At 37.2% G+C, this 115,343-nt stretch carries 89 protein-coding genes, 12 tRNA genes, 1 other RNA gene and 3 pseudogenes (1 of these 105 running past the window's edge); 48 read left to right on the top strand and 57 right to left on the bottom strand.

The window, feature by feature from the left end; genetic code table 11:
* From AAV97_RS15665 to AAV97_RS15640, 6 genes are all read right to left on the bottom strand, one after another.
* A protein-coding gene (locus AAV97_RS15665; protein WP_046761024.1) for a TonB-dependent receptor plug domain-containing protein crosses the window boundary here: on the bottom strand, positions 1 to 1,295 show its 5' portion. It extends 1,198 nt beyond the left edge of the window; 1,295 of the gene's 2,493 nt are visible here — the first part of the coding sequence; it begins with the start codon at positions 1,293 to 1,295; its stop codon lies beyond the left edge, outside the window.
* Between the two features lie 319 nt (positions 1,296 to 1,614).
* A complete protein-coding gene (locus tag AAV97_RS15660) occupies positions 1,615 to 2,856 on the bottom strand; it encodes a lipase family protein (protein ID WP_046761023.1) in 1,242 nt (413 codons plus the stop codon).
* Between the two features lie 12 nt (positions 2,857 to 2,868).
* Positions 2,869 to 5,367, bottom strand: a complete 2,499-nt coding sequence (locus AAV97_RS15655) for a TonB-dependent receptor plug domain-containing protein (RefSeq protein ID WP_046761022.1) — start codon at positions 5,365 to 5,367, stop codon at positions 2,869 to 2,871.
* Positions 5,368 to 5,613: 246 nt separating this feature from the next.
* Positions 5,614 to 7,458: an ABC transporter ATP-binding protein gene (locus AAV97_RS15650; RefSeq protein WP_046761021.1), complete on the bottom strand. Its 1,845-nt coding sequence runs from the start codon at positions 7,456 to 7,458 to the stop codon at positions 5,614 to 5,616.
* Positions 7,455 to 9,266, bottom strand: coding sequence for an ABC transporter ATP-binding protein (locus tag AAV97_RS15645; protein ID WP_155769258.1), 1,812 nt, complete (start codon positions 9,264 to 9,266; stop codon positions 7,455 to 7,457). The genes AAV97_RS15650 and AAV97_RS15645 overlap by 4 nt, the downstream gene beginning before the upstream one ends.
* 244 nt (positions 9,267 to 9,510) lie before the next feature.
* Positions 9,511 to 10,257 carry an IS5 family transposase gene (locus AAV97_RS15640; RefSeq protein WP_046761019.1) on the bottom strand — a complete coding sequence of 249 codons (747 nt, stop codon included), beginning with the start codon at positions 10,255 to 10,257 and terminating at the stop codon, positions 9,511 to 9,513.
* A 150-nt stretch (positions 10,258 to 10,407) separates the two neighbouring features.
* Here AAV97_RS15640 and AAV97_RS15635 point away from each other — a divergent pair, with 150 nt between their 5' ends.
* A complete protein-coding gene (locus AAV97_RS15635) occupies positions 10,408 to 11,460 on the top strand; it encodes an ABC transporter substrate-binding protein (protein WP_046761018.1) in 1,053 nt (350 codons plus the stop codon).
* 53 nt (positions 11,461 to 11,513) lie between these two features.
* Here AAV97_RS15635 and AAV97_RS15630 read toward each other — a convergent pair whose 3' ends face one another.
* The 8 genes from AAV97_RS15630 to AAV97_RS15595 are packed head-to-tail and all read right to left on the bottom strand — an operon-like array spanning position 11,514 to position 21,229.
* Positions 11,514 to 12,782, bottom strand: coding sequence for an acyl-CoA dehydrogenase family protein (locus AAV97_RS15630; protein ID WP_046761017.1), 1,269 nt, complete (start codon positions 12,780 to 12,782; stop codon positions 11,514 to 11,516).
* Between the two features lie 27 nt (positions 12,783 to 12,809).
* On the bottom strand, positions 12,810 to 14,627 hold the full coding sequence (locus tag AAV97_RS15625) for a dipeptide ABC transporter ATP-binding protein (RefSeq protein ID WP_046761016.1): 1,818 nt from the start codon (positions 14,625 to 14,627) through the stop codon (positions 12,810 to 12,812).
* Between the two features lie 2 nt (positions 14,628 to 14,629).
* Positions 14,630 to 15,478, bottom strand: a complete 849-nt coding sequence (locus tag AAV97_RS15620) for an ABC transporter permease (RefSeq protein WP_046761015.1) — start codon at positions 15,476 to 15,478, stop codon at positions 14,630 to 14,632.
* Positions 15,475 to 16,626, bottom strand: a complete 1,152-nt coding sequence (locus tag AAV97_RS15615) for an ABC transporter permease (RefSeq protein ID WP_046761014.1) — start codon at positions 16,624 to 16,626, stop codon at positions 15,475 to 15,477. Before AAV97_RS15615 ends, AAV97_RS15620 begins: the two co-directional genes overlap by 4 nt.
* 5 nt (positions 16,627 to 16,631) lie before the next feature.
* The gene (locus tag AAV97_RS15610; protein ID WP_046761013.1) at positions 16,632 to 18,206 is read right to left on the bottom strand and encodes an ABC transporter substrate-binding protein; all 1,575 of its coding nucleotides are present in this window, start codon (positions 18,204 to 18,206) and stop codon (positions 16,632 to 16,634) included.
* Positions 18,207 to 18,216: 10 nt separating this feature from the next.
* Positions 18,217 to 19,410, bottom strand: coding sequence for an LLM class flavin-dependent oxidoreductase (locus AAV97_RS15605; RefSeq protein ID WP_046761012.1), 1,194 nt, complete (start codon positions 19,408 to 19,410; stop codon positions 18,217 to 18,219).
* 33 nt (positions 19,411 to 19,443) lie between these two features.
* Complete coding sequence (locus AAV97_RS15600; protein WP_004805243.1) at positions 19,444 to 20,154, bottom strand: class II aldolase/adducin family protein; 711 nt, start codon at positions 20,152 to 20,154, stop codon at positions 19,444 to 19,446.
* Positions 20,155 to 20,167: 13 nt separating this feature from the next.
* Positions 20,168 to 21,229, bottom strand: coding sequence for an ABC transporter substrate-binding protein (locus AAV97_RS15595; RefSeq protein ID WP_046761011.1), 1,062 nt, complete (start codon positions 21,227 to 21,229; stop codon positions 20,168 to 20,170).
* A gap of 302 nt (positions 21,230 to 21,531) precedes the next feature.
* Here AAV97_RS15595 and AAV97_RS15590 point away from each other — a divergent pair.
* Positions 21,532 to 22,411, top strand: a pseudogene (locus tag AAV97_RS15590) (IS5 family transposase).
* 52 nt (positions 22,412 to 22,463) lie between these two features.
* Positions 22,464 to 22,553, top strand: a pseudogene (locus AAV97_RS20970) (site-specific integrase); the annotation flags it as partial.
* 16 nt (positions 22,554 to 22,569) lie between these two features.
* On the opposite strand, the gene AAV97_RS15585 reads toward AAV97_RS20970, so the two are convergent.
* A tRNA-Ser gene (locus AAV97_RS15585) sits at positions 22,570 to 22,659 on the bottom strand.
* 90 nt (positions 22,660 to 22,749) lie between these two features.
* Positions 22,750 to 23,244, bottom strand: a complete 495-nt coding sequence (gene greB / locus AAV97_RS15580) for a transcription elongation factor GreB (protein ID WP_004828488.1) — start codon at positions 23,242 to 23,244, stop codon at positions 22,750 to 22,752.
* Positions 23,245 to 23,808: 564 nt separating this feature from the next.
* Here greB and AAV97_RS15575 point away from each other — a divergent pair.
* A complete protein-coding gene (locus tag AAV97_RS15575) occupies positions 23,809 to 24,918 on the top strand; it encodes a transglycosylase SLT domain-containing protein (RefSeq protein ID WP_004828487.1) in 1,110 nt (369 codons plus the stop codon).
* 159 nt (positions 24,919 to 25,077) lie between these two features.
* Here the strand turns inward: AAV97_RS15575 and AAV97_RS15570 are convergent, their stop codons facing one another.
* Positions 25,078 to 25,461: an SCP2 sterol-binding domain-containing protein gene (locus AAV97_RS15570; RefSeq protein WP_004828485.1), complete on the bottom strand. Its 384-nt coding sequence runs from the start codon at positions 25,459 to 25,461 to the stop codon at positions 25,078 to 25,080.
* Between the two features lie 225 nt (positions 25,462 to 25,686).
* Positions 25,687 to 26,595 (bottom strand): tRNA 2-thiocytidine(32) synthetase TtcA, encoded by a 909-nt coding sequence (ttcA, locus tag AAV97_RS15565; RefSeq protein WP_005030632.1) that lies wholly within the window; start codon positions 26,593 to 26,595, stop codon positions 25,687 to 25,689.
* 507 nt (positions 26,596 to 27,102) lie between these two features.
* On the opposite strand from ttcA, the gene AAV97_RS15560 reads away from it, so the two are divergent.
* Together AAV97_RS15560 and htpX are read left to right on the top strand one after the other, a co-directional pair.
* Positions 27,103 to 27,975, top strand: a complete 873-nt coding sequence (locus tag AAV97_RS15560) for a lytic transglycosylase domain-containing protein (RefSeq protein WP_171249386.1) — start codon at positions 27,103 to 27,105, stop codon at positions 27,973 to 27,975.
* 343 nt (positions 27,976 to 28,318) lie between these two features.
* A complete protein-coding gene (gene htpX / locus AAV97_RS15555) occupies positions 28,319 to 29,224 on the top strand; it encodes a protease HtpX (RefSeq protein ID WP_004828480.1) in 906 nt (301 codons plus the stop codon).
* Between the two features lie 123 nt (positions 29,225 to 29,347).
* On the opposite strand, the gene AAV97_RS15550 is transcribed toward htpX, so the two are convergent.
* From AAV97_RS15550 to AAV97_RS15540, 3 genes are all read right to left on the bottom strand, one after another.
* Positions 29,348 to 29,701: a glyoxalase/bleomycin resistance/extradiol dioxygenase family protein gene (locus tag AAV97_RS15550; RefSeq protein WP_046761009.1), complete on the bottom strand. Its 354-nt coding sequence runs from the start codon at positions 29,699 to 29,701 to the stop codon at positions 29,348 to 29,350.
* Between the two features lie 53 nt (positions 29,702 to 29,754).
* Positions 29,755 to 30,336, bottom strand: coding sequence for a DUF4112 domain-containing protein (locus tag AAV97_RS15545; protein WP_005030639.1), 582 nt, complete (start codon positions 30,334 to 30,336; stop codon positions 29,755 to 29,757).
* A gap of 161 nt (positions 30,337 to 30,497) precedes the next feature.
* Positions 30,498 to 31,529 (bottom strand): L,D-transpeptidase family protein, encoded by a 1,032-nt coding sequence (locus AAV97_RS15540; protein WP_046761008.1) that lies wholly within the window; start codon positions 31,527 to 31,529, stop codon positions 30,498 to 30,500.
* A 518-nt stretch (positions 31,530 to 32,047) separates the two neighbouring features.
* Here AAV97_RS15540 and pyrC point away from each other — a divergent pair.
* The 9 genes from pyrC to AAV97_RS15495 all read left to right on the top strand — a co-directional run bounded on the left by pyrC (position 32,048) and on the right by AAV97_RS15495 (position 38,926).
* Positions 32,048 to 33,082 carry a dihydroorotase gene (pyrC, locus tag AAV97_RS15535; RefSeq protein WP_005030643.1) on the top strand — a complete coding sequence of 345 codons (1,035 nt, stop codon included), beginning with the start codon at positions 32,048 to 32,050 and terminating at the stop codon, positions 33,080 to 33,082.
* Entirely contained in the window at positions 33,067 to 33,726 is a 660-nt protein-coding gene (gene rnt, locus AAV97_RS15530; RefSeq protein WP_005030644.1) for a ribonuclease T, read from the top strand. The genes pyrC and rnt overlap by 16 nt, the downstream gene beginning before the upstream one ends.
* A 20-nt stretch (positions 33,727 to 33,746) precedes the next feature.
* Positions 33,747 to 33,822 (top strand) — tRNA-Glu (locus AAV97_RS15525).
* A 146-nt stretch (positions 33,823 to 33,968) separates the two neighbouring features.
* Entirely contained in the window at positions 33,969 to 35,396 is a 1,428-nt protein-coding gene (locus tag AAV97_RS15520) for an amino acid permease (RefSeq protein WP_004828469.1), read from the top strand.
* Between the two features lie 333 nt (positions 35,397 to 35,729).
* Positions 35,730 to 35,805: transfer RNA gene (locus AAV97_RS15515), tRNA-Glu, on the top strand.
* 334 nt (positions 35,806 to 36,139) lie between these two features.
* The gene (locus tag AAV97_RS15510; RefSeq protein ID WP_004828467.1) at positions 36,140 to 37,570 is read left to right on the top strand and encodes an amino acid permease; all 1,431 of its coding nucleotides are present in this window, start codon (positions 36,140 to 36,142) and stop codon (positions 37,568 to 37,570) included.
* Between the two features lie 130 nt (positions 37,571 to 37,700).
* The gene (locus tag AAV97_RS15505; RefSeq protein ID WP_046761007.1) at positions 37,701 to 38,585 is read left to right on the top strand and encodes a hypothetical protein; all 885 of its coding nucleotides are present in this window, start codon (positions 37,701 to 37,703) and stop codon (positions 38,583 to 38,585) included.
* A gap of 148 nt (positions 38,586 to 38,733) precedes the next feature.
* A tRNA-Glu gene (locus AAV97_RS15500) sits at positions 38,734 to 38,809 on the top strand.
* A gap of 41 nt (positions 38,810 to 38,850) precedes the next feature.
* Positions 38,851 to 38,926 (top strand) — tRNA-Glu (locus AAV97_RS15495).
* Positions 38,927 to 39,201: 275 nt separating this feature from the next.
* On the opposite strand, the gene AAV97_RS15485 is transcribed toward AAV97_RS15495, so the two are convergent.
* From AAV97_RS15485 to AAV97_RS15470, 4 genes are all read right to left on the bottom strand, one after another.
* Positions 39,202 to 40,497: a type VI immunity family protein gene (locus AAV97_RS15485; protein WP_046761070.1), complete on the bottom strand. Its 1,296-nt coding sequence runs from the start codon at positions 40,495 to 40,497 to the stop codon at positions 39,202 to 39,204.
* A gap of 20 nt (positions 40,498 to 40,517) precedes the next feature.
* Entirely contained in the window at positions 40,518 to 41,537 is a 1,020-nt protein-coding gene (locus AAV97_RS15480; RefSeq protein ID WP_046761005.1) for a nuclease, read from the bottom strand.
* Between the two features lie 11 nt (positions 41,538 to 41,548).
* Entirely contained in the window at positions 41,549 to 42,082 is a 534-nt protein-coding gene (locus tag AAV97_RS15475) for a PAAR domain-containing protein (RefSeq protein WP_046761004.1), read from the bottom strand.
* Positions 42,083 to 42,591: 509 nt separating this feature from the next.
* A complete protein-coding gene (locus tag AAV97_RS15470; RefSeq protein ID WP_046761003.1) occupies positions 42,592 to 43,845 on the bottom strand; it encodes a putative solute-binding protein in 1,254 nt (417 codons plus the stop codon).
* 401 nt (positions 43,846 to 44,246) lie between these two features.
* Here AAV97_RS15470 and AAV97_RS15465 point away from each other — a divergent pair, with 401 nt between their 5' ends.
* The 3 genes from AAV97_RS15465 to AAV97_RS15455 all read left to right on the top strand — a co-directional run bounded on the left by AAV97_RS15465 (position 44,247) and on the right by AAV97_RS15455 (position 48,023).
* On the top strand, positions 44,247 to 44,843 hold the full coding sequence (locus AAV97_RS15465; RefSeq protein WP_005030657.1) for a 5-formyltetrahydrofolate cyclo-ligase: 597 nt from the start codon (positions 44,247 to 44,249) through the stop codon (positions 44,841 to 44,843).
* A gap of 135 nt (positions 44,844 to 44,978) precedes the next feature.
* A complete protein-coding gene (gene lon / locus AAV97_RS15460; RefSeq protein ID WP_009586016.1) occupies positions 44,979 to 47,408 on the top strand; it encodes an endopeptidase La in 2,430 nt (809 codons plus the stop codon).
* Positions 47,409 to 47,645: 237 nt separating this feature from the next.
* On the top strand, positions 47,646 to 48,023 hold the full coding sequence (locus AAV97_RS15455) for a VOC family protein (RefSeq protein WP_009586014.1): 378 nt from the start codon (positions 47,646 to 47,648) through the stop codon (positions 48,021 to 48,023).
* A 205-nt stretch (positions 48,024 to 48,228) separates the two neighbouring features.
* On the opposite strand, the gene AAV97_RS15450 is transcribed toward AAV97_RS15455, so the two are convergent.
* The 5 genes from AAV97_RS15450 to AAV97_RS15430 all read right to left on the bottom strand — a co-directional run bounded on the left by AAV97_RS15450 (position 48,229) and on the right by AAV97_RS15430 (position 52,706).
* Positions 48,229 to 48,657 (bottom strand): hypothetical protein, encoded by a 429-nt coding sequence (locus AAV97_RS15450; RefSeq protein ID WP_042086717.1) that lies wholly within the window; start codon positions 48,655 to 48,657, stop codon positions 48,229 to 48,231.
* Between the two features lie 131 nt (positions 48,658 to 48,788).
* Complete coding sequence (gene dapF / locus AAV97_RS15445) at positions 48,789 to 49,634, bottom strand: diaminopimelate epimerase (RefSeq protein ID WP_004828445.1); 846 nt, start codon at positions 49,632 to 49,634, stop codon at positions 48,789 to 48,791.
* 13 nt (positions 49,635 to 49,647) lie between these two features.
* Positions 49,648 to 50,892: a diaminopimelate decarboxylase gene (gene lysA, locus AAV97_RS15440; protein WP_046761002.1), complete on the bottom strand. Its 1,245-nt coding sequence runs from the start codon at positions 50,890 to 50,892 to the stop codon at positions 49,648 to 49,650.
* A gap of 33 nt (positions 50,893 to 50,925) precedes the next feature.
* The gene (locus AAV97_RS15435) at positions 50,926 to 51,156 is read right to left on the bottom strand and encodes a hypothetical protein (RefSeq protein ID WP_004828442.1); all 231 of its coding nucleotides are present in this window, start codon (positions 51,154 to 51,156) and stop codon (positions 50,926 to 50,928) included.
* Between the two features lie 146 nt (positions 51,157 to 51,302).
* Positions 51,303 to 52,706 (bottom strand): amino acid permease, encoded by a 1,404-nt coding sequence (locus AAV97_RS15430; RefSeq protein ID WP_005030677.1) that lies wholly within the window; start codon positions 52,704 to 52,706, stop codon positions 51,303 to 51,305.
* A gap of 279 nt (positions 52,707 to 52,985) precedes the next feature.
* On the opposite strand from AAV97_RS15430, the gene radA reads away from it, so the two are divergent.
* The 3 genes from radA (at position 52,986) to AAV97_RS15415 (ending at position 56,361) form a co-directional block, all read left to right on the top strand.
* On the top strand, positions 52,986 to 54,374 hold the full coding sequence (radA, locus tag AAV97_RS15425; RefSeq protein WP_010591196.1) for a DNA repair protein RadA: 1,389 nt from the start codon (positions 52,986 to 52,988) through the stop codon (positions 54,372 to 54,374).
* A 442-nt stretch (positions 54,375 to 54,816) separates the two neighbouring features.
* Entirely contained in the window at positions 54,817 to 55,812 is a 996-nt protein-coding gene (locus AAV97_RS15420; RefSeq protein ID WP_004828437.1) for a Tim44 domain-containing protein, read from the top strand.
* A 201-nt stretch (positions 55,813 to 56,013) separates the two neighbouring features.
* Positions 56,014 to 56,361 carry an EF-hand domain-containing protein gene (locus AAV97_RS15415; protein ID WP_035301228.1) on the top strand — a complete coding sequence of 116 codons (348 nt, stop codon included), beginning with the start codon at positions 56,014 to 56,016 and terminating at the stop codon, positions 56,359 to 56,361.
* A gap of 124 nt (positions 56,362 to 56,485) precedes the next feature.
* Here AAV97_RS15415 and AAV97_RS15410 read toward each other — a convergent pair whose 3' ends face one another.
* The gene (locus tag AAV97_RS15410) at positions 56,486 to 57,661 is read right to left on the bottom strand and encodes a S1C family serine protease (RefSeq protein WP_004828434.1); all 1,176 of its coding nucleotides are present in this window, start codon (positions 57,659 to 57,661) and stop codon (positions 56,486 to 56,488) included.
* 172 nt (positions 57,662 to 57,833) lie between these two features.
* Here AAV97_RS15410 and AAV97_RS15405 point away from each other — a divergent pair, with 172 nt between their 5' ends.
* The 7 genes from AAV97_RS15405 to AAV97_RS15375 all read left to right on the top strand — a co-directional run bounded on the left by AAV97_RS15405 (position 57,834) and on the right by AAV97_RS15375 (position 61,766).
* A complete protein-coding gene (locus AAV97_RS15405) occupies positions 57,834 to 58,592 on the top strand; it encodes a Nif3-like dinuclear metal center hexameric protein (RefSeq protein WP_046761001.1) in 759 nt (252 codons plus the stop codon).
* Positions 58,593 to 58,802: 210 nt separating this feature from the next.
* A complete protein-coding gene (locus tag AAV97_RS15400) occupies positions 58,803 to 59,429 on the top strand; it encodes a superoxide dismutase (protein WP_004828430.1) in 627 nt (208 codons plus the stop codon).
* Positions 59,430 to 59,482: 53 nt separating this feature from the next.
* Positions 59,483 to 60,148, top strand: a complete 666-nt coding sequence (locus AAV97_RS15395) for a hypothetical protein (protein WP_046761000.1) — start codon at positions 59,483 to 59,485, stop codon at positions 60,146 to 60,148.
* Positions 60,149 to 60,222: 74 nt separating this feature from the next.
* Positions 60,223 to 60,298 (top strand) — tRNA-Asn (locus AAV97_RS15390).
* A gap of 5 nt (positions 60,299 to 60,303) precedes the next feature.
* Positions 60,304 to 60,379: transfer RNA gene (locus tag AAV97_RS15385), tRNA-Asn, on the top strand.
* 798 nt (positions 60,380 to 61,177) lie between these two features.
* Positions 61,178 to 61,253, top strand: a tRNA-Asn gene (locus tag AAV97_RS15380).
* 63 nt (positions 61,254 to 61,316) lie between these two features.
* Positions 61,317 to 61,766 carry a DUF2726 domain-containing protein gene (locus AAV97_RS15375; RefSeq protein WP_046760999.1) on the top strand — a complete coding sequence of 150 codons (450 nt, stop codon included), beginning with the start codon at positions 61,317 to 61,319 and terminating at the stop codon, positions 61,764 to 61,766.
* A gap of 16 nt (positions 61,767 to 61,782) precedes the next feature.
* Here the strand turns inward: AAV97_RS15375 and mgtE are convergent, their stop codons facing one another.
* Positions 61,783 to 63,120 (bottom strand): magnesium transporter, encoded by a 1,338-nt coding sequence (gene mgtE, locus AAV97_RS15370; RefSeq protein ID WP_042086729.1) that lies wholly within the window; start codon positions 63,118 to 63,120, stop codon positions 61,783 to 61,785.
* 244 nt (positions 63,121 to 63,364) lie between these two features.
* Complete coding sequence (locus tag AAV97_RS15365; RefSeq protein WP_046760998.1) at positions 63,365 to 66,466, bottom strand: multidrug efflux RND transporter permease subunit; 3,102 nt, start codon at positions 66,464 to 66,466, stop codon at positions 63,365 to 63,367.
* A 272-nt stretch (positions 66,467 to 66,738) separates the two neighbouring features.
* On the opposite strand from AAV97_RS15365, the gene AAV97_RS15360 reads away from it, so the two are divergent.
* From AAV97_RS15360 to AAV97_RS15350, 3 genes are all read left to right on the top strand, one after another.
* Positions 66,739 to 67,884, top strand: coding sequence for a glycerophosphodiester phosphodiesterase (locus AAV97_RS15360; RefSeq protein ID WP_046760997.1), 1,146 nt, complete (start codon positions 66,739 to 66,741; stop codon positions 67,882 to 67,884).
* Between the two features lie 141 nt (positions 67,885 to 68,025).
* Positions 68,026 to 68,400, top strand: a complete 375-nt coding sequence (locus AAV97_RS15355) for a diacylglycerol kinase (RefSeq protein WP_005030695.1) — start codon at positions 68,026 to 68,028, stop codon at positions 68,398 to 68,400.
* Between the two features lie 408 nt (positions 68,401 to 68,808).
* Positions 68,809 to 70,023 carry a tyrosine-type recombinase/integrase gene (locus AAV97_RS15350; RefSeq protein ID WP_046760996.1) on the top strand — a complete coding sequence of 405 codons (1,215 nt, stop codon included), beginning with the start codon at positions 68,809 to 68,811 and terminating at the stop codon, positions 70,021 to 70,023.
* Positions 70,024 to 70,552: 529 nt separating this feature from the next.
* Here the strand turns inward: AAV97_RS15350 and AAV97_RS20965 are convergent.
* Positions 70,553 to 71,366 (bottom strand): IS5-like element ISAbe15 family transposase gene (locus AAV97_RS20965; protein ID WP_416202234.1). Its coding sequence is split into 2 segments (ribosomal slippage): positions 70,553 to 70,978 and positions 70,980 to 71,366, totalling 813 coding nucleotides; the frame shifts between segments, so codons are not numbered across the junction.
* A gap of 189 nt (positions 71,367 to 71,555) precedes the next feature.
* Positions 71,556 to 74,021 (bottom strand): toll/interleukin-1 receptor domain-containing protein, encoded by a 2,466-nt coding sequence (locus tag AAV97_RS15335; RefSeq protein ID WP_046760993.1) that lies wholly within the window; start codon positions 74,019 to 74,021, stop codon positions 71,556 to 71,558.
* Positions 74,022 to 74,401: 380 nt separating this feature from the next.
* On the opposite strand from AAV97_RS15335, the pseudogene AAV97_RS15330 reads away from it, so the two are divergent.
* A pseudogene (locus AAV97_RS15330) lies at positions 74,402 to 75,079 on the top strand (integrase core domain-containing protein); the annotation flags it as partial.
* A 230-nt stretch (positions 75,080 to 75,309) separates the two neighbouring features.
* Here the strand turns inward: AAV97_RS15330 and AAV97_RS15325 are convergent.
* The 6 genes from AAV97_RS15325 to AAV97_RS15300 form a co-directional block, all read right to left on the bottom strand.
* The gene (locus tag AAV97_RS15325) at positions 75,310 to 77,448 is read right to left on the bottom strand and encodes a YecA family protein (RefSeq protein WP_046760992.1); all 2,139 of its coding nucleotides are present in this window, start codon (positions 77,446 to 77,448) and stop codon (positions 75,310 to 75,312) included.
* A gap of 76 nt (positions 77,449 to 77,524) precedes the next feature.
* A complete protein-coding gene (locus AAV97_RS15320; protein WP_046760991.1) occupies positions 77,525 to 77,995 on the bottom strand; it encodes a hypothetical protein in 471 nt (156 codons plus the stop codon).
* 315 nt (positions 77,996 to 78,310) lie between these two features.
* The gene (locus AAV97_RS21235) at positions 78,311 to 78,481 is read right to left on the bottom strand and encodes an XRE family transcriptional regulator (RefSeq protein ID WP_046760990.1); all 171 of its coding nucleotides are present in this window, start codon (positions 78,479 to 78,481) and stop codon (positions 78,311 to 78,313) included.
* Between the two features lie 91 nt (positions 78,482 to 78,572).
* Complete coding sequence (locus tag AAV97_RS15310; RefSeq protein ID WP_046761068.1) at positions 78,573 to 79,811, bottom strand: tetratricopeptide repeat protein; 1,239 nt, start codon at positions 79,809 to 79,811, stop codon at positions 78,573 to 78,575.
* A gap of 16 nt (positions 79,812 to 79,827) precedes the next feature.
* Positions 79,828 to 81,411 carry a CAP domain-containing protein gene (locus tag AAV97_RS15305; protein WP_046760989.1) on the bottom strand — a complete coding sequence of 528 codons (1,584 nt, stop codon included), beginning with the start codon at positions 81,409 to 81,411 and terminating at the stop codon, positions 79,828 to 79,830.
* Between the two features lie 30 nt (positions 81,412 to 81,441).
* Positions 81,442 to 82,050, bottom strand: a complete 609-nt coding sequence (locus AAV97_RS15300; RefSeq protein WP_046761067.1) for a hypothetical protein — start codon at positions 82,048 to 82,050, stop codon at positions 81,442 to 81,444.
* A gap of 1,334 nt (positions 82,051 to 83,384) precedes the next feature.
* Between AAV97_RS15300 and AAV97_RS15295 the strand changes: the two genes are divergently transcribed.
* Together AAV97_RS15295 and AAV97_RS15290 are read left to right on the top strand one after the other, a co-directional pair.
* Positions 83,385 to 83,729 (top strand): hypothetical protein, encoded by a 345-nt coding sequence (locus tag AAV97_RS15295; protein ID WP_046760988.1) that lies wholly within the window; start codon positions 83,385 to 83,387, stop codon positions 83,727 to 83,729.
* The gene (locus AAV97_RS15290; protein ID WP_046760987.1) at positions 83,716 to 84,567 is read left to right on the top strand and encodes a hypothetical protein; all 852 of its coding nucleotides are present in this window, start codon (positions 83,716 to 83,718) and stop codon (positions 84,565 to 84,567) included. The genes AAV97_RS15295 and AAV97_RS15290 overlap by 14 nt, the downstream gene beginning before the upstream one ends.
* 153 nt (positions 84,568 to 84,720) lie before the next feature.
* Here the strand turns inward: AAV97_RS15290 and AAV97_RS15285 are convergent, their stop codons facing one another.
* A complete protein-coding gene (locus tag AAV97_RS15285) occupies positions 84,721 to 85,668 on the bottom strand; it encodes a MobA/MobL family protein (protein WP_046760986.1) in 948 nt (315 codons plus the stop codon).
* Between the two features lie 595 nt (positions 85,669 to 86,263).
* On the opposite strand from AAV97_RS15285, the gene AAV97_RS15280 reads away from it, so the two are divergent.
* Positions 86,264 to 86,956 carry a hypothetical protein gene (locus AAV97_RS15280; RefSeq protein WP_046760985.1) on the top strand — a complete coding sequence of 231 codons (693 nt, stop codon included), beginning with the start codon at positions 86,264 to 86,266 and terminating at the stop codon, positions 86,954 to 86,956.
* A 254-nt stretch (positions 86,957 to 87,210) separates the two neighbouring features.
* Positions 87,211 to 87,426 carry a hypothetical protein gene (locus AAV97_RS15275; RefSeq protein ID WP_004996635.1) on the top strand — a complete coding sequence of 72 codons (216 nt, stop codon included), beginning with the start codon at positions 87,211 to 87,213 and terminating at the stop codon, positions 87,424 to 87,426.
* A 265-nt stretch (positions 87,427 to 87,691) separates the two neighbouring features.
* On the opposite strand, the gene groL is transcribed toward AAV97_RS15275, so the two are convergent.
* The 4 genes from groL to AAV97_RS15255 all read right to left on the bottom strand — a co-directional run bounded on the left by groL (position 87,692) and on the right by AAV97_RS15255 (position 91,603).
* Positions 87,692 to 89,326, bottom strand: coding sequence for a chaperonin GroEL (groL, locus tag AAV97_RS15270; RefSeq protein ID WP_004828344.1), 1,635 nt, complete (start codon positions 89,324 to 89,326; stop codon positions 87,692 to 87,694).
* Positions 89,327 to 89,427: 101 nt separating this feature from the next.
* A complete protein-coding gene (locus tag AAV97_RS15265; RefSeq protein ID WP_004828341.1) occupies positions 89,428 to 89,718 on the bottom strand; it encodes a co-chaperone GroES in 291 nt (96 codons plus the stop codon).
* A 207-nt stretch (positions 89,719 to 89,925) separates the two neighbouring features.
* On the bottom strand, positions 89,926 to 90,681 hold the full coding sequence (locus AAV97_RS15260; RefSeq protein ID WP_005030697.1) for a metallophosphoesterase family protein: 756 nt from the start codon (positions 90,679 to 90,681) through the stop codon (positions 89,926 to 89,928).
* Positions 90,662 to 91,603, bottom strand: a complete 942-nt coding sequence (locus tag AAV97_RS15255; RefSeq protein WP_046760984.1) for a diacylglycerol/lipid kinase family protein — start codon at positions 91,601 to 91,603, stop codon at positions 90,662 to 90,664. The genes AAV97_RS15260 and AAV97_RS15255 overlap by 20 nt, the downstream gene beginning before the upstream one ends.
* Positions 91,604 to 92,010: 407 nt before the next feature.
* Between AAV97_RS15255 and AAV97_RS15250 the strand changes: the two genes are divergently transcribed.
* From AAV97_RS15250 to AAV97_RS15240, 3 genes are all read left to right on the top strand, one after another.
* Positions 92,011 to 93,843, top strand: coding sequence for a phosphoenolpyruvate carboxykinase (GTP) (locus AAV97_RS15250; protein ID WP_004828335.1), 1,833 nt, complete (start codon positions 92,011 to 92,013; stop codon positions 93,841 to 93,843).
* Between the two features lie 287 nt (positions 93,844 to 94,130).
* Positions 94,131 to 95,009, top strand: a complete 879-nt coding sequence (locus tag AAV97_RS15245; RefSeq protein ID WP_004828334.1) for an ATP-grasp fold amidoligase family protein — start codon at positions 94,131 to 94,133, stop codon at positions 95,007 to 95,009.
* Positions 95,010 to 95,529: 520 nt separating this feature from the next.
* Positions 95,530 to 96,843 (top strand): spinster family MFS transporter, encoded by a 1,314-nt coding sequence (locus AAV97_RS15240; RefSeq protein ID WP_005030703.1) that lies wholly within the window; start codon positions 95,530 to 95,532, stop codon positions 96,841 to 96,843.
* A 150-nt stretch (positions 96,844 to 96,993) separates the two neighbouring features.
* On the opposite strand, the gene glpD is transcribed toward AAV97_RS15240, so the two are convergent.
* Together glpD and AAV97_RS15230 are read right to left on the bottom strand one after the other, a co-directional pair.
* Positions 96,994 to 98,523: a glycerol-3-phosphate dehydrogenase gene (gene glpD, locus AAV97_RS15235; protein ID WP_046761066.1), complete on the bottom strand. Its 1,530-nt coding sequence runs from the start codon at positions 98,521 to 98,523 to the stop codon at positions 96,994 to 96,996.
* A 140-nt stretch (positions 98,524 to 98,663) separates the two neighbouring features.
* The gene (locus AAV97_RS15230) at positions 98,664 to 99,419 is read right to left on the bottom strand and encodes a DeoR/GlpR family DNA-binding transcription regulator (protein ID WP_046760983.1); all 756 of its coding nucleotides are present in this window, start codon (positions 99,417 to 99,419) and stop codon (positions 98,664 to 98,666) included.
* Positions 99,420 to 99,874: 455 nt separating this feature from the next.
* Here AAV97_RS15230 and AAV97_RS15225 point away from each other — a divergent pair, with 455 nt between their 5' ends.
* Positions 99,875 to 101,194: an MFS transporter gene (locus AAV97_RS15225; protein ID WP_009583867.1), complete on the top strand. Its 1,320-nt coding sequence runs from the start codon at positions 99,875 to 99,877 to the stop codon at positions 101,192 to 101,194.
* 145 nt (positions 101,195 to 101,339) lie between these two features.
* Positions 101,340 to 101,765, top strand: a complete 426-nt coding sequence (locus AAV97_RS15220) for a hypothetical protein (RefSeq protein WP_046760982.1) — start codon at positions 101,340 to 101,342, stop codon at positions 101,763 to 101,765.
* Positions 101,766 to 101,805: 40 nt separating this feature from the next.
* On the opposite strand, the gene AAV97_RS15215 is transcribed toward AAV97_RS15220, so the two are convergent.
* Together AAV97_RS15215 and folD are read right to left on the bottom strand one after the other, a co-directional pair.
* On the bottom strand, positions 101,806 to 102,474 hold the full coding sequence (locus tag AAV97_RS15215) for a class I SAM-dependent methyltransferase (protein WP_046760981.1): 669 nt from the start codon (positions 102,472 to 102,474) through the stop codon (positions 101,806 to 101,808).
* Positions 102,475 to 102,697: 223 nt separating this feature from the next.
* Positions 102,698 to 103,546 carry a bifunctional methylenetetrahydrofolate dehydrogenase/methenyltetrahydrofolate cyclohydrolase FolD gene (folD, locus tag AAV97_RS15210; RefSeq protein ID WP_005030715.1) on the bottom strand — a complete coding sequence of 283 codons (849 nt, stop codon included), beginning with the start codon at positions 103,544 to 103,546 and terminating at the stop codon, positions 102,698 to 102,700.
* A 152-nt stretch (positions 103,547 to 103,698) separates the two neighbouring features.
* Here folD and AAV97_RS15205 point away from each other — a divergent pair.
* From AAV97_RS15205 to AAV97_RS15195, 3 genes are all read left to right on the top strand, one after another.
* A tRNA-Cys gene (locus AAV97_RS15205) sits at positions 103,699 to 103,772 on the top strand.
* 10 nt (positions 103,773 to 103,782) lie between these two features.
* Positions 103,783 to 103,868, top strand: a tRNA-Leu gene (locus AAV97_RS15200).
* Between the two features lie 124 nt (positions 103,869 to 103,992).
* Entirely contained in the window at positions 103,993 to 104,724 is a 732-nt protein-coding gene (locus AAV97_RS15195; protein ID WP_004828320.1) for a hypothetical protein, read from the top strand.
* Positions 104,725 to 104,782: 58 nt separating this feature from the next.
* On the opposite strand, the gene AAV97_RS15190 is transcribed toward AAV97_RS15195, so the two are convergent.
* Positions 104,783 to 106,549: an alkaline phosphatase D family protein gene (locus tag AAV97_RS15190; RefSeq protein WP_046760980.1), complete on the bottom strand. Its 1,767-nt coding sequence runs from the start codon at positions 106,547 to 106,549 to the stop codon at positions 104,783 to 104,785.
* 217 nt (positions 106,550 to 106,766) lie between these two features.
* Here AAV97_RS15190 and AAV97_RS15185 point away from each other — a divergent pair.
* From AAV97_RS15185 to AAV97_RS15175, 3 genes are all read left to right on the top strand, one after another.
* Positions 106,767 to 106,852, top strand: a tRNA-Leu gene (locus AAV97_RS15185).
* 199 nt (positions 106,853 to 107,051) lie between these two features.
* Entirely contained in the window at positions 107,052 to 108,008 is a 957-nt protein-coding gene (locus AAV97_RS15180; protein ID WP_046760979.1) for an RDD family protein, read from the top strand.
* Between the two features lie 592 nt (positions 108,009 to 108,600).
* Positions 108,601 to 109,344 (top strand): DUF4882 family protein, encoded by a 744-nt coding sequence (locus tag AAV97_RS15175; protein ID WP_046760978.1) that lies wholly within the window; start codon positions 108,601 to 108,603, stop codon positions 109,342 to 109,344.
* Between the two features lie 199 nt (positions 109,345 to 109,543).
* Here AAV97_RS15175 and AAV97_RS15170 read toward each other — a convergent pair.
* From AAV97_RS15170 to coaD, 4 genes are all read right to left on the bottom strand, one after another.
* Positions 109,544 to 109,620, bottom strand: a tRNA-Met gene (locus AAV97_RS15170).
* Between the two features lie 64 nt (positions 109,621 to 109,684).
* An RNA gene (gene rnpB / locus AAV97_RS20700) (RNase P RNA component class A) lies at positions 109,685 to 110,062 on the bottom strand.
* A gap of 20 nt (positions 110,063 to 110,082) precedes the next feature.
* Positions 110,083 to 110,352 carry a YfhL family 4Fe-4S dicluster ferredoxin gene (locus AAV97_RS15165; RefSeq protein WP_004828314.1) on the bottom strand — a complete coding sequence of 90 codons (270 nt, stop codon included), beginning with the start codon at positions 110,350 to 110,352 and terminating at the stop codon, positions 110,083 to 110,085.
* A gap of 1 nt (position 110,353) precedes the next feature.
* Complete coding sequence (coaD, locus tag AAV97_RS15160) at positions 110,354 to 110,845, bottom strand: pantetheine-phosphate adenylyltransferase (RefSeq protein ID WP_004828311.1); 492 nt, start codon at positions 110,843 to 110,845, stop codon at positions 110,354 to 110,356.
* 160 nt (positions 110,846 to 111,005) lie between these two features.
* On the opposite strand from coaD, the gene smpB reads away from it, so the two are divergent.
* A complete protein-coding gene (gene smpB / locus AAV97_RS15155; protein WP_004828309.1) occupies positions 111,006 to 111,482 on the top strand; it encodes an SsrA-binding protein SmpB in 477 nt (158 codons plus the stop codon).
* A 41-nt stretch (positions 111,483 to 111,523) separates the two neighbouring features.
* Here the strand turns inward: smpB and AAV97_RS15150 are convergent, their stop codons facing one another.
* Together AAV97_RS15150 and AAV97_RS15145 are read right to left on the bottom strand one after the other, a co-directional pair.
* A complete protein-coding gene (locus AAV97_RS15150; RefSeq protein ID WP_046760977.1) occupies positions 111,524 to 112,840 on the bottom strand; it encodes a hypothetical protein in 1,317 nt (438 codons plus the stop codon).
* Positions 112,841 to 113,405: 565 nt separating this feature from the next.
* Complete coding sequence (locus AAV97_RS15145) at positions 113,406 to 115,109, bottom strand: ShlB/FhaC/HecB family hemolysin secretion/activation protein (protein WP_046760976.1); 1,704 nt, start codon at positions 115,107 to 115,109, stop codon at positions 113,406 to 113,408.
* Positions 115,110 to 115,343: the final 234 nt, after the last annotated feature.

Genomic DNA, 115,343 nt, shown 5'->3' with positions numbered 1-115,343 from the left:
TATAAAGCCCCTGTCGATACTGTCAATGGACTATATAACCATGACACAGTGAAATCACGACTATAATCTGCGCCCGTATTTAATTGAGAAAATACATTATTGCCCAAATCATACTTTGTTGGGGAAGTTAAACCATAACTTGGATTAAAACCATTTCCTTGTTCAGTACTCACCTTGTTGTTGCCATAAGTTGCAAAAACATCTAGTTTTCCTGTTTTTTGAGTTCCATTTTTCGCCCCTACTGTGATCGAAAAATCATCTACATTCACCAAACTTTCGGTAATACGCCCATCTGGATATATTTCTTTAAAATACGGGGATCTATTGATTGCGGCAGTAGAAGATGGAGGTTCATAGAAATTTTCACCTATTGTTTCACGGTACCCATAAGTACCAAAACTATAGAGTGCGAGCGTTTCTTTCAGTGGTAAATCTGCATTAAAACTTAGATTAACTTGATTTTTAAGTTCTGGAGTACCAAATTTCCAATTGCGATAAGGCGTATCATTTTCAGTATATTGGTGATTTGGATTGCTCGAACTATTATAAAAAACCCGATTATCAGGCAACGTGTTATTTGCGGATTCACGGGTTCCTGCATCAAAAGCCAAAGTTAGTGAGCCATCATTTGGTAAAGCAAAACCCTTCCAGGCTGAAATTTTATGTTGTTCACCATCACCTTGTGTAAAACCACCACCTTGATAATTTACATTACCGCCAGAATCCTTAGCCCTTAAAATAATATTGACCACACCTGCAACGGCATCCGAACCGAATTGGGCTGCGGCACCATCACGTAAAATTTCGACACGTTCTACCGCACTAATTGGTATTAAACTTAAATCCACACCAGCCGCACCACGTCCACCTGCATAAGATTGCCGAGTAAAATACGCAGATGTATGACGACGTTTACCATTAATCAGTACTAGTGTCTGATCAGAAGTTAAACCTCTTAAAGCAATACCTGGTGCAACTGCAGCACCAAATCCACCTGCAGGTGACGTTGGTAAAGATACCGATGGAGAAATTTTGGCAAGTGCTCTTGATAAATCATCCTCACCTGTCGACAACAAAGCTTGAGGCGAAATAATATCAACAGGTGCAGGCGCATCTAATGAACTTTTTACTGCACGGCGAGAACCTGTTACAACAACGGACTCTAAAGTAATTGCATCAGTATCAACAGAATATTTATTTTCAGAATCTTCATTTGCCAATGCAATAGAGCTTGCCAATGCACTTAAGAAAAATATAGAAGATTTCAGAATAAAGCGTTGGTGTAATTTAATCATGTACATTTCCCTTATAAAGTACACGATCCATTGCAAAGCCAATGCCATTAAATAAATCAATAATAATCAACAATATAAAAAAAGATATAATTCTAAAAATGTTTTTATTTAAACAAATATTTATCAAAATGTTTTAAATGCAACTTTTTGTAATACCCCAAAATCTATAAATGTTCTAAATAGAATGCACTTATCAGTAAAAATCAACTCTATCCTGAATTGATTAAACAATTAATTTATACCTGAGTGATAAGTTAAAAAAGAGAGAAGCCATCTTTTATCAAAGACGGCTTCCCTATATACACGTATTTGCAGAATGTTATTCTAGAATTGGCTGACAAATCGATTGAATTTTTTCGCCTGCTAATGCTTTCTTGGCAAAAGGAATCGCATCTTTCATCGAAATTGGAACAGCATCACTATGCCCATAACCAGCATAAATATGCCCCTCGATGATTGTACCTGCCTGACAACTATCTTTCATCAATTTAAGTTGGCTACGTACATCTGGTGTTTTATCATTTGCACCCGTTGCAATGAACACTGGATGATTGATTTTTAATGTTGGAAAATAACCAAATTTCTCCTGCATTCCATTGACCGTTTGAATATACGCCTCACTTGGTTGGGGCTTTAAAGTATTAGCAAAGGTCAAACCTGCACTGGTTACATCACGTTGTAATGTAATAATACAGGTATTGCGGGCGCGCTCTACAAATGGTAATGCCTTTTCAGTAAAGACATCTTCTGGCTTTAATTTTGGGTTATAGCTTTGTGCAGCAATGAAACTGTACATAGGCAATGCAATGGCTGTGACAACTTCATGGGGATTTGCACGAATCACTTCTTGCTGTTTCACTTGACGATCACGATAAATCACACCTGTTGCAACGGTTCCTTTAATACCAAGTTTTGGCGCATAAGTCGGAGCATATGCTGCCGCTGCATAAGCCCCAGCACCACCTTGCGACTCACCCGATAAAATCACTTTATTGGCAATCGGTAAATTGGCATGTAAAGACGCTGACGCACTATCCAACATGTTATAGGCCAACATTGGATTATTGATGAGCCAATGTGCACCTTTTGTCCCCAAGCCTTCATAATCTGGAGCAACAACAGCAAAACCTTCTTTTAACCATTTATTCAGATGCTCTACACCAATATATAAACGTCCAGACCATGATGGTGAGCAAGTATCGGCTAGACCTACTGTGCCATGTCCCCAAACTAGCAATGGCCATCCTTCTTTTGGTGGTGTTCCTTTGGGAATAAATACAGCTCCAGAAACCACTGTCGGTTGTCCTGCATGGACTGAACTTGTAGATGAATATAAAATCCTATACTGTTCTGCAGCCTCAGACTGTCCAATGTAGCTAGGAGTTAAACTTTCTATCCTCAATAAAGTTCCAGACTTTTTGGGAATCTCTTGATCCCATTCATAAAAATCTGATAAATAACTGTCACCTACTAAATTTTCTGGATACACTTCTGCCTGTATCATACAGGATAATAAGGCTAAACCAATTGCAATAACCCAATGAGATAAATGTTTTTTCATTTCATTCATCCTTTAAAAATCATAGCTCAGTTTGCTATATAAGAATGTTCCATTACCACCTTCAGGTGCATTGAAACTATATTTGACTACACCACCAACACTCGTATTTATGGCACGATCAGGATACGAATTGAATAAGTTATAAGCGCCGACATCTAAACGTAAACCTTTGATAGAACTTGGTTTAAATCCAATATTTAAATCAGCAACCCACTGTTCAGAAAAAGTCTGGTCAAATGCGGGACGTGTACTATCAATCGTTGTCCACTCACCATAACGACGAATTTGTGTCGTAATTTCCCAATTCGAAATATTCCAATCTGCACCAATCGTCAGTTTATTTTCAGGTGATGCTGACTCGATAATGCCCTGTGTGCTTCGACCTGCAATCGATTCGAATGGAATCACCTCACCTTTTACTGTAACTGCATCACGTGTCTTGGTAATTTTGTTTTTGTTAGTACTGAAGCCCAAGTTAAGTTTAACTTTACCGTATTGCTCTAAATCCAAATTATAATTTGAAGTAATTTCCAAACCACGTGTTCGGGTATCTAACAGATTATTAAAAAATGCGACATTATTAATTTCAGCATATGGCGTACCAGAAAATGCATTTTTAATCACTTGCCCAGTAATATTGTCTGAAAGTAATATTCTATTTTTGATATCAATTTGATAAAGATCTATGGTCGCAGATAAATTCTGTGTTGGTTTAAATACAAATCCAACAGAGGCATTTTTTGACTTTTCAGGATTAAGAGATTTCCCACCAAGTAACAATGCAGCTTCACTACCCGGCAACAAAGTCCGCTGTGAAACGTCTTGATATTCACCATTTGCTTGTAAAACAGTTTGTCGACTATATGCTGAGAAACCTAACTGAGTAATTGAAGGTGCACGGTATCCTGTACTATAAGTACTTCGTATTGCAACTGTAGGATCAATATCATATTTTAATGAAAGTTTACCATTTGTTGTACGACCAAAATCTGAATAATCTTCTGCTCTAAATGCAACGCCAGCAACTAATTTAGGTAATATTTTTGCTTCTAAATCGATATAAGCTCCTAGTACATTCCTAGAAATTTTCCTTTCATCCTGATCTGTCACGCCAGAATAAATTTCAGGAACACCCACACCAATCACAGTGCTTGGGTTGTAAAAAGGACCACGAGTATAGGCAACAGGGTCACCCGCAATTTGTTGGTATTGCTCATTTCGATAAGCCAAACCTGTAGCAAAAGTAAGAGGTCCATCTAAAAATGCGAAAGTAATTGGTTTTTGATAATCTAAATTTAGATTGCTTTGTTCATTGATATTTTGCCCAACCTTATAATCTGATGGTGAGTCATAACCATAACTTGGGTTAATACCATATTTGTACAGCTGTGAAGCTTTGTTTCGTCCATAATTTGCAGAGAAATCTAGCTTACCACCCAAAAAATCACTATCTTTGATTCCAGCTGTAATTGCATTATCAAATAAAGAATATACCGAAGTTGTAATACGACCATCAGGATAACGGGCTAAATAATATGGATTTTGATTGAGTGTCGTATTGGTTGATGGTGGTTGATAAAAGTTCTGCCCTACGCTTTCCTTATAACCATATGTTGCAAAACCATAAAGCTTGACTGTATCTGTAAGGGGTAATTCTGCATTTAATACCGTGTTAAATTGTTCATTAATTTTAGGGGAACCGAAACGCCAATTTCGATAAGGTGAATTTGCTTCTAAGTATTCACCATTGGGATAACCATTTGGATAAAATTTACGATTATCTGGATTGGTATTATTTGCATAATCTTGACTTCCTAAGTCAAAAGCCAATGTCAGGTAACCATCATTTGGCAGAGCTAAACCTTTCCATGCAGATAACTTATGTTGTTCACCTTCACCAGAAGAATACTGCCCAAAGCGATAAGACACAGACCCATGATCATCATTATCTTTTAAAATAATGTTAATCACCCCTGCAATTGCATCTGAGCCATATTGTGCTGCAGCACCATCTCTTAAAATTTCAACTCGTTTAATTGCACTTAAAGGGATTAAACTTAGATCAACTGAAGCAGCACCTCGCCCATTGGCTAAATTTTGTCGAGTAAAAACCGCACCCGTATGTCGACGTTTACCATTGATAAGCACTAAAACTTGATCTGAAGCCAAACCACGTAATGAAGCACCTGCTGGAATTTGTGCTGCAAAAGCACCAGCAGGTTCCAATGGAAATGAAAATGATGGAGCTAAAATTGCAAGTGCTTTGGATAGATCAGATGTTCCTGTGCTTTTCAGTTGTTCTTCTGACAATATATCAACAGGTGCTGCTGTATCGAGTGGACTTTTAATGGATCGTCGACTTCCTGTTACAACAACTGATTCTAAAGTAAGGGCATCTACATGATCTGGAACTGTTTCATGAGTAGTTTCATTGGCAAGTACAATGGAGCTTTCGAGTGCACTTAAAACAAATAATGAAGATTTTAAAATCGATAAGGGGAATGTATTCATATGCATTTTCCTAAAAAGTTCACCTTTTTTGCAAATGCAATGCCAAATTAATTATCAAATGAAATCAAAACCTTATGTAAAACATAATTAACTCTATTGTTTATAATTAAACAAAAAATTACTAAACTGCTTATAAAACAACTTGCAATAAATATAACAACACAAACTTAAAACTAGAAATATCCAAATAACCTATTTTCGACAAATTACAAAAAAAAGTTGCTTATTAATGGTTAAACACAGCAACTAAATGCTGCTGTGTTCAAGCTGATTTTGTAGATAGGACTGATATAATTGAAAGTAAGCTGACTGCTGCTGTATTAACTGCTCATGCGAACCTTGCTCTACGACATGACCATTTTCAATTAGAACAATTTTATCAGCCTCACGAATGGTACTCAGCCGATGAGCAATGACAATACAGGTTCTATTTTGGCATAAGCGTCTAAGCGCATATTGTATTTTTTGCTCAGTATAAATATCAATTGCAGATGTTGCTTCATCTAGAATTAATATTTTAGGATTTGCCAAATAAGCACGAACCAAACAAACAAGTTGTCTTTGTCCCTGACTAAGATTTTTACCAAGCGCCCCGACCTCAGTGAAATAACCTTGCGATAGCTGTTGTAAAATCTCAGCTGCTCCCAAATCTTCAATGACTTGGATAAGTTGCTGATCTGAAGCATCAGGTTGTACCAAACGCAAGTTATCTAAAATTGTTCCACTAAATAAAACATTATCTTGTAAAACAATACTCACATGTCGTCTTAAACTGGCAAGCTGAATATCTTGTATTGGATAACGATCTAGAAAAACTCCACCCTGCTGAGGTTCATAAAACCGTGTTAGCAACTGAGCCATGGTACTCTTGCCATGCCCTGTTGGCCCTACAATCGCAATTATTTTTCCAGCGTCAATGTCCAAATTAAAATTTTGTAAAACAGGTTTGTGGGTATAAGCAAAATCGACTGACTGAAATCGAATATGACCGTTTAACTGTTCAAGCTTTATAGCATTCGGTTGTTCTTGAATCGTAGATTGTGTATCTAAAAGTAGAAATATACGTTGTGCACATGCTGCACCATTGGCATAACGTTCAAATAGATCAGTCAGTTCCTGTAAGGGCGCTAAGAATAAAAATACATAGAAAATACTTTCTGCAAATTGCCCAATACTAATCAAGCCATCACTATACGCATAACTACCAATCACAATAAATCCAGCAGTGGCTAGCGTTGAAAGTAAGCCTGTAAAAGGAGCAAACCAACTGGTCCGCTTACTGCCATAAATAATAGAATTATTAAAATCTTTCAATAATTCTTGATAACGAGATTGATTGGTTGCTGTGTAATTTAACTGCTGAATGATTTTTGCTCCATTTACTGTTTCAACCAAATGAGCAGTAAATCGACTGCGTTCCTCTGCAACTCGTCCCCAGTGTTTTTGCGATGATTTCTTAAAAATTGCAGTCATCCCAAATAAAATGGGTAGTGTCGCAAATAAGCACCAAAAGAAAGGTGGATAGATATGCCAAAGAAGTACTGAAGCTAATCCACAACGCAAAATTGCGGAAAGTAGTTCTGGTAGCCCTTGTATTAAAACAGGCTCTAACGTTTCGACATCACGATCAGCCCGCGAAATAATCCTGCCAGCCTTGGTACGATCAAAATAACCAATATTTAAACTTTGGATATGCTGAAATAGAGAACGCCTTAAATCATTAATTACTTTCAAGGCTGCTCTGCCTGAAAGGTATTTTGATACGCCCGCTAACGCAAAACGACAAATCCAACTCGTTGCCAAAATGCTCATCGCAATCCATAGAACAGGCTGATGCAATACCATTTTTCCAGCAATTGGTTGAAATCCCGAATCCAGAATATATTTCACCACCCAAGGTCGGACAAAAATACTCATTACTTGTAAAATTTCTACTGTAATTAAAGCAAGCAGCAAGTAACGGATGGGATAAACTAAAGGAATAAGTTTTGTTAACATTCCTCTATGAATTGAGGTATTTGCTAAATTTTCTTCGATTTGTAGATCAGTTGATTGTGCGAATGGGCGGAAATTTTTAACACTGCTATTCATGCATGAATCTCCTGCTGTTGTAACTGAAAGCCCATCAACTCACGATAAAATAAACAATCTTGAACTAATTCAGCATGCGTGCCTTGGGCAATAATGTGGCCCTGATCAAGAACAATCACTCGATCAGACAAAGCAATCGTGGTCTGTTTATTAGAGTTAATAATGATTGTTTTATTCAAAGGGTTGCCACTGCCAGAAAGTGCTGATAGCCGCTGTAAAACCTGTTTTTCTGTGGTCGCATCTAAGGCGCTGGTTGAGTCATCTAAAGCTAAAATGGGTGAATTCTTCAGAATGGAACGGGCCAAAGCAAGGCGTTGTTTTTGTCCTCCCGACAAGGTAACGCCCTTGTCCCCAATCAGCGTGTCTAGTCCATCATCAAGTCGTTGTAATAGTTCTGATGCAGACGCTAAATGTAAAGCATCCCTCATCTCTTGCTGCGTTGCATCTTGCTTAGCAATTCTTAAGTTGTCTGCCAATGTGCCGCTAAAAAAGAAATTTTCCTGAGGAATGATCTGAACCAAATGACGTAATTCAAATAAGCTTAAATCTTTAATATTTGTCCAGCCCGTTTGCTCAGAGCCAATCAAAACTTGACCCTCTGTTGGGTCAATAAACCGATTGAGTAAATTCATCAATGTCGTTTTACCTGAGCCAGTCTTACCGACGACAGTAACGATTTCACCTGCTCGAAATTCAACATGGCAGTGTTTTAAAATATACTTTTGCGTTGTCTCATCCTGAAAACTTACATTTTCTAATCTAATATTTAACTCATCACACCATTGCAAAGGTAGAGGACATCGTTGATCTTCAATTGCGGACTTCTGATCTAACATTTGCCAGATTCTTGTTGCAGATGAACGTGCATCAGCAAAAATATGTAAGATCTGACCAATGCTTTCAATACGAAACACCAATAAATTTGCCATGAGAATGGCAGCAACGAATTGCCCCACTTGTAACTGATTTTGTCCAATTAAATAAGCACCAAAAGCGATGATCCATAAATAAGAGCATGCAATAATCACTTGCGGGATAGGTAACTTTTTTGCACTTGTGCTGATGGTCTGAATGGAATGATGAATAAATAGATCTACGGTATGATTAAAGCGCTGTAAAAGTTTCTCTTCAAGTTGGAACGCTTTGACCACCCGAATCCCATTCACGCTTTCCGCTAAGCTATCACTGACTTTTTCGTAGGTAGATGCAACTTGATGATCCAATACAACCAATTGATTGGTCAGTTTAAACAGAACCACAAGCCCTAAAAAAATAAATAATAAAGGAACTACTCCCAGCCAAGGATGGTACCAACACAAGAGTCCGACAGTTACAGCAACAACCAGACTTGACTCAAACACTTGTCGCCAAAAATTGATCAGCGCTTCTTTTAATTTATCTGAATCACGGGTAGTTCGAGATAACACCTCTCCCAACCCATGTTTCCAGTGCCATGAAACATCTAAATGCTGTACTTGAGAAAAGATTCTTTCTCTTAAAATACTCAGTAATTGCTGACCAATGCTTAAAGCACTTAACCCTGCCAGATACTGAACTACTGCCCTAATGCCAGCAATACTCGCAAGTAGAATAAACCAAAACCAAGGGTTTAAAGGATCAGAAAATGCATGCTGAAATAAAGTTTCCCTTTCACTATGTTTTAAGGTATCAATCGCATGACCGATTGAATATTGTTGGATTGCTAAGCCTATATTTGCAATAACAAATAAGGTCGCTGTCAATAAGAAACGATAGGGCATAAAACGGTATAAAGCCAAACTTCGCAATAATGGATAATTTTTAAACATAAAAGATAGAAAAAATTTAAGATTTCGTATGAGTGCGAGATTCATGCCAAATTAATGATTGAAAAAATATTTTAAATGATTGTTTTATATTAATTTTATGAAAAACCATTTATAGAAGTGTTGTTTTTAAAACAACAGCGTAATTCTTTTGTTGTAATCGCAACAAAATTTGATATATCAACATCATAAAAAATGATATTAAAAATATTTAGGGTCTGTTGACATTTAGGGTTCATAATTTAACCTACAAGGGGAGCCATAAAAATATACAAGCTAATGCAACAGAACTTTCATAGTTCCGTTTTAACTTGTCGTATCGTGTGGCTATTCCTCGAAATTGCTTTAATCTACAGAACATATTTTCTACTAAGTGCCTGATTTTATATAAATACCAATCCATATGGTCATTGTTTGATTGGCTATTGGATTTTTTAGGTATATTCGCTTTTGTTCTAGTTGCTCTAATCTGCTCTCTTAATGGCTCTGAATCGTAACCTTTATCTCCACATACAACCTCTACCTCATTTAAATCGAGTTTTGAAATTAACTCAGGTGCGACTTTAACATCATGCGTGGTTCCATCAGTAATAATGAAATCAATAGGATTACCATTTGAATCTACAACTAAATGTATTTTGGAGGAGTTTCCTCCTGCACTTTTAGAGATTGCCTGATCAGCAATACCCGCAGAATGTTGATGAGCACGAATATGGGAACCATCGATGAATAGCCATTCCATATCGGTATTCAGTGATAATAATTTGAATATAGTGAGTAACTTACCACTACTTGACCAGCGATTAAAACGTTTAAAAATAGAGTTCGGTTGTCCAAAGCAAGTGGGTATGTCACGCCAAGGACATCCAGTTCTTATCCTATAAAGAATCGCTTCAATAAAATTTCTTAAATTTGAGTTGAGATGAATGGATAAATTACGCAAAATAGCTTTCAACTTTTGCCAGTGTTGATCTGTTAACATGGTACGAGGCATAGCGAATAGTAAAATAGGGTTTGGCGATTTAATTTTACTACTTCGCTATTTTTTAATCTAAAAGTGTCAACACACCCTAATAAATATCAATAATTTAACAAATGGCATCAATTTTGCTTTAAAGCATAAAAATCACAAAAGGATGTCATGATGACAACACTTCATACTCAATCATTAAACACACTTTGGTACACTCGCTGCCCTGTACCAACTGGTCTAGGCATTTCAATTCAAAAAGGCTGGCTCAAAGAAAAGTTTAATGAACAGCAGATTGAAATAAAATCAATTCGAGAATCAAATTCCAAAGATATTCGTAACTCTCATTTTAACCATACCCTTGCCAATTCAGTTCGACACGGCGGCAGTATTCCAGCACTTTGGGCATATGCATCTGGTCAAAAAACTAAAGTGATTGGATTATCTTGGGCAGATGAAGTTCAATTATTGTTAACACGTTACGATTCAAACATCAAAACTGTTGCTGACCTAAAAGGCAAACGTTTTGGAATTCCATTAAATCAAGATGCAATTATTGATTTCTCACGTGCACAGGCGATTCGTGGTTTAGAAAATGCCTTAAAAACAGTAAATATGAAGGTAAGCGATCTTGAGTTAGTTGACTGTTTACGAGCAGATATTTTAACAGCACAGCAACAACAGCCAGAAGAAAATGATTCTAGCTTTTATGGTAATCGCAACAAAATCAACGCAAGTGCAGAGATTGTGGCATTAATTAAAGGTGATGTAGATGCCATTTTTTTAAAAGGTGCACATGCTGCGCAGATTGCCCATGATTTCGCCCTGCATACCATTATTGATATTGGCTCACATCCAGACCCTATTCTACGCTCTAATAATGGAACACCAAGAACGCTCACTGTTGATGAAGGTTTTCTAACGCAATATCCTCAACAAGCACAATCGATTGTTGATGCTGTTTTACAAGCAGAACAATGGGCACATGCACACGCCGACGAAACCCATCGTTATCTAGCAAAAGAATGTAATAGTAGTGAGCAATGGGTTCATGCGGCATACGGTGCGGATGCACATTTGAAACTGAACACTAACTTTGATGAAATTTCTATTATTGCTTTACAAGACTTGAGTGATTTTCTCTATCGCTGGAACTTTATTCCTACACAAATTAATGTTCGTGAATGGCTGGCAAAAGATATTTCTATTCAAACTCACGTGGCTTAACGATACAAAAAGCAAAAGGTTGTCGTAATGACAACCTTTTTATGGACTTCCTTTTACTTAGAAAATTTAGTCACATTTTCCGCCTGCTTCTTTAAAAGCACGGAGTTATATTCTCCTGGTGGAATATTATTTAAATAATAATTTCCAACATGATATAGCCTCCAACGAATTGGATCATGTGTGGTATGGGTTCTTGCATTTCGCCAAAAGCGGTCTAGGTTCCATTTCGATAAAGTTGAACTTGCCCCAAGTAATCCAAAAATTTCACTCGAAATTTTTAAAGATGCATGATCAGACTGACTGCGGGTAGCAGCAACCGATAAAATCAGTTCAGTTTGTAAATCTTCATCTTCTACATTTGCCAAATGTTGTTCAAAAATCTGTGCTGAACGATCCAATAATGCCTCAGCTGAACGAAGCAAAACAGCGAATTCACCAATCTGTTTGATGATATGAGGTTCATGCGTAGGCGAATCAACCCCACTTTCTACCCAAGGTCGAGCATGATGTTGTAAATAATCAATCCCGCCTTGTAGGGCACCTTTGGCAATTCCTGTGTCCATTGCAGCATGTAAAATTTGAGGCCATGTAAGTCCTGTACGTAAAACAGTACCTAAACCACCCGTATTTCGCTTAGCAACATAACGTTCATCAACAATCACATCTTTAAAATTAACAGTACCACTGACACTATTATTTTGTCCCATCGCATCCCAGTCATCAAGCAACTCTACTCCCTGCGTATCACGATGAATTAAAATCGACACAGGTCCATCATCACTACCCGCAAATAAGGAAATCCATTCTGCGAGTAAAGAGCCCGTAGAATAGAATTTACTGCCATTTAAAATTAATCGCCCTTCTGAATTTCGCTCTACACGCGTCTTATGCTGAAATTTATCTTTACCACCCACTTCTGCAAGTGCATTACCCAAACGCTTTCCGCTTAAGATATCACCCAGTAACTGATCACGAATGTCTTCGTCATAGCCCGTTAAAACGCCTCGGAACATGGTGAAGTGAATCTGTAATAACTGCCCGACACCACCATCAGCGGATGAAATAATTTTCACCACATTGACCAAGGTTGAAATACTTGCGCCTAAGCCCCCAAATTGCTTGGGTACAATAATCGCAGTTAAACCCGCTTCTGAAATTAAGCGAGCCTGTTCATAAGGTATAGTCTTGTTGTAACTAGGGTTTCGAGCAAATTGATTCAGTTGATCCGCCACCTCTTTTGCAATATCAAGTGCTTCTTGCTCACTTTGAATATGCCTGATACTGCCTAATTCTAAAAAATTACGTTGGTTAATGTCGTTCATTGTTAACTCCGGAAAATCTGTTCTTTTTTATGCGCAAACTTCAAGTACCTTGTCTTTAAACAAGCTTGGCGCATGGGTAAGCAAAGTTTTGGTATATGTATGTTGAGGGTGACTCAGCACTTGATCTGTTTCGCCATATTCAACAATATGTCCATTTTTTAATACGGCGACTCGATCTGCGATTGCACGAACAACCCCTAGGTTATGGGTCACAAATAGTAAGGTCATACCTTGCTGTTGGAGGTCTTGTAGCAGTTTTAAGATAGAAGCCTGAACTGAAACATCCAAAGCAGATGTGATTTCATCACAAATCAAAACATCAGGTTGGCACAGCAAAGCTCGCGCGATAGCCACTCGTTGTCGCTCCCCACCCGATAAATCTCTTGGATAGAGTTCCTGAACTTGTATAGGCAGAGAAACTTGTTTAAGTACCTGCGTGACTTTTTCTATGGCTTCTTGTCGAGATGCTCCAAAGAAATGCTGTACAACTTTAATTAATGTCTGACCAATCGTATGCACTGGATTCAAAGCCTTATAAGGGTTTTGAAAGATATATTGCAGTTTATGCCGCTGCTGCAAATGACGCTGTTGTCCACGCAACGATAAGACTTCATCTGCTAATGTGATTTGTCCATCTGCATTTTCATTCAGGCCAGCAATGACACGCGATAAAGTGGTTTTTCCTGAACCCGATTCACCCACCAATGCTAAACATTCGCCTTTTTTGAGTTGAAATGAAATATCAAAAAGTGCCTGTTGCTGCCCATACCATGCATGAATATGTTCAACTTTTAATAGAGCTTCCCGGTCTGTTTCACTTTCAATCACTTGATGATCAATCACTTTAAAATTAATCACCCCGACATGATTCGAATGGTGACAAGCAACAAAATGCGGATCAAACTCATCTTTTAATTGAATTAATTCAGGTTGTTTTTGACGACATATATCTGTGGCGAAAGTACAACGTGTCGCAAAAGCACATCCCACTGGACGCTCATTGGGCGAAGGAGCATTCCCTTCAATTGGAGATAAATATTTGCGAATGGTCACATCGGGAATGGCATTCAGTAAACCTTGCGTATAAGGGTGCTTAGGCGTTTCAAATAGTTGGGTTAATACCGCATCTTCAGCAATTCGACCCGAATACAGAACAATCACTCGATCTGCAATATCTTTTACCACCGTTAAGTCATGCGATACATAGATAGCAGCAACGTTATACTCCTGACATAATTTACGAATGATGTTCAACACCAAGGTCTGTGTCGTCACATCTAACGCAGTGGTTGGCTCATCCAAAACGATCAAACGTGGCTGTAGCAAGAATGCCAAGGCCAATAAAATTCGTTGTTGTTGCCCACCCGAAAGCTGATGAGGATAACGCTTTAGAAATAGCTCATCATGCGGCAATCCCACTTCATTTAAAATTTTGGCAACCTTTTGGTATTTTTCAGCGCTCGATAACCGTGTCTGATGCACATCTAATAATTCAAATAAATGTTGTCCAATACTTAATGCTGGGTTGAGTGCTGTTCCAGGATCTTGGGCGACATGACTAATTTTATAACCGCGGACCTGACGCAAAGCATGATCATCTAAACTGAGAATATCTTGATCATCCAGTTCAATTGTGCCTTGAATAATCTTGGCTCCATATCGTGCATAGCCCAATAAGGCACTTGATAATGTCGTTTTACCTGAACCACTCTCTCCAACTAATCCTAGGACCTCACCTTCTTGTAGGCTAAATGAAATATTTGAAACGATATGATTGCCGGTGTTAACCAATGCCACGGTTAAGTCTTTTACAGTTAATACGGTATTTTTAAATAGATCTGCCATGCTTATTTTTCCTCAATCCGAGCTGCTGCACGTCCAACACCCTCAGCCAATACATTGGTTCCGAGTGCAAACAAAGCAATTAAGATGACAGGAGCAAATACCGCCCACGGCTGCACCAATAAACCAGCGCGATTTTCATTAATCATGAGACCCCAATCGGCTGCTGGAGGTGCTACACCATAACCAAGAAAAGCCAAACCAGATAACATACCCACAGCCCATGTCAGCATCACACCAAGATGGATGAGTAAAGGCGTCAACATGTTGGGTAAAATTTCACGAAATAAAATATAGGTTTTTGAGTACCCGAGAATTCTGGCTGCTTCGATATATTCTTGTTCCACCAGATTAAGTGCAACGCTTCGTGCAAGACGCACTACGCCAGGAATAAAAGCAATTGAAACCGTTAAAACAATGAGCCAAGGTTCCCGACCTAACATTGAAACGATAAGCAAGACCAATATAAGATCCGGAAAGGCCATAAAAACATCAGTCAGCCAAGTCACGAACTGATCAATCTTATTTCGAGCAAAAGCAGCGAATATGCCTAAACTAGAGCCAATAATTAATGCAACCAGACTGGCAGCCAGTGTCATCCAGATAATAGAAGCCCCACCAGAAAGTACACGCGACCAAACATCATGACCAATATAATCATATCCAAGAAACGATTTTCCTTCAGGCGAACCATATGTCATGCCAATTAAAGCAGTGGGCTCAAAGGGAACCAAAAGCGGTCCAACCAGCGCAAAAATCAACACTAAGGTCGTGACTACAAATCCAAAACGTACTTGTCTTTCACGAATTAATATTTGGAAAAAATTTCTTTGGTACCAATGAAGTGAGCTCATTTCCCACCTCCTTGCTGAATGTTCTTTAACGCATTACGGCGGTCAACAGGTTTTACTGTAATTGGTCGACCCGACTTCCATAAGCGTAATGCTTGACGAAGACCAGGCGAACGAGCTTTATGTCTTTTGGCTGTTCGTATTTTTGGGGTGAGTAAGGTCGTGATTAAATCTGCAATTAAATTAACGGCTACCACACAAATGGTCAGCAATAAAACAATTGCTTGAATGGTCGGGATATCTCTTAGTTCAATTGCTGCATTGAGTGCATTACCAATACCGGGATAACTGAAAACCACTTCAATAATGAGAGCTCCACTCAGCAGAACTCGTATCGTTAATGCTGTTCCCTGCACCACTGGCACCAATGCATTTGGTAAAACATGTTTCCATATGATCCGTTGCTCAGGAATACCACGTAATCGTGCAGAGGTCACATAGTCGGACTCAAGTGCATCAATCATGGAACCACGAACTAAACGCATCAAATATGGAATAAGCGATAAGGCTAAAGTTAAAATCGGTAAAACTAAAAACTCTATTTGACTAAAAGCTGACTGCTCTGGAATCAACAAGGATGCAGCCGGCAATATGTGCAGGATTGAGGTTGAGAAAAACATCATTAACCAGATTGCAATCACAAATCCTGGAACAGCCTTGAATAGAATAGAGCTAGAAACAATAATACGATCTAGTTTGCTATCTCGACGGAGTGACAGCCACACACCCAGTACCACAGAAATTGGTACAGTAATGACAATAACCAAGATCGTTAATACAACGGTGTTACCAAAATAATTCTGAACAATCTGCACAACAGGTACATTTGAATCAATCGAACGGCCAAAATTACCTTGCAATAATTGGCTCAACCAATGCCAGTATTGAATCAATATTGGATTATTCAGACCCAATTGTTCACGAAGTATTTGAACCGTCGCTTCCGTTGCTTCTGGACCCAAAATGACGCGAGCCGGATCAGATGGGAGTGCTTGTGTGGCAATAAATACAATGAGACTAATCACAAAAACAACCAATACACCTGACAGCAAGCGTGTGAAAAACCAAGGCAACCATGCGGGTATTTCAAATGATCTCGTCATGGTTTGATGTGAAATGGCTGTCTCTATTTTGCTGGATTGCGTTGTCATAGCGGTCACCCCCTACGCCAAAATTCATCTGTACGCCACGCAGCGAAGCCTGTGCGATCTGGTGTTACGCCACCAATTTGGCCAGAATGTGCATCGAGTACATGATTAAAACCCCAAATGAGTAAACCACCTTGCTCATGTTGAATATGTTGTGCTTCATGAATGAGAACTTTACGTTTTTCCAAATCAGGTTGTTGTAATGCTGTATGAACCAATTCAGTAAAACGTTCATTGTTAAATCGAGTTTTATTATTTGCCGCACCAGGCCCATCAATTTGCAAGACGGTTAATAAAAAAGGTCGTGAAACGTTGGAACCTGTACTAAATGCCCAATCCTTTTTTACAGCATCAGCAAAGGTGGCAGCTTCAACCTGTTTAACATTAACGATAACTCCAGCCTGAGCGGCATGCTGAGCAAAAACCAATGCGGCATTGCTATCTGGACCTGTATACAAATCGACCTTCAAACTGTTACTCAAACCAGCTTCTTTCAACAACGCCTTCGCTTTATTTAAATCTTGCTTACGCTGTGGAATACTGTGGTCATATACAGGATCACTAAAGGAATAGAGATCATTTGCAACTCGTCCTTGTCCAGCCAAAGCCCGTTTAACCAAGTCATCTCTATTGGCAATCAATCTAAAAGCTTGACGTACTCGAGGATCATTGAAAGGTGCTTTTGAGGTGTTCATATCAAAAGATTGCCAAGCATCTGTTTCAGAAGAAACCAGATTCAATCGTTTATTGGCTTGAATTAAAGAAATATGCTCCGCACTTACACCTGAAGCAATATCAATTTGACCAGATTGCAAAGCAGCAAGCCGCCCTGTCTGATCTTTAAAATCAATGATTTCTATTGCATCAGCATAAGGCTTATTTTCTTTCCAATAGTTTTCAAAACGAACAAAGCGCGAACGTTGACCTGGTGTAAAACTGTCAAGCTTAAAGGGACCTGCACCTACGACATTCTTAACTGGATCATAATCTGTAGGAACGATGCCACCCCAACTCATCCATGCCTCAGGTAAAGCAACCAACCCTTTCCCTTGAGTAAAAGGAATTTCGACTGTGTATTCATCTCGCTTTTTAATCTCATCTCTTTGCAAAGAATAGAGATAAGCAGCAAATGGTGAAGCGAGTTTAGGATCCGTCAAACGGCGTAAGGAGAAAATAACATCATCAGCAGTAATCGTTTTACCATGATGAAATTCGAGACCTTTTTTTAGGCGAATGGTCCATTTCGTTCCATCATTATTTGGTTCCGCAAATTCAGCAAGTGCAAGTTTAGGTTGGATATCTCTGCCCCATTCCCATAATTTGGCATATAAAGGCCACCCTCTAAATGCACTGGACATACCAATAGGTTTATGTGCGTCTAAATTACCTGCTTGATTGCCATTGATTACTCCAATTTTGATCACACCGCCTTTTTTCGGTACATCATTTTGAGCTGTGCTTGCAGGAGCATTGTCAGAACTTGAAGAATCAGTTTTAGAACATCCTATAAGGCTAATTGCAGCAACAGCTCCAACACCTAATCCAGTTTGTTTAATCAATTCTCGACGTGTAATTTTGTTCATTTTTTCTCCCTTAAACTGCAATTTCTTGATTCAAGAGAGAATCAATGGATGAATTTTTATTGAGCTTAGGTAACTCAAAACCATGATCTAGCTCTAATAAAGGGAACAATAAATCAGCTACACGATAGGCTTCTCCAATTAAAGGAAAACCAGATAAGATAAAGGCTGATACGCCATAGCTCTCGTATTCTTTAATTCGTTCAGCAATATTTTCAGCACTACCAACCAAGGCAGTACCTGCTGCTGGGTTTAAAATATCAAAACCAAATAAAGATGGTCCCGTCCAAACATTAGGATAAATTTCAAAATCTTTTGCGTGAGGTAATACCCCTTGTCGTAACAAAGTGAGATTTCTTTGAACGATCGGATTTGAGCTTTGATAACTCTCAAAAGCTTCATCAGAAGGAAGCTGCCGTTTAACCGCTTCAATTGCATAATCTATATCAATCTTGTCGAGTAACGACTGAGCATACTGCCAAGCCTCTTCTTCTGTTTCCCGAACAATAATTTGTAATCGAGTACCAAATTCTAAAGTACGTCCAATTTTTGCCGCCTCAACGGCAACTTTGCTGAACTTTTCTCCAAGCAGCGGAGGCGTATTCGCAAAACTTAAATACACATCTAATAATTCAACAGAATGCTGAACGCCTTTCGTAGAAGTTCCTGCTCCCCATAAAGGTACACCCTGCTTTTGAGTTGGACCACGCCATTTGGACATAGGAGATCCACCTTCTAGACGTGGAGCAATTTGAATAAATTCCCCCTCAAATCCAGACCTATCACCTAAATAGTTTTGTTGAAATGCTGTCCAGTATTCTTTACTAAAGTCATAACGATCGTCATGAGTATAGTGAATACCTAAAGCTGCCAACCCTTTATCATTTCCATTGACGACATTAAACAACAAACGCCCTTTAGAAAATGCATCAAAAGTTTGCGCATATTTTGCCAATACTGCTGGCTGGACTTCTCCAGGATGTTGGGCGACCAGAAACTTTAAACGTTCAGTAAATGGAATTAAACTTGCAGCAACAGCAAGTGTTTCATACTCGCTGGTACCCATAAGTGAACCGTAAAAACCAAGTCGATCCGCAGTAATCGCAATCTGTTGCAAGTGTTCATAATCAGTATCCCACCGCCCAGATTCCAACCAAGGATATGGCCCATCCGGAGAAGTGAGATACCATAAAAGTTTTACAGCCATAGTATTCTCTATATTTATATTTGAATCAGATTTCTAATGAAGTGGAAGTAATCCAAGCGACTTCGCTTTATCGGTTAAACCACTCATTCGCCATTGCTGGTGTAAAACACCCTGTCCGTATTCACGGCTTCCCCCAGCTAATTCAGCAAGTAGCTGAATCTGTGCACCTTCCTCAAGTAACAAAATAAATTCAGCTGTTTCTTGTAATCCCTGACGTCCCCATACGGTTGCACCACCGTTGGCTTCTAAAATTGCTCGATGTTCGATATCAACTTTGAGTTGATCTAAAATGAAATCTACTTCTGCTTGACGGCGATCAATATAAATTGGTAGTTCTTTAAATAAATGAAATCGCTGAACAGGCACATAACGAATCGGTAAGGTACGATGGGTTTGCGCCCAAGCCCCTAAATTCGGCGCGTGTACATGAGATATTGTGGTGACATCTGCATGCTCGCGAAAAAGTTTGTTATAACGCCCACCTGCATTTTTTCTTCCCAATAAAACTTCACCATCAATTGTCTCCACAAGTACTTTGCTTTTTTTATCTTTAGACCAAGGTCCTGCATAGTTAAAAGTGACTAAGGTATTATCAGGTCCACGTTCAACAAAATTAACCGTTCCATTTGCCGTGATTGTTCTTGTTTCACGGAATACTTCAAAAGCAAATTCAGCTTTTTCACGATTCAATTCGATAAAGTCATTGAGTTCAGGAGAAAGTGGAGTTTGAATAAGTGTTGTCATGATCAATATCCTATTAAAATTGCTTATTTTGGCGGCGCTTTAAAACTTCGAGCAAAGGACGGTGGTCGACCCAAGTATTAATATCGACATCACGCTCGAGAAAACCATGTAACCAAAGGAAATCTTTTTGTTGTCTTAAAAGCTCTAAACGCTCTTCACTTAATGATGGATGTAAAGACTTATGAAAATTATTACGGTAGGCTGTCGCGACACTCTCTGCTTCTGCAATCGTTTCATCTTCAAGAATAACCAGCACTTCATCTAAATGATCTTGAGCCCAATCTGCGGTATCAAACAGCTCTTCCAGAAAATCAACGACGACATCAAAGTAATCTTTTAACAAATCTTCATGTACGGTAATTGGACGAGGCGTACCATTGTTTACACGGGAGGTCACATCTTCAAATTGATCCAAATCAATCCCAACTTTTAAACCACGTTTTGTCGCAGCTTCAACAGCAGATGCTCCTTTTACATAAACAGCATCAACTTCACCGGTGATTAACGCATCTAATCCAGACCAATAGGTACTGGCATCACGTTGTTGTGTATTCGATTCCGCTCGTTCCGGGACTTCAATAAAATCCACATCACGGAAGGTTAAATTTGCGAGTTGCAAAGCACCTCGAATCCCTTGTAAAGACATCGCTCTAAAAATACTGCCAGCCCGCTTGTCTGCATATTCTGGTAAAGCAACTTTTACATTCTTTAAATGCTCTGGCTTGCTGATTTCAGAATCAGGGCGGACAATAATTACCTGCCATTCATCAATCCATGTCAAACCAATGAGTCGACTTGGAGCACCTTCAGAACGAGCAGCTAATGCTGGAACATTTCCACCTTCACGAAATAATGCTGGCAGTTGATGATCAAAATGATGAACAGATAGACCTTTGCGGGCATCTTGTAAAACAGCAACATCAATACCATGCTGTTCAAATTTTTCGATTAGTGTCCCACGTTTTAGTGAGATCCCTGTTGCCGTTGGGACTGGACATCGAGTGACCCAGATTTCAGATAATGTGCTTTTTACAAATTCTTTAGAATTTTCTTTTTTATCGATAACAAGTGACATAGGTATTCCTTAGGATATTTCCAATTTCATATCACTTGTATTGAGCAGCTTTTATGCCAATATTAATTATTTATAATTTTCAACACCTTATAAAAAATTATAATCAAGTTATTGTTTATATTTCATCATTTTTTTAAATCAGTGTTGTTTTTACAACATCTTGAGAATAAAAGCTATTTAATTATAAAGTCACATTTTGAGATGGATAATATAATTCACAGTACAGATCTTATTTTTTTGAAAAAATGGGTTTTATTGCACAAGCCAATCTCTAAATGCTGATTTCACAATATAATTTTCAAATGAATAAGCCTACTCCTAAAATTTATCATACTCTGAATTGTTCTTCATACAACCAAGCTCTCATTAATCGTGGAAATATTGCCATGTGGTTTGATCCCAATACTCAGTAGTATGAAAAACCACAAGGTAAACAAAGTCGAAATCAAACTTACTCTGACACAGAAATCCAATGTTGCTTAATGATTAAATCTTTATTCTGTCTGTCTTTACCTATGGTCGCTGGCTTTGTTCACAGTCTCATTGAACTTTTGGCTTGGATTGGACAGCACTAGATTATTCCATCCTCTGTAGAAGACAAAGGCATATTGATCTTTCAATTGGCTATCAAAAAAAGTAGTGATGGGCACCATCTACTTGTCGACTCTACTGGTTTAAAGTTTTTAGGCGAAGGTGAATGGAAGCGCAAGAAACATTAGCCTGAACATCGTCGATAATGGCGTAAATTACATATTGGTATTGATGCCGAAACTCTGCAAACACATACAGTTCAGCCCACAAAAAAACAATGTGAGTGATTCAGTTTATACAGACGGGACTTATGACACAAAACAATGCTGTCAGGTCATTGCAGATCGGCAAGCCCATGCAGTTATTCCACCCAGAAAAAATGCAAAGCATTGGAAAGATAAAAAAGCACATTCGCAAGAGTGAAATGAATTACTTCGAACAGTTAAACTTTTAGGTAGGACACTATAGAAAAAATGGTCAGGCTATCATCGGCGGAGTTTGGTCGAAACCAAGATGTATTACATCAAATTATTAGGCGATCGACTACATTCAAGAAACTTTCAAAACCAAGTCAATGAAATTCATGCACGTGTGGTCGTGCTTAATAGATTTATAGAGTTAGGGCAACCTCATGACCAAGTTGTCACTTAAATTTGAGTAAGTTGAGGGATGCTTCAAATTATAAATCTTTGTGCAACAAACCCATTCTGATAAGAACAAAGAAGAGATCGCTAAAATTTCGAATAGTGCCAAAATTGTGCCAAAGAAAAAGGGAATCAAACTATGCATTTGATTCCCTTTAAGATATTTGGCGGAAGCGGTGAGATTCGAACTCACGGAGGACTCACACCCTCGTCGGTTTTCAAGACCGGTGCATTAAACCGCTCTGCCACGCTTCCAATGGCGGCTATCATATAAATAAAAACACGACTTGGCAAATCTTTTTCTATATTTTCACTCTCGAATGTACAAAATAAAATCAAATCCTGTTAATTTGCTGAAATTTCATGCTTTTCATAACGAATTGAGTTGATATACCAAAGCTTTTTTCCTAAAGGTGTCATCACTTCAACTTCATCATCTACCTGTTTAGAGAGCAAAGCCCTTGCCATCGGTGAGTCAATAGAAATATGTTGGGGGTGATGGTCATAAATTTCATCAACACCCACAATCCGCAAAGTTTTCGATTCCCCTTCATCGTTTTCTATCTCGACCCATGCACCAAAATAGACTTTTCCTTCTTGCTCGGGTGCAAAATCTACAATACGTAATTCTTCTAAACGTTTACCTAAGTAGCGCACACGACGATCAATCTTTCTCAGCAGTTGTTTATTGTATTGATAATCCGCATTTTCAGATCGGTCACCTAGACTGGCAGCCCATGTTACCTTTTTAGTTACTTCTGGTCGTTCCTCACGCCAAAGTTGTTGCAGTTCTGCAACCAATAAATCATGTCCCGAACGGGTGATTAAATTAGATTTCATGATTTAAAACCATTTACCATAGATCCGCATTGAGATACATTTTTAAAAAAATATTGAGGTTCGTCTACTGCCAACCCATAAAAATTCTGAATATCGAAACTGATTTTTAGTACAAATATGCTGTACATTTTTACTTTGCTTGAAGCCATAAATCAAAAAAAATTCATATAAAATCCTTAACTAAATTTTTATCAATGACGGTCTAACTTAACTTACATTCGGTATATTTGCTTACAGTTTTTTGATTTTTTATTTCAAAACAATTTCTGCATAAATTCAAAAAAAATTAACATATTTAAATCAATAACTTAAATATTAATTTCTGATCATTTTTTAAACAAAATTTGACAGATAAAAAAACTGCCGATATTATGCGCACATGTTTTATTAGCTTACTTTTTTAATTTTGTAGTTTTTCTGCAAAATCTTTCAATCCCACATGTCATTTTTTGAATGACGTTCATGACTGCCCACCCTTATTGAATTTACCAACTGTAAGAAGTCTGTAGGTACTTTTGTGCTTATTACTTTTTAGGGCAATAAATTACTTGTAGCGGAGACAACATGCACAGTAGTTCAACCTCTGGGTCGAGGCTTTGCCTTAACTCATTATTTCGTGCTCTTCCAATTAAATGTTTAGTTTTATCCACGGCGTTAATTCCTTTCAGTATTAATGCCAGTAAGAACAATCAATACAATGCTGTAGTTAATTCAAGTAAATTGACTGTAGTCGCTGTTTCCAATCCGAGTATTGTATTTAAGGATGGACAGTATAAACATGGCTTCGGCTATGACTTAGCCCACAATTATGCTGAAAGCTTAAACGTCAAGCTAGAGTTTAAAACAGTGGCAGATAATGCGACTGCACTCAAGATGATCAATCAAGGCAAAGCAAACTTTGCGATTACCACCGCAACCATGCAAAGTATCGAAGCACAAAATCTCACTTCGTTTTCAGCTACATGTGGTGATTTCAATAGTTTAAAAAGCAATGGCTTAAATACCGATATCAATTGGGTCTTTAAGCAAGCTGATGATCCACTCACAGCAACGGCAAGCGGTTTTATTTGTCAAAGTAAACAAAATGGTGCAACCCAACAATTGGCATCATTTTATAATCGCAATGTGGTTAAGAAAGATGATTGGAATACCATTCAACGTGATCTAAGTGCGCGTTTACCGATTTATAAAGCCAGTTTTAAACGTTCTGCGCAACAATATGGTTTAGATTGGCATCTGCTTGCAGCTATTGGTTATCAAGAATCATATTTAAAACCAGACTCTGTTTCTCCCACAGGTGTTCGCGGTTTAATGATGTTGACCAACAATACTGCAAAAGCAATGGGTGTGAGTAATCGTAACGACCCAGTACAAAGTATTCAAGGCGGCGCAAAGTATTTTGATATGATGCTGAATCGCTATTCTTACATCCGTACACCTGACCGTCATTGGTATGCATTGGTTGCCTATAATATGGGACCAGGTGCTGTTGAAAGTATCCAAAAGCGTATTAAAGCGCAAGGTAAAGATCCGAATGATTGGATGAACCTTTACAATTATTTAACACGCCACCAAAGCAGTAATGGTCGCTATAAACAAGCAGTGCAATATGTCACACGTATTCGTGCATATTTAGAGCACATCAAAACGACACCGCGTTTGCTTGAAATCTAATACAGTTCGTCACTGGGCTGGCTACTGCTTAATATTTAAAACTTTTGTAATACATCAATATCTGATCTAACTATCGTTGAGATTGTTTTTCAATCGACTGAAATGATCAGACAAAAAAAAGCTTACTCATGGAGTAAGCTTTTTTTTGTATCAAGAAAATTAAGCAGTTTGCTCTAATACTTTCTTAAACAAATCTTTTTGTTCTTGGCTAGGCTTAGCAGTTTGTAATGCCATTAATTGAGACATATCACCTTGAACTTTGATTTTACCTGTCATGAACGCTTGCATCGCAGCAGCCATATCAAACTCTAGGAACACTTTACGAAGCGTCTCAGCATCCATATTGAGCGTCGTTTTGGCATTTGCAGAACTACCTTTAATGATTTTACCACCATCCAAAGCAAGCTCTGTGTTGCCATCTGCATCTGCAACAACCAAATTAATCGCTAAACCAGAAAGCGCTGGTGGCAAGTTTAAATCACCTGCTTCAGCAGTTAATTTTTCAACATTTGCAAACCAATCATCAGTTAAAAATGCAGGCATGTTCATTCCTCAAATTATTTATTCAATTTATTGTGCTATCTATCCAGACAACATCAGGGTGAAGCAGTTTTGCTTGCCCAATGTTATAGCATGATAATTTCAATTTGGGCTAAAGTTTTTTGTACGGACTGTTCATGTTTTATTGGTTTTATCGTTTTATTTTTTAAAATCAGGCACTCATTTCAATATGAGTACCCGATTTGTTCAAAAAATTGGCAAAAAAGATCAGTCTGCCGCAAAACTCAAATTCACCACATCCAAGCGTTTTTTCATTTCTTCAGTGTCACATTTCATATCAAATTCACGCTCTTCATCCAATTTCTCAAAATCGAACAAATCACGGTCTGCTAATTGTGAAGGCGAAACATTTTGTAATGCACCAAAAATACTGTGTAAACGTTTTGGATATTGTTTGTCCCATTCACGCAGCATGTCATTCAGCATTGCACGTTGTAAATTTTCCTGAGAACCACACAAGTTACATGGAATAATCGGGAATTTACGAATTTCTGCATATTTGATGATGTCTTTTTCTTCAACATATGCCAAAGGACGAATCAGAATATTCTTTTTGTCTGAAGACAATAATTTTGGAGGCATGGCTTTTAAGCTGCCACCATGAAATAAATTCAAAAAGAAGGTTGCAATGATGTCATCACGATGATGTCCAAGTGCTACTTTGGTTGCACCAATTTCTTGTGCAAAGCCATAAAGCGAACCACGACGCAAACGTGAACATACAGCACAATAGGTTTTGCCTTCTGGCGTTAAACGTTTAGTGATGCTATACGTGTCTTTTTCCAAAATATAATAAGGAATATTATTTTCTTCCAAATATTTCGGTAATACGTCTTCGGGGAAACCTGGTTGTTTCTGATCTAAATTGACTGCGACTACATCAAAATTGATCGGTGCAATGCGTTTAAATTGCAACAAAATATCCAACAAGGTGTAACTGTCTTTCCCACCAGAAACACAGACCATCACCTTATCGCCTTCCTCAATCATTTTATAGTCACGAATGGCATGACCCACCTGACGGCGAAGTTTTTTCAACAGACGATAATAAGCTGAACTTGTTGGAAGTTCTGGTTTGAAATTAAATCCTTGCTCGGACTCAACTGGCGAGAACATAGACGAGATTGACCCATAAAAAAATACTGGGCAATTTTATCTGATTTGAACGTTAACCGCATCTAAAGATTTTTTTATTTTGCATCAATTTTTATTTGGTCATCTTTCTGACTTATTCTTCGATTTAAAATAGACGGCAAAGTTCATTTTTTATGCAAAGTGCTTATCTTTTGGACTTTTCCACAGTTTTCCACAAAACCTGTGGATAAAATTGTGGATTCTTTGGGGCTTGACATAGATTCCTATCGCAATGATGGGCATTTTCCTTAAATTGATCATTTTTTAACCACTATATTTTTTATATATTTTTCAATAGATTACCTTAGTCAATAGTTATTTTTCAAAAAAAATATAAAATTTTTTTTGCTTAATATGCCAACAAATAGCACTTGCATTTTTTTAATTGTATTGTTAAAACTCAATTCATAGTTTTTCTTGTCCAATAACTTTGATAAACTCCAAAATGAAATTGGGGAAATATATTAATTACTACAAATGAAAAAACGAATGAAAGGTTCTGTGTTGTCGGTTTTAGGGTGTATGAGTATCTTCTCATTGGCACCTGAAACGTTTGCAGGTCAAATTTACTTCTATAAAGATCAAAACGGCACGACCCTACTCACCAACCGAAAAAATAATGATAGTTCCTTACAAAAAATTAAAGTGACCTATTATAAAGACAGTAACATTCACAGTTATAGCAATTGGGGAAGTTCAGAGTCCTCAGTATTGCCCAGTTACAGTAAAAGCCGTAATGCATTTGATAGCATTATTCGTCAAGCCGCTCAAACACATGGCGTCTCCGAAGGTTTAATTAAAGCTGTGATGCATACTGAATCAGGATTTAATTCAAATGCACGCTCTCCTGTAGGTGCGCAAGGTCTGATGCAACTCATGCCTGCAACCGCACGTCGCTTTAACGTGTCTAACTCATTTGATCCACAACAGAATATTTTTGGCGGGGCTAAATATCTAAGTTGGCTAATGAAGCGATTCAATGGTAATACGACATTAGCTTTGGCTGCCTATAATGCAGGAGAAGGTAATGTTGACAAATATGGCGGCATCCCCCCATTTCGTGAAACACAAGACTATGTAAAACGTGTCACCAGTCGTTTAAATAACTTGTATGCTGGCGGTTTGAGCCTATCAACCAATGGTAATGTCAGCACTGGACAAATCATTGCTCAGTCTAATGCAAATGATTTAAATAATCCTGATCCTGCACCAACGATCAACAATGCATCGAGCATTCAACCTGTAAAGTATAATACTCGCCCCATTATCATTGCCTCAGATGGGACTTATACTGATGCACCTGCTGGATCCTATTCAACCGCACATGCCAGTGCAACTGCAAGGATCACCATAGGCAATTAGTTTGCTTAAGTCGGTGCTGTTTGTTGGTACATGAGCGACGATATGATTTAGTAAAATTTATGACTCAAATGTATAAATCAAGTCGTTAAATTGAACAATTACATTTTCTAAACAAATCATTGAAAGTTATTATGATTTCTCCTATACAGAGAATTTATTTTTATCTGACTCAATTTTTTAGATAAATTTCTGATCAACTATCCCTATATCTGAAACTTTTTACTTTTTCAGCGTATAGGTTTTTTCAATGATTCTTGAATTTTAATCTCCTAAACCTCATATTGAAATTCATGATTTATTCGCATAAATCGTATTATCGATTATTTATAAGAGGATTCTCTCCATGATGCGGATTGGTTTGTTTTTGCTAACCAACCTCGCGGTACTGGTTGTAGCTGGCATTATCCTATCATTATTAGGTGTTGGTAGTTACCACGGCGCTGGCGGTCTTAAATTAGGCAACCTGATGGTCATCTGTTTTGTCTTTGGTATGGTGGGATCTTTAATTTCCCTCTTTATGTCAAAGTGGATGGCGCTGAAAACAACAGGCACTGAATTAATTGATCCGAATGCTCCTCGTAACCAAGCAGAAGTTTGGTTATTACAAGAGGTTGCTCAACTTTCTCAACGAGCTGGTATTAAAATGCCAGATGTTGGTATTTTCCATTCTTATCAATCAAATGCTTTTGCAACGGGTTGGAACAAAAACGATGCGTTAGTATCGGTTTCAACAGGTTTGCTTGAACGAATGAATAAAGATGAATTACGCGCTGTACTTGCCCATGAAATTGGTCACGTTGCCAATGGAGACATGGTAACTTTGTCTCTGATTCAAGGTGTGGTCAACGCATTTGTCATGTTCTTTGCCCGTGTGGTCGGTGACTTTATTGATCGTAACGTGTTTGGTCGTGAAGATGGCGAAGCACCTGGATTGGCTTATTTTGCCATTACCATCGTACTTGATATTGTCTTCGGTATATTGGCATCGGCGATTGTGATGTGGTTCTCACGCTATCGTGAATACCGTGCCGACGAAGCAGGCGCTCAGCTTGCAGGTAAGGAAGCGATGATTTCAGCATTATTACGTTTACAAGCTGAATCTGAAATGCCAGATCAAATGCCAAAAGAAATGAAAGCATTTGCAATTACGGAAGGTAAGGAACAAGGCTTTAGTTTGGCCGCTTTATTCCAAACTCACCCAAGTATCGAACAACGTGTTGCAGCTTTACGTCAATTAAATCTACCTTAATGGTAAATTAATATATTTACTTTCTTATTCTCCCTTAAACAACAAAGCCTCCAATTTGGAGGCTTTGTTGTTTCTGAATAAATCATTTTTTTGGAATAAATAGATTAAATAAGAAATAGTTCACTAACTCAATTGAATACAGCGAATAAGGCTACCATTTGGGTCAACCACACAAAACATATCAATTTCTTCTAAAAATTGAATCTCGCTCATCCGTGCATCTGGATATTGTGTCCAATCCAAAGCGTGCCAAAAATGAAATAAATCTTGCATAACATGCGTTCTTAAACAAGCACTGAACCAGGATGCTTTTGGATCCAATTGAGGATGATGGAAGAACTCTAAAATCAAACTGTCTTTGGTTAAAATCATCCACTGGTCAGACTGATAATCACATTGAAAACCCAAGAATGCATAAAACTTACGAGTATGATCAAAATCAATCGCAGGAAGGTTTGCCGAAATATAATCTTGCATGATCACCTCTGTCAGTGCATCTATGAATGTTCAAATCAGTTTAAGCAATGCTGTTAGGTTTTATAGCTCTGATACCAATCCCACAACATATTTACACCCAGCCACATGGCAATTGCAATCAATATCAATACCACCAAGCCCAAAATATCAGGGATATGAATCCAAATCCATGCCACAACAGGGTTGCGCCAAAAGGCGGAATGCTGCTGCTTTTGTTCTAATTTTTCATGCAAAAACGGATGAACAACATGGTCATCTGAATGGATCTGATACTCTGCTTGAATATGATCATGCACGATATCTAAAGCTTTACGGCTCGGGCGAATAAAAATGTCAAACAATGTTCCCGCAATAGGGATACAGCCGACAATACCATCCATAATTGCAAGTTTTAACACACCATTCAACTTGGCTTGAGGCACACCAATCTGCTTGGCTTTATACACCGCATAACAGGTTAAAATAAATCCCGCCACATCACCTGCGATTGGAATGGTACTTAATGCAGCATCAGCTCCCACACCTTGTTTGGTAAAGGGAATACGCACCACTGAATCCATCATATTGGCAAACTTCGCCAAATCACGTTCCAGTTTAATGACTTCTTGAGTAGATAATTTTTTTTCTGTACCCATAAAGATGACGTTCTTCTAACAATAGTTAATTGTTGCATCATAGCCAATCTATACATGATGTTGTGTATATTTTTGATATACAGCAATAAATCGCTAACAATTAGATAAAAAAGCGACCTATACCCCACGGCATAGATCGCTTTTAAACAACATCGTGGACTTTAATCTAAAAACTTCACCACAGTTCCGGGTTGAACTTTACGCCCCAAGTCATTGGCATCCCAGTTGGTAAGACGAATACAGCCATGCGATGCCGTCTTCGAAATTAATGATGGATTTGGAGTTCCATGAATCCCAAAGGTCGGTTTGCTTAAGGCAATCCACATATTACCAACGGGACCATTTGGACCAGGTGGCAGAGCCAATTTCTGGCGATTGCTGCCTTGTACAAAGTTTTTCGGGTTATATCCATACACTGGATTTGGTGCAACTTTTACCACTTTATGCGTCCCTTTGGGAGACGGTGTCCCTGACCCGCCAATCGTGGCAGGGAAAGAAGCAATCATTTGATTTAAATGATTATATAAATACAGTTGGCGCGCCGGCTTATGTGCAATAATCAGCGCAACATCTTGAGGTAAGTCATTGCGAACAATTGGAACATTGAGCGTTTCACCAACTTTCTTAAAGTTAGCATGTGGGTTAATTTGCTTTAAGAAATCTTCATCAATATGAAATTTCTCACCGAGCATTTCAGTTACACGGGTATAGTAAAGCCCTGGCATCTTAGCTTGCAGAGCATAATTTCGTGGAATCGATTTCGCATAAGGACCTTTCAGGTCTTGAGCGGTAATTTGATAAGTACCAAATGCCGCAGTTGTTTGATTTTTTAACAAACTGTCCCACGTTAGCTTATCCAGTTCACCACTAATCGGTAACCCTTTAATTTGTTGATAAGCAGCAATGGCTTTTAAGAAATTTTTACCACTCTTAGCATCAATCGGTCCCGGTGATGCATGCAGATTATTTAACATCACTTGCGCGCGCGCATAGGCAGGAAACTGCCCTCGCCCCAGATTGGTTGACCAAGTGGCATTATTGATACTATTTAATGACCAATCTTGTTTTGAATCCGCTTTAATGGCTTCTTGGTTTTTTTCGCTTTTCACATTTTGTTTGGCAAATGTTTGGCTTTGAATACTTAAACCAGTCAGACATAGTAAACAGATAAGACTTGGCAGAAACTTGCCCATATAAAACTCGCTATCTACTTAATTTTATCATTCATTTCTCTAATAAACCATGTAATATCAGATACATGAAGAATATTAATTGAATACCCTAAATTTCATTTTAATAAAGCTTATTGATCATTTTCACATCAAAAATTTAGAACTTATTTTATAAAGTCAACCGTATATTCATTAACCCTGTTCAAATAATGTGTATTATCAGTTTAGCTTTGTATGACTTCATTATCGTTTTTTAAGTAAAATATGCAATAGCACAGGCTGACTATTTCAGTTTTTAAATTCTCTTTTAAAAAAAGAATTAAAATTAACCAATTGAAAATTTTAACGAAGTTTTGAGGTACAATTTTATTTCATTAGCGTTAGCATTTTATCATGACAAGTCTATGACCGAGATGTGCAAAATATAGACTTTAGATTTGTTTTTAATCATTTAATTTGAATTATTGATTAGAAATAGCTGTTATCATTTTAAACTGTTATAGATTATCATCTCATTTATTTTGTAAGTCAGAATTGCCTTGAATACGATCACATTGCTTCAGCCCGATGACTGGCATGCCCATCTCCGTGATGGTCTTGCTTTAAAGCGTACAGTTCCAGATCTCGCCAAACAATTTGCCCGTGCGATTTGTATGCCGAACTTGGTTCCACCTGTAAAAACTGTAGATGAAGCCAATGCTTATCGCGATCGTATTATGGCACATGTACCTGCAGGTCTAAATTTTGACCCACGTATGGTACTGTATTTTACTGACCATACTTCGCCAGACGAAGTTCGTAAAATCAAAGAATCTCAATATGTAAATGCCATTAAACTTTATCCTGCTGGTGCTACCACCAATTCGGATAATGGCGTAAGCGACATCCGCAAAGTCTATGCAGTGATCGAGCAACTTGAAGAACATCAAGTTCCTTTACTGTTACATGGTGAAGTGACTCATCATCATGTGGATATTTTTGATCGTGAAAAACGCTTTTTAGATGAAGTGCTTTCACCTTTATTAAAGCAATTTCCAAAATTAAAATTAGTTTTAGAACATATTACCACCAGTGAAGCAGCACATTTTGTACTCGAACAGGATCGTAATGTTGCAGCAACCATCACCCCACAACACTTATTATTTAACCGTAATGATATGTTGGTCGGAGGGGTTAAACCGCACTTCTATTGCTTACCGATTTTAAAACGTCAAACGCATCAACAGACATTGTTAGAAGTTGCAACTAGCGGAAATCCTAAGTTTTTCTTGGGTACAGATAGTGCGCCACACTCTAAAAATGCCAAAGAAAATGCATGTGGCTGTGCGGGTTGTTACAGTGCTCCAACTGCAATTGAACTGTATGCACAAGCTTTTGACCAAGTGAACAAAATCGAACGTCTTGAAGGTTTTGCCAGTCTCTTTGGTGCAGACTTCTATGGTTTGCCTCGCAATACAAATACGATTACTCTTGTCAAAGAAGAACAGGTAATCCCTGAAAGTTTAGATTATTTGGATGGTGAACAGATTATTCCACTTTATGCTGGAAAAACCATCCAATGGAGAAAGGTGTGACAACTGAAACATTACCTGTGATTGGACAACGATTTCGTGGCTTTTTACCCGTCGTTGTTGATGTAGAAACAGCAGGTTTTAATGCAGATACTGATGCATTGCTAGAAATAGCATGCATCCCGATTGTGTATGATGCTGAAGGCAAATTTGTTCCTGGTGAAGCACATCATGCACATATCAACCCCTTCGAAGGCGCAAATTTAGATCGTCGTTCATTAGATTTCATTGGTATTGATCCGTTTAATCCTATGCGTATGGCGATGGCTGAAGATGAGAAAACAGCTCTTAAGCGTATTTTTAAAGCAGTGAATGACGTGCGTCGTCAACAAAATTGTACGCATGCAGTCTTGGTTGGACACAATGCTCATTTTGATTTAGGTTTTTTAAAAGCGGCGATTGCTCGTACAGGAACAAAAAATCAAAATCCATTTCATAGCTTTTCAGTCTTTGATACGGTCACGTTGAGTGCCGTGATGTTTGGTCAAACTGTCTTAGCAAAATCATGTATTCAAGCTGGAATTGAATTTGATGGTCGAGAAGCACACTCAGCATTGTATGATACACAGAAGACGGCTGAACTGTTCTGCTATATTTTGAACAAACTCGCTCCTCACTTACTTGACACTTTGATGGCGGATCAATAAGATAGCGCCATCTTCTAAACGACCCTATCGTCTAGAGGCCTAGGACATCGCCCTTTCACGGCGGTAACCGGGGTTCGAATCCCCGTAGGGTCGCCATATTTTCTCTCCTTCGCAATACCATTACTTAGTTTTAGTCATTTCAATTTTTTTCTTATACTTTACGCCTAGTTATTTCATTTTATTTTGTGAATTTTCACATTTTAATCTAAAATATTGATTTAGCATTCTCAGTTACATCAAATATGCAATCTCCCGATCAATCGAATCAGCATCTCAATGCTGATGGACAGTCTTTTGTCTTAAAAAGATCCATGACCAAACGACACCTGATTATGCTGTCTCTAGGTGGTGCTATCGGCACAGGTTTATTTTTAAGTTCAGGCGAAGTCATCGCTCAAGCAGGTCCGATTGGTGCTGTGATTTCCTATATCATCGGTGGCTTAATTGCATACATGGTCATGCTATGTTTAGGTGAATTGGCAGTGAATCAACCCGTAACAGGATCTTTTGGTGCATTTGCTGCCAAAAATATTGGTCCCGGTACAGGTTATATGGTCTCATGGATGTACTGGTTAGGCTGGTCTGCAACATTAGGTACGGAGTTTACTGCCGCTGCGATGCTGATGCAGGAATGGTTTCCAACCACCTCCATTTGGCTATGGACCTTAATCTTCATTATCGCGGTACTGATTTCCAACCTCACTTCTACTCGTTTTTTTGCAGAGTCTGAATTCTGGTTGTCATTCGTCAAAGTGGCAACGGTTTTGGTCTTCATTCTGTTAGGCTTGGCAGCGATATTTGGTTTAATTCCATTTCATGGCTATGAATCTGCACCTTTATTCAGTAACTTAACCTCGCATGGTTGGCTGCCCAATGGACTATTTCCAATCTTTGCCACCATGCTGATCGTTAACTTTGCATTTAATGGCACAGAAATGATCGGTATCGCAGCAGGCGAAACAGAAAATCCTGAAAAAAATGTACCGAAAGCAATTCATGCTGCCGTCTGGCGTTTGATGATTTTCTTTGTCGGCACCATTATTGTGATTAGCTCATTATTACCCTATCAAGATGCTGGACTTGCCGTACATGGTGAAGGTATCAGTAATAGTCCATTTGTATCGGTATTTAATTTAATCGGTATTCCTTATGCTGAAGACATCATGCGTTTCGTGATTATCACGGCACTATTGTCTACAGCAAACTCGGGACTCTACGCTGCTTCTCGTATGATGTGGGCACTCTCAGTTCAAAAACAATTACCACGTATTTTTTCTAAATTGACCAAATCAGGTACGCCTGTGATCGCCATTTTGGTAACCATGATTGGAGGCTTACCCGGGTTATTATCAGAACAGTTCGGTGCTGATGTGATTTTCAAAAACTTACTAGGCGTGGCTGCATTTACCATGGTCATCGTATGGATGAGTATTTGCTGGAGTCAATTTAATTTCCGTCGCAAATGGCTTGCTAGTGGAAAGACCTTAGCTGATTTGAAATTTAAGACACCTTGGTATCCACTTGTACCTATCTTAGGTTTTATCACCTGTACCGCAACAGGCTTAAGTATGGCAGCCGATCCTGAAATGCTTTCAGGCTTTATTGGATGCTTGCTCTTTATGGCGATCTGTTATGTGACCTATTATGGTCTGTATCATCAGAAAAATTAATTCATCCCTGAGCTTATCAAGCACCCGTGCTTAAATAGGTGCTTGTGATCAAGCTAAAAGTCAGCATTATTATGGCATCTATGAGATTCAACAATGATGGATACACCCAGAATTCAATCCATATGATTGTCTATCCATAGATCGTGAATTTTGATTTTTTTAATTTTAACGTCATCACAATTTTAATCGTCAAAACCAATCCAATACGTTATTGATTAAATTACATGCTGAAAGAATAATAATTGCTGAAGGATTCACCAGTTAGAAGATAATTCAAGAAATCTGTTTTGACAAAAGTGCTGTTTGTTATTAATATACGCATCACCTCATCACGACCCTATCGTCTAGAGGCCTAGGACATCGCCCTTTCACGGCGGTAACCGGGGTTCGAATCCCCGTAGGGTCGCCATATTCGAGTAAGTTTTTTTACATGAAACTTCTCATAAAAGAACCTGAGCAATATGACTCAGGTTTTTTTATATCTATTGATTTTCAAATGCTTAAAAACACAACAGTAAGACCATTAGAATAATGCGTTTTATTGAACAATTGAACTTTCATTTATTAAAATAACGCGAGCAATATTAAATATAAGTTTTTGATTTAAATAATTAATTAATAGAAATAAAAAATAGTGAAAATTTATATTCTGGATTATTGCCGATTAAAACCACTCAGTCATTGCACTATTTCGCAATTGGACTAAAATAGCGCGCTTCTTGTTTTATTTCCATTAGAAGCTTATGCCGTCATCACCAATTCAAAATGATGCTCAAGTATCATCTAATTCCTCACCACTCAAACGAGCAATGAGTACTCGTCACTTGGTGATGATTTCGCTTGGTGGTGCAATTGGTACAGGGCTTTTTTTGGGATCTGGTGAAGTCATTTCACAAACAGGTCCGATTGGTGCCATCCTCTCTTATATTTTGGGCGGTGTGATTGCATATATGGTGATGCTTTGCTTAGGTGAACTCGCTGTACATATGCCTGAGTCTGGCTCTTTTGGTACTTATGCCCAACGCTATATTGGTCCGGGGACTGGTTATACCGTTACATGGCTGTATTGGCTGACATGGTCAGCAACTCTAGGTACAGAGTTCACCGCAGCCGCTTTATTGATGCAAGAATGGTTTCCACATATTTCGATGTGGTTATGGACACTGATTTTTGCAGCAATTGTGTTTGGCTTAAATATGAGCTCAACCAAATGGTTTGCCGAATCTGAGTTTTGGCTATCACTGGTAAAAGTGATTACCGTTATTGCATTCATTCTTTTTGGTTTGCTGGCGATTTTTGGTCTACTCAATTATCAAGGGCACCATGAAGCCCCCTTATTTAGCAATTTAACCGCTGAGGGTTGGTTTCCACAAGGCTTATTCCCGATCTTTACCACGATGTTGATTGTTAACTTTGCCTTTTCTGGGACAGAGTTAATTGGTGTTGCCGCAGGTGAAACTGAAGATCCTGCCAAGAATGTACCTAAAGCCATCAATACGGCAATTTGGCGCTTGTTGATTTTCTTTGTCGGTACCATCATTGTGATCAGTGCATTATTGCCACATCAAATGGCAGGACTACACGCTGAGGGCGTAAGTAGTAGTCCTTTCGTTACCGTATTTGATCATATCGGTATTCCTTATGCAGAAGATATCATTCGCTTTGTAATCATCACTGCATTGTTGTCTGCGGCGAATTCAGGACTATTTGCTGCCTCACGTATGATGTGGTCACTGTCAGCAAAAAAACAACTTCCAGCAATATTCTCAAGAGTTAATGCACGTGGTATCCCTTATATCGCAGTGATTGTGACGATGTTTGGCGCACTGCCGGGCTTACTTTCAGAACAATTTGCACCTGAAACCATTTTTAAAAATCTATTGGGTGTTGCTGCTTTCACAATGGTTGTGGTGTGGATGAGTATTTGTCTAAGCCAATTTAATTTTAGACGCCAATGGTATAAACAGGGTCATAGTAAAGCGGAGTTAGGTTTTGCCGCGCCGTTGTTTCCGATCGTACCCATTTTAGGTTTTGTATTCTGCTTAATTACCTGTATTAGTATGGTGTTTGATCCTGAAATGGTGGTCGGTTTTATCTGTTGCTTAATCTTTATTGCTATCTGTTATATCAGTTATGCATTCTTATACAAATCTCAGCATGATTCGCAGTCTTAAATAAAAACAGTTTCTGTTTTTCAAATCAAAAGTGTGGCAATGGCTACACTTTTTGTACATTTGGTCATAGTCAAAAAAGGTTTAAGCTCGTAAATTAAATTTATAAATCTTATGTTTGATCACAACCGCAATGAAAATTATTTTTATTCATGGCATGAATCAACAAAATTATAATGCTGATAATTTGAAACAACATTGGCTTGATATTTTTCAACAGGGTATCAATGAACTTAAACTTGCTATTTCAGCCAAAGAGCTTGATATCAGCCTGCCCTTTTATGGTGATTTGATCACTAAGCATCAACTCAGCAATCGCTTTGATCTAGATGCTTTCTTACCTAAGTCATGGGTTAATTTCCATTTGCACAAACATAGCGCAACTGCGCCATCGACAGTTTTAAATACAGCGCCAACCATTCCAATCTTACCTTACTTTATGCCTGAGCATGAGCTAAAACTGTCAAAACGGCTGTATTTAGCTTCTCAGTTATTCAAAGACAAAGCACTTAAAGAATTTTCTGTCATTTTAAATAACTTTCCTAAACTACATGAAAGTCTGATCCATAAGTTTTTGATCGAAACTTATTTATACTTAGCCAATCCTCAATTCATGGATGAAGTTCACCAAAGGATTTTAGCAAGTTTAGAAGCAGATCAAAGCCATGTTATCGTTGCGCACTCCTTAGGCACCGTGATTGCATATAACCTTTTGCAACAACTATCACCTCAGTATAAAATCCAACGCTTCATTACTTTAGGCTCTCCCCTGGCATTTAAAGTTATTCAGTCCAAACTTACACAGCCAATCCAAAGTCCTACTTGCTTAAATGGAGATTGGCATAATTTTTACTCTCCTGATGATTTCCTCACGGCTTTTCCTCTGGTCAATACGCCTTTTGACTTTCAACCCGCCATTTTAAATACATCTATTTCAACATTTATCCATTCCCCGCACCAGATTGCAGGCTATTTACAGCATCCTGCTGTGATTAAAAATATTGTAGAAGCCCTTTAAAGCCATTTGGCTCGATTTCATTGATACTTTGCATGATTTTTGTGTTATTGCTTTGTTTTTATACATATAAATCAAGTTTTCACTTTTATTGTAGAAAAAGGTTTGACACATCTCTGTATTCGCCCTAATATACGCCCACCTCTGAAACGACCCTATCGTCTAGAGGCCTAGGACATCGCCCTTTCACGGCGGTAACCGGGGTTCGAATCCCCGTAGGGTCGCCATTAATTTGATGGTTTCGTTTCAAGTTTTGCCTCAATTTATTGACCCTATCGTCTAGAGGCCTAGGACATCGCCCTTTCACGGCGGTAACCGGGGTTCGAATCCCCGTAGGGTCGCCATATTCGAGATTGTTTTTGCAATAAAACATCTCATAAAAAGCCTGAGCATCATGAATCAGGTTTTTTATTGTCTGACTTTTTATATCTCTTTATTTTTGCCAGCATTCCAATGTTATCGAACATCAATCAATTGCTTTGAATTAAAAAGTGTACTGGGTGCAATTACCATTTCATTCAATGGAATATGTTGATCATATCTTTGTTTCATCAAGGCTTTAACACGTGGATGACTAAGATCAAAGCTGGTTAGACCTTTAATATCTAACTTTATATAATCATTCTTTGACTCGTACAATTTCACTCACCAAACGCCATTTGATTTTCTTGGCTTCTTTTAAAACCATATGTTCATAGCATTCTAAAAAACGTGGTGCAATATCACCTTTAAGCAATACAACTTGTTGCCTCAGATCATAAACATAGTTCTCCTGATAATCATCGCGATCATCATAGCCTGCATGTCTTGGTTCACCTTTAAAATTTAACTGGTCCTCATAACGGTAAACACCATCAATTTTACAGGGTCGTCCAGATGCTAAATAAATATTATTTTTAAGGGGTTTTCGTTCTTGATAATGTCCACGATCAGGAAAAATATCAGGTGCATCTAAACGGCGAATCCATTTACGACTGGCTTCAACATCCAATACCTGATAATTATAGCCTACATCGTAGCTAATCGATCCATAAGCCCCATTTCTTAACGGACGTAAAGCCTTATTCAGGTTATAGTAACTGTCTAAAACAGAAAGTTGACTTGGTAATAATTGTGGAAAATCTTCCAGTTGAAATAAAAAACCCTCTTGTTGTTGCTTTGGCTTGAGATTAAAGTGTTCACAATATTTTGGAAAAGTCTTGACCTCGCAAATCCGTTGCACCAATGTATTGCTTAAATAAGTCAACCAATCGATACTTTTAATACCATCTGCAATACGGTTTCTTTCTCTAATATTAGCTCCTTGATAAATCCCCCAAAAGCGTTCACCCTGCGCTAGCGAGTAGTCTCCCACTCCCATCGGCTTATAAGGCAAAGCACTCTGAAAACCTGCAACCACATGATATACACCCAATTTATCGATACACATCTGAATCAAAGACATTAAAATCTTTTTTTGTTCAATATCAAAAATGAGTTGATTTGGAACACGAAAAGTCAATGTCGAGCATTCTTGTTTACGACCTTCCCAACCCCGATTAGTAAAGGCATAAATCATATATTCAGGTGCTTCATCACGTTCTCCTGATGCACAACGCCATTCGATTTGGTCATCTGGGTGAGGATGTTTAACAACCGCTTCTTGGATACTAGGCAGCACAGTAATATCATAGTAACGCATTACACCTTTTTCATTAACATAAGAGCCCCAAGTAAAATGTTTTGCATAATGCTGATTGTATGCTTCGATACATTCGATGAGGGCTTGACGCTTTTCAGGACTATGCCCTGCAAAATATAAAAAATGTGCTTGAAACTCAGCACCGACTATAAATAAAGATGGCTGACCTTTTTTATGTTCAGACCATTGAAAATCTTTTAAATAAGGTGCTAAATCTTGTTCCGATTGAATAATCATTGAGTTATTTTCCAATATTATGAATGCGCCAAAGTTGCAAAACCTGTAATCAACACTCCACCACCTACAGCTTCAGTTGCACCGATTGCGCCTGCTGTGGCAATCGCACCGCCTGTTGCACCGACCAAGACTACAGTCCCACAAATAAATGCACCTCCAATCCCTACGCTGGCGGTAATGGGTATCATCAGGCTTTTATATTCTTGTAAAGGGACTAATTTTCGATAAAACTGTACCTCTGGTGAAGGTGGCGAAATCAGCTTACCTAAAGCACCCAACATACTGGGGATGCCTTTTTTAGCAGTTAGCCCTGTATTGGCAGGACGAAAAGTAGCATTTTTATAAGGTGTTGGATTTTTAATCGGCGGATAAACTTTTACAGGCATCTTCTTTCCACCATTTGGCGGTTTTCGAGTCTCACAGCGACAGTCTTTATCTGATAAATCTCTAACTTTTCCTTCAGCAATTCTCTCGTATGCTTCTAATTGCCCATCCCCCCAATCATCTTTCCCAAACTTAATTTCAACCAAGCGTTCTATATTTTTTTGCTTAGGCTTAAACCTTTTCCAATCAATTGTTCCAGACATCCGCATTTCTATGATTTCAGCCGCCTTAATGGCTAAAACCGTAACATCAGGGATACGAAAATCACCTTTGCTTAAGTTTTCAATTTGTTTTTTTGCCGCGCCCAATGGAAATGTTGAAGGACGATGCATCCGTGCAGGATCTTCACTCATTAACGGTTCTGGAAATTCACCCGTCATATCATAGCCCACTTCGGCTAAGTACGCCCAAACACCAAAATTTAAATCTGCTTCTGCCTTGATGGCTTTGGTGACTGTCTGTTGATAAAGCTTTTGACCAATTGCCCCAATTTTAGGGGCTTTGCTTGCTGCACAAATATGAGCGCATAAATAGGTCTTGTTTGTACCTGTTTCTAACTTGATCTCTGTACCTTTGGTACTGGGTTTAGTGACTGATGGTTTGGTTTTATTGGGACTGGTAGAGCCTGAACCAGTTGTATGACGTCCTGACATTTTTATTTTCCTTATTCTTGGTCAGTTATATGATAATGATCAAATTGTGCTTCATCTTCATCATCAACGATTTCTAAATTTACAGGAAGCTTTTCATGTGTCCAAAGGTACTCCGTTTGTCCTTTCGCGTTGGTATATCCCTCAAGCACTGAACCATCTTCGGCACTTAGGCGATATTTCTGTCCTTCAACTGGCTGACCATCATCATCTTTAAGTGTAAAAAACTCGTGATACCGCTGTGGTTTAGAGATGATTTGTTCTGGTAATGCTGAATCATCCTGATCATCTGACCAACCACTTAAGTTTTGACTGGCAATAAGTCGATGACCACAGCTTAATAGGCAACCGTGGTACGCAATTAATTTCCCATGATCGTTAAAGCATGACCAACCATTCATAATTTTTTGTGGTCGATTACAACATAGTACTTTCATACCGACCGAAGCAGCGGGGCGTCCTAAAATAATATGCCTGACATTGCCCTCAACCACTACACCACCACCAGAAGTACGGTCTCCAAGACAAATAAAATAATGTGTTGTCAAAATTATAACCTTTTCTTATTTTTAATCGATAATGATAATTGTTTAACATAAAAACACCGTATATCAAATTACAAAGCTGTAATCTAAAAAATTTTCATAGATAAAAATTCTATAATTTTTCAGTAAGATGACAGAATCAATTTTTTACTTATAATTGTTTTCATTCATCTTTGATTTTTGGAAGTTTTTAACTTTCTATAAAATTTAATTTGTAAGATAAAAATTACACAGCACCATCTGAGATTGAGAACTTAAATAAATTACTTAAACACTACCCTCCTTTATGTTGAAAAAATCAGAAATTAATTTAGCTCAGAATAAAAACTCGCAAAAATCCTTAGATGAGCAGATGATACATACTCCTCCCACTCAATGGTAAAGTCCATATCACTGCAACATCGTTCACCCCTCTTTGATTAAGTATTAAAAAAGGCAAAATAAATACTTATTTTGCCTTTGTTAATCTATAACACTGGTTTTATCTCTATGTATAGATGAAGCTCACTGCTCTATTCATCATTCAATGCGCATTCAAAACTACTTGGTATTTGTCCACAACGGACTTTTTTCAAAATCTTCATCATTGCAGGATCATAGTAACCTTCTTTGGTCATCTGAATACGTGCTTCACGCATAATCTTGATATAGCCAGGCTTGTCAGCTTCACGGATATCAAACCAATATTTGTCAGGTACTTCTCTTTCGATTTTATCAACAAACTCAAACGCTGGGCTGAGTTGCTTGGAAATCATTTCTCGTGCAATTGGTCCCATTCCAGCAGGGAATTTATTACGATGCATGATCAATGTTCCTGTCACTTGAATGAGCGGAAACTTGATAATACCGCCGACCACATTCCCATTTTTATCAGTCATGCCCTTTTTTAACTCTAAAGGCTTAAACAACAATGCAGGACCAGCCATAATATCAACTTCTTTATTATTAAACTTGCCCCCCACTGTTAATAAATCCACTGAAACAGGTTGCGCACCCACATTTTGTACCAGTTTTTTCTGCGTTCCATCAAAATTCATGACTGCAACTTTTTTACCTGCCGCCTTAGATAAAGTATCAATACGGCGGTCATTGACCATGATGTACGCAGCACCCAAAGGCACGATTCCGACGACCTCATAATCACGATTGACCATTTTTGCATCATACTCAGGTCGTGCAAGTAACTGAATCACAGTGGTCAATTGCTTGTAATTTTGCACAGCACCAATTGCATCAATACTGCCGACGAAAGGATTAAATTGTCTCGCTCGAATATTACTGATGCCTGCACCATCACAGCGTTTACTTCTAAAATCTTCAGTTAATACACGTTCATCGGTATAGACACGTAAATTAATATCTGTGGATGCTGTTTTCTTGAGTTTTGGATAATTTAAGTCAATATGCATCGACAATTTGGTTGGGCGTGTGATCTTCATATCCACACCAAATTCTTTGGCGATTTGGGTGATTCGTGGCAGTTCACTGATATAACTGGTGGCTTGTTCAAAAGCCTCACTATTCGCCCCATCTGGTGAAAATACACAGAGCGTGACAGTTTTAGGGATTTGTTGCCAAACTTTAGGATCATTCATCAAGGTTTTAATTTTATTTTTTGAATGTGCTGAAAGTTCCAGATTTAATTTAGGTGCTACAGGTGGCGCAGCATAAGACAGCACAGACAAACTACTGGTCAATGCAAATATAGTTGCCTTAACCCATGGTCGTGACGGCATTCTTCGATGTGTATTCAGGTTATCTTGCATCACTTTGTCCTATTTATATTCTTGTTGATCCATCATCACTCACGTGAATTCTTATTCAGCCTAATAGAAGTCTGAAACTTTTCAATTGACTGTGCAAAATCCAACATTTGTCAAAAAAGATAGTTTATTGATTCCGATTTAAATGACTATTTTAAGTTGATGTTTATCAGATAATTAACAGGATTAGAAAGATTTGTCCATTTATCGAAAAACTTGATAGGAGTTAAAATATCTACTCATCTAGCGTTTGTCATAGCGTTTGTCATAATCAGCTACATCGATTTTAAACAAAAAATGCGACAATCTTTTAATCTCAGATCAATCAAAACTGTAATTTTCTCAATCCTGTTGTGATTCAATTCGTTGTATACTGTTTACAGTTTGGAGTTAAACTTGACGGCATGAATCAAAATTCACAACTGCGCAAAATCATCAGTCAACAACGACGCAAGTTGAATTCACAGCAACAAAAAATGATCGAGTTGCGTTGCTTAAAGCAATGTTTAAAGCATCCGAAATTTTTAAACGCGCAGAAAATTGGACTGTATTTAGATGCTTTTGGAGAAGTAAAAACCAAACGTCTGATTGAATATTGCTTTACTCAGGGTAAAAAAGTTTATTTACCCATGATCTGTAATATGAATAATCACTTGGTTTGGGTCAAAATTTCCTACCAGCAATATCAAAATAAACGCTTTTCATTACATCGTTTAGGTATGTTAGAGCCCATGGCAAGCCGTGGAAAGCATGTTTCGACACTAGATGTTGTGATCATGCCATTATTGGCTTGTGATATAAAAGGAACACGAATGGGCATGGGAGGTGGTTTTTATGATCGAACGCTTGCTTCCGCTTTTCAACAGCCCCATCGACTAGGTTTAGCACATGATTTTCAGTTTCTACATACTGAATTAGCAAGAAATTCGTGGGATCAATCCCTTGATAGCCTGATTACACCAATAAAAACTTACTATTTCAAACGCCAGATAGGTCAATAAATTCCTTTAGGCTTGTTTGTAAATCAAATACTTGCGTTTTTTTAACTTTTTTATTAAGTAAAGCCCTTGTAATTTTTGAAATACACATCACTATAAAAAACATGGCAACACCGTTGTCACTCATTAGGAGTGCCCATGTCTGAAATTATTATGAATCAAGAAAACTTAGAGCCACAGGTTCCAAGTGTATTACCGCTGTTAGCGTTGCGTGACGTGGTGGTTTATCCACACATGCAAATTGCGCTATTTGTGGGTCGTGAAAAATCGATCAATGCAGTTGATGTGGCTCGTAACAGTGACAATTTAGTATTTGTAGTTGCGCAAAAAGATTCGCTTACAGAAGAAATTGATCACGACAACCTATATCAATATGGTACTGTCGCTAAGATTGTACAAGTTGTAAACCATGAAAATGATGAAAACTGCATCAAAGTGCTCATTGAAGGTTTACACCGTTCTAAGCTGGTTGAGATCATCGACAATGATGAATATTTATCGGCAGAACATGCGTTAAGTCCAATGACTGTATCGATAGACAACGCTACCCAAACAACACGTGTGGATGAATTACGTGCACTGTTTTCACAGTATGCAGAAGCAAAATTACGTAATGCACGTGAGTTGATTGCAGCAGCCAACAAAATTGACGATTTACTGCAACTATTATTCTTTGTTGCAACACGTGTACCTTTGAATATTGATGTCAAACAAAAATTCTTAGAACACGATGAGTTTGAGGCACATTTACAAGAACTCATGACTTATTTGTTACAACAGTCTGAAGAACAACAGATTGAACAAACTTTGCATGACTCTGTAAAACGTCAAATGGAAAAAAACCAACGTGAATACTTCCTCAATGAAAAGATGAAGGTCATTCAACGTGAACTTTCCGACATGAATGGCGGTGCGGAAGATGATGTTGCTGAAATTGAAAAACGTTTAGCAGAAGCTGATTTACCTGAACATGTACGTAAAAAAGCTGAAAATGAGTTCCGTAAACTCAAAGCGATGCAACCTGCGTCAAGCGAAGCTGCTGTGGTACGTAATTATATCGAGGCAATTTTAGATACGCCTTGGAATAAAGCCAGCAAAGTTAGCATTAACTTGGCAAAAGCTCAGGAAATCTTGGACACAGACCACTACGGTTTAGATGAAGTCAAAGAACGTATTGTTGAATACCTTGCTGTTCAGTCACGCGTGAAAAAACTTCGTGGTCCAATCCTATGCTTAGTCGGACCTCCAGGTGTGGGTAAAACCTCTCTTGGTGAATCCATTGCTAAAGCAACCGGACGTGAATTCGTTCGTATGGCACTTGGTGGCGTCCGTGATGAAGCAGAAATTCGTGGTCATCGTCGTACTTATATCGGTGCGATGCCAGGTAAAATTGTGCAGTCTTTAACCAAAGTCGGTGTTAAGAACCCATTGTTCTTACTCGATGAGATTGACAAAATGGCACAGGATTATCGTGGTGATCCAGCATCTGCATTACTTGAAGTACTTGATCCATCACAGAACAGCAAGTTTAATGATCACTATCTAGATCTTGACTTAGATTTGTCAGAAGTGATGTTCATCTGTACTGCCAACAGTATGAATATTCCTGAGGCGTTATTAGACCGTATGGAAGTGATTCGTTTACCGGGCTATACCGAAGACGAAAAAGTCAATATTGCGGATCGTTATCTTGTTCCTAAAGCGATTAAGAACAATGGATTACGTACTAAAGAATTGACTGTTCATGAAGAAGCTATTCGAGACATCGTGCGTCGTTATACACGTGAAGCTGGGGTGCGTAGCCTAGAGCGTGAAGTTTCAAAAATTGCGCGTAAAGTGGTGAAAGAGTCTGTAAGCAAGAAAGCCAAGAACTTGCATATCGATGTCACTGCTGAAAACTTACCTGAATATTTAGGTGTGCATAAGTTTGATTACGGCATGGCTGAAGAAGAAGCTCAAGTTGGTCGTGTAAATGGCTTGGCTTGGACTTCTGTCGGCGGTGAGTTGTTAACCATTGAGGTTGCGGCCGTCAAAGGTAAAGGTAAATTCATTACGACGGGTTCACTCGGTGATGTGATGAAAGAGTCGATTACAGCTGCAATGACTGTGGTTCGTACACGTGCAGATGAATTAGGTATTGAAGCTTCTCGTTTTGAAGAAACCGATGTACACGTTCACTTGCCTGAAGGTGCAACACCGAAAGATGGTCCTTCTGCAGGTTTAGCTTTAACAACTGCGTTGGTTTCAGCATTTACAGGTATTGCAATTCGTCCTGATATTGCCATGACGGGTGAAACCAGTTTAGGCGGCCGTGCAATGCGTATTGGTGGCTTAAAAGAGAAACTTTTAGCGGCACATCGTGGTGGTGTTAAACTGGTGTTTATCCCACAAGAAAACGTACGTGACTTGGCTGAAATCCCTCAAAATGTGAAAGATGGTTTAGAGATTAAAGCAGTGAAAAGTATCGATGAGATCCTTCCACTTGCTTTGGTTGAACAACCAACACCATTGGTCAAAGCACCAATCGTGAAAGCGGTAGATGAAGGCAAAAAAGCTGCGCGTCATTAATATAATGATATTCAACAATTCAGAAAAGAGAATGCTTCGGCATTCTCTTTTTTTATGGCTGTGAATAAAAAACAAACCTGCTTACAAAATACAGCTGTACAACATTCAAGTTTGTCATAAGCTAATCACAATAAAGTCTAAAAATAATATTTGCTGGCTGAGCTAAAGTTTATCTACTCAAGCAAACTGCCAACGAATGGTCTAATACATATAACAGTAAAACAAAAGGACACCATCATGCCAAATCCAGTCTGTTGGTTTGAAATCTATGTTGATGATATGGAACGAGCCAAATTATTTTATCAAACTGTATTGGGAACAGAACTCAGTTTATTGAGCGACCCGACTGATGCAAATACCCAAATGTGGGCTTTTCCATCCGACATGAACCAGTATGGCTCCACTGGAACCTTGGTAAAAATGCAAGGTGTGAGTGCAGGTGGAAACAGTACGATTATCTATTTCAGTAGTGAAGACTGTGCGATCGAAGAAGCTCGTGTTGAAGCTGCGGGAGGACAAATTCATCAAGCAAAAATGTCAATCGGCCCCCATGGACATATCGTTTTAGCTGTAGATACCGAAGGTAATATATTTGGAATTCATTCAATGAATTAACTGAACAGTTTCAGAACATTGAAACTTTTAGAATTTACATTTATATTGGTTGAAAAATAACCAATCATCCTCATATATACATTAAGCAAATATGCGTGCTGTAGTGTGGTTGCTTAATGTTGATTTGATCTCCAGACGAATCAACATTAAAACACAGTCCTACCCATTTCGGACTGTGTTTTTTTATGGATCACTTTTAGCAAACTTATGGGCGGTTTTGCTTCCATTGCTGATATTTCTGACTGATTACTGCAGCAATTAAATCATAGTTTTCCCAAGTGTCTTCTACTGCATAAGTTTCAGTTAAGCCTTTTGAATAAACCAAGGTTTCATCATAATCTTTAAAATATTGATGACTTTCATAATAAACTTGCGTAAATTCAAAGCCTTCTTCATTTAAGTCTTCTTCCCAGAATTTTTCATCACACATATCTGTCAAAAACCGTAATCCAGTCATTTGACGAGTACGCACTTGTTCTAATTCAGTTTCACTTTCTTCTTGATGAAACTCACCTTCTAAATGATGATTGATCATCCATGCCAAATACATGCCGATATGCGTTCCACCATTTTTGTAGGGAAATCCAGCTTGTTCAGCGGATTCAGCATGCCAATCTATCCGGTCTATTGCCATGGTTTATTTTCCTATTTGATTGTGATTATTTGCTTTGAATTTTAATAAATATCAGCGCTGTAGTTATTGACGAAAAACTGCTGACCAAATTTAAAAAGCCCTGACATCAATTCAGGGCTCAAGGTATATGCTTAACTTTGAAAATAGCGTAAATCCAAACGACCTTCGTAAACAGTAGCCGTTGGTCCGGTCATCCACACCACATCACCTTCTTTCCATTCAATTTGTAATTTACCGCCTGCCAATTCAATTTCCACATTGTTGGCAAGCAAACCACGACGCATACCTGACACAGCTGCTGCACATGCACCTGTCCCACATGCCATGGTTTCACCTACACCACGTTCAAAGACACGTAAGCGAGCGTGCTTTTCATCTACAATTTGCATAAAACCTGCATTGACCCGTTGTGGAAAACGTTCATGAGACTCTACTTGTGGACCGATATGCGCAACATCTGCAGTTAAAACATCAGTAACGATGGTCACTGCATGCGGATTACCCATATTGACCACATCAATGGTCAGTGACTGATTATCTGCCAAAGCGATGTCATACAAAGCATCTGGCTCTTCAGCAATAAATGGAATCTCTTGCGGTAAAAATTTCGGATAGCCCATATTGACACGAACCCAACCATTTTCACCCAACTCTGGTTCGACAATGCCTGCACTGGTCTGCACTTTAAAGCGCTTCTTATTGGTCAATTGACGCTCGTAAACAAAACGAGCAAAGCAACGCACCCCATTACCGCACTGCTCTACTTCAGAACCATCTGCATTAAAAATACGATATTTAAAGTCAACATTAGGAAAATCTGGTGGTTCAACAATGAGAAGTTGATCAAAACCAATGCCAAAATGACGATCAGCCAAACGACGGATCGTCATTGCATCAAAAAAGGCACGTTGGCTAATCAAATCAACCACCATGAAGTCATTGCCCAGACCATGCATTTTGGTAAATTCTAATAACATCTAAAATTACTCCTTAAGGCAACAAACGTTCATTTTCCCAAAGTGATTCAATACTTTCTCGTTTACGAATCACATGAGATTGCTCACCATCCACCATCACTTCTGCAGCACGACCACGACTGTTATAGTTTGAACTCATAACAAAACCGTATGCACCAGCACCCAAAACAGCAAGATGGTCATTTTCTTTAAGCGCAAGTTCACGCGCTTTACCTAAGAAATCACCTGTTTCACAAATAGCGCCGACAATATCCCAAGTTTTGTTTTCAACATCAGTGCGTGACTTAACTGGCTGAATATCCATCCAAGCCTCATACAGGGATGGGCGAATTAAATCATTCATGGCTGCATCGATAATTGCAAAGTTACGGTGCTGAGTTGGTTTAAGCAAATCAACTTTAGTCAGTAAAACGCCAGCATTTGCTGAAATACTCCGCCCTGGTTCCATATATACTTTTAAACCCAGTTTTTCTAAAGCTGGACGCATAGACTCAGCATATTCAACAACACTTGGTGGCGTTTCATCTTTATAAGTCACGCCCAAACCGCCACCGATATCGATATGCTGTAAATGAATGCCGAGCGTTTTAAGCTGTTCGATCATCATCATAATACGATCAAGCGCATCCACAAAAGGCTGAGTTTCAGTCAATTGTGAACCAATGTGACAATCAATTCCAACCACATCTAAATTTTGCAAAGACGCTGCATATTGATAGGTTTCAAAAACCACATCAGAAGGAATACCAAATTTATTTTCTTTCAACCCTGTTGAAATATAAGGATGGGTTTTGGCATCAACATCTGGATTGACTCGTAGAGAAATAGGTGCTTTTTGACCTAAACGTGCCGCAACATTTTGAATACGATCAAGTTCAGCATGTGATTCCACGTTGAAACATGCAATACCCACTTCCAACGCTTTTTGTATATCTTCTTCTTGTTTGCCTAGACCAGAAAACACGATTTTTGATGGATCACCACCTGCCGCAAGTACCCGTGCAAGTTCACCACCTGTGACAATATCAAAACCACAACCCAGTTTTGCCAATACATTCAATACTGCAAGATTAGAGTTAGACTTCACCGCAAAACAAATTTGATGATCGATAAAGCTAAAGGCTTTATCCATATCTAAATAATGCTTTTCAAATGTCGCTTTTGAATAGACATAAAGTGGTGTGCCATATTGCATAGCAAGCTGATCTAAAGAACATTGCTCTGCATGCAATACCCCATCAATGCGGGAAAAACTCATGAATGTATCCTTTCAATGAAAGTTTAAATAGGTTTAATTTGAAGTCACTTGTGATGCTGGGACAGACTGATCTGCGGGAACAGCCTGATCCACTGCTTTTTTCTCAGTCTGAACAGATTTACTGTCATTCTTTGAATACAACAAGTATTTGGCACGCTTGTCATAATCAGGGCTATTGGCTAACTGTAAATTACCAGATTGACCACAGCCTACTAAAACGGCACCACTTAAAACTAAACCGATGCTACAAATTGCTAAACGCATCTGCTCACCTATTTCCAAAATTTTTGTCAGTATACCTTGATTCTAAAATATAGACCAAAATAACAGGCGCTCAAGCTTAAAATGAGAATAAAAAAAACGCCAGTACATTACTGGCGTTTTCTTATGAGTATCTTTGAAATAGCTAATTACTGTTTTTTCTTATAAAAACAGAAATAGCCAATCGCAAGGATAATTAACCAAATTGGGCTGACCATCAATGATTTCAAAGTATCTGGCTCTAAAGCGAGGATACCAATTGTTCCAATGAAGAAAATAATCACCACATAGCAAGTCAGAGGTCCACCCGGCAATTTAAATACGGATTTTGCATGAAGTTCTGGACGTGTTTTGTAATATACCAAGTAACTCCACAGGATAATAATCCATACGAGAATGAATAAAATCGTTGAAAGTGTCGTTGCTAAAGTGAACGCTTCAACTGTATTTGGTACGAAATACTGTAATGCAGCCCCCCCCAGCAAACACACGCCAGAGAAATATAAAGCGTTGGCTGGAACAGCACGGCGATTGAGCAAACCAAATGCTTTTGGACCTTGATCTTCACGAGAAAGTCCAAACAACATACGACTGGTTGAAAACACACCACTATTCATTGAAGACATAACTGATGACAGTACCACCAAGTTCATGATGATCGCTGCTGCAGCAATACCCGCTTGACTAAATAAGTTTACAAATGGGCTGACTTTAGGGTCAATTTGATCCCAAGGTGTCACGGACATGACGATAACCAAAGCCAAGACGTAGAAGAAAATAATACGAATTGGAATCGAGTTGACTGCTTTAGGTAAATTCTTTTCAGGATCTTTAGTTTCAGCAGCTGTCGTTCCTACAAGCTCTACCCCAACAAAGGCAAAAATTGCAATCTGGAAACCCGCTAAAAAGCCTTCAAACCCTTTAGGGAACATGCCTCCGTGATCCCATAAATGAGTAAAGGATGCGACTTGACCTGTAGCAGCTGAAGTAAAGCCCGTAAAAATCATCCAGAGTCCAACTAAAATCAGTACCACGATGGCAATAATCTTAATCAACGCAAACCAGAATTCGAGTTCACCAAACAGTTTTACAGTAACGAGGTTCAATCCCATAATAAAGAAAATGGCAGCAACACTGATCATCGCGCCTTCGGTTGGTGTAAATGCCACGCCGTTATTAAAGAACTGTAAATAGTAGATAATGGCAGATAAATCTGCGATACCGATGGTGATCCAACACAACCAATACGTCCATCCTACAAAATAACCTGCCCAAGGACCGATTAAATCTGTTGAAAAGTCGATAAATGACTTGTATTGCAAGTTTGATAGTAGCAATTCCCCCAGCGCACGCATGACGAAAAACACCATCAAACCAATGATCATGTAGATAAATAATATTGAAGGTCCTGCAAGACTAATTGTCTTCCCTGACCCCATGAATAATCCTGTCCCAATCGCACCACCAATTGCAATTAATTGAAGATGGCGATTTGATAAACTTCTAGATAGTTCACCTGTTTCCGCAGAAGAACTGAGGTTTTCATTTGACATTGTTATATTCTTCTCTCAGATTTGTTTTACAAAAGTAGCTTAAAACAAAAAAAATAAAAAAGCCTTTTTCAATAGATACGCCTAATTATCTAGGATTTTCCATCTTTTAGCTTATTAAATAGTCAATAGACTATTCCTTACCTTTCTTATTTTTACCGTTCCTTCATTTTGCAGTTTACGTGCCAAAATTGTTTTTGGCGAGATGTTGTGCAAAAAATTGTATTTCAATGTCGCTATTGGTACATTCAGCACATCATTGAAAAGGTATATGCACTCAAAATGGGCAAAGTCAAAACTGTTTATCGTTGTGAACAATGTGGTACAGACCATCCAAAATGGGCAGGTCAATGTTCAGACTGTGGTGAATGGAATTCTCTGACTGAAGTCCGTATTGAACCTGTGGTATCACATCGAGCAAAACCGATGGGAGGGGGATATGCTGGACAAGCAGCCAATGTAACACTGTTAAATCAAATCACTGTTTCCAATGAAACGCGTTTAGGAACAGGAATTGGAGAATTTGATCGAGTACTCGGTGGCGGGTTGGTTACGGGTTCTGTGGTATTGATCGGTGGTGATCCAGGTATTGGTAAATCAACGATTCTTTTGCAAACAGCAACCCACATGGCTGCAGCGAACAGCTCCGCACTTTATGTCACAGGTGAAGAATCACTTTCTCAAGTCGCCTTACGTGCAAACCGTCTGGACTTAGCCACAGATAAATTACAGGTCATGGCTGAAACCTGTGTTGAAAGAATCTGTGACACCTTGGCACAATTGCGTCCGGCTGTTGCCATACTAGATTCTATCCAAACCTTATATACCGAAACCTTACAGTCTGCACCCGGTGGCGTATCACAAATTCGTGAATCAGCTGCACTTTTAACTCGTTTTGCAAAAAATAGTGGTACCGCCCTATTCATTGTTGGTCATGTCACCAAAGAAGGTTCACTCGCCGGACCGCGAGTTCTCGAACATATGGTCGACTGCGTATTGTACTTTGAAGGGCAGTCAGATTCTCGCTACCGTATGATTCGCGCAGTGAAAAACCGTTTTGGTGCGGTTAACGAATTGGGCGTATTTGGTATGACAGATAAAGGCTTAAAAGAAGTTGCAAACCCATCTGCTATTTTTCTAAGCCGTTATGATGAAGCCATCCCAGGTTCTGTGGTCATGATCAGTCGTGAAGGTACACGACCCTTGTTGGTCGAAGTTCAAGCGTTGGTTGATGATGCACATGGACAACCGCGTCGAGTCGCACTCGGTCTAGAACAAAACCGTTTAAACATGCTACTTGCCGTTATGCATCGTCATGGTGGTGTACAAACTTCAGGGCAAGATGTCTACGTCAATGTGGTGGGTGGATTAAAGATTACTGAAACAGGTTCAGATTTGGCGGTCCTGTTGGCTTGCGCGTCCAGTCTACGTTCTAAAGCATTGCCTCAACAATTGGCTGTTTTTGGCGAGGTGGGGCTATCTGGAGAAATACGCCCTGTTCCCAATGGACAAGAACGTCTTAAAGAAGCCATTAAACACGGTTTCAAGTACATCATTGTACCAAGAGGCAATGCTCCACAAAAACCAATTGCAGGTGTACAGGTGATTGCTGTTGCTCGTTTACATGAGGCACTTACTGAGGCGATGCAATTGAGTGACGAAGTCGCTTGAGATCGGCAAGTACGCTGTGTTGCTAAGTCAGTTAATATTGTTGAATATCAAATGCACTGACTGTTAACTCTAAAAATACTTGGATTGAGAAAAAACGTGCAGCTGTTTGTTTTAACGATCAGTTGCACGGTTAAACTCATGGCACGATGAGAATCAAGATACAGAATTGATCAGGCTGAATGCTTTTGAATTGAACAATTCCACCAATATGATAAAACATCTTTAAATCAAGACTTTTCAATTATTTCAATGCATTAGAAAAAACAAGTTCCAATCCATCAAGCTATCAATATATTCGTTATGATTATGTGAATATATGCACAAATAAATCTCAAAAACATTGAAATTCTAGTCAAAAGACTGCATAAATACAGATATGAAAAGCAAAGCCTCATAATCTTGCTTTCATACTCATAAACATATTTTTAAATAGGTACATTCAATGGAAGTTCGACAGCGCGGCTTGATCGCAGGTATTTTAATGGCAACTTTGGCTGTAGCACCTTTAGCCGAAGCAAAACGTGCGGGTGGTGGTAAAAGCCATGGCATGAGCCGTTCTTCGAGTTCAAGTCAGTCTTATTCTCAACCTCGACAAGTTACGCCTGCTCAACAACCAATGCCAGCTCAAGCGGGTCAGCAAAAGTCAGGCTCTGGTGTCGGTAAAATGGTTGCTGCTGGTGTGGCTGGTGCGGCAGTGGGTGCAATTGCTGCCAATGCAATGGCTGACAACAACAATGGGAATTCACAAGCTCAGACCAATGATGCTGAATTAGCCAAACAACAAGCAGCTCAGCAAGAAGAGAAAAAAGGTGGAATCCCGAGCTGGATTTGGTTGATCTTGATCGCGGGTGCTGCATTCTTCTTGTTCCGTAAATTCGGCGCTAAAAAAAAATTAGCGGGCAATAATCCTTATGCACCAAATACGTCAGGTCCTACATCTGCGCCATTTGGTCAAAATAATACAGCACGTAATTCAGACAATACCAATATTTTTGGTCAGTCTGTCAATGGTGGTGCTGCGCCTCAAGCGCCTTTTGGTGCAGCATCAATGCAAAGTGGCAATCAGCTTCCTGATGGTACTGAACCTGCTGCTTTCTTACGTGTAGCACGCCAACGTTTTAATCATATTCAATCGATGAACTCTGTCAGTAACATTGCAGAAATTCAACGCTACTTAACACCTGATCTTTATCAGTCCATGTATAACGATATCATGGCGAACCAAGATCAAGATGTTGCTGAGTTTTCGAACTTAAATGCATTGGTGGTCGATAGTGCAACTGAAAATGGTCAATATGTGGTAAGTGTTCGTTTTACTGGTACAGTCAGTGAAGATTTAAATAGTCTGCCTGCACCATTCTCTGAAGTATGGCACTTTGTAAAACCTGCGGGTTCTAACCAAGATTGGTTAGTGGCAGGTATCCAACAAGAAAGCTAATCAAATCGGTAATGTTTAGTTCATCAAAACCAGCGCTTAGGCGCTGGTTTTTGTTTATCTTCGCCAAATAAAAGAGACCCAAACCAGTGATAATGATCTCTGTCATAGCCATTAGTATCAGAAAATCATGATTATTAAATTGCTTTGAAAAGTTGAATGATATATTTATATTTCACATAACCATGTAAATAGAGTAGAACAATGAATAAAATAATATATGCAACGCTCATGACTCTCAGTACATTGAGCACTGCAAGCTTTGGTTGTGAACCTGCTTCCATGGATTGGGAGGGATTTTATAAAACTTATGATTCAAATAAAAATAATACGTTTGAACTCAATGAGTTTTTAAAAGTTACAGACTTTGCCCCATACCCTTGGCCAGATGACCGACAGTTTCAAGGCAAAGATAAAAACACTAAACTATTTAAATATCTAGATGAAAACAATGACGGAAAACTTACAGAAGACGAATTTGTCAAAATTTATACCTTATTCCCAAATCCTTGTGCCAATTGGCCTCACAAGCCGAAATGGAAGTTTTGGTAAAGCCCAATGTGATCAACATGCCATAAATTGGCTTTAATGAAAAAACTTGTTTTTATTGCACTATTTTGATCACCTTGAGAACATAAAAAAAGCCCTGAAATATCAGAGCTTTTATGCATTAAAATTAACGTTTTGGAAGTGGAATAAATTGTGAGTCATTATTCACAACTTTTCGTTCACCCACTTTAACTGTTAAATTCACTTTTTGATCGCCACGTACAACTTCCACTTGAATTTCAGTATTTGGTGCTTGTAAAGCGACATAATTAATCAAATGTGAAGTCGATGTAATGTCTTCATTATTGACTTTCACAATACGGTCACCGACTTTAATTCCTGCTTCTGCCGCTGGACCTCGTTTCAATACATCGGCAACAACTACACCAGGTTGACGAGGTTGTAACACATCTTCTTGTGTCGGTGGAACTAAACTAATCCCCATCCAGCCACGAATCACTCGACCATCTTTTAAAATCGAATTGAGTATTTGCTGGCAAATTTTTGCAGGGATTGCAAAACCAATGCCTAAAGATCCACCTGACTGTGAGAAAATTGCAGTATTTACACCAATCAAATTCCCAGCAACATCAATCAATGCGCCACCAGAGTTACCTGGATTAATCGCTGCATCTGTTTGAATAAAATCTTCATAAGTATTGATTCCAAGATCAGAACGCCCCGTTGCAGAGATAATCCCTTGAGTCACAGTTTGCCCCACCCCAAATGGATTACCAATTGCCAAGACAACATCACCCACCTCATTACCACTCAATTTAAACGGCAATACAGGCAAATCTTTTAAACCAATTTTAATGACTGCCAAATCTGTATCTGGATCTGTTCCAATCACAGTTGCTTCGGCACGGCGTCCATCTTGCAAGGCAACAACAATTTGATCTGCTTGCGCAATCACATGGTTATTCGTCAAAATGTAGCCATCTGGACGGACAATTACCCCAGACCCCAAGCTATTTTCATTCTGGTTTTGATTCTGTTCAGGAATCTGATTACCAAAAAACTCTCGAAATGCGGGATCATTAAGCAATGGATGATTCTGTTTTACTTTTTGGGTGGTAAAAATATTGACCACCGCAGGCGCTGCAACTTTAACAGCAGCACTGTACGACACCACACCACCTGTTCTAGACGTATTAACCAACGGCTCTACTTTCTCCGCCGGCATCTTTACGCCATCCGCTGCAATCGGCGCTTTGGGTTGTTGAAGTTTCTGCCATACGACAAAACAAATAATTACCAATATTAGTAAAACCCAAGGGAGCCAAGTAAATGAACGCCGCACGTTTTTATTCCTCTAAGAATTTTTTAATTCGTTGATGCAAAAGCAATTTGTATATTGTAAAGCAATTCAATAAAGAAACATAAAAAATACAAAGAGTTTTGTTCAGCTTTAGTTACAGTTTAAAATGTGTTTTGGTATTCTTCAATTACTCTATTTTCATAAAAGGTTATTCATGGCTTTACTTAAAGATATTATTCTGTGGTGTGATCAAACCTTAAAATCACCTGAATTTAAAGACTACGCGCCTAACGGTTTACAAATTGAAGGAAAATCTGAAGTAAAGAAAATTCTTTGTGCAGTCACAGCTTCACAAGATGCAATTGATGCCGCCATTGAAAAAAAAGCGGACCTGTTATTGGTCCATCATGGATATTTCTGGAAAGGTGAACCTTACCCAATTACAGGGATGCGAGGAAAACGCATCAAAAGTCTCATTCAAAATGATATTTCTCTTGTCGGCTATCATTTGCCCTTAGACTCACATCCAATATTGGGCAATAATGCGATGATTGCTCAAATATTAGGTTTGGACAATATTGAAGCTTTGGACCCTCATGAACGCAATCCGATTGGCAATATCGGTTATTTAAAAAATCCGCTCTCACCTGAAACGTTTAAACAACTTCTCACGACAAAATTAGGTTTTGATACGATTCACCTTGATGCAGCAAAAACCCAGATTCAAAAAGTAGGTTTTTGCACTGGAGGTGCGCAGGATTATATTGCAAAAGCCGCAGCGATGGACTGTGATGCCTATATCTCAGGTGAAGTCAGTGAACGTACTTTTTATGAAGCCAAAGAATTGAATGTTCACTACTATGCATGTGGTCATCATGCAACTGAACGTTATGGCGTGCAAGAATTAGCCAAAGCGATTGCAGAACAGTTCAATATTGAATCTGAATATTTTGAGTTAAATAATCCAATTTAACCTCAATAAAAGTATCATTTCATTATTTTTTTAAAATGACTTGATACTTTTTCAAGAAAATCTTCACTGTCTTTTTTAATTGTCTATATACGTATTAAATCGAAATAAATTGTGTATTGTTATTTAACATCATGCCCTATTGCGCGAAGAATCTATTACAATAAAGCCACTTAAATGTTAAAACCCAGCTCAATGCAAGGAATTTAAAACATGACAACCATTACTTTACCTGCTCTACCATACGGCTACGAAGATCTTGCGCCGCACATCAGCAAAGAAACTTTAGAATACCATCACGACAAGCACCACAATACTTATGTTGTCAACTTAAACAACTTAATCGCGGGTACTGATCTTGAAGGTAAAACTTTAGAAGAGATCATTGTTGCTGTTGCTGGCGATGCATCTAAAGCAGGTGTATTCAACAATGCTGCTCAAGTTTGGAACCACACGTTCTACTGGAACTGTATGGCTAAAAACGGTGGTGGTAAAGCAACAGGTGCTTTAGCAGCTAAAATTGATGAAGCTTTCGGTTCTTACGAAAAATTTGCTGAAGAGTTTGCAGCTGCTGCAACAACTCAATTCGGTTCAGGTTGGGCATGGCTCGTTGCTGACAAAGTAAACGGTGAGCTTTCTATTCTTAAAACATCAAATGCAGATACTCCACTTGCTCATGGCAAAGTTGCGGTATTAACAATTGATGTTTGGGAACATGCTTATTACATCGACTTCCGTAATGCTCGTCCAAAATACATTTCAACTTTCTTAGAAAGCTTAGTGAACTGGGACTATGCAAATGCAAAATATGCTGGTCAAGCAGCTGGTGTTGAAAAATAAGATTGAATAATTTTATTTTGCCAAAGAGCCATTCTGATTAGAATGGCTTTTTTATGTCATTCTATTTTTATATTTTCATGATTAATACGACATACACAATAAAAGCAGATCCAATAAAAATCATTGCTGGCTATGTCATTCTGACTACGCTACAGATTCCTTTTTATCTATATATCGCGCATTCAGACTACATCACCTTTACTTTTATTTTCGTGCTGCTGTTATGGCTGTTTATTTTATTATTTGAACTTGTTGCACTGTATCTACTGATCAAATATGGAAGACCACAGCTGTGTTTTCACAGTGATTTTTGTCAAATTCAAATGCCTGCAATCAACATGACTGTGGACTATGAAAAAATTTCCGCATTAAGCATGCGTAAAATACAGCAAGAACATCGCGGTTTTTCCTTTGGAATGTGTTATGAACTTGAATTAAGTTTGAGTAATCAAATCATGCAGCAACATGCTTTGAGAAAAAAACCTTATCCTGTCAAAAACTTATTCTTGTCTTCCAACTTTCTTTTTAAAAATAACCAAATCTTAGAAATTGCGATTATTTTTAGTGCATTAGCTCGAAAGAAAGCTTCCAAACGGATTGAAAGTATTCTACAGCTACAACAACATCCCCAAGCATACGAAAGCTTAATCTCTGAAAAAGATTTAGAAAACTTTAAAAATAATCAATATATATACAAATTATTTAAATTCGGACAATAAAAAAACATTTAAGATGCTTTTGGTATAATTTCACTTGACCACTTTGGCTTTCATCCATAAAATGCGCATCAGATTCTCCAATAGCTCAGTCGGTAGAGCGACGGACTGTTAATCCGCAGGTCCCTGGTTCGAGCCCAGGTTGGAGAGCCATCTATTCTTCCATAGCTCAGTCGGTAGAGCGACGGACTGTTAATCCGCAGGTCCCTGGTTCGAGCCCAGGTGGAAGAGCCAGATTCGAAAAAGCCCACTCATGATGAAGTGGGCTTTTTTATGCTTAAAATTTGATGTTACTTCAAAGACAAATCCTACATATAACCTGAGTTCGATAAAAATCCTTGATGAAAGATGATACATCCAAACCGCCTGATTATTCATACAAGTGATTTGGATGATTCATTTATTTTGTACTTTTCAATCATAGATGGTCTTGCTATCTTGAAGCGACATGGATGTCGCCATGTTGAGCGGGGGGTATGAGGATGTACCCCTCGCTCAACGAAAGATTTTTGTCACTTTTCATCTCTGAAAAGTGAAGCATCGCCTACGCAAAACAATTTAAACTTTAGCACTAAAGCGTGGCAGTGCAAGCTTTAGATCATCAAACAATCTATTGATCGCTTTCATTTTATTGATCAAGAGAAATGAAACGCTATTGATGGTTGCGCTTCGGAGCTCCGCTCCTCATTCTAAAATTGGATGAAAAGGTAGCAAGAATCCATAGAGATTTATCATTTTTCAATGAGTTGAAGATTCAATTACATCGAACTCAGGTTACATATAAATAAAACGTAAAGCAGTGCTGACAAATAGATTGCAAAAAATCAAGCCTGCTCAAAGATGGTTTGATTCATCTACAGTTGAAGTCAAACACTGACGCGAATGAAGTCAAATAAAGTTTTAAACAAATCTATGAATTTCTTTATTTTTATTTAAAATGATCAAATATTTAGCAAATAATGCATTTTTATGATGAATTTAACAATTTTTCCTTGACCCATCTGCATTTCCTCCCTAAAATGCGTTCCAGATTCTCCAATAGCTCAGTCGGTAGAGCGACGGACTGTTAATCCGCAGGTCCCTGGTTCGAGCCCAGGTTGGAGAGCCAAATTCTAAAAACCCACTCAGATTTGAGTGGGTTTTTTCTTGCCTATCGCATACTGTTTGATTTATGTCATTTGATTCTTATCAGGCTTTATTTTTATTTATCGGCTGTATTGCAACAATTGCTTTGCTGATTTCCTGCTTTGGTCGCTATTTATTTCAACGCCAACATTATTATGCAAAGCGTGTGATTACACCGTTTGAACAGAAAATGTTTTTGCGCTTGAATGAGACTTTTCCCCAGTACCATGTACTTGCACAAGTTGCTTTTAGTGCCTTAATTGACTGTGATCAATTCAAGTTACGTTCCAAATTCAATCGTAAAGTCACTGACTTTGTACTGCTTAACCCACAACTTGAAGTGATTGCAATTATTGAACTTGATGATCCCAGTCATATTGGTAAAGAACATATCGATGCACAACGGGATGCCATGCTGATACAAGCGGGTTACCAAGTATTTCGCTATACCGAAATCCCAAGCAGCCGAGAACTGAAAAAAGATATCGCCAATTAAAATACTCGGAAAATACTTATAAAATAATCGAAGCAATGCATAAATAAACAATCACTCCAGTTGCATCACAGATTGAGGTCACCAAAGGTGCCGAGGCGCTTGCTGGATCTAGCTTTAAACGATTCAAGATGAACGGTAAACTCATACCAATTAAGCATCCCATCAATACAATGCCCATCATACTCAGTGCGAGGACCAAAGCGACCATTGCATCCCCTCTAAAATAGCCAAGAATGGAGACCGCAATCGCCATTGTTCCGCCCAAACATAATCCAACTAAACTCTCTCGTCCAATCAGATATAACCAATCTTTTAAATGAACATCCCCAGTTGCCAAAGCTCGAACCATCAAGGTTGCAGATTGAGAGCCAGCATTTCCCCCACTTCCGACAAGCAAAGGCAAAAAGAACACCAAAACAATATTCTTGGCAATGATGTCTTCAAAATGTGCGATACCAAATCCAGACAATAAGCTGCCAAATACCAAAATGACCAACCAAAACACACGTTTCTTATAAAGATAATGAATCGGTGCTGTTTTAATGCTCATTTTAGGAGAAGAAGTTACAGCACTGGATTTTAAAAAGTCTTCAGTCGCCTCTTCAGTCGCAATATCCATTGCATCATCATAGGTCACAATACCCACTAAACGTTGCTGCTGATCGACAATAGGAAGTGCAATAAAATCATAATAATGCAATTTTTCAGCAATACTTTCTTGGTCTTCGTTTACATCCCCCATGATCAAGTCTGTACGCATAACATCCGTAATATTTTGATTAGGATCAGCCAAAATCATCTCACGTAAAGAAGCCACACCCAAAAGTTTATGATCTGGATCTACAACATAGATGAGATAGACTGTTTCACGATTTTTCGCGATCTTTCTGATTTGTTCAATCGCTTGGGTAATATTCAGTTTTGGTGACACTGCCACATAATCTGAACTCATGATTGCCCCAGCAGACTCTTCTGGATATTTGGCTAGATGTTGAATCTGCTGCTGGATTTCTGGACTAAGTTCAGTATAGATAGACTGTTGTAATGAATAAGGTAAATATTTAAATAAATCCGTCTGATCATCTGAATGCATCTGCGAAAGAACTTGAATCAGGTTCTGCTTTGGCAAATGTTCAGCAATTTTAAGCTGTTGATCTAATGATAAAAATTCAAGAATATAAGCAGCATTGGGCAGATGTTCTACCAATGTCACCTGCTCACTTAAGGATAAATCACTCAACAATTTTGCTATATCAGCGTCATTGATTTGATCAAAATGTTGTTCAATAACATCAAATTGGTGGTTTTGAATAGCTTTTTCTATTTTTGAAATTAATTCTAAAGAGAATTGCATAAGAAAATCCAAAGTTGATCACGCTTTTGCACAAATACTGGACTGTAATGCTAGGAAAATAAAGCGCTTTTTTGTTGTTAAAATTACTTTCTAATTTGAACAAAATATATTTTAGTTTGACTATTTATCAAGTGACGTCTAGATCATACACAGACTTGGTTTAACCTCGTCTGCGTATACTCATGGATACATTGATTTACAAGCGCAGAGATCTAGAACATAGCTCAATTTTAAAATCATGCTTTTACGATTCAGTTGATACTTTAGACTTAAAAATGCTTCGAATCAGCACATACATAAATGGGATAAACAGCAACACCAAAACTGTTCCAAAGATCACACCACCCAGTACACTTACGCCAATTTCTTGGCGGCTTGCAGCGCCTGCACCGAAAGCAAGCACTAAAGGGATTACCCCAGCACCAAATGCCAATGAAGTCATCAAAATTGGACGTAAACGTAGTCCTGCACCTTCGAGTGCTGCTGCAACCGCTGTTTTGCCTTTTTCTTGCGCCAATGCTGCAAATTCGACGATGAGAATGGCATTTTTACACGACAGACCAATTGTCGTCAGCAAAGCGATCTGAAAGTAAATGTCATTAGGGAACCCTGCCAATTGACTAAAAATAATATTTCCTCCAATCCCTAAAGGAATCGCAGCAATCACAGCCGTTGGAATAGACCAGCTTTCATATAATGCAGCCAAACATAGAAAAATGAATCCAATTGAGATTAAGTACAGTAACCATGCTTGGCTACTGGATTTCTGTTCTTCAAATGATAAACCACTCCAAGCGACATCAATCCCCTGTTGTTGGCTAATCAACTTCTGAATATCATTCATTGCCAGACCAGAACTGGTATGCGGCGCGGTATTGGCTTCCATTTGCAAGGCTGTATAGCCTTGGAAGCGGTTCACGACATCAGGTCCACCTTCCCAAGCAATGGTCGAAAAATTACTGAATGGAATCATTTGATTTTGTGCATTACGAACAGTCCATACCTCTAAATCTTCAGGTTTGGAGCGGAACTCAGCATCACCCTGCATCATGACACGTTTAATACGACCACGATCTATAAAGTCATTCACATAAGAACCACCCCATGCAGCTGACAAGGTACTATTAATCGCTGTTTGACTTAAACCATTTGCCAATGCCCGTTTTTGATCAATATGAATTTTTAACTTGGATTTGTCTGGATTGGACCTCTTATCTAAATTTTCAAAAGTTAGGAATTGTTTCGCTTGAGTTTGTAAAACATTAAACTGCTGATCAAGGTATTTCCGCCCTTGACCATTCACATCCTGAATCCAAAACTCTAAACTATCACTATCACCCAAACCATTCACAGAAGCAGGCAAACTCACTGTAATCCGAGCATTTGGATTCTTGTTAAAATACTTTACCGCACGCTCACGAATCGCTTGCGCAGAATTTTCTGAACCAGAACGATCATCCCAATGTTTGAGCGCAACGAAACCTGTACCTAGGTTTTGTCCTGTACCAGAGAAATTACGACCATAACGAATCAGAACAATATCGACATTTTGCTTTTCTTTTTCCAAAAAGTATTTGCGTATATTTTCACCAACCACCTGACTACTCGACATCGGTGCACCATCTGCTAAACGGAACTGTACACTGAGCATTCCTTGGTCTTCACTTGGAATAAAACTGGTGGGTAAAGCGCGATAAAAAAGTGCAAAAACGACAGTTAAACCGAAAAATAATGTCAAAATCACCCATTTTAAATTCAAAGTTTTTTGAATAAGTTTGATATAACGCTGTTTTAAGTTTTCAAGTTTGGTGTTAAACCAAGTCGCCCAACGCATAGGTTGAGGATTAGGTTTTAAAATAATTGCACATAATGCAGGTGTCAGTACCAATGCAACCACCAATGACAATGCCATTGCTGCAACCAATGTGATTGAAAACTGCCGGTAAATTACACCAGTCGACCCAGTAAAAAATGCCATTGGAATAAATACAGCAGTCAATACGACTGTGATCCCAATCAAAGCACCGGTCATTTCTTGCATTGATTCAATAGAGGCTTGCTTTGCGGTTAAGCCCTGTTCATGCATCAAGCGCTCTACATTTTCAACGACAACGATGGCATCATCCACCAGCAAGCCGATTGCCAACACTAAAGCAAACAAGGTCAGTGTATTAATACTCATCCCCAGTGCAAACAGTACTGCAAACGTCCCTAAAATAACGATCGGTACGGTAATGGTTGGAATGAGTGTGGCACGCCAACTTTGTAGGAAAATAAACATCACCAAAACAACCAAAACGATCGCTTCAAACAATGTTTTAACAACTTCTTTTATCGACTCTTGAACAAACGGTGTGTTATCTCGTGGATAAACAATCTTGTAACCTTGTGGGAGCTTTTCAGAAATCTTGGCTAATTCTGCTTTAATCAATGCCGATGTCGCTAAGGCGTTGGCACCGGAAGATAAAGAAATGCCCATCCCTGATGATGGATAGCCATTGATGGTATTAAATGATTGATAATTTTCAGCGCCTAATTCAACGCGTGCAACATCTTTTAAATAAACATAGCTTCCATCAGTATTGGATTTCACAATAATATTTTTAAATTCTTCTACAGTTCTTAAACGAGAGCCTGCGGTCACTTTTGCATTTAAATATTGATCTGAAGCAACGGGCAAATCGCCAACACCACCTGCAGCAACCTGTGTATTCTGCGCTTCAATTGCGCTACGAATATCGCTTGGCATCAGCTGATACTGTCGCAGTAAATTTGGATTAAGCCAGATTCGCATTGCATACTGCGAACCAAATACATCTACCTCTCCAATACCCTCAATACGAGATAATTCTTGTTCTATATGATCAGCGAGATAATCGCCGAGTTCAATATTATTGCTTTTTCCTGTTTCATCATATAAACCCACTACCATAAAGGTATCGCCGAGTGATTTATTTACTGTCACTCCTTGGCGTTGAACATCATCTGGCAAGCGATTTAACACGCCATTAATGCTATTTTGTACTTGAACCTGAGCGGTGTCTGGATCAGTTCCATTTTCAAAGCTAATACTGATTCGAGCACGTCCAGACGAATCACTGCTTGAACTGAAATATAAAAGGTGATCAATACCTTTAATTTGCTGCTCTAAAACCTGTGTGACACTTTCTTCAACAGTTTCAGCGTCTGCACCAGTATAAGTTGTTGACACTGTAATCCGTGGTGGAGCAATATCTGGATAACGCTCAATCGGCAAATTAAGAACCGAAAAAACGCCTAAAGCCATAACGATAATCGCAAGGACACAGGCAAAAATAGGACGTTGAATAAAAAATTTAGAGAGCATTAGTTTTGCTTCAGTGCCAAATGATTGTGGTTAAGATCGTGCTGAACATTAAATTCCGTTTATATTGATATTCTGTGACTTAGATCGAAAACTCAAGAAAAAATAACAGAAATCCGAATGATCAGCTTGAATATGAAGAAACTGTGGAGATCACCTAATCGTATACAGACCATCGCTATAAATAATTGCTTCAATCCCCTGTTTATGTCATCACAATGTCAATTTAACCACATAAACTGTGATCGATTTCTAGACAATAATTTGAGTGAAAAATGAATAAAAAAGTATGGCTGATCAGCAGCAGTATGATATTTTTAACTGCTTGCAATGATGATAAAACAAATATTGTTACAACACCTGATTATAAAGAGCCTAAGATTATTATTGTTGGGCATCGCGGCGCAAGTGCTTTACGTCCAGAACACACACTTGAAAGTTATCAAAAAGCCATTGACGATGGTGCAGATTTTATTGAACCTGATCTCGTCTCAACCAAAGATGGTATTTTAGTCGCACGTCATGAAAATGAAATTGGCGGTACCACCAATGTCAGCACCTTAGCTCAATTTGCAGATCGCAAAAAAACTAAAATTATTGATGGGGTGTCTTTAACAGGTTGGTTTACTGAAGACTTCAATGCAAGTGAATTAAATTTGATTAAAGCACGTGAAAGAATTCCAGCATTACGCCCAAACAATACGCAATATAATGATCAATTCAATATTCCTACCCTTGAACAGATTATCGAACTTGCAGAAAAAAACTACAAAAAAACAGGAAAAATTATTGGTTTGTATATCGAAACCAAACATCCAACTTATTTTCAAAAGCTCAATTTAAGTATGGAAGACCCTGTATTGAAAACTTTAGCGAAATATCAATACACGCGTGACATTGCCCCAATTTATTTACAGTCTTTTGAAGTCAGTAATCTCAAATACTTTAAAGAACAATTAACACTTTACAAGACATTAAAGCATGCCAAAATTATTCAGCTCTATGATGACAAAAAAGCAAGCCCTGCAGATTATGTTGCGCAAGGTCTGAAAACAACATACGGCGATATGGCAACAGCACAAGGTTTAAAAACAGTCGCAACCTATGCCGATGGCGTAGGTCCATGGAAACCTTATATCTTTAATGATAGCTATACTGCACCATCTTCTTTTGTTGCTGATGCGCATGCAGTCAACTTAAAAGTGCATCCTTATACTTTTCGACCTGAAAATAACTTTTTGGCAGCAAATTTAAAATGTAGTAGCGCAGAAGCGGATGCTGCAAAACGTTGTGAAACGGGTGCCAACAAAGAATATGAAATGTATTTTAAAGCTGGAGTTGATGGACTATTTACAGATGACCCTGGTTTGGGACGTAAAGCACTAGATGCCTACTGGAAAGCAAATCCTATTCTAAAATAACACTTTAAGATTCAACTAAAATAAAGCAATCGTTTCAATCGCTTGCTTTATTTTTTCTAAACTGAGCATTTTTTGCTTAAAATTAATACCCATTTAAGTTTAAAATAATACACTTGTTCAAAAATATAGCAGCTTTGATTTATGAGTGATTATTCTCCATTTAAGGGTACAACAGGTTTTAAACGCATTCTTAATGCTACGGGTTATTCTTTAGCGGGTTTTAAAGCTGCTTATCAAAATGAAGCTGCTTTTCGTCAGATCGTTTGGATTAATCTAATATTAATCCCAATTACTTTTTTTCTTAATGTGAGCTCAGTTGAACAAGCCTTGATGATTGGGGTATGTTTACTGGCCATCATTGTTGAGTTGTTTAATTCAGCACTTGAAGCTGTGGTTGACCGAGTATCTTTAGAACGCCACCCGCTTTCCAAGAATGCAAAAGACATGGGAAGTGCGGCTCAATTTGTAGCGCAATCCATTATTTTCTTTACTTGGGTGATTATTCTTTTTAGGTAATTTTTAAACCTTTATATAAAAATAAAGCATTCTCAATATGTATGTTTGATCAACACCCAAATACCATTATTGATTTAAGCAGACAATTAAACTCTACTATTCTTATAAATCATCAGTATCTATTTTTATTTCACCAATAAATTCAAACCTTATTCAAAACCTCGCCCTGATCATAAAAAAATCCCCGCATAATGGCGGGGATTTTTTTATGATCTGAGATCAGAATGATTTACATCATGCCAATTAACAATCTCACCTTCTGTAAATACAAATTACATCAAACACTAACCAATTGATTTAAAAATATTTTTATTCAAACCTTCCATAACAACCTGATACATGCAATTACCAATTTTTGTGAGTAAGATTGTGAGTAAGTACTTTCTAAAATAGCGTTACTCACATCACATGCTAAACGACCTTAAAATCAAAAGATTAAAACCACGTGAAGAATTATACCGCGTGGCTGATCATTCGGGACTGTGTATAGAAGTCCGCCCATCTGGTAGCAAATTCTGGCGTTATCGCTACCGATTTCTTACTAAAGCAAAAATGCTAACAATCGGTCAATATCCTGAAATTACTTTAGCATATGCTCGCTTAAAAACAATGGAGTATCGAGAGCAACTTGCCAAAGGAGTAGACCCAATAGGACACCAGAAAAATGAACGCCTTGAAGCAATCAAAGCAAATAATGGTACATTCCATTTAGTCGCTAGTGAATTTATGAATTCCCGTAAAACTCAACAGTCCAAAGAGTGGGAACAACGCCGAAGCAGTTATTTTGAGAAAGACGTTTACCCTCTTATTGGAAGTAAACCTATTCATGAGATTGACTCTATTGATATTAAAACTGTGCTTGATAGCACTATGTCAAGAATAAAAAAATCAGGAAGAGGCACAGGAGAAGTTAAAGGAATTTTTGTTAGACAAATCATAGGTGAAGTCATGGAATATGCAATTATCACAAAACGTATTTCTATTGACCCTACCTACGTCCTTAGAGGTTACATTAAGCATCCAGAAGTAACACATGCCAGACCATTAACTGAATCTGAAAAAAGTGAACTTATGCCTAAGCTCAATACATACGGTGGCTCTATTAGTACAAGAAATGCTATTAAAGCGGCAACATATACATGGCTTAGAAGCATTGAAATACGTCGAGGTAAAAAGGAATATATTGATTTTAAAGATAAGACTTGGACTATCCCAGCAGTATCACAGACTGATATTCTGGCTGGAAAGCGTAATATGAAAAAAAACAGAACGCATGTTGTCCCGTTATCTGACCAAGCAATAGAAATCATTAAAGAGCAATTTTCGCTTTATCCTGATAGCGTATATATATTTGCGGGAGAAGATGGAGAAATGATGGGTAAAACTACATTGAATACAGCCCTGCGAAACATGAAGTTAAAATTCACCATGCATGATCTAAGAGCTACAGCATCTACAGTGGCTAATGAGCATGGTTTTAATAAGGACTGGGTTGAAATGCAACTTGCCCATGTTTCAAGTAATAAAACAAGAGCATCTTACAACCATGCTCAGTGGCTAAGTGACCGTAGAGCAATGATGCAATGGTGGGCTGAACATGTAGATAGTTGGAATAAGGATTAACTCTATATTTTACCTCTAACAGGTTTAAATCTATTAGTAAGTTAAAGTAATCCAATGATGGATGGAATCTATTTTTGTATATAATTGAATAATTGAATAATTGAATAATTGAATAATTGAATAATTGAATAATTGAATAATTGAATAATTGAATAATTGAAAAAATTAATACCGATGACTATACTTAGGGTTGCAATATGGCTTTATACATTTTTGCCATAAAGAAGAGCGTATAACATATCAAAAAATATGCAATGATATAATGAAACAAATATAAAATGTGGTTATTTGCTGGAGTATTAAATATAGTATTCATCGATAATTAAGCTCTTAAAGAAGTTTTCGCATGCAAAAAAACTGAATGAAACCCTACAGAACATTGCATTTTTGCTTATTGGTATTCCAATTATGATCATTACCAGTATTATGGATCAGCGGTCCTTAAAAAAGAACGAAAAAATGGACTGAAAGCCCAAGCTCCCTCTATTAAATAATTATGTAACATGATTTATTAGATCTCTTGCGAAAGTTATTTTTTAATCATCCAATTGATCAATCCTGCTATCAAATTCATTCTTAAACCAAAGCGTTTACGTCTATTCCTATAGCGCTGAGACAATATGCGAAACGTCTTTAATTTTGAATTAATATGTTCTATTGAAATTCTACGTCGACTTATTTCTTTATTTATTCGTTTAGCTTCTTTGGGTAATTGCATTTTCTTCGGTTTCTTTATTGGAATTAACAACTTACCCTTAATTTCCTTAAAACCTTTATAGGCTAAATCTGCCATTATACAAACAAATTGAGAAAATTCTTTTGCATGGCGTCGAGCAATAGTTAAATCATGAACTCTTCCTGTATCTATCTGAATACTCAGTATTTGATTGCATTTAGGGCAAAAAATGATTTGAGTTTTAAATGTATGCTTTTTCTTTTTACCACTATAGAACTGCATTTGTTTTTTTAGGACGTTCTATCGCTGATTCTGTTACGTCTACAATAACAAAGTCATGATTTGCAATTTCCTTATTTCTTTTTGGTAAGGAAAATACTTTAGACTGTACAAGCCCATTCTCAATTTTTTGGATGGTTCGATTGACATTGCTTTCAGCTATTGCAAATTCAGCAGCCAATTCAAGCTGAGTACTATAAGAGCGTAAGTACTTCAATGTTAATAACAATTGATCTTCTAGTACTAAGCTGTGAGGGCGACCAGATTTTTTCTTCAAACGTTCAGCCTCTTCTAAAACAAGAATCATTTTAGAAAATAAGGGGCGTGTCACTCCAACTAGACGCTTGAATTCAATATCATCGAATTTTGTTAAATTTTCATATTGCATTAAGCTATTATAAACACTTTATACTTTCGCAAGAAGTCTATTAATTATTGAGAAAATAAGCGCATTGTATACATGATCTACTAAGAAGCCCAGCTTGTTTAAACTGGGCTTCCCATCGCAATATAATAAATTTATTTTTAATAATTTATTATTTTAATTTTAGGAAACTTAATAAAATTATATTAAAAATTATATTTTAAAAGCTTCAACTTTAGTCAATATTTCATTGATATATTGATTACTAGTATTGTCTTTTAGCTCCCTTTCTACCAATTGAACTGCATCGTTAAAATTACCATTTAAAGTTAATAAAATTGCTTTATACCTAATATATGATCGATGGTTTTGATCATATTTAGTTGAATTTTTTTCTAACAAATCTATTGCTTCACTCAATTGAATGATGTTCCGTTCTTGAATAGCTAAATCAGCTAAAGTTAACTTAGGGTAGGTAATATCAGGAAATTCTAAAATTGTTTGCTTCAAAATTTCATATGCATCAGCAAATTTCCCTTTTTTCGCTAACACTTGAGCTTTAGCAGATGCACTCATTTCTTTAGCCCTATCTGAATCAATAGCATCTAATTCGCCGATAATTTTATCTATCTTTAAAAAATCTATATCTTGTTTCTTTTTATGCAGTAAACAAGATAAAAAATTATTTATATGTACTACATTATTTGAATATTTATTGTATATACGCTCAGCTAAACTGCTAGCTTCATCATGCATATCCTTTTGCATATATACTAAAACTAATTCTGCCTGAACTCTTAAATCATTAGGTTTCTTCTCTAGTACACGTTTATAGCTTTCAATTGCTTGTTCAGGTCTTCCTGTAAGTCTATAGAAAAATCCATATAAGAAAGATCTATCTGGTTCTTTTACGTTTTTAACATTTTCAAAGAATGGAGTTTTATCTTTTAGTCTAGCTAAAGTTTGACACTTAATAAAATATATTTTTTGAATTATTAATTCATCCATATATTGAGAACTTTCCAGAATACGATCAGCCAATTTAATACATTCTCTATAGTTTGCTGTACCCTTAGTATTGTATAATTTAATTATAGTTTTCAAAAAATATGATGGTATTAGAAGGTTTTCTGGTAGTTTCTCTCCTTGACTAAGAGCTATTTGAATTGCAAAGTTAATATCAGACAAATCTGTATTTTCCAGATTATCACTTTTTAATAAACCCCAAACATGATTCATTAATTTTTCATTAAATTCCTTATTGGTATCAAATTTATTTCTTAAAATATACTCTCTAATTACATCATTAACTCGAATATAATCACCATTTGATCCTAGTTTCTCACATATTGAGCTAAATAAAAATTCCTCTAATATTGGATAAAATTGATTCTCATCTACAATATCAAAAAGAAAATCATAACTAATGAAATCAAATTTCGATATCAAATACAATAAATCCAGCTTATCTTGAAATCCATCAAGATCTGCTAAAATTACTTTAGCCCTATTTGATGCAAATTCTTGTATTGAATGACTTTTTTTCTTTGCTGGAAATAACCCTTCATTTTTAATTAAATCAACCGCATAGAAAACCTGCTCTGGTAATCCAGTAAAAATTTCAGAGAAAAACATAAGGTCTTGTCTTTGAAGATTCAACTCTTGGAAATCGGCATAACGCTTTAATAAACCACTTCTTTCAGATTTACTTAATTCAGGAATATCTTGTGAATAAAATGATTCACTTTTTATTGCACTAAAATATGGTCTATGCTTTCCTACAATACAGAAAGTTAAATATTCTGTATGTTTTAGCTTATTTATAATTTCTTCAAACCACGGTGCTATTGAACCTGATGGCTGAATAATAACACTGTGATCCTCTATAATTATTCTTTCATTTTGTTTATGAAAATTTTTTAAAATACTAACAGCTAAATTTATTTTATCATCCATACTCATTTTTAATAAATTTATACTTTTATCAGCATCACTAATACCCAAGTCAATTATTTTTAATATGAAGTCTTCAATACTATTACTAAATTCTAATGAAATCATTGGGAAATTATAATAGCTTTTAATAACATTTGCTTTTTTAAGAACATATCTAATAAATGCTTTTTTCCCTACTCCTGGAAGACCTGAAACAATAAAACAAATGACGGGATCTTTATAAAAATCATCCAGTCTAATTTCAACTTGTTTCTCATTATCATTTCTTCCCACAAAAATTTCATCTTTATCTTTTAAATTAGGATGAATAGATTTAGATAACTCTCGTATTCTCTCCTTAATTCGTCTAATTGCAACTTTATGAGAAAGAATTGGTTGGATATTCTTAGTATCTTTCATCCATTGAGGAATTCGAGGATCAGTATAAGAAATGTTTTTATCAATTATAATCGGAAAAATTCTTTTTAAAGATCCCAGCTCTTCCAACTTTTTTGCTATTTCAATTTCTTTAACAACCCAATTAGAGTTTAAAGATTCATTTGAAAGAAAAATAACAAATAGAGAACTCTTTTCTAGATTAGTTAAAATCTCTTCTGCTGGATCCATACCAGGTTCAAAAGTCATTTCGTCATAAACTATAGAATCTCTCTTTAAATGTTCAGCTATATGTCGAACATAAGATGATTTATCACTAGAACTATGAGATAAAAAACATTTTATCATTTTATAAAACTCAATATTTTTTTAATATATTATTCATTTTTACCATATAAGTAAAATATAATTAAAAATTAATTATGCTTTGTAAATTGTCTATAATCTAACATTCACATTTAATTTTTAACTATTATTTTACATAAATCTCTTATGTGAAACTCATAAAAATTATTTAATTAAAATCAATTACTTAAATACTCCCCACCAAAAAAAGTCGACTCAGAAACAAGTTAACTTCTTTTTAAACATATTTGTCACTTTCAGCCAATAAATCAGATCAAAAAAAGTTCAAAAAATCTACCTTTCTTGACTTCTCAAGGTTTCAATTACCCACTTTTCTCCCCATTTCCTGCGGACAATTTTTGGGATAATTTTAAAATATGTTCCGCCATGAGCTTGAGAACTTTAAAAAAAGACTAAAAGCGTTGGAAGCCAAAGTAGCACGAGATGGGATTGAATTGAATGATCATCAGATTGCAGCACTTGAACGTAAGCATGAAGATGACGTAGCTTGTGGTGAAATTGAAACAGCCTATCCAGGTTATCTGGGTGCACAGGATACGTTTTACGTTGGCAATCTCAAAGGTGTTGGACGCATCTATCAACAAACATTTATTGATACCTACAGCAAGGTTGTTCATTGCAAGCTCTATACAACCAAAACGCCGATTACAGCTGCTGATTTGTTGAATGATCGGGTTCTACCATTCTATCAAACTCAAAACTTACCTATGCTTCGTATTCTGACAGACAGGGGCACAGAATATTGTGGAAAGGTAGAACAACATGATTATGAGCTGTATTTAGCGATTAATGATATTGATCACACGAAAACCAGAGCAGCATCCTCTCAAACGAATGGGATTTGTGAGCGTTTCCACAAGACAATCTTACAGGAGTTTTATCAAATTACTTTTAGGAAAAAATTGTATAGTACTCTAGAAGATTTGCAGTCTGATCTGGACGAATGGCTAAAATTCTATAATACTGAACGAACGCATCAAGGCAAAATGTGCTGTGGTCGAACACCGCTAGAAACATTACTTGATGGAAAGAGAGTTTAGGCTGAGAAGAATTTAGCTCAAATTTAAACTGGCAGACACATTAAAAAATGGGTAACTGTCTGATCAGATTTGAGCCAGTACAACTTAGGTGCTTGTCAATACATTTGTGGTGGTAAAACTATTTCCTGCTTATACCCTAGAATATGTATGTTAAGATATTGATGTCAGTGGAAGTACTAGCATTCACAGAACATCTTAAATACTCGTGTACCGTATACTAGTTTTAAAGTTTATTCTAAACAACATCTCTTATATTTCTTTCCACTTCCACAAGGACATTGTTCATTTCGACCAATTTTAACTGAATGCCCCATTCGTGTATTAAATGGCACAAAGTTTTTATTAGGCTTTGATACAGGGATATTTTTCATTGGCATCTTTTGTGATTTCTGATCCATCTGATCATTTTGCATCCAAGGACTAAATTTATAAGTAACAAAAGTTATTTCCATTTTTGAAGGGCTGTATATTACTCCTACCCATGAATCTGCTTTTGTGGAATATCTTCTTAAATCACAATACTCTATAAGTTGCGTCGATGCCTGAATAAACTCTATATCATTACAATGAATAGTCAGACCAGTTTTACTCTCTGAAATGCCAATAACAATGTCACTATGCGGTTTACCATAACGAGAGGCTTCTATCATTTGACCTAGCTTATGATTTAATTGTCCCAGAACATCTTCAGCTAAGGATAAGATTAAAACTCCCAGTTTTTGTTTTTCTAGTGATTTAGAATTTTTTATAGATCTTATTATACCACCAATAAACTTATATCTACTTTCAACTGTTAATATACCGTTGGGAGTTCTTTCGGTCTCAAATCCCTCACGTCTAGCAAGCATAGCAAGTTCAAGCTCACTAGAGAGGCTATCTTCAAGCATAATACAATTAGGGTTTCCATTAAAATACAGGTTATGCTGAATATATGTCGATAAGGTAGTTAACTCATGATTAGATACTAAATCTGCTCCAAAACTACATCTTTTTTCTAAATAGTCTAAGAAGAAAAGAGGCGAATCTAACATCTCTGCTATAAGATCAAGTAAAAAAACATCCATTACATATGGATATTTAATTTTTGAAGTAGTCTGTACTTTTAAAAACTCTCTACTTTGTGCTGCTAAAGCTGGATAATAATCAGAAATTATACATATAGGAATTATATTTTCTATCTTATGTATATCTAGATCTAAGGCTTCATCACCTTGTTTAAAAAAAATATCATCTTCCATTAAGAATTGACTACACTCTAGTGCTTGGTCATATGCATTATGGACTGCCTTTTTAAAATCATCTTCTAGTTTCTGGCTATTTCCTTTCCTAGCTTCAATAGTTAACTTTTTGGATTTTGCTTGAATGATTAAAGCATATGTTCCAAAAATGACGAGAACATCAATCTCCCCAATTATTTTTTTGCCTTTATGTATATTTACATTTTTATAAACATTGTCAGCTCCAAATACTGTGATCAATCTATTTTCAGAAAAATCCTCGGTATAAGCACCTCTATTATTTACAGCATTTTGGTTATAAGCTTTATCATCATTGAACCAAAAGAAAGGACTCTCATATAAGGATTCCCATAGACTATAGGATTGAAAACTTATAAACTCACCATTATTCAGATTAATAATTGGGAAAGCATTCCTATGATTAAAATCATCAATACTATTGAATTCCTGCATTCCTTCACAAGGTAGTGATGAAAAGGCACTAATCACTGCCTCTATAGTATTATTTTCAAGTCCACACTGACCTGCTAGCTCTTTATAGTTAAATTGAAATATTTTTTGAAAACATTCTTTTCTTGTATCAATGCTGTTTGCCTTAATAATATGTAGTTTATCAATTGCATTGAAAACTTCTATCACTTCATCTATTGTAAAACCTTTATTTTCTTTCAACCACTGGCTATCCGGAGCATATCTGATTTTAGCTAAATCCCGATATTGATGCTTGTATGCTCCATCTCCAGCATAGAAAATAGCTTCTCTTAATACTGACCCACTTCTAAAAATATGCGGATCATTCATTATTGAATTAAGAGTAAAGTTTCCTCCCATTAAAGCCATATGAAGTTCATGCATTAAGGTGTCGACCCTTTGAGCATAATCATACAGCTCGTTCTGAGAAAGCTTTTTCTCGATAACACCATGTTTACAAGCAAGCCCAATCAAAGTTGACAACTCAGTACGAGATAGTTTGCTATAATCAAAATTCTTTAAGATGTCTTCTACATCTAGATGCTCTCCAGTTTGGTGAATAAAAGTATCTCTCCAACTAAGAAAGCTAATTACTTCTAAAAATCCTGGTTCACGACACAAATTTTCTAAAATTTCAAAGATTTGTATTTCTGTTTTCATATTTAAGAATCTATTATTTATTAGTTGTATAATAAGGTGTTACCTTAACCATTTTATAAGAAGAAGATTATTCAACTTACATCCATTTAACATTATTATTAAGTATATTTGAAATTTCCATCTTATTATTAATAGATGTGATAAAAATTATATCTTCACCACTATATAACCTAGCAACATTAAATCTATTATTCCCTCCAATCAGTACTAATTTGTTTTCATAAACATCTAATATTGGTGGTGTTAATTTTTGATTTCTATACCAATGCTCTAACACTCCTAACACCTTAGAATTATCTGCAGTTCTCCATAAGTCATCAATATTATATATTTTAGATGCGGATACAAGGTTATTATAAATTATATCTGGATCAACTTCTCCAATACTAAATCCTTCAGGATATGTTTCATTAATACATTCCATATTTATACCATCAAATGATCTATAAAAATCATTCTTATCCGTATTCCAAACAACCTTCAGAGGAGGTGCTTCATTTCTTTGTTTTTTATAAAAAATTTTTCTTAGCATCTGATTTGCGACCACTTTCTTTCTTCAACTTAAATAGTATTCAATTCATAAAATATAATTGATATTAGTAATATTGTATAGGTTGATAAAATCATGTTTACACTCTATAATCAATCTATTTCAGTTTTTTCCACTTAACAAAACTGATCTATGAGAAAGAATAAATTGAGCAAAATCCGATTATGTGGAGTGAATTAGGCTTTGTTGCCCCTTATAGATACAATGGTTATCTTCATTTAATAGAAGAATCATCCAGATCGATTCGCTTTTTTTAATTTCGGTATCTTGAGCATAATTCTGGTTGCTAATGTTGCTCTAGGTTGGATTCTTTTACATACATTCTTTGATTGGATAATATTCATCTTCATAAGCTTCAATAAGGACAACTAAAATTTCCATTTCCTTGGCTTCTGGCGTACCTTCCTCTGCTTGAAAGATGCTTTCTAAGCGAATAAAAGCGTTAGTAAGATCATCATCATTTCTGATTGGTTTAATATTCACTGATATTTCCTCATTCTTATAGTGTCCTCCAATTCCTAATACCTAGAAACAGGAGGATAAACATCAATATAGCTATTCTAATTTAAGAGTATTATTTCAACTTTGAGTAAAACTTACTCTTACTGTCATACTGATAAAGTACAATTTTATTTACTTTAACCATCCGATTATTGTCGTTCATATCCGTTCCCTGATAATGAATCTGGAATGGATAAAATGGTTGTCCATTTTTCTTGACTTTGATTGATGAAGAATAGCCGTACTCCGGTTGTTCTGAAATTTTTCCTTCTTCAAACATTTGTTCAACAATATAGTCGTCCTCATTTAACAGAAGAAGTGACCATACGCTTTCCCCATAACCATTGCCGTAATAACCATCAATGGTATAGCTTCCTAGTGTATTGTTTCCAAAAGCTTGTAAGTTCTTTTTAAATTCTTGAGCATTCCATGAGGTTCGACCATATCCCTCAATACTTTCAATTCCCCCTTGAGCTGTTTTTGAAATCATTTGGAATTGTCCATTGTCCAATTTTTTAAAGAGATATAATTCCAAAGTGCCTCGTGTAGCATGTGAAGTTTCTATCCTCCCTTCGATTGCTAAAGTCACTTCCACAGGGACTAAATAACGGGCTTCCCCCTGCATATTCTGGTAAGTAAAAATAGGCGCGATACTGATTACAGCATCTGTGAGATCATCCAAGTCACTTGGCTTATTGACATAATAGTATTTGCCACTCCCCCAGTAATCATCTTTTTGTCTTTCTCTAGATGATGTCACTTTATAAAAACTTCGAGCAACGGTATCTGTATTTAGGTTAGGAAGTACCACCTGCTTAAAGTTTTTAGGTTCAAGCTTGGATGTATCATAATATTTAATGGCTGTTGTGGCTGTTTGTACTGATGGCGTTTGAACGACATTGAGCTGCTGTGCTTTAGCCTGCAATGTATTGTATAACTTGACCGCTTCAGGTTGTCCCTGCCGTGCAGCACTTTGCAACAAGGTAACGCCCTTTTCTGCATCCTGTGATACACCATCTCCATTTAAATACATGACTGCTAATGCGTACTGTGAAGGAGCAAAACCATTCACTGCTGCCTTGGAAAACCATTCAGCCGCTTTTTTATGATCTACAGGCACCCCCTTCTTTCCTAAGTAGTAAAGCATCCCCATATTATGGTTACTTTGATTATTATCTCCTTTTGTCGCTACTTGGGACAGAACATAGTTCAACCCGGCTGACAGGTTCACTTTCTTGGTTTCAGCAAATACTATTGAACTGATCCCTACAATACCAATGGCTACAACAAGGTGAAGTATTAATTTTTTCATCTGATTCTTATCCTTATTATTGATCATTCACATTAAACCAGTAGGAATATTCTTTAGGCTGACCATTCACCAGAACATTGCTGAGTTTGACATCGTAGATCACGTTCAATTTCAAATCGTCAAAGTTAAACTGGATATGGTTGGGGACACCGATATTTTCATAGCGGATATTGCTGATCTTTTGTTTAACCCCACTACTTCGTTCTGTGACAGTAACAGTGGCTTTGGCATAGTCCACATTGCGATTGGCAAAGAAATTCTTTTGATCAGTTAAAACTGAAATCGAGAGAATTGCCCCCGCCATATAATATTTGGCTGGATAATTGTGGTAGGGATAGGCAATCACACCGAGTGGTGCAGTGGTTGCATTATTAAAGGGATAAACCACTTTGTAGGACGTACCAACCACATAAGAGAATCGGGTATCCTTAAATGATGGCGCATTGACTGAACCATATGCTGATTTTTGTAAGAATGGATTGAGCATCCAGAGTCGATGCCCCACATCTCCTGCAAACAGGTTTAGTTTGTCATGCACCATATTTTTAATGCTTTCGGCAGGTGAATAGTCATATTTATTCTGTCTTACCCCCATCTCAAGGCTGCTGGTCCTTGCACCTACAGCACCAATATCTGAATAGCAGTTTGTGTTCGCTTCGGGATAATGGGTCAAGATATTGTTTGCCGCAAGAATCAGTGCCGTCTGCATCATCTCATCTTCACGGGCATAGTCGTATGTAATACTTGGCAGCCCATGCAAGGCACGAACCGTATTGAGCTCATTTAAAAATTCATTTCTAAACTTTGCACTGAGCTTGCCTGCATAACAGTTATTGATATCAGGAGCATCGCTCATGGATGAAGCTTTAAACACATCGAAACTGATGGTCTTACTCTCTGCTGCCAGTGTTTTGGTATCACCCTCCTGGGTGAGTTTAAGGGTACATGCACCCGCACCAATCCCCTTTAGTTCACCATTAGAATAAGTACAGGTTGCTGAAGAAAGGCTATTGATTTTGACAGGAAGTTTGGCACTGGATTCAGCATCCAATGAATACACACTATCCGTCAGGATGTATTTCATTTTAAGTGGGGTAATGGTTTGCTTGGCCTTAGTTACACAAACATTATTTTCTAGATATTGATCGGCAGCACAAGTCACATTAACGGTCATGCTGCTATTCAATGGTAGAACTTTTGCTGTCCCTGCCTGTGTCAGTGCTAGAGTACACTGACCAACATTTAAAGCTTTGAGTTCATTACCACTTACATTACAGATATTGGGGGTGTTACTGCTAAAAGTCACTGCCAGACCTTGATCTGTCTGAAGCGATAATGGATAGCTTTGACCTTGAATCAGCGTACTGAATGGTAGTGACTGGATATTCTGCACTGCCTTATTTTTACATATAGCCTCTTCTAGATATTGGTTTTCAGCACAGGTCACGGGCTTAGGATTGGTATTGCCATTATCAGGATTGCCCGTTCCACCGCCATTGGATGAACTTGAATCTCCACCCGAACCACCACCACACCCGACCATTGCTGTACTGATTGCCATCATTAGAACTGATGGCATGAACGATTTTGAAATCATCATGATTGACTGCCTTAAATTTTTATATTGTTGTTATTGATAATGGTCAGCCGAGAGTAACTGGCGAATTTCACTGGCCATTTTTGGACTACGCCAAGGGAATAACACTTTAAGACTATAATTCGGCTTAAATTGATCCCGTGTTCCAATATTGACTTGGAACTCACGTTTCATCGGTGACCGATGGACCTGTCGGTTAACATGGGTTCCCATCATTGGATTACTGATCACAGTGGTTGTCGTTCTAAAGCGATCTTCAACCAGATTGTAATGTCCAACAGAAGTGATGTAGTCAAAAGGATATTTCACTAGACGTTGATCAGGCTGATCAAACAGGATCATGGTTTTGTCCTGAGAGTTAATCCAGACGCCACGGTTTTGATAATTAAAAGTTTCACCCTGACGTTTCAGTTGTTCGGTCATTCCGTCAAAATAGGTATTTCCATATTCATAGAGGTAGTAGATGATTACAAACCAGAATAGGTCAAAGCCAAAGAAAAAATAGCCAAACCATCCAAAGGAAAAGAGTTTGGCGACAATGAGGAAGATCACAACCGGCAAGACCACACATTTTAAAAATAGCTTGGATTTCTGTGGACGGTTTTCGATTGGAATGATTTTGGGTTTCGTTAATTCAGTCATGGTTGTTTCCCGCATGTTCAATGCAATTCACAATCACCAGCAGATATAAATATAAAAAGATCTATTTTTTTATAGGCGTGATTTAGCCATCCACCGTTGGATTGTTCTTGTTAAAAGTTTTTAATACAGCCTAAAAATTAAATTAGCCGTATAGTCCTCGTTGAAAGGCACAACAAGGTTGAACAGGTGGCGAGGCACAAATGAGAAAAGATAGATACAGCATGAGAAGCTCCTTGTGTTAAAGAAGTTCTACCAATTACTGTCAAATAATGGTGGCAGAACGAGAGCGGGTTGACAGACTGGAACACAAGAATCCAGCACGTCCGAAGACGTCCCCCTCCCGTTCCACCGCAGAGGGGCACGAGGGGATAAACACTAAAGGACAAGTCCCTTAATGTTCTTGTGTTGGACGGTCTGTCAAAACCGACTGGCAATGTAGGCCAGCGAGCCCATATTAATTTTATCCAGCGCTTTAGTCAATTTTAGCAATACTAAAATCTGGACGATCAGTGAGGAATAAACAAATTTAATCTAAGTGTTTGATTTTTCCGATTAGACCAAATTAAACCAATCGATTGGCTTATTTTGATTTCATGGATAAGCCTAAAATGGTCTGTTCTTCTTTATTAAAATGAAACAATAAAATGAATTAATAAATCTCCCAACCATACCTTTAAATATTTGGACTGATGAAATGGGATTAGTCATGTTAGCTAAGATTCAGATTGGACTTATCATTTTATGACCTTATTCAATACAGCTATTGGTGATATCCTGATTCAACCCATTCATATTAGAGAAAGCTTAATGAAAGTCTTAAATATTATTGAGGTCATGATAAATTCAGCTCATTGTTTTAAATAATCATCCTAGTTTTTATGATTTACCATCTTCTGTTAACAACTTTGCTGATTCACCCAAATATAAAAGCGAATAAATACTGAGCGATAACAGCCGTCAATCAACCTACATGCTCACAATATCTCAGCCGTCAGAAATTTTTTATATCTCCAGTATAATCAACAGCTTATTAATGTTAAGATATGTAAAAACCACAGATTTTATCGTTGACAGCCTAAGGTGTACACAGCTAAGCTAATTCTACACAGCAAAATCTGTGTACAGGCGTGAGAACATGATATATCCTAGGTGCAAATTAATGTCGCACTAGCGGCAATTTTTTTGTCTACTGTTTAGCAGTCGTTATGGCAGCTTGACAGGGCAACCGTAAGGTTGGCTGATCCTAGATTCAGTATTGTCACCCCTGTAAAGCTGCCACCCTCATTGTGACAAGTGATGGCGGTAAGTAATTAAACTTATCTAGGACTACTGCTATGAACGCAATTCTTCATGGTGCAAACACTTGCACACCTAAAAAACAAGCCTCTCAACTGATTGTTGAACTCGGTAAATCTATTTCAAACCCTCAGCGTCAGACACTCGCCAACCTCTATATCGCTGTTGATACTGCAAACTCCTTGCTCAAAGAACTTGAACAAGCACATCAAATCATTCGTGAATGTATGAATGAAATGAATGATGAACAAATCCTTGAAGTCGCAAAGCTCAATCAAAATAACAACCTCTCCTCTCTATGGGCATTCCGTACGCATCAACGTCACAAGTTGATTGAACGCGCACAACGTGTGCTGTTTGGAGCTGGTCATGTCCCAGGCTAAGAAGAATAACAATCTCCTGATTTCGGGAGACTATCCTTTAATTGCTTCGCCTACGCTTGCAAAAGCGTATGGTGTTGCGGCCGCCAATTTTCTACAGAAATTGCATTATTGCTTAGAAAATAACGAAGGGAAAATTTTTAATGGAAAAAAGTATTGGTTCCATAGCTACGAGCAATGGCAAGCGACGCTTGGCGTGTATAGCGTATCAACGATTAAAAGAATTGTAGCTAAGTTAAAACAAGCTGGAATTCTTGTGATTGAAAAGTTGGCACAAAATAAATGGCTACAAACCAATTTCTATACAATTAACTATAAGAAATTAAAACAACTCATCACGCTGAATAACGGGCAAAACAATCAGCCTACCGAAGTAGTTCCCTCTTCTGATCCAGTTGTAATCCCACCATCCTTGCAGAACTCTGCCCAAGCCATCCATTCATCCATGTTAATGAATTCAATTCAACAGGCATTTCAAAATATCAAGGTTAAATCAAATACATTTAAACCAACATTAAAAGTAGCAAAAGAATCCCGTCTACGCCCTGACTTTGTCACGCGTGAATCCTATTCAGTAAAAGGATTAAGCCAGCCACTCCATCCTGCCGCATCAAATGAAACGTTAAAAAATATGGATCTCAATTACCGCTGCTTTTATCAGGCGCTTAGACAGCAACGTGTAGATATTGATTATGATGATCAACGTATTCAACAACTGTTGAAATATCAAAAGCGGATTCTTCAGCATATTGCCTATATCAAACAGAATTTTGCAGGACATGAGCGCTATCATTGGCACATGCTTGAACAACTACAAATGGAAAATTATTTAAAAAAATAGATCAAATCAAACGAATATCTATTTTTCAAATGATCCGTTTATATGAAGTTCATAAACGGATCATTTGATTAAATCACAGGTTTAACAAAGACTGATTAGATCCATTCAACTGACACAACAGAGATAACAAACTTTGGTTTTTTCATCTATATATTAAAAGTCGAAATCTAGATGTTTCGATTGATCACGATGATGATTGTTCGCCTTTTCCTGTTCACGTTTTTTAGCCAGCACAAGCTCATACTCTTTTTTATAGAGCTCGCACAGGTTGTTTTGACGAATTTCCCGAATCTCTTTTCTATATTCTGCCACCTTGTCTTGATCTTCAGGATCCGTGCTATACAGTAAATGCCTAGGAATTTGAGGTACATCCTTTAATTTAGTTCCATATTTTTTAGTATAATCTTCATTAGATAAACATGACACCGCACTACTCACTTCTAATTGAATACCATAGATTTCTACCTTTTTTGTTGGTGCATATTTTTCTAAAAATTCATTTATTATTTTTTCAGTTTTTGTTCGGTAGTGGAATAATATATTACGGCGAAATCCAAGCACATCTGCTGTGATTTTTAATGCACCACCTTTATCAGGATTTTTTTGACGATATTGTTTAAAGAACTGTTCTGGCGAACGTTGAATATTATCCAACATACTTTTTTCAGAAAATAATAAATGTAAATGTGGTTGTTCTGACTGTCCGTCCAGTGCTGCAACATGATTATGAATTGCTACGGTACATGGCATTTTATATTGACCACAAAATTCATGCATTAATTTTTCAGACAATTCAATACGCCGATTTTTATCCAATTCTTTTGGCAAAGCAATTGTAATATGCGATGAGGTTCGTCGAGTCTCACTTGTATATTGATCTGCTGCATACCAAAACTGATCGGGATGATTATCGACCCAAGCTGGCATATGATATGAAGCACAATATTCAAGCTCTTCAATCTCACTTTTATGCTTAGAAAAATATAAGGTGCGAGTAATATAGTGATAGGCACTTTTTGATAGTCGATACTTTGAATGACCGTCACTCAATTTTATTTGACTATTACCTTTAACGTTATGACTTAAATGAAAATAATACATTTTTACTTCCGATATTAATTTAACTGGAATATCGGATCCTACAAAATTTTAAAAATTCATGATTCGTTTCGTGAAGAAAAATGAAAAAAACTTAAATTTAGATCAAAAAACACACATTTAATAAAATTGCACGAGTAACAAAACCCAAAAATAAGAGTAACAGACAATAAAAATCAAAAAATATCAATTTTTATAAATAAAAACATTCACATAAGACATTTATAAAATACGTGTAACAGCTTAACTAAATTAGAGTAACACTTACTAAAAATATGAGTAACACCAATTAAAAATAAGAGTAACACCCTATAACCATTAAAAATCATAGACTTAAAAATTAACAGGGCTGCGCAGCACGAGAAGTAGTGTCTTTTAAATGAGAGCGAAGCGAAATTTAAAAGACACGGATACGAGATATAAAAAATCTTTTTTGCATTCGCAAAAAAGATTTTTTATCTACCCCACTATTAACAGCCATAAATTAACAGCTCAAATTAACAGAAGAGTAGTATTTTTTGAAAAACTCAACATATGGCGATTTTTTTTAAGACTCTGTGATATACCAACATTTTCTTAAATACAGAAGGTTTAAAAAATGGGTAGAGTTAAATTAACAGTGAATGAAATAACTTTAAGAGTTGAAAAACACTTAAGACAGATAGCAAAACGTACTCATTCAGATGAGTTGGTACTTCAATTGATTCAATCTAAACCTGTAAATCAATTTACCGAAGAAGATATAAGAAAATTAAAAAATAAAGATCACAAAATTTTAGAATTAAACAGATTAGCAGAATTAATGGACTCTATCTGCACAATCGCAAAGAGTGATCGCTCTGATATTGAAAATGACATTGTTGATTTTAGTAGATATGAAGATCCTTCTTCTCAGACTGATGAAAGATTAAAAATAGCATTAAAAATGCTAAAAAATTACAATAAAAAAATTCCTGATTCAATAAAACAAAAAGCACATGATGAAATCAAAAATTCATTTCATAGTTCTTACAGACAAGAAAAACAAAAGATAAAAGATCGAAAGCAAGAGAATCATAAGAAATTTTTTCTTGGAAGTGCGCTTATATCATTTTTTAAATCACAAAATATTGAAATGAATTATCTTGATATTACACTTAAAATGATTGAGCTGTATCAAATTAAAAACTATTTTAGAAAAGAGTTATTTTTAGAATCAGAAACTAAAGAATTTAAATTTTCAGAGCAAAGTAGAAACTTTAACGATAAGAAAAATGCGATTTTATCTGATCCTAAAAATCCCTTTAAATAGAAATATAGATTAAAAGATAAAGCAGTATACGTTTATCTCATTTATTTTAAATGAGATAAGCAGTCAACATTGTTATTACCTAAAACTAACAAAAGATTATTTACTGACATAATAAAAAAATAAGTCTTTTTTTGATTTTTTAAACATATCTCATATTTTTTATTTTTCGCATATATCTCATCTTTTTTTTTTATATTTTGTTAGTCTTTATTTTAAGAGTTTTTCTCTTAAAACTTTATTGAAGGAGATATTTAATGGCTGTATCCATAGACCTAACTAATACCGAACGTCGAGTATCTACTGCCGAATTCGCTTTGCGCATGAATATTTCAGAAAAGGAGCTATATGATCGAATTAAAACTGGTCGTGTGACAAGACCAATCAAAGATGGACGTAAAAATTACTGGCTTAATAGCTATGTCCTTTCCTGTATTATTCATGAGGAAAACTCCATTCTTACGTCAGAATGAAATAGCTATTGTTGTAAATCAAAACGCCTGATTTTTCTCAGGCGTTTTTTTCAATATTTTCATTCATCCAATAGTTAAATCCTTATCTAATATGATGACTTTAGTTTTTAAGAGATCTAGTAGATCTATAAAATTAAAAAGGTCACAAATAAAATTTGTGACCTTTTTTGTAACAAACTCGAATGTGAGTAACATTATGAGTAAGTTTAAAAAATACAGTTTAAATATTATTAAATTACAATAACTTAAACTATATATGAGCAGTTTACATCATTCCGCCCATACCACCCATTCCGCCCATATCAGGCATAGCAGGTTTATCTTCAGGAATATCTGTGATCATACATTCAGTTGTTAACATTAAACCAGCAACAGAAGCAGCATGTTCAAGTGCAGAACGTGTTACTTTTGCAGGATCAAGGATACCCATTTCTAACATGTCGCCATATTGTGAAGTCGCAGCATTGTAACCAAAGTTACCTTCGCCATTTTTCACAGCATTGATCACAACCGAAGGCTCATCACCTGCGTTAGAAACGATTTGACGAAGTGGTGCTTCAATCGCACGACGAAGGATATTTACACCTACAGTTTGGTCATCATTTGCACCAACAACACCGTCTAGCGCTTTAGCAGCACGGACAAGCGCAACACCACCACCTGCAACAACACCTTCTTCAACCGCAGCACGAGTTGCATGAAGTGCATCGTCTACACGGTCTTTTTTCTCTTTCATTTCAACTTCAGTTGCAGCACCGATTTTGATTACAGCAACACCGCCTGCTAATTTAGCAACACGTTCTTGTAGTTTCTCTTTATCGTATTCAGAAGTTGATTCTTCGATTTGTGCACGGATTTGAGTTACACGTTCAGCAATTTGATTTGCATCACCAGCACCATCTACAATCACTGTATTTTCTTTAGATACTGTGATTTTGTGCGCAGTACCTAAATCTTGTAGAGAAGCTTGCTCTAAAGACATACCCACTTCTTCAGAAATCACAGTAGCGCCAGTCAAGATCGCAATATCTTGAAGCATTGCTTTACGACGGTCACCAAAACCAGGTGCTTTAACAGCACACACTTTGATGATGCCACGCATGTTGTTCACAACAAGTGTTGCAAGTGCTTCACCTTCAACATCTTCAGCAATGATAAGAAGTGGCTTACCTGTTTTCGCAACAGCTTCTAAAACTGTAATCAATTCACGGATGTTGCTGATTTTTTTATCAACAAGAAGGATGAATGGATTTTCGAGTTCAGCTGTCAAAGTATCTTGTTTGTTTGCAAAATACGGGCTGATATAACCACGGTCAAATTGCATACCTTCTACAACGTCAAGTGCGTCTTCGAATCCTGAACCTTCTTCAACTGTGATTACGCCTTCTTTACCAACACGCTCCATCGCCTGTGCAATTAATTTACCCACAGTTTCGTCAGAGTTTGCAGAAATCGAACCAACTTGTTCAATCGCCTTGGTATCAGAAGCTGGTTTAGCCGTTGCTTTGATATTTTCAACAACAGCTTTAACAGCAAGATCAATACCGCGTTTTAAATCCATTGGGTTCATACCTGCAGTTACAGATTTGATCCCTTCATTTAAAATTGCTTGAGCAAGTACAGTTGCTGTTGTAGTACCATCACCCGCGATATCATTGGTTTTTGAAGAAACTTCACGAACCAATTGCGCACCCATGTTTTCGAATTTGTCTTTCAACGAAATTTCTTTTGCAACAGTTACACCATCTTTAGTGATGTGTGGTGCACCAAAAGAACGATCAATAACAACGTTACGACCTTTAGGACCTAAAGTTACTTTAACTGCATCTGCAAGTACATTTACGCCCGCAATCATTTTTGAACGAGCTGAATCACCAAATTTTACGTCTTTAGCTGACATGCTTAACTCCAATAATCTTTATTCTTTAACCATCTAATTTAAAAGTGGATGAGGCATATTGTTTTTAATTGATCAAAAACAACACACCATCTCGGTCTGAATTAACCTTCAAGTACCGCTAAAATGTCAGATTCTTTCATAATTAAAAGTTCTTCACCGCTTACTTTTACAGTTGTACCTGCATAAGTACCGAACAATACTTTATCACCAACTTTAACGTCTAATGCACGCACACCATTGTCAGTGATTTGACCATTTCCTACAGCAATGATTTCACCTTGTGCTGGTTTTTCAGCTGCAGAACCTGGAAGTAAAATACCGCCAGCAGTTTTTGTTTCCTCTTCAACACGACGAATAACTACGCGATCATGTAATGGACGAATGTTGCTCATATAAAACTCCATAGACATCGTCTAAATGTCATTGATTACTCAGGGAAGATGACTTCTTATTCCTAGGTCATCGACAAAATATTTGTATGTCACATTTGTGGGGATGGAAATAAACGCTTCAAGGGGAAAATTAAAAAAAATTTATCTAATTTGTATTTTTTTTATTCGTTCACGTCAGATTGTCAAAAAATTCAACCGATTTTTTCATTATTGAGCAATAAATTCTTGTAATTGTTCATCAAAAAAATAGTGTTGAAATGTACCGTTTTCATGAATCACATTAAAACTATTTGGGATTTTTTTATGCAAACGACGAGACACAGCAGTACCTGCATGCACTTCATATACAGGATGAGATAAATTTAAAGTAAATGCTTGATTTAAATCATAGACTGCAACGAGATGTAAATGACCGTGCAATAAAGCATAGAGCTGATGCTGCCCCCATTCCTTGATTGCAAATTGTCCTAAAGCCGGACAATCTTTTAAATGATGATCTTCATTCGATGTATAAAAAGGTTGATGACTGACAATAATTTTTAATTTATTGTCTGGCGCATCCATCAACAATTGATTGACACTTTCTATCTGTTCAAATGAGATATGCCCGCGTGTATGATAGCGACGGCGAATACTATTCATACCAATCAAATAAAAATGCTGAGTCAACAATGTCCGCTCTAAACTGCCAAAAAATAATTGATACAGACCAAAAGGTCGAAATGCCCTGTTCCATACATGATAAAGCGGAATATCATGATTACCTGGGACAACAAAATATGGCGTTTTTAAAGATTCTAAAAATTGCTTACACGCATAAAACTCTTTAAATTTAGCACGTTGAGTCAGATCTCCACTCACCACTACAACTTCTGGTTGATGCTGTGCACAAAACCGCTGAATCGCCTGTATACATGCTTGACGCTCTGTTCCAAAATGCAGATCAGATAGATGTAGCAGCATGCGCAGGTACCATAATATTTAAAGCATTTTTCTCTACATGTAAGTTCAAAGGTGTATCCATTGACACAATTTCTCCATCAATCGCAACCGTTAGTTTAGGCTTTTTCGAATACACAATCACTTTATCTGCACCAAAGCTATACACATCTGATGCTTTTTCTAATTTTCCTCGAATGGTCTGAAATAGTGTTTTAAATAAAGTGACCTTATCCCCTTTTGCGATCACCACCCCTGCGATCTCTCCCACTTCAGCACATTTGGAAATTCGTAAATTTAATTCTTTAAGTTGTAGTTGATTATTTCCAAAAAAGATTAAAGGCGTTTTGACTGGATATTTTTGTCCATCCACCTCAATTTCGAGTTTGAGTTCTTTGCGGTCTCGAATCAGTACATCCAAGCCTGAAGTATATGCATTTAAAGCAAAACGTCCAAAACGCCGATTGTAATCCTCTCTTTTTTTGATGAATAACGGATACAAACCCAAACTGGCATTGTTTAAATAAATTTGATCATTGATACATGCGATGTGGGATGCACGTGGTTCTCCTGTCGCAATAACATGAGCTGCCTCAAGCAGATTCAATGGAATATTCAAGGCACGTGCTACATAATTAAATGTGCCTAATGGCAAAATACCCATCGGAATATTTTGATGAAGCATTTGCGATGCAACAGCATTCAACGTACCATCACCACCTGCCGCAACAATAACCCCGGGTTTTGAATATTGTGCATGTCGTTGATAGATTTTTTTCATTAAGGTCTGAATATCGCCTTCTGCACTGATATCAAAAACCTGTATTTCAAAACCATGTGTAGTCCAGATGGTCATGAGTTTTTCGTAAACCTCATCTTTGTGATTTGCATGAAAACCTGATTTTTCATTGTAAATCATCGAAAGAGGCTTTAAATCTGTATCCATAAGTTTGATTATTGTGAAGTATTTGCTCTAATTTCGTCGATTTTCTAAGCAAATAAAAGCACCTTTATGTAAAATTCGAATTATACCCATTTATTAAATCAATAATAATTTTTTACAGCTTCTTATTTTCAAGTTATTGTTAATTATTATTATTTACAATAAAAATATTACTCATTGCTTTATTAAATAGTGTTAAATATCAACCAATAATTCCACTTAAACACTAAAAATCAATCACTTACACCACCCCTTAGGTTAAGCATCTTTTAAGCCTTTAGTCTTATTTTTTTTATGAATATATGTTTTAATACGTCCACTTTTTTTCTTACTTAAATTTGAATGTTGTACCACTTCATTCAGGTTGTTATTTGTACACAAAATTGTACATATTTTAGATAGGCCTCACCATGACCCAAGTGAACGCACCAGAATTCGTTCGTCATCCTAAGCTCATTGCCTGGGTTGAAGAAATTGCTAAATTAACTAAACCTGCAAAAATTGAATGGTGTGACGGAAGCGAAGAAGAGAATCAACGTTATATCGACTTGATGATCGCTAACGGCACTATGCAAGCATTGAACCAAGAAAAACATCCTGGTTCTTATTTAGCGAATTCTGATCCGTCTGACGTAGCTCGTGTTGAAGGTCGTACATTCATCTGTTCTGAAAAACAAGAAGATGCTGGTGCGACTAACAACTGGGAAGCTCCTGCTGAAATGCGTGCTCGTCTTAACGGTTTGTTTGATGGCGCAATGAAAGGCCGCACAATGTATGTGGTTCCATTCTCAATGGGTCCATTAGGTTCTCACATTGCACACATCGGTATTGAAATTACTGATTCTCCTTATGTTGCTGTAAGTATGCGTAAAATGGCTCGTATGGGTAAAGCTGTTTATGATGTACTTGGCACAGATGGTGACTTTATTCCTTGCGTACATACAGTAGGTGCGCCTCTTGCAGAAGGTCAAAAAGATGTTGCTTGGCCTTGCAACCCAGAAAAATACATCGTGCATTATCCAGAAACGCGTGAAATCTGGTCTTATGGTTCAGGTTACGGCGGTAATGCATTATTAGGTAAAAAATGTCTTGCTTTACGTATCGCATCTTCTATGGGTCGTCAACAAGGTTGGTTAGCTGAACATATGCTTATCCTTGGTGTGACAAATCCTCAAGGTGAAAAACACTACATCGCAGCAGCATTCCCTTCTGCATGTGGTAAAACCAACTTTGCGATGCTTATTCCACCAGCAGGTTATGAAGGTTGGAAGATTGAAACTGTAGGTGATGATATTGCTTGGATTAAACCAGGTGAAGATGGTCGCTTATATGCAATCAACCCAGAAGCTGGTTTCTTTGGTGTAGCACCAGGAACAAATACCAAAACCAATCCAAACTGTATGGCAACACTTCACAAAGATGTGATTTATACCAACGTTGCGGTGACCGACAATGGCGAAGTTTGGTGGGAAGGCTTAACAAAAGAAGCACCTGCAAACTTAACCAACTGGAAAGGTCAACCACATGTTGCTGGTGAAAAAGCAGCTCATCCAAATGCTCGTTTCACTGTAGCAGCGGGTCAATGCCCTTCTATTGATGCTGATTGGGAAAATCCAGCTGGTGTTCCAATCTCTGCATTCATCTTCGGTGGACGTCGTGCGGATACAGTACCTTTAATCTCAGAAGCATTCGACTGGGTAGATGGTGTATATAAAGCAGCAACAATGGGTTCTGAAACAACTGCTGCGGCAGTAGGTCAACAAGGTGTTGTTCGCCGTGATCCATTTGCGATGTTGCCATTTGCTGGTTACAACATGGCGGATTACTTCGCTCATTGGTTAGAACTGGGTGAAGAAGTAGGTGCGAAAGCAAAAGCTGCTGGCAACAAATTGCCAGGTATTTACAACGTAAACTGGTTCCGTCGTGATGCTGAAGGCAACTTTGTATGGCCTGGTTTTGGTCAAAACATGCGTGTGCTTGAGTGGATCATTGACCGTTGTGAAGGTCGTGCAGATGCAGTTGAAACACCGATTGGCTTAGTTCCAACATTTGAGCAATTGAACTGGACAGGTTCTGACTTTACTAAAGCGCAATTTGATCTTGTAACATCTCAAGATAAAGATCAATGGATCAAAGAGATTGAAAGTCATACTGAATTGTTTAACAAGTTAGGTGACCGTTTACCTGCAGCACTTAAAAATCGTCAAAACGAGCTTTTAGAGGCTGTAAAAAAATCAGCTTAATTTAAATTAAGCATTCAAGAGACCGCTTTCGAGCGGTCTTTTTGCATTCAATCTATAATCATTGTGATGGATTAAAGGATTCAAGCAGTACGCTCTTTTGATTTCGAATCACTATCGTATGCAACTCAAAAAACAACTTAAACGGAATAACCGATTAAAATAAAGCCATTTGTATTCTAAATGTAATATTTTGCGTTAAATCCACAATATGATATTTTTGCAATACAAAAAATCCATATTTCCTCTATAATTAAAAAATTCATTTCTTTATTTTTTTATTCTTTCCCATGATTGAAAATATTATCTATACAGCGAAAGTCATTAGAACTAAATTTGTCTCTGACAAGAAATACCTTACAAAAAGATTTATTAATAAATTAGGTTACACACCTGACTTTGATAAACCGGAAAGTTTTAATGAAAAAGTAACTGCGCGCATGATCTATGAAAGAGCGCCTCTGCATACAAAACTGGCTGACAAGTTGACAGTGAGAGAAATTATTTCAGATAAAATTTGTTGCTCACATTTTGTACCTTTACTTGGTGTATACAAATGCTTTAGCGAAATTGAGTTTAATAAACTCCCATCTAAATTTGTTTTAAAGTGCAATCATGATAGCGGTAGCGCAATCGTGTGCCATGATAAAAGTCAATTTGATATTAAAAATGCAGAACTAAAATTAAAGCATCATTTAAAACAAAATATGTATTTTAAAAAAAGAGAATGGCATTATAAAAATATTACACCGTTGATTCTGGCTGAAGAGTTTGTTGAATTATGGACAGATCCAAATAGCCAGTTAACGATTACCACCAGTCGAGTACATTGTTTCGAAGGTCAACCCAGATATATTGAAGTCGATGTTCAAGATAGTCAAGGCATTGATTATTCAAATATTTATGATACCGATTGGGTCCTACAACCCTTTACAGTTGACTTAAAGAATAATAGCCCCTTAGGCTTAGCTCAACCGAAAAGTTTAAGCAAAATGCTGCAACTTTCTCAAGACCTTTGCTTTAAACATGGTTATAGTCGTATCGACTTTTTATTGGCTGGAGATGATGTTTTTTTCAGTGAAATCACGTTGACACCAAATGCAGGACGGATGGTGATTACACCAAGTGAATGGGATTTCAAGTTAGGCGCCCTCTGGAAAAGTTATTGATTTTTTTATTAAAAAATATAGTGAATCAATCCAGCAAGTAAAAGAGTTTAACGTTGACTTGTTGGATTGTTTTTTTTGTTTCCTCAATGGAAAGTGAACAATAAAAACCATGAGTTTTCCGCTTCATTTGTAATCACAAGCTTTTTCACTTCACATTAATATTTTTATAAATGATAGTGTTATAAATAAAAATACATAAACTTAAATGTATAGTATTAAAAAATATTGCTGCCATATGATGCGTATATCCAAATAAGACACAGACTTATTTATTTGTTTTAATTCCTATACAAATATCATAAATCTAATAACTATCCTTTTCTTTATTTGGTTATTTATCTAAAAAAACCACAATCAATTTAATTTCACTTGCATTTAATAAATATATTATATAGATTTTCTAAACAATATGAACAATAAGTGGTGGTTAAAAAAATTCCATCAATCGTAAAACAATACTTCTAAATCGGATCAAGTCGGATCGCTTGATCTTCCAAAAATAAACAAAGGAGTTGTTACCGTGAATAGCTTAATCCACAACAAATGGAAGATTTTGATTCTGTTGTTTCTAGCCAATACGATGAATTTTTTTGATCGTACAATTCCAGCCGTGGTCATTGAATCAATCAGATTAGAATATAGTCTAAATGACAAACAATTAGGAATGCTTGCTGCTGCATTTTCCTTAGTCTATGCCATTGCTGGCTTATATTTTGGAAAACTTGCAGACCGCAACTCAAGAAAAAAAATTATCGGTATAGGTTTAATCGCATGGAGTGGCTTTACCGCCATGAATGCACTTGCATGGAGTTATATCTCTTTTTTCATGGCTCGTGTAGGTGTTGGTGTCGGTGAGGCAAGTTATGCACCTGCTGCGAACTCTTTAATTGGAGATTTATTTCCACCTCAGCATCGCGCCAAAGCAATAGGTATTTTTATGCTCGGCTTACCAGTGGGAATGGTACTCGCTTTCTTCACCGTTGGTGGGATTGCACAAGCATTTAACAGTTGGCGTGCACCTTTTATCGTTGCGGCTGTACCTGGTCTGATCTTAGCCATCTGTTTTTTCTTTATTCGAGAACCTGCACGAGGCGCAGCAGAAGCTGAAAACTATCAAGCCAAAACTTCAAAGCAAAACAGCTTAGGAAGCCTTTTAAAAATCAAAACGCTACGTTGGATTATTCTTTCTGGCATTATGCAAAATCTTGCGATTGCTGCTGGCATCGCATTTCTAGTGCCGTTGTTCCTACGTTATTTTGGGTTAACCTTAATCCAAGGCTCATTACTTGCAGGATGTATTATCGGGATAACAGGTTTAATCGGCTTAACACTTGGCGGTGTCATTGCAGACAAGATTTATCAAAAATCTAAAAAGGGTCGTTTATTGTTCGGAGCACTGTGTTTATTGATCTCGGCGATTATGATTGGATTAAGTCTAATGCTGAAAAGCCAAGCTGTGGTTTTATTTACAGTATTGTCTTGTCTCGGTTGGCTTGCAATGTACAACTATTACACAACCGTCTACCCTGCTATTCAAGAAGTTGTTGAACCCAATCAAAGAGCAATGGCTTTTGGTTTATGTCTTGCGATCATGTATGTATTAGGCGGCGCATTTGGTCCACTTCTGGTTGGTGCACTTTCTGATCATTATGCAAATGCCGCAATGACTGTATCAGGTGCAACAGGGATTACGGATCAATTCCGTGCCATCGGTTTACACAAAGCCATGATTATTATTCCAATCACCTTATTACTGAGTGCCGTATTCATTTATATGAGTGCACAAACATTTATGAAAGATGCGCTTACATTGCAGCAGCCAAATGAATCATAAAACACAATGTTCAAGATGAAAGGATTCAGTATTCGAAGTTGGATGGTTATGGTTTGAGGTTTAAAGTTTAATTTTTAAACCTCAATATTCAAATTGAATCTACAAAATACAATAAAGCCAATGCTTGATTCATTGGCTTTATAAATTGCATTATGCAACATCTTTTTGCAATCGACGTTCATGTAACTCAAGCAAGTAGGCATCCAAAAGATCAATGTCATCCTGTTTAAATTCAAGATATAACTTGCTACGGCGACTCAATATATCCTGACTCGTGATTGCCCATTCCTGATCGACTAAATAATCCACTTCTTGCGCATAAAGCCCATGTCCAAAACTTTGTCCAAGCTCATGCACTGAGGAGGAATAATTTAAAAACTTCCATACATAAGTGCCATAAGCATGTGCCCAGCGACTTGCTGTTTCCAAATCAATGCCTTTGATTTTAGTCTGGATCTCCAAGATTAAATCTTCTACTGACACCAAGTTTTCTGCACCAGGTAATAAAGCAAGTGCGGTCCAAGATTGTTGCATTTCAGGGAAAAACTTTTTCAGTTGCTCAAGTGCTGATTCAGCAAGCTTGCGATATGTCGTCAACTTGCCACCAAAAACCGACAATAAAGGCGCTTCACCTGAATGTTGTTGAGAAAGTGCTAAAGTATAATCACGCGTAATTGCTGCTGGGTTATCAGATTCATCATCACACAATGGGCGCACACCTGAAAAAGTGCTGACAATATCATTTTGGCTCAGTTGTGTCTTAAAATGATCATTGGATACTTTTAAAAGATAATCAATTTCTTGTTGAGTGATTTCAACTTGATTAGGGTCATCATGATATTCACGATCTGTGGTTCCAATCATGGTGTATTGGTCTAAATAAGGGATCGCAAACACGATTCGCTGATCGTCATTTTGCATAATATAGGCTTTATCACCTGCATAAATTTTTGGCACAATGATATGGCTCCCTTGAACCAAACGAATGCCATAAGGTGATTTTAATTTCAAATCCTGTTGGATAAATTGTGCCACCCAAGGACCTGCAGCATTGACCAATACTTTGGCTTGAACTTGATATATCCCTTGTTCATTTTCAAGTTGGATTGTCCACACAGCATTTTCACGTTGCGCGGCAATACAACGTGTTTGACTAACAATCTTTGCACCCTTTTCCCGTGCCTGCATTGCATTGAGAATCACCAAACGAGAATCATCAACAGCACAATCGGAGTATTCAAAACCACGGGTAATATCTTTATTTAATGGGCTGGTTTCAGGGTTGAATTGGACCAAATTTGATCCTGGCAGTTTTTCTCGTTTGCCCAAATGATCATAAAAAAATAAACCCGTACGGATTAGCCAAGCTGGTCTAAGGTGCGGTTGATGAGGCATGATAAAGCGCATTGGACGAATAATATGTGGGGCTTTCGCCAGTAAAACTTCACGCTCTGCCAAAGCTTCACGAACCAAGCGAAATTCCTTATGTTCTAGATAACGTAAACCACCATGAATCAATTTACTACTGGCGGATGAGGTATGACTTGCCAAATCATCTTTTTCACAAAGCAAGACCGATAAACCACGCCCAACTGCATCATTGGCAATTCCAACACCATTAATTCCTCCTCCAATCACCACGATGTCATAACAAGTTTGCGGTTCGTTCATTTGCATCATAACATCACCTTTTGATTGAAGAGTTTTAACATATTTTCGTTTATTTTCATTTAAGAAAATAATAGAGACTTTTTTGATCAATGTCTATTCGATAATCAATAGATTTGCAACTGACATTTAAGCTCGTCATTGAATAAAGCCTAAACCACAATCAAATTCACTTCTGCCGCATTGATTTGTTGAATATAAGCTTCAGCAGGCTGTTGATTGGTAAAAAGACGATCAATTTCTCGAAGATGCCCCATGCGCATCATTGCATGACGACCAAATTTACTATCATCTACAGCTAAAAAAATCTGTCGAGCACCAGCAATAATTTCTTGAGAGACTGAAACTTCCTGAAAATCAAAATCCAATAATGTCCCATCTGCATCAATTCCACTGATGCCAATCACGGCGTAATCCACTTTGAATTGTTTAAAAAATTCAGATGTCGCCTGCCCAATGACCCCGCCATCGGGGCGAACTTTGCCACTGGCAATAAGCACTTCAAAATCTTCTTTTACACTTAGAATTTTGGCAACATTTAGATTATTGGTAATAATTTTAAGCCCTCGATGTTGCAATAAAGCGACAGCAATTGCTTCTGTCGTTGTCCCGATATTGATAAATAAAGAAGCATAATCTGGAATAGCTTTTGCCACAGCAACTGCAATACGCTGTTTTGCCTCTGCGTTATGGCTCATGCGTGTACTGTACTCAGTATTGATCACACTTGAGTCTATCGCAGCACCGCCATGATAACGTCGCAACAAACCAGCATCAGCCAACTGATTAATATCTCTGCGTACAGTTTGCGGTGTCACTGCAAATATCTGCGCAATTTCTTCAATACTGATATATCCCCGTTGTTTAACCAGTTCCAAAATCTGCTGTTGTCGAATCATGAAGTTCATAAATGCAAACCTTATTGTTTTATTTTCGAAAATGAACATTTAAATACATACATAACATAAGTTCTTGTAATTCAGCTAGCTTTGAATCTTAATTCTCAATACTGATGGTTTTTTTATTTGGGTACTTTTCACACATTTGACTCATTTCCACCCAACACTTTATCTGTACTAAAAACAGCCACCCATTAAACTATTTAAAATTAAATAATTGTTTTAAAAAAATTATTCTTTGTTTTAGCCATTCTTAAATAATTATTGATCCTGAACATAAACAAGGCATACGACCAAAGTCTAATAAGGGCAACCTTCATTCTTGCGTATAACGAGCTGTGTAATGATTTGTATCTCTCCGCAGTACTGATTGAAATTCTCTCTTTTTGATTTTTCTGTTTAGATTTTCACCCCAAATGAACCCTAAACAGGCTATGTTTTGCATATTCTTTTGGAGAATTGCCTTGTCCAATTCATCACCTCAGGTTGCTCCTTCGCAACTTGATAGAAAAACTCGTTTCAAATCTATACTTGGTGGCTCAGCTGGTAACCTAGTTGAATGGTATGACTGGTATGTCTACGCCGCATTTACGCTCTACTTTGCACCAGTGTTCTTTCCAGAAGGTAATGAAACAGTCAAGCTTCTCCAAGCTGCTGCTGTTTTTGCTTTAGGTTTTTTAATGCGCCCGATTGGCGCTTGGATTATGGGAATTTATGCCGATCGTAAAGGTCGTAAAGCTGGTTTAACGCTTTCTGTATCATTGATGTGTGTCGGTTCTTTAATTATCGCTTGTGCACCGTCTTATGATTCTGTCGGTATGCTTGCTCCAGCGCTTCTGCTCTTTGCTCGTCTCTTACAGGGCTTAAGTGTCGGTGGTGAATATGGTTCAAGTGCGACATATTTAACTGAAATGGCAGGAAAAAATCATCGTGGTTTCTTCTCTAGCTTTCAATATGTCACCTTGATTTCAGGACAGTTGTTAGCACTATGCGTATTGATTATCTTACAACGCACACTTTCAGAGGATGCCTTGCATGCTTGGGGATGGCGTATTCCATTCCTCATCGGCGCTTTGTTAGCCATTGTTGTATTCTGGATTCGTCGTGGCTTAGTTGAAACTGAATCAGCTAAACAAGCGCAAGAACATGCCAAAAATGGTGGTGAAAAATCAGGAGCATTTGCTTTATTCACCAAGTATCCTAAACAAGCATTTACCGTTATCATGTTAACTGCTGGCGGAACCTTGGCCTTCAATACATTTACCACCTATTTACAAAAATATTTGGTTAACACCTCTGGCTTTGAAAAGACTACTGCCACAGAAATTACCACGGCAGCGATCTTTGTCTTCATGCTGATTCAACCTGCTGTTGGCGCACTTTCAGATAAAATTGGTCGTAAACCAATTATGATCACCTTTGGTGTTTTAGGTGTTCTATTTACCATCCCTATTTTCAATGGGCTTGGTTCAACTACAGACCCTAAAACTGCATTTTTCTTATGTATGAGTGGCATGGTGATTGTAACTGGCTACACTGCAATTAATGCGGTAGTTAAAGCAGAACTGTTCCCTGCTCACATTCGCGCTCTGGGTGTTGCGTTACCATACGCTTTAGCAAATACAATCTTTGGTGGTACAGCTGAATTAGTGGCATTAAGTTTTAAAAATGCAGGTCACGAAAACTATTTCTTCTACTACATCACGTTTATGATTGGTCTATCTTTAATTACTTATATCTTTATGAAAGATACTAAGAAAAATAGCTTAATTACAGATGATTAATCAAAATCCAAAAGTAGCTTAGATGGGTTAAAACAGCTTTCTTATGAAAATTAGAAAGCTGTTTTAATTTGAACAATTCAATCATCGAGAAAATCACAAAGCTATGGCATACTAAAAATAATTCAAAAAGCTGGGACTTTAAAAGATGAAAATAATCACCTGTGCAGGTTTAGGATTAATGGTTTTAGCTTTATCGGCGTGCCAAACAACACCGCGTCAATATAATGGGATGACAGGCTACCAAATCGAAAGTCAGTCAAACAATAGCGCAACATTGGCATATACACTTTCTGGTCGCGCTGACCGTGATTTAGATGCCAGTAAATTACAACGTGCATGTCAAAAAGTTTTAGGTGCAAATAAAACCTATAAAATTTCTGTGCTTAGTATCAATGAAATCATCAACCCGCAAACTGCACAAAATCAAGCCGGTGTTCAACTTGGGCATAGTCGAACCTCTTTTGGACTTTCAAATACTCCTAATCTAAACAACAGTGAGGATTATGCAACGCGTCAAGCACTTGAAACTCGTCCAAGCACCTTGCATGTTGTACGTTATACCTGTTCTTAATACACCCAATCATAATAAATTTTCAAAAAATAAGACGCTTTTATAGCGTCTTATAAAAACTCACATTTCGAAACTCTTTGGCTTCATCTAAATCAGGCCATGTTGTTGCACTTCGTTCATCCAATTTTTGATAATTCGGATGACTAAAGTTTTTGATCCGACTGTCCGCCACCCATACTTCAGGGGCAAACTTTAAAAATTCATCTAAGAAAAAGCGATTAGATTGATCATATAAAACATCTGCGGCGAGCAATACATCCACCTGTTCTGCTTTATATAAATCATCCAGATATTCCAGCTCTACCTCGTTTAGTGCGGCATTTTCACGACAAGCATCTAAACTCACTTGGTCAATGTCACAACAAATCACACGCTTGGCACCCGCTAATTTGGCAGCAATCGCGACCACACCTGACCCAGCGCCAAAATCGAGAACCACCTTATCTTTAACATGATGTGGCTCAGCCAATAACCATTGTGCCATCGCCAAACCAGATGCCCAACAAAAGATCCAATAAGGCGTGTCATTCCAAATACGACGAATCACTTCATCATCTAAACGATCAGTCGGAAAAACCGGTGGAATCAACCACAATGAAATCGGAGTCTCAGGTAACTGCTGAGCGAGTAGCTGGCATTGAGGAATCACCTCATGCAAGGCTTTGAGTAAATGTGATGGGGCTTTAGGAAATTGTAAAGTACAACTCATAAATGTATAACCAAAATGATTATTCTAATACTTCGCAAATACACTAAGGTTGTTGACGCTTATATACTTCGATAATTTGCTGTTATTGCAGATCGCATCATATTGAATACATGATTGTCACAAAGTCTATTATTAAAGCAACTTTTACCAAAACAAAAATGACATTTTCGAGAACCCTTCACCATCTATAAACGATGGTGAAGGCTTTACTCTCAATATTTGATTAAGCTAACGCTTTTTCTGCTGCTTCTACAGTTTGACGAATCAATGTAGTAATCGTCATAGGTCCTACACCACCTGGAACTGGCGTATATGCTGAAGCAACTTCTTCAATTCCAACCAATTGAATATCACCAACACCACCACCTTCACGAGGATGGAAACCTGCATCTACCACAACAGCACCTTGTTTGATCCAGTCTTTTTGAATCAACTCTGCTTTACCTACTGCACCCACAACGATATCCGCTTGTTTGATTAATTCAGCAAGGTTTTGGGTACGTGAATGACAGATTGTCACTGTAGCATTGGCTTGAAGTAACATCATTGCCATCGGCTTGCCTAAAATTGCTGAACGTCCAACCACTACAGCATGCTTACCGGCAATCTCAATCTTATTTTCTTTAAGAATGGTCATGATGCCCGCAGGAGTTGCAGAACCATATGCTGCTTCACCCATTGCCATACGACCAAAACCAAGACACGTCACACCATCAACATCTTTTTCTAAAGAGATCGCATCAAAACAAGCACGTTCGTCAATCTGTTCAGGTACAGGATGCTGCAACAAAATACCATGTACATCAGGATTGGCATTTAATTTTTCGATTTCAGCCAATAATTGTTCAGTCGTGGTTTCTTTGCCTAACTCAACTTTCAAAGAATCCATACCTACACGACGACATGCATTTCCTTTCATACGAACATAAGTCGCAGATGCGCCATCATCACCCACTAAAATAGTCGCTAAAATTGGGGTACGACCTGTTTTTGCCTTTAAAGCTTCAACACGAGTCAACAAGTCTGCTTCAATTTGTTTCGCTAATGCGCGACCATCCAATACCAATGCCACGGCACATCTCCAAAGTAGATATGAATCAATTTTGCAAATAATACATGATTATTTAGACAATTTTCTTTCGTATGCTGAATTTATGTGCATATGCATGAAATATAGTATTGTTTTTTTTTCAAAGGTTGCTAATATGTGCATCACCAAGACATGGCGGGGTGGCAGAGTGGTCATGCAGCGGACTGCAACTCCGTGTACGCCGGTTCGATTCCGACCTCCGCCTCCAATCTTGTAAAGCCCGAGTGGTGAAATCGGTAGACACAGGGGATTTAAAATCCCCCGCCCACAAAGCGTGCCAGTTCGAGTCTGGCCTCGGGCACCATTTTAATCAACATTAAAATGGTGTAATAAAAAACCCAGCGATAAGCTGGTTTTTTTATGTCTAAAATTTTATATTAGCTTTTTATGTTAATCTCTAAATTGCAGTTTAAATAAGTGAAGCCTATATGATTCAAAACAAGCAAGTTTCCTTCTATTTAAATCAGTTACAACAACAATATCCAAAAGCATTTAAATACAATTTTTTATTTTATAGCCAAATTAAAACCAAAGGGCTTTTAGATGAAGCCAAGGAGTTTATTCCTTGGATTTTATCAATCATGATTTTTTGCAGTATTTACTTCAGCTTAGGTCATTATATTTCAATTCATTTTGTTCAATTTGATGCTTTTCAAGCCAATGCCATCGCAGCCTTGGCGGTTATGTTATTTTTTATGTTGATTGTTCCCATTATTATCAACCAAATCAAACACAGCTCTACCCATCTTTATCAGCAACTTAACAATACGCCATTTAAACTTGCCGCATTAATTATTCTACAAGCACTGAATCTATATTTTATTGAAAGTACACTTTTACAAGGTTTGCTATTTTTCTTTGCAATGAGCTTTGGTTTTGTGAAGTTCTATAAAGAAAATCTATTTCGAGACAGCACCAAAGATACTGAATTTTATCAATTACAACAAATTCGGAGAACTTGCTTTTGGGCGTATAAGCAAGCCAAAAAAGCCAGATTTAAAATGAGATTTTATAATAAAAATTCGGAGCAATATCAGTTTCAACAGCAACAGCTTACCCAATACTTAGAATTGCATTTACAGTTATTAAAGTATGAAAATGAAATGTGCAAAACATATAAATATGAAGATTTAGATGCCTATATGGACAGCATGATGTAATTTATTTTCATAAAAACCGAGTCAATATGATGAACTCGGTTTTTTTATGCTTGAAAATTTATGCGCTTTTTTGAATGCTTTTCACATCAATCAAATTGTTATTTAACACCACTTGATGCCCACGAGTAGCATCCACAGTATATGTATTTTCCTTAATGGTACTCACAAAAATCCAATCCGCTTGAACCTGTTGCGCGGTAAAACTCACTTTCAAATAACCACGTTGATTTAAGTTAGTATAATTCAATTCATCAATCAGTGTGGTAAACGCCATTTCAAATTGCTGTAACTGCGCTAAAGGAATACTGAGGTACTTTTCCATTCCAGGCGAAGACACAGAGCTAGTTGCCAATTCAACACCCACAAAATCACCTGTTTGTGTATGCAAGTCCGCAGACCAAGCATTATGTGTATCCCCTGCCAAAACAACGACTTTCTTATTCAGTGCTTTTAGTGTTCCATATAAAATTTCACGCTCAGCATAGTATCCATCCCACGCATCGAGATTATATGGAGCTACCGTCGTCACACGTGCTTTTTCTGTAGCTGTTAAAGATGGATCACCCGCTTTTAAACGAAGTTTTAAGGTCACTAATTCAGTAATCTGTTGATTCATTTTTACCAATGTCTCTGGAGTAACATTACCACTGGTAATTGCAGCCAATGAAAGCAGTAATTCAGCTGGAATTAGCATTTTTGCCATCAAGACTTGCTGACCTAATACATTCCATGTCGCTGTAGATTGTGCCAGTTTTTTCTGTAACCAGTCTCGTTGTTTATACCCCATCAACGTACGAGAAGTACTGATCAAATCTGACTGAAACTTGGCAATATCCAACCCAGAAGCCGTCATATAATCCGCATAATCCAGTTGCTTATCACGTGCCAAGATACGTGTATCCAACATCGTCAATTGCACCAATGAACCAAAGTCAAATTGTCGATAAATATTCAAATGATCTGTTTGATTCACAGGTCGAATTGGCATCCATTCAAAATACGCCTGTAATGCCGCTAACTTGCGATCAGAAAAGCTCCCTTCATTGGGTTGATGGTTTTCAGCACCCGCTTTCCATGCATCATTGGCTAACTCATGGTCATCCCAAATCACAATAAACGGATGACGTGCATGTGCAGCTTGTAAATCAGTATCCTTATGATAAAGCGCATAACGTTTGCGATAGTCGTCCAATTTGATAATTTCTTTATCATTGTCCGCAGGAAGCGTACGTCCTAATTTAGCCGCATCTTCAGTTGCATAGCCATCTTTGCCATATTCATAAATATAATCACCAAGATGGATAATCGCATCGACATCTTGTTTTGCCATTTCTCGATAAACATAGAAATATCCCGCTGGATAATTCGAACACGAACATACTGCAAATTGAACAGCATTGGTCGTTTCTGGTAATGTTTTGGTACGACCGACGGGTGAAATCACTGAACCGAATTTAAAACGATAATAATAAGTTTGCCCAGACTTCAACTTATCAGCATCAACTTTAACCGTAAAATCTTGTGCTTGTGTTGTTTGTACTTTCCCTGTGTTGATGATTTGTACAAATTTTTCGTCTGTCGCAATTTCCCAAACAACTTCAATACGTAAAGTAGTATCTTGGGGAGTTACACGTGTCCATAAAATCACACGGTCCTTAAGCGGATCACCACTCGCCACCCCATGTAAAAATTCAACTTTAGTGGCTGACGTTGTTGAATCATTATTGTCGCTACCACAAGCTGTCAAAGAAACTGGTATAGATAGTGCCCCAAAACTGGCTAATGACTTTTGAATAAGTTCACGGCGTGAAATTGAGCTTGGCATTGAAATCGATTTCCTCTAAGTTTTTTTATCTCATCACTTTAATCAGGAAATATTTCACTTTAATCTCAAGTTAATGAAAAATTCATGACAATAAAATCAATATATTGGCTTAAAACGCTTTATTTTCAGCCATAAACATCCGAGTTGATTGAAAAGAAAGCAAATCGTGCTAAATACGCTTGCCAAGAGAAAAACTGTCCTTTATTATTGCGCACATGCCCGAGTGGTGAAATCGGTAGACACAGGGGATTTAAAATCCCCCGCCCACAAAGCGTGCCAGTTCGAGTCTGGCCTCGGGCACCATTTTAAATTGATATTAAAATGGTGCAATTAAAGAACCCAGCAACTGCTGGTTTTTTTATGCCAAAAATTTAATCTCTTTAAATCATTAAATTTAAAATTAACATCTATTTCAAAATATCAAATACATCATTTTTAATATCTCACTTAAATATTTGATGATATTGATATTTACTTAAAAAATTCAATTTAATTAAAAACTATGACTGAAATTCAAAATCCAGTAAAAACGATTGCTCCAATATTTCCTCGACTTTTTGCATTTATCATCGACTGTTTGATTGTCGGTGTTGCATGTTTGGTAATGGGGAAAGTGCTATATCCCTATTTTGAAAACTCTCCATTTATTTTTCAATGTCATGGCACTTTGCTATGTTTGTTTTATTTCTCTGCTTTTAACAGTTCAATTGGAGATGGTAAAACGATTGGAAAAATACTCTGTAAAATTCGTGTAAAAGACTTTACAGGTGCTTCAATTTCACCAACCCACGCTTTAATTCGATCAAGCATTTTCATTATTCCATTTTGCTTTATCGGTTATTTACAATCCTTTGCACATCCGCCCCTTACACTTATTTTAATCATCGCCTTTTTTCAAAGTATTGTTTTTGCATGTTTCTACTTGGCAGTTTTTAATGGAAACAGCCAACAATCCCTTCATGATGTACTGACACGTACACAAATTCTCAGAAATACACAATCCAATATGTCTCATCAGGCAATATGGAAAGTGCATTATTACATTCTCACTTTGATCACAATGATCATTTTTTCAATCAATGTCTGGCATTATGTTCAAAATCAAAATTCAACAACTCATGATTTGACTTCAATCTCTGATGATATTCAAAATATTCAGATCGAAAATCGTTATACTTTTATTGGCGAAACTGAATCAACAAATCAAGTTCTCATTTTAAATGTTAGTCAACCTGCTTATCTTGATCAGATTGATACTGCTGAAACATTAATTCAAAGGCTTCAACAAGACAGCAATATTTTAGCCCAATATAAAATCAATCAAGTGCAATTTAATTTTTCCTATCAATTCGGTTTAGCAAAATTATCAAAAGCAACCATTTATGATTATAAAAAGACTGCCACAACGACTCAGCTCACCCATATCGGTGAGAATACATCCGTGAAGCTTGGTTTTTAAAATGTATTTGGGATAAGACTGAAATAGATTTGCAATGTATGGTCTACAGAACAAGGGAAGAAATTTTTAAATTAAATAAGTAAACTCAATTAAATTTTAAGTTCCTGATAGTAAAATAGTATTTTTAAATTATTAAAGTGTATACCATTCTTTTAACAGGCACTAATTTTATTATCTTTAGTTTTACTATTGCAAAGACAATAACACCCCATAGTATCATCGATACTAATTAATGACATATTTGTAATTCTTACGATTCTACAGAATTCTGTTGTGATGAAATTAATCATTATCTCTACTTCATAAATTGGAAAACAACATCAATATTTTTAAATAAATAATCCAAAAAAATATAGTACAATTCCAAAACACCATTTACATTATTGAATAATAAGAATAAATATTTCATAAAATTAAAATTTAATACTGGAATCTTAAAACAAAAAATTTAATCTTTCCTATATTTCAGACTGAAATTAAACTTTTATTTAACCAACTTTATTTAAATATTGAAACAAATAATATCTAATTTATTAGCTATATTTATAAATTTTATTGTATATTTTAACTTCACACGTAAAAGGATTTTATAATGAGAAAATTAATAATGATATTATTAACGGGATTAATAAATGTTAATGTATGGGCTACTTCATGCAATTACAACTTTAATGCAACTCAACCCCAGTTAGGTACGCAAAGGCAAAATTTTCCGATACATATAAATCAAAAAGTCGGATTTAATATAACGGATAGCACATTAACTAAAACTTATACTGCTTTTAGTAAAGAATTTTTGGAAAGTAACTCTAACAAAGTGACAATAGGAGACAAAAATGTACCCAAAAAAGGAATTTTTGCATTTGAAGTAGATATTATTGCACCACAGCTACCAATGTCAGGATCTGATTCAGGATATTTTTTACCCTTTATAATATATGTGACAGCGAATGGTGTTAAAACTGGCAGATATTATATTAGTTATATCAATAATTTTGTATCATTCCCAAATTCAAATAATATTATTTTAGATTTTGGCAGCGAAAATATTGCAATTATTCCAGCCTCGAAGAGCAATATTAAACTAGGTTTCTACTTTGATCAAACAACAAAAAATATAAATTATATTGTAGATGGCATAAACAAAGGAGTATTAGCAAAAATGGAAGGTGAATTCAATGAAATAGCATTTGGTATCGATGGTGGTCAATCGGAGGTTCAACTCAACTCCAATTCAATTGGTAAACAATTTACCATTGAGTTGGTTACAGACTACACAAAAATGACTCAATCATACCCTATATGTACAAAAGATATTTGCGGAAATATAATTTAATCTTACTATTAATTTAAACACACATAATTTTAAAATCGCCATGATGATTAATTTATAAATTCGGTATTTTGCTGATTAAACTAAATTAGTAAAAATACATCCGTGAAGCTTGGTTTTTAAAAGAGCATTTAAATGGTTTTAATATGCATGATTGAAAGATAAAAAAAGACCACGTTTTTGGAAACGTGGTCTATAAAAATGGTGGCTATGACGGGACTTGAACCTGTGACCCCCGCATTATGAGTGCGGTGCTCTAACCAACTGAGCTACATAGCCTAAAACTGTGCGCGCATTATCTGCTGTAACTCACGTTACGTCAAGTAATAATTGCAATAAAATTCATTGAAGTGAGCCGATAAGCCGGGTTCTGTCTAGAACGATCATTCCTCTAGGCGCACAATCACTCATACGCTCAAGCGACCTACCCGGATCCAGCATGGGCCATGCCTATAGGATCCCTATTTGGTCTTGCTTCCGGTGGGGTTTACCATGCCATGAACTGTTACCAGTCATGCGGTGCGCTCTTACCGCACCCTTTCACCCTTACCTTCCATTTCTCCGAAAAGAAACGATATTGAAGGCGGTCTACTCTCTGCTGCACTTTCCGTCGGTTTACACCGCCCAGGCGTTACCTGGCACCTTGCCCGATGAAGCCCGGACTTTCCTCCCCTGCTTCAATCACGGAGATCTCCACAGCAGCGATCGTCTGGCTCACTTCGGGGCGTATGCTAACAAATTTTACTGGGAATTGCTTGCGCTTTTTTGAGCAATTAAACTTTTATACTTCTCCATCAAGTCTTCTTGGCTTTCTACATGATTTGGATCAAGAGGAATACAATCTACTGGACAGAAAAGTGCACACTGCGGCTCATCAAAATGCCCCACACATTCTGTACAGAGGTTTGGATGGATTTCATAAATCTCCTCCCCCATAAAAATGGCTTCATTTGGGCATACCGGTTCACATACATCACAATTGATGCATTCATCAGTGATTATTAAAGACACATTACCAACCTTGTTGATGTTTACGGTGAAAAGCTTCGACCACACATTGTGGCACAAATTTAGCGACATCACCTTTTAATCGCGCAATTTCCCGAACCATCGTTGAAGAAATAAATGAAAATTGCTCTGAAGGTGTTAAAAATACTGTTTCAAAATCATGATCCAATTGACGGTTCATATTGGCAAGCTGAAATTCATATTCAAAATCTGACACAGCTCTTAATCCACGTAAAACAGCAGTCGCATTTTGCTCACGGGCAAAATTTACCAATAGACCATCAAAGCCAACAAACTCAACATTAGGTAGATGTTTGAGTGATATTTTCGCTAACTCTACACGCTCTTCTAAACTGAATACTGGATTTTTATGATGTCCAATCGCAATTGCAACGACGACTTCATCAAACATCCGTGAAGCGCGGGCAACCAAATCCACATGGCCATTGGTAATTGGATCAAAAGTTCCTGGATAGATGACACGAGTTTTAGACATCCATTTGTACTCAAGTTTGTTATGTAGGGCTATAGTTTAACAAAAACTTAAATCTTAGCGAATAACCTCTGCACATTTAGCCTTTGCTTTAATTGTGAAATGACTTCACCTCACGCCAAGTTTAAGGCAGAATAAGGCTATTCTTGGAATTATTTGTATTATGTCGAAAAATATTGTCGTAAAAAAAAATAATGGCGGGACGATTGCACAAAATAAACGTGCGCGTCACGATTATTTTATTGAAGAAAAATTTGAAGCTGGGCTTTCGTTGCAAGGCTGGGAAGTAAAGTCATTACGTGCTGGACGTATGACCATTACAGAAAGCTATATTACCTTTAAAAATAATGAAGCGTTTCTGTTCGGCGCTCAGATTCAACCTTTATTATCTGCATCAACACATGTGGTACCTGAAGCAACACGTACGCGCAAGCTACTGCTTTCCCGTCGTGAATTAGAAAAGTTAATGGGCGCAGTCAATCAAAAGGGCTATACGTGTGTACCATTGGCATGTTACTGGAAAGGTCACTTGGCAAAACTAGAGATTGCTCTAGTAAAAGGTAAACAGTTGCATGATAAACGTGCTACTGAAAAAGACCGTGATTGGCAACGAGATAAAGCTCGAATTATGCACAAATAAGAAAAACCTCCGAATGGAGGTTTTTCTTTTAGAAAGAATACTCAACAGAACTTTAATGAACCATAGCAGTTAGGTGCAAAATCTTGGTTTTTAAGCTGTAAATCTTGCAATGGGAAATTGACTGATGTATTCGGTAAATTAATATTACCAATTTCTAATGAGCTGCCCAATAAACAATCTAAAGCTTGGCAGGATGGTACAGCTGTCGTCGCTAATGCATTACTTAATGGACCAACGACTTGCTTAAGTACATCATTGGTGATATCGATCCCTTTAGATGGAGTCACATTCCCAATATCAACAGCATCCTCAAATGCCATCCACCAACCTCTTTGAGCGGTCACCTCAGCATTTGACCACCATACATTTTGACTTTGCAATGATAAAGAAAATGGATTATTTAAAGGAATTTTATGGATATAGCCCAAACTTTCACTGATCGATAGATTTGCTGTTAACCCTGTAATATCACCATTAACCTGTTTCTCTAAATTTAATGTGCCCAATAAAGGAACTTTTACACCCGCTTTTAATCGCCCACCAAAGTTTAAACGGTCAATATAAGCTTTGCCTGTTAAGTTCACACTACTTTGTCGCATCCCATTAATTGTTGCTGAATCAACTTGAATGGGTGCTGTAGTACTTTGCAAAGTTAAATTATAATCTGTTGAAGATAAAGGCAATCGCCCACAAAAAAATAGTACACAAACATCTACATTTCCAGTGATTGGCATTTGAGTATCGGTATAACTCATACCTCGACTATTTGTATAACCTAAACCTGTCGTCGCTTTTGTCTTTAAAAAACCACTAAGTGAATTAATACCATTCGGAGTTTCTGAATTTTCAGTTCCTGCGGTTAACATCCCTAAAACCTTTTCAGCACTTAAACGTAAACCCACGACTTCTCTTGTTGACGCTGCATCAGGGTTCTTTATTGCGAACTCTAAAAAAGGATTGGTTAATTTGGCACTTGAACCAGCTCTTCCCTCACGGGTATCTGCTAAACCAGATAAGCTGAGGTTATCAATATCAATATCACAGCCACCTGCACCATTGATACCGCCACATCCTAGTTGTAATTTTTTTATGTTGGCATTCAGCTCAAGTTCAGCTTCCATCCCAAGCTTATAAAAGCCAACCCCCTGCCCTTGCATTTTATTGGCAGCATCATTTGGAGCAATATAACCAAGACTCATCAATGCTTGACCTTGAACTTTTGAAAGCTCCGTATCATTTAACTCAATCATACCCTCTGTGTGAGGCAAATTAGCAAAACTATGATTCGAAACAAAAAATCCACCAAAAATTAAAATCATCTTACTGATTTTAATTAATTTTCCCACAATAATATCCATATCACCTGCTCAGATTTTTATTATTGGTCAAAAATATAGGAAAATCAGCAGCAACAGAATAGCTTAGCAGGACATATATTTTGTCTATATTCACAATGTTCTTTTTTATTTGAATGAGGTTATGATTTTTAAGAGTTTTTATGTGAATTATTGTTTTGTTTTTTTATGTAACTTTATTCAATAACATTAAAATACTTCATTTACCTTGGATTTTATTTCATCAACCATCCATTTAAATTTAAAAAAATATGTGATAAATCACTTAAAATAGACTCAATCCACTCCCACTTTAATAAATGATTTTTCTAATGGATGTTATTGAAGGATATCTATAGCATTCAATATATTTAAACACTGGTAGTTTAATAACGTTACTATAATTGGATGAGATCAATGTAATTTTAAAAACTAACGCTAATCAACGTTACTTTGAATTAAACCAAGAAATGTCTTATCCATGACAATCAGAAGCAGTATTGATTATCAAATAAACTCATTTTCAACACTAATTCAAAAATAGATTTAGTATTCAATTATTATAAATTATTTCAATTAGTTACAAAAATTAAAATCTCCAACCTACTTGAAGTAGCACCCTTGGATTTCTATCTTGATCACTGTTGGCTGAGGGAGTATCTCGCCATGCAACCGTCGCATTATAATCAAAGTCTCGATATGCCCCACCAAAACCAATACCTGTACTGCCTAAGTATCGTGTATTTTTATCTGTTAAGTATGGGTTCTTATTTTGCTGTATTTTCCCAACATCCTGAAATAAATAAGTATTTAAAAATGGTTTAAGTTGATAATAAAAGCTCACTGTAGAACCCCATCCCTGATCTCCTAATCCCTCGGCTGAAGGATATGCACGCATTTGATTAAAAGAGAATTTTTCTGAAGAGTCTAAATTTTTGGATGCAAGTTGCCCATAGACTTCACTAGTCAACCAAGAAGATTGCGTTAGTCTTTGTTGTCGCGTGAGTTTTAACTCGTATTTATAATAACTTCCCTGAGTTTTTGCAGACATGCTGTCTATATTTAATGCGGTCGGACTTTGAATATTTAAATTTCCAAATGTGGTAATCAGTTCAATCTGATTCATCCCCCCTTTTATTTCTCTTATCCCCCAATCATCAGTCCTGTTAAAATTCAATGCCAACCGACTAGCCTGTATCTGCTTAGAAGTTTGAGCATCTGTCGCCGCAATCTCATCAAATAGCTTTCTTTTTTCTAATTGTAATTTTGCATTCAAGTTGGTTCGTTGAGTTCGAATCAATGGATAGCTTAGATTCAAGTTGTAATTGCTAGACGTTCCTTTAGCATCTAATATTTTGAACTGTTCACCTAATTCATATTGAGTTCGACTATAGCTCCCTCCAAGCCACAAACCATTTCCAGTGATCGGAAATTGAGCATTTAAATTACCAGAAATGATATCTTGATTACTAGTCAATAATTGAGCAGATATTCTTTCTCCGTATCCCATTATACTTTGGCTTTCTATATAACCTGAAACACGATATTTGCCTGTATATGTGCTTCCAGCATTGTCAAGTCCGACTCTTCCTTGAAATAGCTTCTGACCAGAGATGTCCAAAATTAAATCTGTTTGCCCAATATCGTTTCCTGCTTGTAAATTGGCTTGTATTACACCAATACCAGATAAATCTGAAAGGTATAATAGAGCTTGATTGCTTCGTTCTCGCTCTAAAGCTTGTTGTTTTGGAATTTTTTTTAAATATCTGTTAATTACATGATGATTAACGCTTGAATGATTCTTTAAAAAAATTTGATCTAGCCGACCTTCTAATATTTGAATTCTCAATATACCATTGTCCATTTTTTGCTTTGGTAAATATGCTTTTGCTAAAAAATAGCCTTTGTCTTTATAGTATTGGGTTATTTTATCAGTTGCCATTTGTAAATCGGCGAGAATATTATTTTTATTTTCTAAATGCTTCACTAAATCATGAAGTATGACAGTCTCAATCTTTTGATTTCCCTCTAGTTCTACTTTAGCCACCCAAATCGAGGTTTGATCTTGACTATAATTTTGTTGTGTGGTGTTTGAGTCAAAATATTGTTGGTCTACTTTACTGCCTCGACTCAATGATTCAGGAATTAATTGTTTAACAATAGTTCCGCTATCTGGTACTGATATTTCAGCATGTGTGATAAAGGAAAACCCAAGGAGAATCAAGATATAACTATTTTTTGAAGAATCTCTTCTATTATTACTTTTAGCTTTTCTATTTGAATAAACGGTCATTTTTTCTCTAAATATACTCAATATTGATATACAAAACGAGGAGAATCCCCCTCGTTTAAGACTTAAAATTTATTTTTATATCAATTATTATATCGAAGCCACGGGGTTTTATTATCTTCATCTATAACCCATATTGAATTCGAGGTTGGATCAGATATATCTGCAATATTCCAGTCCGTAAAAGTCATAATTTTTTGCAGCTCAGCCGTTGTTTGGTAATACTCCCATTTTTAA

Origin of the sequence: Acinetobacter sp. Ag2 (assembly GCF_001005515.1) — a bacterium.
Taxonomy (GTDB): domain Bacteria; phylum Pseudomonadota; class Gammaproteobacteria; order Pseudomonadales; family Moraxellaceae; genus Acinetobacter; species Acinetobacter bereziniae.
The sequence above is the reverse complement of the archived record's forward strand: the minus strand, read 5'-3'. Positions and strand labels throughout refer to the sequence as shown.

Coding starts and splice junctions, on each gene's coding strand:
- AAV97_RS15660 (WP_046761023.1), bottom strand. CDS start 2,856: ATGAAAAAACATTTATCTCATTGGGTTATTGCAATTGGTTTAGCCTTA.
- AAV97_RS15655 (WP_046761022.1), bottom strand. CDS start 5,367: ATGAATACATTCCCCTTATCGATTTTAAAATCTTCATTATTTGTTTTA.
- AAV97_RS15650 (WP_046761021.1), bottom strand. CDS start 7,458: ATGAATAGCAGTGTTAAAAATTTCCGCCCATTCGCACAATCAACTGAT.
- AAV97_RS15645 (WP_155769258.1), bottom strand. CDS start 9,266: ATGTTTAAAAATTATCCATTATTGCGAAGTTTGGCTTTATACCGTTTT.
- AAV97_RS15640 (WP_046761019.1), bottom strand. CDS start 10,257: ATGCCTCGTACCATGTTAACAGATCAACACTGGCAAAAGTTGAAAGCT.
- AAV97_RS15635 (WP_046761018.1), top strand. CDS start 10,408: ATGACAACACTTCATACTCAATCATTAAACACACTTTGGTACACTCGC.
- AAV97_RS15630 (WP_046761017.1), bottom strand. CDS start 12,782: ATGAACGACATTAACCAACGTAATTTTTTAGAATTAGGCAGTATCAGG.
- AAV97_RS15625 (WP_046761016.1), bottom strand. CDS start 14,627: ATGGCAGATCTATTTAAAAATACCGTATTAACTGTAAAAGACTTAACC.
- AAV97_RS15620 (WP_046761015.1), bottom strand. CDS start 15,478: ATGAGCTCACTTCATTGGTACCAAAGAAATTTTTTCCAAATATTAATT.
- AAV97_RS15615 (WP_046761014.1), bottom strand. CDS start 16,626: ATGACAACGCAATCCAGCAAAATAGAGACAGCCATTTCACATCAAACC.
- AAV97_RS15610 (WP_046761013.1), bottom strand. CDS start 18,206: ATGAACAAAATTACACGTCGAGAATTGATTAAACAAACTGGATTAGGT.
- AAV97_RS15605 (WP_046761012.1), bottom strand. CDS start 19,410: ATGGCTGTAAAACTTTTATGGTATCTCACTTCTCCGGATGGGCCATAT.
- AAV97_RS15600 (WP_004805243.1), bottom strand. CDS start 20,154: ATGACAACACTTATTCAAACTCCACTTTCTCCTGAACTCAATGACTTT.
- AAV97_RS15595 (WP_046761011.1), bottom strand. CDS start 21,229: ATGTCACTTGTTATCGATAAAAAAGAAAATTCTAAAGAATTTGTAAAA.
- greB (WP_004828488.1), bottom strand. CDS start 23,244: ATGAAATCTAATTTAATCACCCGTTCGGGACATGATTTATTGGTTGCA.
- AAV97_RS15575 (WP_004828487.1), top strand. CDS start 23,809: ATGCACAGTAGTTCAACCTCTGGGTCGAGGCTTTGCCTTAACTCATTA.
- AAV97_RS15570 (WP_004828485.1), bottom strand. CDS start 25,461: ATGCCTGCATTTTTAACTGATGATTGGTTTGCAAATGTTGAAAAATTA.
- ttcA (WP_005030632.1), bottom strand. CDS start 26,595: ATGTTCTCGCCAGTTGAGTCCGAGCAAGGATTTAATTTCAAACCAGAA.
- AAV97_RS15560 (WP_171249386.1), top strand. CDS start 27,103: ATGAAAGGTTCTGTGTTGTCGGTTTTAGGGTGTATGAGTATCTTCTCA.
- htpX (WP_004828480.1), top strand. CDS start 28,319: ATGATGCGGATTGGTTTGTTTTTGCTAACCAACCTCGCGGTACTGGTT.
- AAV97_RS15550 (WP_046761009.1), bottom strand. CDS start 29,701: ATGCAAGATTATATTTCGGCAAACCTTCCTGCGATTGATTTTGATCAT.
- AAV97_RS15545 (WP_005030639.1), bottom strand. CDS start 30,336: ATGGGTACAGAAAAAAAATTATCTACTCAAGAAGTCATTAAACTGGAA.
- AAV97_RS15540 (WP_046761008.1), bottom strand. CDS start 31,529: ATGGGCAAGTTTCTGCCAAGTCTTATCTGTTTACTATGTCTGACTGGT.
- rnt (WP_005030644.1), top strand. CDS start 33,067: ATGGAGAAAGGTGTGACAACTGAAACATTACCTGTGATTGGACAACGA.
- AAV97_RS15520 (WP_004828469.1), top strand. CDS start 33,969: ATGCAATCTCCCGATCAATCGAATCAGCATCTCAATGCTGATGGACAG.
- AAV97_RS15510 (WP_004828467.1), top strand. CDS start 36,140: ATGCCGTCATCACCAATTCAAAATGATGCTCAAGTATCATCTAATTCC.
- AAV97_RS15505 (WP_046761007.1), top strand. CDS start 37,701: ATGAAAATTATTTTTATTCATGGCATGAATCAACAAAATTATAATGCT.
- AAV97_RS15480 (WP_046761005.1), bottom strand. CDS start 41,537: ATGTCAGGACGTCATACAACTGGTTCAGGCTCTACCAGTCCCAATAAA.
- AAV97_RS15470 (WP_046761003.1), bottom strand. CDS start 43,845: ATGCAAGATAACCTGAATACACATCGAAGAATGCCGTCACGACCATGG.
- AAV97_RS15465 (WP_005030657.1), top strand. CDS start 44,247: ATGAATCAAAATTCACAACTGCGCAAAATCATCAGTCAACAACGACGC.
- lon (WP_009586016.1), top strand. CDS start 44,979: ATGTCTGAAATTATTATGAATCAAGAAAACTTAGAGCCACAGGTTCCA.
- AAV97_RS15455 (WP_009586014.1), top strand. CDS start 47,646: ATGCCAAATCCAGTCTGTTGGTTTGAAATCTATGTTGATGATATGGAA.
- AAV97_RS15450 (WP_042086717.1), bottom strand. CDS start 48,657: ATGGCAATAGACCGGATAGATTGGCATGCTGAATCCGCTGAACAAGCT.
- dapF (WP_004828445.1), bottom strand. CDS start 49,634: ATGTTATTAGAATTTACCAAAATGCATGGTCTGGGCAATGACTTCATG.
- lysA (WP_046761002.1), bottom strand. CDS start 50,892: ATGAGTTTTTCCCGCATTGATGGGGTATTGCATGCAGAGCAATGTTCT.
- AAV97_RS15435 (WP_004828442.1), bottom strand. CDS start 51,156: ATGCGTTTAGCAATTTGTAGCATCGGTTTAGTTTTAAGTGGTGCCGTT.
- AAV97_RS15430 (WP_005030677.1), bottom strand. CDS start 52,706: ATGTCAAATGAAAACCTCAGTTCTTCTGCGGAAACAGGTGAACTATCT.
- radA (WP_010591196.1), top strand. CDS start 52,986: ATGGGCAAAGTCAAAACTGTTTATCGTTGTGAACAATGTGGTACAGAC.
- AAV97_RS15420 (WP_004828437.1), top strand. CDS start 54,817: ATGGAAGTTCGACAGCGCGGCTTGATCGCAGGTATTTTAATGGCAACT.
- AAV97_RS15415 (WP_035301228.1), top strand. CDS start 56,014: ATGAATAAAATAATATATGCAACGCTCATGACTCTCAGTACATTGAGC.
- AAV97_RS15405 (WP_046761001.1), top strand. CDS start 57,834: ATGGCTTTACTTAAAGATATTATTCTGTGGTGTGATCAAACCTTAAAA.
- AAV97_RS15400 (WP_004828430.1), top strand. CDS start 58,803: ATGACAACCATTACTTTACCTGCTCTACCATACGGCTACGAAGATCTT.
- AAV97_RS15395 (WP_046761000.1), top strand. CDS start 59,483: ATGTCATTCTATTTTTATATTTTCATGATTAATACGACATACACAATA.
- AAV97_RS15375 (WP_046760999.1), top strand. CDS start 61,317: ATGTCATTTGATTCTTATCAGGCTTTATTTTTATTTATCGGCTGTATT.
- mgtE (WP_042086729.1), bottom strand. CDS start 63,120: ATGCAATTCTCTTTAGAATTAATTTCAAAAATAGAAAAAGCTATTCAA.
- AAV97_RS15365 (WP_046760998.1), bottom strand. CDS start 66,466: ATGCTCTCTAAATTTTTTATTCAACGTCCTATTTTTGCCTGTGTCCTT.
- AAV97_RS15360 (WP_046760997.1), top strand. CDS start 66,739: ATGAATAAAAAAGTATGGCTGATCAGCAGCAGTATGATATTTTTAACT.
- AAV97_RS15355 (WP_005030695.1), top strand. CDS start 68,026: ATGAGTGATTATTCTCCATTTAAGGGTACAACAGGTTTTAAACGCATT.
- AAV97_RS15350 (WP_046760996.1), top strand. CDS start 68,809: ATGCTAAACGACCTTAAAATCAAAAGATTAAAACCACGTGAAGAATTA.
- AAV97_RS15335 (WP_046760993.1), bottom strand. CDS start 74,021: ATGATAAAATGTTTTTTATCTCATAGTTCTAGTGATAAATCATCTTAT.
- AAV97_RS15325 (WP_046760992.1), bottom strand. CDS start 77,448: ATGAAAACAGAAATACAAATCTTTGAAATTTTAGAAAATTTGTGTCGT.
- AAV97_RS15310 (WP_046761068.1), bottom strand. CDS start 79,811: ATGAAAAAATTAATACTTCACCTTGTTGTAGCCATTGGTATTGTAGGG.
- AAV97_RS15305 (WP_046760989.1), bottom strand. CDS start 81,411: ATGATGATTTCAAAATCGTTCATGCCATCAGTTCTAATGATGGCAATC.
- AAV97_RS15300 (WP_046761067.1), bottom strand. CDS start 82,050: ATGACTGAATTAACGAAACCCAAAATCATTCCAATCGAAAACCGTCCA.
- AAV97_RS15295 (WP_046760988.1), top strand. CDS start 83,385: ATGAACGCAATTCTTCATGGTGCAAACACTTGCACACCTAAAAAACAA.
- AAV97_RS15290 (WP_046760987.1), top strand. CDS start 83,716: ATGTCCCAGGCTAAGAAGAATAACAATCTCCTGATTTCGGGAGACTAT.
- AAV97_RS15285 (WP_046760986.1), bottom strand. CDS start 85,668: ATGTATTATTTTCATTTAAGTCATAACGTTAAAGGTAATAGTCAAATA.
- AAV97_RS15280 (WP_046760985.1), top strand. CDS start 86,264: ATGGGTAGAGTTAAATTAACAGTGAATGAAATAACTTTAAGAGTTGAA.
- AAV97_RS15275 (WP_004996635.1), top strand. CDS start 87,211: ATGGCTGTATCCATAGACCTAACTAATACCGAACGTCGAGTATCTACT.
- groL (WP_004828344.1), bottom strand. CDS start 89,326: ATGTCAGCTAAAGACGTAAAATTTGGTGATTCAGCTCGTTCAAAAATG.
- AAV97_RS15265 (WP_004828341.1), bottom strand. CDS start 89,718: ATGAGCAACATTCGTCCATTACATGATCGCGTAGTTATTCGTCGTGTT.
- AAV97_RS15260 (WP_005030697.1), bottom strand. CDS start 90,681: ATGCTGCTACATCTATCTGATCTGCATTTTGGAACAGAGCGTCAAGCA.
- AAV97_RS15255 (WP_046760984.1), bottom strand. CDS start 91,603: ATGGATACAGATTTAAAGCCTCTTTCGATGATTTACAATGAAAAATCA.
- AAV97_RS15250 (WP_004828335.1), top strand. CDS start 92,011: ATGACCCAAGTGAACGCACCAGAATTCGTTCGTCATCCTAAGCTCATT.
- AAV97_RS15245 (WP_004828334.1), top strand. CDS start 94,131: ATGATTGAAAATATTATCTATACAGCGAAAGTCATTAGAACTAAATTT.
- glpD (WP_046761066.1), bottom strand. CDS start 98,523: ATGATGCAAATGAACGAACCGCAAACTTGTTATGACATCGTGGTGATT.
- AAV97_RS15230 (WP_046760983.1), bottom strand. CDS start 99,419: ATGAACTTCATGATTCGACAACAGCAGATTTTGGAACTGGTTAAACAA.
- AAV97_RS15220 (WP_046760982.1), top strand. CDS start 101,340: ATGAAAATAATCACCTGTGCAGGTTTAGGATTAATGGTTTTAGCTTTA.
- AAV97_RS15215 (WP_046760981.1), bottom strand. CDS start 102,474: ATGAGTTGTACTTTACAATTTCCTAAAGCCCCATCACATTTACTCAAA.
- AAV97_RS15195 (WP_004828320.1), top strand. CDS start 103,993: ATGATTCAAAACAAGCAAGTTTCCTTCTATTTAAATCAGTTACAACAA.
- AAV97_RS15190 (WP_046760980.1), bottom strand. CDS start 106,549: ATGCCAAGCTCAATTTCACGCCGTGAACTTATTCAAAAGTCATTAGCC.
- AAV97_RS15180 (WP_046760979.1), top strand. CDS start 107,052: ATGACTGAAATTCAAAATCCAGTAAAAACGATTGCTCCAATATTTCCT.
- AAV97_RS15175 (WP_046760978.1), top strand. CDS start 108,601: ATGAGAAAATTAATAATGATATTATTAACGGGATTAATAAATGTTAAT.
- coaD (WP_004828311.1), bottom strand. CDS start 110,845: ATGTCTAAAACTCGTGTCATCTATCCAGGAACTTTTGATCCAATTACC.
- smpB (WP_004828309.1), top strand. CDS start 111,006: ATGTCGAAAAATATTGTCGTAAAAAAAAATAATGGCGGGACGATTGCA.
- AAV97_RS15150 (WP_046760977.1), bottom strand. CDS start 112,840: ATGGATATTATTGTGGGAAAATTAATTAAAATCAGTAAGATGATTTTA.
- AAV97_RS15145 (WP_046760976.1), bottom strand. CDS start 115,109: ATGACCGTTTATTCAAATAGAAAAGCTAAAAGTAATAATAGAAGAGAT.